This is a genomic window from Sphingobium sp. LB126 (genome assembly GCF_002795205.1).
GTDB lineage: Bacteria > Pseudomonadota > Alphaproteobacteria > Sphingomonadales > Sphingomonadaceae > Sphingobium > Sphingobium chungbukense.
The window spans coordinates 2,611,739-2,723,122 of the sequence record NZ_NETV01000001.1; the positions used below are offsets into that span (position 1 = coordinate 2,611,739).

At 64.4% G+C, this 111,384-nt stretch carries 111 protein-coding genes, 6 pseudogenes and 1 riboswitch (2 of these 118 only partly in view); of the genes and pseudogenes, 68 read left to right on the plus strand and 49 right to left on the minus strand.

What is annotated here, in order from left to right; translation table 11 throughout:
* Both CAF53_RS27550 and CAF53_RS12800 read left to right on the plus strand, forming a co-directional pair.
* A protein-coding gene (locus tag CAF53_RS27550) for a TonB-dependent receptor (protein WP_197707408.1) crosses the window boundary here: on the plus strand, nt 1-1,760 show its 3' portion. The gene continues 949 nt to the left of window position 1, outside the view; the window shows 1,760 of its 2,709 coding nt (coding positions 950-2,709); its start codon lies off the left edge, out of view; its stop codon occupies nt 1,758-1,760.
* A 65-nt stretch (nt 1,761-1,825) separates the two neighbouring features.
* Nucleotides 1,826-2,242 (plus strand): response regulator, encoded by a 417-nt coding sequence (locus CAF53_RS12800; RefSeq protein ID WP_100238245.1) that lies wholly within the window; start codon nt 1,826-1,828, stop codon nt 2,240-2,242.
* Between the two features lie 128 nt (nt 2,243-2,370).
* On the opposite strand, the gene rplI is transcribed toward CAF53_RS12800, so the two are convergent.
* From rplI to rpsF, 3 genes are read right to left on the minus strand one after another with little or no spacing between them, the layout of a single operon-like run.
* A complete protein-coding gene (rplI, locus tag CAF53_RS12805) occupies nt 2,371-2,967 on the minus strand; it encodes a 50S ribosomal protein L9 (protein ID WP_100238246.1) in 597 nt (198 codons plus the stop codon).
* Nucleotides 2,968-2,980: 13 nt separating this feature from the next.
* Nucleotides 2,981-3,205, minus strand: a complete 225-nt coding sequence (gene rpsR, locus CAF53_RS12810) for a 30S ribosomal protein S18 (RefSeq protein ID WP_004212076.1) — start codon at nt 3,203-3,205, stop codon at nt 2,981-2,983.
* Between the two features lie 13 nt (nt 3,206-3,218).
* Complete coding sequence (gene rpsF, locus CAF53_RS12815; protein WP_100238247.1) at nt 3,219-3,641, minus strand: 30S ribosomal protein S6; 423 nt, start codon at nt 3,639-3,641, stop codon at nt 3,219-3,221.
* Between the two features lie 289 nt (nt 3,642-3,930).
* Here rpsF and CAF53_RS12820 point away from each other — a divergent pair, with 289 nt between their 5' ends.
* Nucleotides 3,931-5,334: a GntP family permease gene (locus tag CAF53_RS12820; RefSeq protein WP_100238248.1), complete on the plus strand. Its 1,404-nt coding sequence runs from the start codon at nt 3,931-3,933 to the stop codon at nt 5,332-5,334.
* A 41-nt stretch (nt 5,335-5,375) separates the two neighbouring features.
* Here CAF53_RS12820 and CAF53_RS12825 read toward each other — a convergent pair whose 3' ends face one another.
* The 5 genes and pseudogenes from CAF53_RS12825 to CAF53_RS12845 form a co-directional block, all read right to left on the minus strand.
* Nucleotides 5,376-5,738 (minus strand): RcnB family protein, encoded by a 363-nt coding sequence (locus CAF53_RS12825; protein WP_046763344.1) that lies wholly within the window; start codon nt 5,736-5,738, stop codon nt 5,376-5,378.
* A 221-nt stretch (nt 5,739-5,959) separates the two neighbouring features.
* Nucleotides 5,960-7,165: an ABC transporter permease gene (locus CAF53_RS12830; RefSeq protein WP_100238249.1), complete on the minus strand. Its 1,206-nt coding sequence runs from the start codon at nt 7,163-7,165 to the stop codon at nt 5,960-5,962.
* A pseudogene (locus CAF53_RS12835) lies at nt 7,165-7,865 on the minus strand (ABC transporter ATP-binding protein). Before CAF53_RS12835 ends, CAF53_RS12830 begins: the two are co-directional and overlap by 1 nt.
* 4 nt (nt 7,866-7,869) lie before the next feature.
* Complete coding sequence (locus tag CAF53_RS12840; protein WP_100238250.1) at nt 7,870-9,402, minus strand: efflux RND transporter periplasmic adaptor subunit; 1,533 nt, start codon at nt 9,400-9,402, stop codon at nt 7,870-7,872.
* Nucleotides 9,399-10,880: an efflux transporter outer membrane subunit gene (locus tag CAF53_RS12845; RefSeq protein ID WP_100238251.1), complete on the minus strand. Its 1,482-nt coding sequence runs from the start codon at nt 10,878-10,880 to the stop codon at nt 9,399-9,401. The genes CAF53_RS12840 and CAF53_RS12845 overlap by 4 nt, the downstream gene beginning before the upstream one ends.
* A 128-nt stretch (nt 10,881-11,008) precedes the next feature.
* Between CAF53_RS12845 and fabD the strand changes: the two genes are divergently transcribed.
* The 6 genes from fabD to metA all read left to right on the plus strand — a co-directional run bounded on the left by fabD (nt 11,009) and on the right by metA (nt 16,722).
* Nucleotides 11,009-11,944 carry an ACP S-malonyltransferase gene (fabD, locus tag CAF53_RS12850; protein WP_046763656.1) on the plus strand — a complete coding sequence of 312 codons (936 nt, stop codon included), beginning with the start codon at nt 11,009-11,011 and terminating at the stop codon, nt 11,942-11,944.
* A gap of 22 nt (nt 11,945-11,966) precedes the next feature.
* Entirely contained in the window at nt 11,967-12,707 is a 741-nt protein-coding gene (gene fabG / locus CAF53_RS12855) for a 3-oxoacyl-[acyl-carrier-protein] reductase (RefSeq protein WP_046763340.1), read from the plus strand.
* 229 nt (nt 12,708-12,936) lie between these two features.
* Nucleotides 12,937-13,170, plus strand: a complete 234-nt coding sequence (locus tag CAF53_RS12860) for an acyl carrier protein (protein WP_007689016.1) — start codon at nt 12,937-12,939, stop codon at nt 13,168-13,170.
* Nucleotides 13,171-13,348: 178 nt separating this feature from the next.
* Nucleotides 13,349-14,608, plus strand: coding sequence for a beta-ketoacyl-ACP synthase II (gene fabF / locus CAF53_RS12865; protein WP_046763339.1), 1,260 nt, complete (start codon nt 13,349-13,351; stop codon nt 14,606-14,608).
* Between the two features lie 10 nt (nt 14,609-14,618).
* Complete coding sequence (gene mltG, locus CAF53_RS12870; protein WP_046763338.1) at nt 14,619-15,590, plus strand: endolytic transglycosylase MltG; 972 nt, start codon at nt 14,619-14,621, stop codon at nt 15,588-15,590.
* Between the two features lie 59 nt (nt 15,591-15,649).
* A riboswitch (SAM-I-IV-variant riboswitch) is annotated at nt 15,650-15,756 on the plus strand.
* 42 nt (nt 15,757-15,798) lie between these two features.
* Nucleotides 15,799-16,722: a homoserine O-succinyltransferase gene (gene metA / locus CAF53_RS12875; RefSeq protein WP_046763337.1), complete on the plus strand. Its 924-nt coding sequence runs from the start codon at nt 15,799-15,801 to the stop codon at nt 16,720-16,722.
* Here metA and CAF53_RS12880 read toward each other — a convergent pair.
* Nucleotides 16,719-17,138, minus strand: coding sequence for a sugar transporter (locus tag CAF53_RS12880; protein WP_100238806.1), 420 nt, complete (start codon nt 17,136-17,138; stop codon nt 16,719-16,721). The two genes, metA and CAF53_RS12880, sit on opposite strands and share 4 nt — an antisense overlap.
* A 110-nt stretch (nt 17,139-17,248) precedes the next feature.
* On the opposite strand from CAF53_RS12880, the gene CAF53_RS12885 reads away from it, so the two are divergent.
* Nucleotides 17,249-17,749: a 2'-5' RNA ligase family protein gene (locus CAF53_RS12885; protein ID WP_100238252.1), complete on the plus strand. Its 501-nt coding sequence runs from the start codon at nt 17,249-17,251 to the stop codon at nt 17,747-17,749.
* A gap of 12 nt (nt 17,750-17,761) precedes the next feature.
* On the opposite strand, the gene CAF53_RS12890 is transcribed toward CAF53_RS12885, so the two are convergent.
* The 4 genes from CAF53_RS12890 to CAF53_RS12905 form a co-directional block, all read right to left on the minus strand.
* The gene (locus CAF53_RS12890; RefSeq protein ID WP_100238253.1) at nt 17,762-19,003 is read right to left on the minus strand and encodes an FAD-dependent oxidoreductase; all 1,242 of its coding nucleotides are present in this window, start codon (nt 19,001-19,003) and stop codon (nt 17,762-17,764) included.
* 144 nt (nt 19,004-19,147) lie between these two features.
* Nucleotides 19,148-21,043 carry a molecular chaperone HtpG gene (gene htpG / locus CAF53_RS12895; protein ID WP_100238254.1) on the minus strand — a complete coding sequence of 632 codons (1,896 nt, stop codon included), beginning with the start codon at nt 21,041-21,043 and terminating at the stop codon, nt 19,148-19,150.
* Between the two features lie 142 nt (nt 21,044-21,185).
* Nucleotides 21,186-24,011: a TonB-dependent receptor gene (locus CAF53_RS12900; RefSeq protein ID WP_100238255.1), complete on the minus strand. Its 2,826-nt coding sequence runs from the start codon at nt 24,009-24,011 to the stop codon at nt 21,186-21,188.
* A 351-nt stretch (nt 24,012-24,362) separates the two neighbouring features.
* Nucleotides 24,363-25,946: a hypothetical protein gene (locus CAF53_RS12905; protein ID WP_157801259.1), complete on the minus strand. Its 1,584-nt coding sequence runs from the start codon at nt 25,944-25,946 to the stop codon at nt 24,363-24,365.
* A 103-nt stretch (nt 25,947-26,049) separates the two neighbouring features.
* Between CAF53_RS12905 and CAF53_RS12910 the strand changes: the two genes are divergently transcribed.
* From CAF53_RS12910 to CAF53_RS12945, 8 genes and pseudogenes are all read left to right on the plus strand, one after another.
* Nucleotides 26,050-27,150 carry a hypothetical protein gene (locus CAF53_RS12910; RefSeq protein WP_157801260.1) on the plus strand — a complete coding sequence of 367 codons (1,101 nt, stop codon included), beginning with the start codon at nt 26,050-26,052 and terminating at the stop codon, nt 27,148-27,150.
* Between the two features lie 317 nt (nt 27,151-27,467).
* Entirely contained in the window at nt 27,468-27,701 is a 234-nt protein-coding gene (locus tag CAF53_RS12915) for a hypothetical protein (protein ID WP_157801261.1), read from the plus strand.
* 204 nt (nt 27,702-27,905) lie between these two features.
* Nucleotides 27,906-29,015, plus strand: coding sequence for an S-(hydroxymethyl)glutathione dehydrogenase/class III alcohol dehydrogenase (locus CAF53_RS12920; protein ID WP_100238807.1), 1,110 nt, complete (start codon nt 27,906-27,908; stop codon nt 29,013-29,015).
* Nucleotides 29,016-29,107: 92 nt separating this feature from the next.
* The gene (locus CAF53_RS12925) at nt 29,108-29,503 is read left to right on the plus strand and encodes a VOC family protein (protein ID WP_100238259.1); all 396 of its coding nucleotides are present in this window, start codon (nt 29,108-29,110) and stop codon (nt 29,501-29,503) included.
* Between the two features lie 8 nt (nt 29,504-29,511).
* A complete protein-coding gene (gene fghA, locus CAF53_RS12930) occupies nt 29,512-30,366 on the plus strand; it encodes an S-formylglutathione hydrolase (RefSeq protein WP_100238260.1) in 855 nt (284 codons plus the stop codon).
* A gap of 69 nt (nt 30,367-30,435) precedes the next feature.
* A pseudogene (locus tag CAF53_RS29230) lies at nt 30,436-30,573 on the plus strand (ferredoxin); the annotation flags it as partial.
* Nucleotides 30,574-30,582: 9 nt separating this feature from the next.
* On the plus strand, nt 30,583-30,978 hold the full coding sequence (locus CAF53_RS12940; RefSeq protein ID WP_100238261.1) for a ketosteroid isomerase-related protein: 396 nt from the start codon (nt 30,583-30,585) through the stop codon (nt 30,976-30,978).
* 652 nt (nt 30,979-31,630) lie between these two features.
* Entirely contained in the window at nt 31,631-32,500 is an 870-nt protein-coding gene (locus tag CAF53_RS12945) for an OmpA family protein (RefSeq protein ID WP_046764571.1), read from the plus strand.
* Nucleotides 32,501-32,849: 349 nt separating this feature from the next.
* Here CAF53_RS12945 and CAF53_RS12950 read toward each other — a convergent pair whose 3' ends face one another.
* Nucleotides 32,850-34,508, minus strand: coding sequence for a long-chain-fatty-acid--CoA ligase (locus CAF53_RS12950; protein ID WP_100238262.1), 1,659 nt, complete (start codon nt 34,506-34,508; stop codon nt 32,850-32,852).
* A 364-nt stretch (nt 34,509-34,872) separates the two neighbouring features.
* Nucleotides 34,873-36,048: a pyridoxal phosphate-dependent aminotransferase gene (locus tag CAF53_RS12955; RefSeq protein WP_100238263.1), complete on the minus strand. Its 1,176-nt coding sequence runs from the start codon at nt 36,046-36,048 to the stop codon at nt 34,873-34,875.
* A gap of 77 nt (nt 36,049-36,125) precedes the next feature.
* Between CAF53_RS12955 and CAF53_RS12960 the strand changes: the two genes are divergently transcribed.
* From CAF53_RS12960 to CAF53_RS12970, 3 genes are all read left to right on the plus strand, one after another.
* Nucleotides 36,126-37,297, plus strand: a protein-coding gene (locus CAF53_RS12960) for an IS3 family transposase (protein WP_100238264.1) whose coding sequence is annotated in 2 segments (ribosomal slippage) — nt 36,126-36,390 and nt 36,390-37,297 — 1,173 coding nt in all. Because the reading frame shifts where the segments join, the coding sequence is not laid out codon by codon here.
* A gap of 34 nt (nt 37,298-37,331) precedes the next feature.
* Nucleotides 37,332-38,912: a 3-hydroxyacyl-CoA dehydrogenase NAD-binding domain-containing protein gene (locus CAF53_RS12965; protein ID WP_100238265.1), complete on the plus strand. Its 1,581-nt coding sequence runs from the start codon at nt 37,332-37,334 to the stop codon at nt 38,910-38,912.
* Entirely contained in the window at nt 38,890-39,774 is an 885-nt protein-coding gene (locus CAF53_RS12970; protein ID WP_100238266.1) for an acyl-CoA thioesterase domain-containing protein, read from the plus strand. The genes CAF53_RS12965 and CAF53_RS12970 overlap by 23 nt, the downstream gene beginning before the upstream one ends.
* Before the next feature lie 369 nt (nt 39,775-40,143).
* Here the strand turns inward: CAF53_RS12970 and CAF53_RS12975 are convergent, their stop codons facing one another.
* The 10 genes and pseudogenes from CAF53_RS12975 to CAF53_RS13020 all read right to left on the minus strand — a co-directional run bounded on the left by CAF53_RS12975 (nt 40,144) and on the right by CAF53_RS13020 (nt 48,268).
* The gene (locus tag CAF53_RS12975) at nt 40,144-40,857 is read right to left on the minus strand and encodes a 2-oxo acid dehydrogenase subunit E2 (protein ID WP_157801262.1); all 714 of its coding nucleotides are present in this window, start codon (nt 40,855-40,857) and stop codon (nt 40,144-40,146) included.
* A gap of 166 nt (nt 40,858-41,023) precedes the next feature.
* Nucleotides 41,024-41,973 (minus strand): annotated as a pseudogene (locus CAF53_RS12980) (acyl-CoA dehydrogenase); the annotation flags it as partial.
* A 70-nt stretch (nt 41,974-42,043) separates the two neighbouring features.
* A pseudogene (locus CAF53_RS12985) lies at nt 42,044-42,334 on the minus strand (hypothetical protein); the annotation flags it as partial.
* Between the two features lie 64 nt (nt 42,335-42,398).
* A complete protein-coding gene (gene trmB / locus CAF53_RS12990; RefSeq protein WP_100238268.1) occupies nt 42,399-43,094 on the minus strand; it encodes a tRNA (guanosine(46)-N7)-methyltransferase TrmB in 696 nt (231 codons plus the stop codon).
* A 243-nt stretch (nt 43,095-43,337) separates the two neighbouring features.
* Nucleotides 43,338-43,556, minus strand: a complete 219-nt coding sequence (locus CAF53_RS12995; RefSeq protein WP_046764567.1) for a hypothetical protein — start codon at nt 43,554-43,556, stop codon at nt 43,338-43,340.
* Between the two features lie 141 nt (nt 43,557-43,697).
* Complete coding sequence (locus CAF53_RS13000; RefSeq protein ID WP_046764900.1) at nt 43,698-44,195, minus strand: hypothetical protein; 498 nt, start codon at nt 44,193-44,195, stop codon at nt 43,698-43,700.
* A gap of 19 nt (nt 44,196-44,214) precedes the next feature.
* Complete coding sequence (gene metK / locus CAF53_RS13005; RefSeq protein ID WP_046764566.1) at nt 44,215-45,423, minus strand: methionine adenosyltransferase; 1,209 nt, start codon at nt 45,421-45,423, stop codon at nt 44,215-44,217.
* A 58-nt stretch (nt 45,424-45,481) separates the two neighbouring features.
* Entirely contained in the window at nt 45,482-47,086 is a 1,605-nt protein-coding gene (gene lnt / locus CAF53_RS13010) for an apolipoprotein N-acyltransferase (RefSeq protein ID WP_100238269.1), read from the minus strand.
* Between the two features lie 10 nt (nt 47,087-47,096).
* Complete coding sequence (locus CAF53_RS13015) at nt 47,097-47,735, minus strand: YqaA family protein (protein ID WP_046764564.1); 639 nt, start codon at nt 47,733-47,735, stop codon at nt 47,097-47,099.
* A gap of 26 nt (nt 47,736-47,761) precedes the next feature.
* Nucleotides 47,762-48,268: a GNAT family N-acetyltransferase gene (locus CAF53_RS13020; RefSeq protein ID WP_100238270.1), complete on the minus strand. Its 507-nt coding sequence runs from the start codon at nt 48,266-48,268 to the stop codon at nt 47,762-47,764.
* Nucleotides 48,269-48,360: 92 nt separating this feature from the next.
* Between CAF53_RS13020 and CAF53_RS13025 the strand changes: the two genes are divergently transcribed.
* The 4 genes from CAF53_RS13025 (at nt 48,361) to CAF53_RS13040 (ending at nt 50,868) form a co-directional block, all read left to right on the plus strand.
* The gene (locus CAF53_RS13025; protein ID WP_046764562.1) at nt 48,361-48,603 is read left to right on the plus strand and encodes a hypothetical protein; all 243 of its coding nucleotides are present in this window, start codon (nt 48,361-48,363) and stop codon (nt 48,601-48,603) included.
* A 70-nt stretch (nt 48,604-48,673) separates the two neighbouring features.
* Entirely contained in the window at nt 48,674-49,435 is a 762-nt protein-coding gene (locus tag CAF53_RS13030) for a hypothetical protein (RefSeq protein ID WP_197707410.1), read from the plus strand.
* Nucleotides 49,436-49,498: 63 nt separating this feature from the next.
* A complete protein-coding gene (locus CAF53_RS13035) occupies nt 49,499-50,152 on the plus strand; it encodes a glutathione S-transferase family protein (RefSeq protein ID WP_347337860.1) in 654 nt (217 codons plus the stop codon).
* Between the two features lie 143 nt (nt 50,153-50,295).
* Entirely contained in the window at nt 50,296-50,868 is a 573-nt protein-coding gene (locus CAF53_RS13040; protein ID WP_242443438.1) for a hypothetical protein, read from the plus strand.
* A 195-nt stretch (nt 50,869-51,063) separates the two neighbouring features.
* Here the strand turns inward: CAF53_RS13040 and CAF53_RS13045 are convergent, their stop codons facing one another.
* Nucleotides 51,064-51,510 carry an acetyltransferase gene (locus CAF53_RS13045; RefSeq protein WP_046764560.1) on the minus strand — a complete coding sequence of 149 codons (447 nt, stop codon included), beginning with the start codon at nt 51,508-51,510 and terminating at the stop codon, nt 51,064-51,066.
* 100 nt (nt 51,511-51,610) lie between these two features.
* Between CAF53_RS13045 and CAF53_RS13050 the strand changes: the two genes are divergently transcribed.
* The 9 genes from CAF53_RS13050 to CAF53_RS13090 all read left to right on the plus strand — a co-directional run bounded on the left by CAF53_RS13050 (nt 51,611) and on the right by CAF53_RS13090 (nt 57,780).
* Nucleotides 51,611-52,891, plus strand: coding sequence for a terminase family protein (locus CAF53_RS13050; RefSeq protein ID WP_242443483.1), 1,281 nt, complete (start codon nt 51,611-51,613; stop codon nt 52,889-52,891).
* 81 nt (nt 52,892-52,972) lie between these two features.
* A complete protein-coding gene (locus CAF53_RS13055) occupies nt 52,973-53,311 on the plus strand; it encodes a hypothetical protein (RefSeq protein WP_100238809.1) in 339 nt (112 codons plus the stop codon).
* Between the two features lie 176 nt (nt 53,312-53,487).
* Nucleotides 53,488-54,612, plus strand: coding sequence for a phage portal protein (locus tag CAF53_RS13060; protein WP_100238272.1), 1,125 nt, complete (start codon nt 53,488-53,490; stop codon nt 54,610-54,612).
* A gap of 23 nt (nt 54,613-54,635) precedes the next feature.
* A complete protein-coding gene (locus CAF53_RS13065; protein WP_100238273.1) occupies nt 54,636-54,956 on the plus strand; it encodes a DUF6127 family protein in 321 nt (106 codons plus the stop codon).
* Entirely contained in the window at nt 54,949-55,341 is a 393-nt protein-coding gene (locus CAF53_RS13070; protein ID WP_100238274.1) for an HK97 family phage prohead protease, read from the plus strand. Before CAF53_RS13065 ends, CAF53_RS13070 begins: the two co-directional genes overlap by 8 nt.
* 125 nt (nt 55,342-55,466) lie before the next feature.
* Nucleotides 55,467-56,579: a phage major capsid protein gene (locus tag CAF53_RS13075; RefSeq protein WP_100238275.1), complete on the plus strand. Its 1,113-nt coding sequence runs from the start codon at nt 55,467-55,469 to the stop codon at nt 56,577-56,579.
* A gap of 123 nt (nt 56,580-56,702) precedes the next feature.
* A complete protein-coding gene (locus CAF53_RS13080) occupies nt 56,703-57,188 on the plus strand; it encodes a phage head-tail connector protein (protein ID WP_100238276.1) in 486 nt (161 codons plus the stop codon).
* Nucleotides 57,188-57,385 (plus strand): hypothetical protein, encoded by a 198-nt coding sequence (locus tag CAF53_RS13085; protein WP_242443439.1) that lies wholly within the window; start codon nt 57,188-57,190, stop codon nt 57,383-57,385. The genes CAF53_RS13080 and CAF53_RS13085 overlap by 1 nt, the downstream gene beginning before the upstream one ends.
* Nucleotides 57,385-57,780, plus strand: a complete 396-nt coding sequence (locus CAF53_RS13090) for a DUF3168 domain-containing protein (RefSeq protein ID WP_100238278.1) — start codon at nt 57,385-57,387, stop codon at nt 57,778-57,780. Before CAF53_RS13085 ends, CAF53_RS13090 begins: the two co-directional genes overlap by 1 nt.
* A gap of 3 nt (nt 57,781-57,783) precedes the next feature.
* Here CAF53_RS13090 and CAF53_RS13095 read toward each other — a convergent pair whose 3' ends face one another.
* Nucleotides 57,784-58,107 carry a hypothetical protein gene (locus CAF53_RS13095; protein WP_066555616.1) on the minus strand — a complete coding sequence of 108 codons (324 nt, stop codon included), beginning with the start codon at nt 58,105-58,107 and terminating at the stop codon, nt 57,784-57,786.
* 58 nt (nt 58,108-58,165) lie between these two features.
* Here CAF53_RS13095 and CAF53_RS13100 point away from each other — a divergent pair, with 58 nt between their 5' ends.
* The 11 genes and pseudogenes from CAF53_RS13100 to CAF53_RS13150 all read left to right on the plus strand — a co-directional run bounded on the left by CAF53_RS13100 (nt 58,166) and on the right by CAF53_RS13150 (nt 68,010).
* Nucleotides 58,166-58,573, plus strand: a complete 408-nt coding sequence (locus CAF53_RS13100) for a phage tail protein (protein ID WP_046764553.1) — start codon at nt 58,166-58,168, stop codon at nt 58,571-58,573.
* Nucleotides 58,570-58,893, plus strand: a complete 324-nt coding sequence (locus CAF53_RS13105; protein WP_046764552.1) for a gene transfer agent family protein — start codon at nt 58,570-58,572, stop codon at nt 58,891-58,893. Before CAF53_RS13100 ends, CAF53_RS13105 begins: the two co-directional genes overlap by 4 nt.
* A pseudogene (locus CAF53_RS13110) lies at nt 58,890-59,081 on the plus strand (phage tail assembly chaperone); the annotation flags it as partial. The gene CAF53_RS13105 and the pseudogene CAF53_RS13110, both read left to right, overlap by 4 nt.
* Before the next feature lie 87 nt (nt 59,082-59,168).
* Nucleotides 59,169-59,708 (plus strand): tail tape measure protein, encoded by a 540-nt coding sequence (locus tag CAF53_RS13115; protein ID WP_100238810.1) that lies wholly within the window; start codon nt 59,169-59,171, stop codon nt 59,706-59,708.
* Nucleotides 59,705-62,054 (plus strand): annotated as a pseudogene (locus CAF53_RS13120) (DUF2460 domain-containing protein). The gene CAF53_RS13115 and the pseudogene CAF53_RS13120 overlap by 4 nt, the downstream one beginning before the upstream one ends.
* Nucleotides 62,051-62,866, plus strand: coding sequence for a DUF2163 domain-containing protein (locus CAF53_RS13125; RefSeq protein WP_100238279.1), 816 nt, complete (start codon nt 62,051-62,053; stop codon nt 62,864-62,866). Before CAF53_RS13120 ends, CAF53_RS13125 begins: the two are co-directional and overlap by 4 nt.
* On the plus strand, nt 62,863-63,234 hold the full coding sequence (locus CAF53_RS13130; protein ID WP_197707411.1) for a C40 family peptidase: 372 nt from the start codon (nt 62,863-62,865) through the stop codon (nt 63,232-63,234). Before CAF53_RS13125 ends, CAF53_RS13130 begins: the two co-directional genes overlap by 4 nt.
* A gap of 8 nt (nt 63,235-63,242) precedes the next feature.
* A complete protein-coding gene (locus tag CAF53_RS13135; RefSeq protein WP_100238280.1) occupies nt 63,243-65,441 on the plus strand; it encodes a phage tail protein in 2,199 nt (732 codons plus the stop codon).
* A gap of 38 nt (nt 65,442-65,479) precedes the next feature.
* The gene (locus tag CAF53_RS13140; RefSeq protein WP_100238281.1) at nt 65,480-65,983 is read left to right on the plus strand and encodes a DUF2793 domain-containing protein; all 504 of its coding nucleotides are present in this window, start codon (nt 65,480-65,482) and stop codon (nt 65,981-65,983) included.
* A 179-nt stretch (nt 65,984-66,162) separates the two neighbouring features.
* Complete coding sequence (locus tag CAF53_RS13145; RefSeq protein WP_046764544.1) at nt 66,163-67,239, plus strand: OmpA family protein; 1,077 nt, start codon at nt 66,163-66,165, stop codon at nt 67,237-67,239.
* Nucleotides 67,240-67,458: 219 nt separating this feature from the next.
* The gene (locus CAF53_RS13150; protein ID WP_100238812.1) at nt 67,459-68,010 is read left to right on the plus strand and encodes a superoxide dismutase family protein; all 552 of its coding nucleotides are present in this window, start codon (nt 67,459-67,461) and stop codon (nt 68,008-68,010) included.
* 46 nt (nt 68,011-68,056) lie between these two features.
* On the opposite strand, the gene thpR is transcribed toward CAF53_RS13150, so the two are convergent.
* Nucleotides 68,057-68,596 (minus strand): RNA 2',3'-cyclic phosphodiesterase, encoded by a 540-nt coding sequence (gene thpR / locus CAF53_RS13155; protein ID WP_046764543.1) that lies wholly within the window; start codon nt 68,594-68,596, stop codon nt 68,057-68,059.
* A gap of 119 nt (nt 68,597-68,715) precedes the next feature.
* Between thpR and CAF53_RS13160 the strand changes: the two genes are divergently transcribed.
* Entirely contained in the window at nt 68,716-69,453 is a 738-nt protein-coding gene (locus CAF53_RS13160) for a Bax inhibitor-1/YccA family protein (protein ID WP_046764542.1), read from the plus strand.
* Nucleotides 69,454-69,512: 59 nt separating this feature from the next.
* Here the strand turns inward: CAF53_RS13160 and CAF53_RS13165 are convergent, their stop codons facing one another.
* From CAF53_RS13165 to CAF53_RS13175, 3 genes are all read right to left on the minus strand, one after another.
* A complete protein-coding gene (locus CAF53_RS13165; RefSeq protein ID WP_100238282.1) occupies nt 69,513-70,142 on the minus strand; it encodes a glutathione S-transferase family protein in 630 nt (209 codons plus the stop codon).
* A 123-nt stretch (nt 70,143-70,265) separates the two neighbouring features.
* On the minus strand, nt 70,266-72,584 hold the full coding sequence (gene clpA, locus CAF53_RS13170) for an ATP-dependent Clp protease ATP-binding subunit ClpA (protein WP_100238283.1): 2,319 nt from the start codon (nt 72,582-72,584) through the stop codon (nt 70,266-70,268).
* A 172-nt stretch (nt 72,585-72,756) separates the two neighbouring features.
* Entirely contained in the window at nt 72,757-72,954 is a 198-nt protein-coding gene (locus tag CAF53_RS13175) for a DUF1192 domain-containing protein (protein WP_046764895.1), read from the minus strand.
* Nucleotides 72,955-73,051: 97 nt separating this feature from the next.
* Between CAF53_RS13175 and CAF53_RS13180 the strand changes: the two genes are divergently transcribed.
* From CAF53_RS13180 to CAF53_RS13210, 7 genes are all read left to right on the plus strand, one after another.
* Nucleotides 73,052-74,056: an NAD(P)H-quinone oxidoreductase gene (locus CAF53_RS13180; RefSeq protein WP_100238284.1), complete on the plus strand. Its 1,005-nt coding sequence runs from the start codon at nt 73,052-73,054 to the stop codon at nt 74,054-74,056.
* 256 nt (nt 74,057-74,312) lie between these two features.
* Complete coding sequence (locus CAF53_RS13185; protein WP_100238285.1) at nt 74,313-75,191, plus strand: UDP-2,3-diacylglucosamine diphosphatase; 879 nt, start codon at nt 74,313-74,315, stop codon at nt 75,189-75,191.
* A gap of 29 nt (nt 75,192-75,220) precedes the next feature.
* Complete coding sequence (locus tag CAF53_RS13190) at nt 75,221-76,249, plus strand: glycosyltransferase family 1 protein (protein WP_046764537.1); 1,029 nt, start codon at nt 75,221-75,223, stop codon at nt 76,247-76,249.
* Nucleotides 76,250-76,363: 114 nt separating this feature from the next.
* The gene (locus tag CAF53_RS13195; RefSeq protein WP_100238286.1) at nt 76,364-77,047 is read left to right on the plus strand and encodes a DUF1013 domain-containing protein; all 684 of its coding nucleotides are present in this window, start codon (nt 76,364-76,366) and stop codon (nt 77,045-77,047) included.
* A 147-nt stretch (nt 77,048-77,194) separates the two neighbouring features.
* Complete coding sequence (locus CAF53_RS13200; RefSeq protein ID WP_046764535.1) at nt 77,195-78,901, plus strand: long-chain fatty acid--CoA ligase; 1,707 nt, start codon at nt 77,195-77,197, stop codon at nt 78,899-78,901.
* Nucleotides 78,902-78,943: 42 nt separating this feature from the next.
* Nucleotides 78,944-79,477 (plus strand): peptide-methionine (S)-S-oxide reductase MsrA, encoded by a 534-nt coding sequence (gene msrA / locus CAF53_RS13205; RefSeq protein ID WP_100238287.1) that lies wholly within the window; start codon nt 78,944-78,946, stop codon nt 79,475-79,477.
* Nucleotides 79,478-79,566: 89 nt separating this feature from the next.
* Entirely contained in the window at nt 79,567-79,833 is a 267-nt protein-coding gene (locus CAF53_RS13210) for a hypothetical protein (RefSeq protein ID WP_100238288.1), read from the plus strand.
* A 49-nt stretch (nt 79,834-79,882) separates the two neighbouring features.
* On the opposite strand, the gene CAF53_RS13215 is transcribed toward CAF53_RS13210, so the two are convergent.
* Complete coding sequence (locus CAF53_RS13215) at nt 79,883-80,851, minus strand: L-threonylcarbamoyladenylate synthase (protein ID WP_100238289.1); 969 nt, start codon at nt 80,849-80,851, stop codon at nt 79,883-79,885.
* Between the two features lie 191 nt (nt 80,852-81,042).
* On the opposite strand from CAF53_RS13215, the gene CAF53_RS13220 reads away from it, so the two are divergent.
* Entirely contained in the window at nt 81,043-81,861 is an 819-nt protein-coding gene (locus tag CAF53_RS13220) for an ATP-binding protein (protein ID WP_100238290.1), read from the plus strand.
* Between the two features lie 126 nt (nt 81,862-81,987).
* Here CAF53_RS13220 and CAF53_RS13225 read toward each other — a convergent pair whose 3' ends face one another.
* Both CAF53_RS13225 and CAF53_RS27555 read right to left on the minus strand, forming a co-directional pair.
* Entirely contained in the window at nt 81,988-83,316 is a 1,329-nt protein-coding gene (locus tag CAF53_RS13225) for a sorbosone dehydrogenase family protein (protein ID WP_100238291.1), read from the minus strand.
* 60 nt (nt 83,317-83,376) lie between these two features.
* Nucleotides 83,377-83,547: a hypothetical protein gene (locus tag CAF53_RS27555; protein ID WP_197707412.1), complete on the minus strand. Its 171-nt coding sequence runs from the start codon at nt 83,545-83,547 to the stop codon at nt 83,377-83,379.
* 214 nt (nt 83,548-83,761) lie between these two features.
* On the opposite strand from CAF53_RS27555, the gene CAF53_RS13230 reads away from it, so the two are divergent.
* Nucleotides 83,762-83,971 (plus strand): hypothetical protein, encoded by a 210-nt coding sequence (locus tag CAF53_RS13230; RefSeq protein ID WP_197707413.1) that lies wholly within the window; start codon nt 83,762-83,764, stop codon nt 83,969-83,971.
* 32 nt (nt 83,972-84,003) lie between these two features.
* Here CAF53_RS13230 and argC read toward each other — a convergent pair whose 3' ends face one another.
* From argC to CAF53_RS13250, 4 genes are all read right to left on the minus strand, one after another.
* Entirely contained in the window at nt 84,004-84,948 is a 945-nt protein-coding gene (gene argC / locus CAF53_RS13235) for an N-acetyl-gamma-glutamyl-phosphate reductase (protein ID WP_100238292.1), read from the minus strand.
* Entirely contained in the window at nt 84,945-85,853 is a 909-nt protein-coding gene (locus tag CAF53_RS13240) for a C40 family peptidase (RefSeq protein ID WP_046764529.1), read from the minus strand. The genes argC and CAF53_RS13240 overlap by 4 nt, the downstream gene beginning before the upstream one ends.
* Entirely contained in the window at nt 85,813-86,220 is a 408-nt protein-coding gene (locus tag CAF53_RS13245; RefSeq protein ID WP_046764528.1) for a MarR family winged helix-turn-helix transcriptional regulator, read from the minus strand. The genes CAF53_RS13240 and CAF53_RS13245 overlap by 41 nt, the downstream gene beginning before the upstream one ends.
* Before the next feature lie 61 nt (nt 86,221-86,281).
* Nucleotides 86,282-87,679: a leucyl aminopeptidase family protein gene (locus CAF53_RS13250; protein WP_100238293.1), complete on the minus strand. Its 1,398-nt coding sequence runs from the start codon at nt 87,677-87,679 to the stop codon at nt 86,282-86,284.
* Nucleotides 87,680-87,821: 142 nt separating this feature from the next.
* Between CAF53_RS13250 and CAF53_RS13255 the strand changes: the two genes are divergently transcribed.
* Both CAF53_RS13255 and CAF53_RS13260 read left to right on the plus strand, forming a co-directional pair.
* Entirely contained in the window at nt 87,822-88,025 is a 204-nt protein-coding gene (locus tag CAF53_RS13255; RefSeq protein ID WP_046764527.1) for a hypothetical protein, read from the plus strand.
* Entirely contained in the window at nt 88,025-88,873 is an 849-nt protein-coding gene (locus CAF53_RS13260; RefSeq protein WP_100238294.1) for a DUF4163 domain-containing protein, read from the plus strand. Before CAF53_RS13255 ends, CAF53_RS13260 begins: the two co-directional genes overlap by 1 nt.
* 26 nt (nt 88,874-88,899) lie before the next feature.
* Here CAF53_RS13260 and rimO read toward each other — a convergent pair whose 3' ends face one another.
* The 4 genes from rimO to serS all read right to left on the minus strand — a co-directional run bounded on the left by rimO (nt 88,900) and on the right by serS (nt 93,545).
* Nucleotides 88,900-90,288, minus strand: coding sequence for a 30S ribosomal protein S12 methylthiotransferase RimO (gene rimO / locus CAF53_RS13265; protein WP_197707414.1), 1,389 nt, complete (start codon nt 90,286-90,288; stop codon nt 88,900-88,902).
* Nucleotides 90,289-90,336: 48 nt separating this feature from the next.
* Entirely contained in the window at nt 90,337-91,395 is a 1,059-nt protein-coding gene (locus CAF53_RS13270) for an NAD-binding protein (RefSeq protein WP_046764525.1), read from the minus strand.
* Between the two features lie 106 nt (nt 91,396-91,501).
* On the minus strand, nt 91,502-92,266 hold the full coding sequence (gene surE, locus CAF53_RS13275) for a 5'/3'-nucleotidase SurE (protein ID WP_046764524.1): 765 nt from the start codon (nt 92,264-92,266) through the stop codon (nt 91,502-91,504).
* 1 nt (nt 92,267) lies between these two features.
* A complete protein-coding gene (gene serS / locus CAF53_RS13280) occupies nt 92,268-93,545 on the minus strand; it encodes a serine--tRNA ligase (protein ID WP_100238295.1) in 1,278 nt (425 codons plus the stop codon).
* A gap of 91 nt (nt 93,546-93,636) precedes the next feature.
* Between serS and CAF53_RS13285 the strand changes: the two genes are divergently transcribed.
* The 4 genes from CAF53_RS13285 (at nt 93,637) to CAF53_RS13300 (ending at nt 96,300) form a co-directional block, all read left to right on the plus strand.
* A complete protein-coding gene (locus tag CAF53_RS13285) occupies nt 93,637-94,077 on the plus strand; it encodes a host attachment family protein (protein WP_046764522.1) in 441 nt (146 codons plus the stop codon).
* Nucleotides 94,078-94,369: 292 nt separating this feature from the next.
* Nucleotides 94,370-95,020: a hypothetical protein gene (locus tag CAF53_RS27745; RefSeq protein ID WP_242443440.1), complete on the plus strand. Its 651-nt coding sequence runs from the start codon at nt 94,370-94,372 to the stop codon at nt 95,018-95,020.
* A gap of 384 nt (nt 95,021-95,404) precedes the next feature.
* Nucleotides 95,405-95,869, plus strand: coding sequence for an RNA polymerase-binding protein DksA (dksA, locus tag CAF53_RS13295; RefSeq protein WP_046764521.1), 465 nt, complete (start codon nt 95,405-95,407; stop codon nt 95,867-95,869).
* 65 nt (nt 95,870-95,934) lie between these two features.
* Nucleotides 95,935-96,300 (plus strand): PilZ domain-containing protein, encoded by a 366-nt coding sequence (locus CAF53_RS13300; protein WP_100238296.1) that lies wholly within the window; start codon nt 95,935-95,937, stop codon nt 96,298-96,300.
* Nucleotides 96,301-96,637: 337 nt separating this feature from the next.
* On the opposite strand, the gene CAF53_RS13305 is transcribed toward CAF53_RS13300, so the two are convergent.
* Nucleotides 96,638-96,799, minus strand: a complete 162-nt coding sequence (locus tag CAF53_RS13305) for a YdcH family protein (RefSeq protein WP_084733203.1) — start codon at nt 96,797-96,799, stop codon at nt 96,638-96,640.
* A gap of 208 nt (nt 96,800-97,007) precedes the next feature.
* Here CAF53_RS13305 and CAF53_RS13310 point away from each other — a divergent pair, with 208 nt between their 5' ends.
* The 7 genes from CAF53_RS13310 to CAF53_RS13340 all read left to right on the plus strand — a co-directional run bounded on the left by CAF53_RS13310 (nt 97,008) and on the right by CAF53_RS13340 (nt 106,910).
* Nucleotides 97,008-97,187, plus strand: coding sequence for a DUF465 domain-containing protein (locus CAF53_RS13310; RefSeq protein ID WP_046764519.1), 180 nt, complete (start codon nt 97,008-97,010; stop codon nt 97,185-97,187).
* Nucleotides 97,188-97,297: 110 nt separating this feature from the next.
* Nucleotides 97,298-97,798 carry a DUF1465 family protein gene (locus CAF53_RS13315; RefSeq protein ID WP_100238297.1) on the plus strand — a complete coding sequence of 167 codons (501 nt, stop codon included), beginning with the start codon at nt 97,298-97,300 and terminating at the stop codon, nt 97,796-97,798.
* Between the two features lie 127 nt (nt 97,799-97,925).
* Nucleotides 97,926-100,001, plus strand: coding sequence for a BamA/TamA family outer membrane protein (locus CAF53_RS13320; protein ID WP_100238298.1), 2,076 nt, complete (start codon nt 97,926-97,928; stop codon nt 99,999-100,001).
* Nucleotides 100,001-104,182, plus strand: a complete 4,182-nt coding sequence (locus CAF53_RS13325; protein ID WP_100238299.1) for a translocation/assembly module TamB domain-containing protein — start codon at nt 100,001-100,003, stop codon at nt 104,180-104,182. Before CAF53_RS13320 ends, CAF53_RS13325 begins: the two co-directional genes overlap by 1 nt.
* 3 nt (nt 104,183-104,185) lie before the next feature.
* Entirely contained in the window at nt 104,186-105,580 is a 1,395-nt protein-coding gene (locus CAF53_RS13330; protein WP_100238300.1) for an L-serine ammonia-lyase, read from the plus strand.
* A gap of 171 nt (nt 105,581-105,751) precedes the next feature.
* Nucleotides 105,752-106,405, plus strand: a complete 654-nt coding sequence (locus CAF53_RS13335; protein WP_100238301.1) for a porin family protein — start codon at nt 105,752-105,754, stop codon at nt 106,403-106,405.
* Nucleotides 106,406-106,502: 97 nt separating this feature from the next.
* A complete protein-coding gene (locus tag CAF53_RS13340) occupies nt 106,503-106,910 on the plus strand; it encodes a thioesterase family protein (RefSeq protein ID WP_046764514.1) in 408 nt (135 codons plus the stop codon).
* 47 nt (nt 106,911-106,957) lie between these two features.
* Here CAF53_RS13340 and pyrF read toward each other — a convergent pair whose 3' ends face one another.
* The 6 genes in view from pyrF to CAF53_RS13370 are tightly spaced (at most 31 nt apart) and all read right to left on the minus strand, a layout consistent with a single transcriptional unit that may run on beyond the window.
* On the minus strand, nt 106,958-107,632 hold the full coding sequence (pyrF, locus tag CAF53_RS13345; protein WP_046764513.1) for an orotidine-5'-phosphate decarboxylase: 675 nt from the start codon (nt 107,630-107,632) through the stop codon (nt 106,958-106,960).
* Nucleotides 107,629-107,961 (minus strand): LapA family protein, encoded by a 333-nt coding sequence (locus CAF53_RS13350; protein ID WP_046764512.1) that lies wholly within the window; start codon nt 107,959-107,961, stop codon nt 107,629-107,631. The genes pyrF and CAF53_RS13350 overlap by 4 nt, the downstream gene beginning before the upstream one ends.
* 31 nt (nt 107,962-107,992) lie before the next feature.
* Nucleotides 107,993-108,865 carry an aldose 1-epimerase gene (locus CAF53_RS13355; RefSeq protein WP_084733201.1) on the minus strand — a complete coding sequence of 291 codons (873 nt, stop codon included), beginning with the start codon at nt 108,863-108,865 and terminating at the stop codon, nt 107,993-107,995.
* A gap of 14 nt (nt 108,866-108,879) precedes the next feature.
* Nucleotides 108,880-110,289 carry a sugar porter family MFS transporter gene (locus tag CAF53_RS13360; RefSeq protein ID WP_046764511.1) on the minus strand — a complete coding sequence of 470 codons (1,410 nt, stop codon included), beginning with the start codon at nt 110,287-110,289 and terminating at the stop codon, nt 108,880-108,882.
* A gap of 22 nt (nt 110,290-110,311) precedes the next feature.
* The gene (locus CAF53_RS13365) at nt 110,312-111,187 is read right to left on the minus strand and encodes an SMP-30/gluconolactonase/LRE family protein (protein ID WP_242443441.1); all 876 of its coding nucleotides are present in this window, start codon (nt 111,185-111,187) and stop codon (nt 110,312-110,314) included.
* A 4-nt stretch (nt 111,188-111,191) separates the two neighbouring features.
* A protein-coding gene (locus CAF53_RS13370) for an SDR family oxidoreductase (protein ID WP_100238303.1) crosses the window boundary here: on the minus strand, nt 111,192-111,384 show its end. Its footprint extends 566 nt past the window's final position; only the last 193 of its 759 coding nucleotides appear in the window; its start codon lies off the right edge, out of view — the gene reads right to left on this strand; its stop codon occupies nt 111,192-111,194.

A 111,384-nucleotide genomic window follows, 5' to 3' on the forward strand; every position in this document is an offset into this window, starting at 1 on the left:
GCGTGACGCTGAACGGGCTGCTGGGCGGCGGCTGGCAATGGTCCTTCACCGGCAATGGCGATTATTCCAGCACCCGCACCTCCACCGATCGCGGCATCGGTCAGGACGCGATCCAGAATGCCATCGACGGCGGTGCCGATCCCTTCGGCAGTTTCGTGGCCGATCTCTTCTCCACCCATGTGATCGATCGGGCGAAGGCCGAGTCCCAGGCCATACAGGGCGATCTGCTGCTGTCCGGTTCGCTGTTCGACCTGCCCGCCGGGGCGGTGACGACAGCGGTGCGCCTGGGCGGATCGGCCAATGGCTTCGATAGCTGGTCGATCCGGTCGGGCGTGGAGCGCAACAGCAGTTACAGCCGGGAAATCGGCAGCGGGCAGATCAGCCTGGACATGCCGATCACCAGCCGGTCGAAGGGTGTGCTGGGCGCGGTGGGCGACATCGGCGTCAATGTGAATGCGGCGGCGCAGCATTATTCCGATTTCGGCACGCTTTCGACCCTGGGCTACGGCGTGCGCTGGCGGCCGGTGCCCGCCGTGCAATTGCTGATGTCGGCCAATCAGGACCGCGCGGCACCGACCGGGCAACAGATCACCGATCCGTTGATTTCAACGCCCAACGTGTCCGTGTTCGATTACCGGACAGGCCAAACCGTCTTCGTTACTCAGATCAGCGGCGGCAATGCCGACCTTAAAGAGAGCGTACGGGATCAGTTCCGTTTGAGTGCTACGATCAAGCCTTTCGAGAAACCGAATCTGACGCTCACCGCGACCTATACCAACAGCCGGACGAGAAATCCGATTTCGGCTTTCCCGACGCCGACACCTGCGATCGAAGATGCCTTTGAGGATCGCTTCAGGCGTGATTGCTATAGCTGTATGTTGACTCAGATCGACGCGCGGCCGGTCAATTATCTGCGATCGCAGAGCGAGCAGTTGCGCTGGGGTTTCGACCTTTCCATCCCGCTGAAATCGCACATCCAGAAAGTGATCGAGGCGTGGCGCGCGGCGGGCGCCAAGCCCGAGGAACGGCCCAAGGAATTGCAGGATTTGCGCAGCCTGTTCGGCAATCGCGGGCCGGGCGGAGGGCAGGCCGGGGGGCAGGGCGGCCAGCCGCCACAAGGTCAGGAGGGCGGTGACCGGCCGCGCGGTGAGGGCGATCAAGGCAATTCCGGCGGTTTTGGCGGAGGTGGCCAGCGCGGCCCCGGCGGCGGCTTCGGCGGGCCGGGCGTCTTTGGCGGCGGCGGACGCGGCCCTGGTGGCGGTGGCGGCCGGTTGAGCTTCAGCCTCTATCACACCTGGCATTTCACCGAGAGCATCCTGATCGCGCCGGGCGTGCCGGAACTGGATCTGCTGAACGGTGACGCCACCGGATCGTCGGGTGGCCAGCCGCGGCATGAGCTGAATGCGCGGGTCGGCTATACCAATAACGGCCTGGGCGCGCGGTTGAGCGTCGATTGGGAGAGCGGCACCCATGTCGATGGCGCACTGAGTGGAACGGCGGGCGGGGCTTCGCGGCTGGACTTTGGCAGCCTGGCAACGGTGGACCTGCGGCTTTTCGCCAATCTGGGGCAGATGCCCTCACTGGTGAAGGCGCACCCCTTCCTGCGGGGAGCGCGCGTGTCGATCGGCATCGACAATCTCTTCAACCAACGGCGCAGCGTGACCGATGCGACCGGAATGACGCCGGTGCGTTACCAGCCGGGCTATCTCGATCCGCTGGGGCGGGCGGTGACGATCAGCTTCCGCAAGCTGTTCTTCTGACGGATTTAAGCCGGTTCCTCCCGGTCCGTTATGATCGTCATGACAGATCGGGAAAGGTCCGGGGCATGAAACCGATACGGATAGTGGTGGTCGACGATTCCTTGACCATCCGTGCGATGATCGAAACGCTGCTGGAGCGCGACCGGCGTTTCGAAGTGGTGGGGATCGCCCGCGACGGGGACGAGGTGATCGATCTTGTCCGGCTGCACCGGCCCGATGTGGTGACGCTGGACGTCGCCATGCCGGGGAAGGACGGCATGACCATCCTGGACGAGATCATGGACATGGACCCGCGCCCCGTCATCATGCTGTCCAGCCTGATGCGCGACGGGGCGCCGATTACCGCGGAAGCGTTGGATCGCGGTGCAGCCGCCTGTTTCAACAAGGCGATGATCGCGCGTGAGGCGGCCAAATTCATCGGGCTGATCAAGGATGTAGCGCGCGGCATGGTGCAGGTTCAGCCCGTGATGCTGGCGGCCTGAACGGGCCTTGGTAAAGCCCGCGGCTTTCGCGGCCTTTTTGTCGTCCGCAAAAGGAGCTGCCGATTGCCGTGCCCAACAAAAAAGCCGCCCGGTGAGGGCGGCTTTTCTGTTCAGTCCGATGCTGAGGCTCAGGCTTCTTCGGCCGGAGCTTCTTCGGCTTCCACGGCGATCTCGCCGGGTTCCGCATTCGGATCATAATCTTCGGTGAAGCCAGCCTCGTCCTTTTCGAACAGGTCGGCCATCACGTCGACGCCCTGCGCCTGAAGGTCAGCCTCTTCCGGAGAGCGGGCGACGTTCACCGTGATGGTGACGGCGACTTCGGGGTGCAGCGCGACCTTGACCTCGAACACGCCGAGCGTCTTGATCGGGCGTTCCAGAACGACCATCGCCTTGGTGACGTTGGTGACGCCATCGGCGTGGAGGGCTTCGACGACGTCACGGACGGCGACCGAACCATAGAGGTGGCCGGCGTTGGACGACTGGCGGATCAGGACGATCTGCTTGCCGTTGACGCCTTCGGCAGCCTTTTCGGCGTCGGAGCGGCGGGCGGCGTTGTCGGCTTCGATCTTCGCGCGGTTGGCTTCGAACACCTTCTTGTTGGCGGCGTTCGAACGCAGCGCCTTCTTGTTGGGCAGCAGATAGTTACGGGCGTAACCGTCCTTCACGGTGACGACGTCACCGATGGCGCCCAGCTTCTCGATCCGTTCAAGGAGAATGATTTCCATGAGTCTTACTCCCTCACTTCACGATGTAGGGCAGCAGGCCCAGATGACGGGCGCGCTTGATGGCCTGGGCCAGCTCGCGCTGCTTCTTGGCGGAAACCGCGGTGATGCGGCTGGGGACGATCTTGCCGCGCTCGGACACGAAGCCCTGGAGCAGACGAACGTCCTTGTAATCGATCTTCGGCGCATCCTTGGCGGCGAAGGGGCAGCTCTTGCGGCGGCGGAAAAACGGGCGTGCCATGTTTCAGATCTCCTTATTCGCCAGCCGGGGCTTCTTCGCGCTCACGGCGCGGGCCACGATCGCCACGATCTTCACGCGGACCACGGTCGCCGCGCGGACCGCGCTCGGCGCGTTCCTGCTTGCGCATCATGACCGACGGACCGGCTTCCAGCTCATCGACCTTGATGGTCATGTAGCGGATGATGTCTTCGTTGATCTGGGTCTGGCGCTCCAGTTCCGCAACGACACCGGCGGGGGCGTCGATGTTCAGCATCACATAGTGCGCCTTGCGGTTCTTGGCGATCTTGTACGCGAGGCTGCGCAGGCCCCAGGTTTCCACCTTGGTCACCTTGCCAGCATTTTCCTCGACGATCTTGGTGGCGGTTTCCGCCAGAGCGTCCACCTGCGCCTGTGCCAGATCCTGGCGCGCAAGGAACACATGCTCGTAAAGAGCCATGGGTATTGCCTCATCTCTTGGCCGATCGCTGACGCCCACCCCATGTGGAACGCCCCTCCGGCTGTCGTCTCAAGCATTCTTCCACGCGGCCGCGAGTCACCCCGGGTCGTGCGAAGCGGCGCCTATGACGGAAATATAGGGGAAAGGCAAGGGCGGATTGGCGCAGGAGGGGAGCGCAATTTTGCCGTTCGGGCTGATCTTGTCGAAGCCCTTTTCTTCTTTAATCTCGGTTGCACGGATGGAAGTGAAGGGCTTCGACAGGCTCGGCCCGAACGGAGGGAGGCATCTTATGGCGGTCGGGATCGCGGCACTGTCGCTGATATTGCTGATGATCGCGGCCTATCGGGGGATGAGCGTCATAGTGATGGCGCCGCTGCTGGCGATGCTGGCGGTGTTCCTGACCGATCCCGCCGCCGTGCCCACAGTCTTTTCGGGCCTTTTCATGGAAAAGGTCGGGAGCTTCCTGAAACTCTATTTCCCGGTGTTCCTCCTGGGCGCGCTGTTCGGCAAGCTGATCGAGATTTCGGGCTTTTCGCGTGCGATCGTGACGGCGGTGGTCCGGCTGGTCGGGGCGAGGCAGGCGATCCCGGCGATCATGCTGGTGACGGCGCTGCTGACCTATGGCGGGGTTTCGGTCTTCGTGGCGGTGTTCGCCGTCTATCCCTTCGCTGCCGAGATGTTCCGGCAGGGCAATATTCCCAAGCGGCTGGTGCCCGCGACGATCGGCCTTGGCGCCATCACCTTCACCATGGATGCGATGCCTGGGACGCCGCAGATCCAGAATATCATCCCGACCAGTTTCTTCGGGACTACCGCCTGGGCGGCGCCGGTGCTGGGGCTGATCGGGTCCCTGTGCATCACGGGGTTGGGGTTGACCTATCTGGGCTGGCGCAAAGCCAGGCTTATGGCGGCGGGAGAGGGCTATGGCGCGCCGGAGACGCTGGTGAACGAGCCGGAAGCCGTGGCCGGTGAGCAGGGCGGGGTGCATCCGCTGATCGCACTGCTGCCTTTGCTGGTGGTCGGTCTGGGCAATCTGGCGCTGACCATGATGATCCCGCGCATGGTGCCGGGGGAAGAAATCGGTGTGTCGCTGATCGGCCTGTCCGAGCCGGTGACGGTGAAGGTGGCTCAGGTGGCGGCGCTCTGGGCCGTGGAGGGCGCGCTGCTGGCGGGGATCGCGACGATCCTGCTCTTCGCTTTCCGGCCGGTGGCCCGGCGCTTTGCCGATGGGTCGAAAGCGGCCGTGGGCGGAGCCCTGCTGGCGGGGATGAACACGGCGGTCGAATATGGTTTCGGGGCGGTGATCGCGGCGCTGCCGGGCTTTCTGGTGGTGAAGGAGGCGCTGAAGGCGGTGCCCAATCCGCTGGTGAATGAGGCGATCACCGTGACGTCGCTGGCCGGGATCACGGGATCGGCCTCGGGCGGGCTGTCGATCGCGCTGGCGGCGATGGCGGAGCAGTTCACGGCGGCGGGCGATGCGGCCGGAATCCCGCGCGAGGTGCTGCATCGGGTCGCATCGATGGCAAGCGGGGGCATGGACAGCCTGCCGCATAATGGGGCGATCATCACCCTGCTGGCAGTGACGGGATTGACCCATCGGCAGGCTTACAAGGATATTTTCGCGCTGACGCTGATCAAGACCTTCACCGTGTTCGTGGTGATCGCGGTCTATTATCTGACGGGGCTGGTATAGAAAAGACGCCCCGGAGACCCGGCTCCGGAGCGTCTTTTGGTTTAGCGGATCGCGCCGGTGATGATCGAGGCGATGATGCCGCTGGTGATCGCGACCAGGACCGCGTCATTGCCCGACCGGACCCAGTGATAGCCCCGCGGCGGGGCCTTCAGACGGTAGCCGCGATAATTGTCGATGACGCGATAATTGTGCGCGTAGCGGCGGTCGAAGCGCTGTCCCTTGGCCCAGCGGCGGTGATCGTCCTTGCGGACCACGGTCTTCTGCTTGACCACCATGCGGCCGTGCGGGCCTTGCTTGACGATGCGGGTTTCCTCGCGATGCGGCGCGGCCTGCGCCTGCGCGGTGATCATCGGGCTGGCGACCATCGTGGTGGCGGCCAGGGCCATCAGAAACTTCTTCATCATGTCGTTGCTCCTTGCTTCGATTTCTGCGCCGCTGTCCGGCGTTGAAATCAGATTTAGGAGGGGCCTGTCGCAGGGATGTGTCGCGGCATGGCGGAGTTTGTCGAAAAGTGTAACGGAAACGGATTTAGTCTGAATATCTGTTCATGAACGATTATTTCCCAGGGAAAGATGCTTGCCGCATGACTGTACGGAATGTGGCGAGCCATGCAGGATCTTGCCGGTCATTCATGACGCAGCGCGTCGATCGGGTTGAGCGCGGCGGCACGGCGAGCGGGGAAATAGCCGAAGACGACACCGATGGCGGCGGAAAAGAGGAAGGCGATCAGGTTCACCTTGACGTCGAAGATGAAGGGCACCTGCATCAGCGGGGCGATGGCGAGCGAGGCTATCAGCGCCAGGAACAGACCGATCAGGCCGCCAAGGCAGGAGAGGACGATGGCTTCGACCAGAAACTGCATCAACACCTCGCGGGCGACGGCGCCGATGGCGAGGCGGATGCCGATCTCGCGGGTGCGCTCGGTCACGGAGACGAGCATGATGTTCATGATGCCGATGCCCCCGACCAACAGGGATATCGCCGCCACCGCCGCCACGATCTGCGTCAATATCGTGGTGGTGCCGGTCAGCGTGTCGCTGATCTGCTTGGTGTCGAAGACGTTGAAATTATCCTCCGCGCCCGGCTTCACCTTGCGCCGTTCGCGCATCAGTTCCTCAAGGCTGGTCTGCACAGTGCTGGTGTCATAGGCGTCGTCGACCGCGACCATGATCTGGCTGATGTCGCGGTCGCCGGTGAAGCGGCGCTGGACGAACTTGATGGGCATGACGACGACATCGTCCTGATCGCCGAAGCCGCCCTGTCCACGCGTGGCCAGCGCACCGATGACCTGGCAGGAAACACCCTTGATGCGTATCCGCTTGCCGACGGGGTCATTGCCCTGGAAGAGATTGGTGCGGACCGTGTTGCCGATGATGCAGACGGGTTTCCCCGCCTCCTCCTCCTCCGACATGAAGAGGCGGCCGGTGTCGGCTTTCCAGCTTTGCACCTCGAAATAGGCGGCGGTGGTGCCGTAGACGGTGGTCGACCAGTTGCTGCCCTCGTAGATGGCCGTGCCGCTCGACTGGACCATGGGGGCGACGGCGCGGACGCCGGTGAGCTGGTTTTCTATCGCCGCAAGATCGGCGGGCTTGAAGTCCGGGGGGCGCGGACCGCCGCCGCCGCGGCCGAATCCCTGGCCAGGGCGAAGTTGCAGGACGTTGGCGCCCAGCGAACTGATCTGTTCGCGCACGGCGGCCGTGGCCCCGTTGCCCAGCGTCACCATGGTGACGACCGCCGCCACGCCGATGATGATGCCGAGCGTGGTGAGGAAGCTGCGCAGCTTGTGCCGGTTGATCGCGCGGAAGGCGAGGATGACGGTGGTGCCCAGCATCAGGCCTTCACCCCATATTCGATGCTCTCCACAAGACCGTCCTTGAAGTGGACGATGGTACGGGCGAAGGCGGCCATGTCGGGTTCATGCGTCACCATCAGCACGGTGATCCCGCTGTTGCGGTTGAGATCGGTCAGCAGTTCCATGATCTCCACCGAGCGTTCCGAATCGAGATTGCCGGTCGGCTCGTCGGCCAGCAGCACGTCGGGCTGGGTCACGATGGCGCGCGCGATGGCGACGCGCTGCTGCTGCCCGCCGGAAAGCTCGGCGGGCGTATGGTCCCACCAGTCCTTCAGGCCCACCTTGTCGAGCGCGGCCATGCCGGAATCATACCGTGTCTTCTTGTCTTCCCCCGATAGAGCAAGGGAAGTTCGACATTCTCCAGCGCCGTGGTGCGCGAGAGCAGGTTGAAGCCCTGGAACACGAAGCCGAGATAGCGGCGGCGCAGCAGGGCGCGCTGGTCGCGGTCGAGCCGTTCGACATGGCGGCCCTTGAACAGGAATTCGCCGCCCGATGGTACGTCGAGGCAGCCCAGAATGTTCATCGTCGTCGACTTGCCGGACCCGGAAGGTCCCATCACTGCCACGAAATCACCCTGTGCGATGTCGAGATCGATGCCCTTCAAGGCCTGGAAGGCGGTGGGCCCCGAGCCGTAGACCTTGGTCACGCCGCGCAGGGAGATGATAGGATCGTCGGCCATCCGATCACGTTCCGCCGTTGCGGCCGGTGCCGCGCGGTTCCATCGTCCGGGACTGTGGCGGCTGAGGGGTGAGGGGTGCGGTTTCCGGCTTCGAATCGCCGGAATTTCCAAGCTTTCCGACCGTCGCGGGGCTGCCGTCGGTGGAGCGGTCGCGGGGCTTGCCGTCCCGTGATCCGCCATCCGTTGCCTGATCCTCTGCTGGAGCCTGCTGGCCGCTGGCGAGCTGGCCGGTGATGACGCGCATGCCGGGCTTGAGGTCGCCGCCGGTGATGACCGTACGTGCGCCGTCGCTGGCGCCGACGGTCACTTGCACCGCCTTGGGATCGCCGTCTGCTCCCACGATATAGACGGTCTGGCTGCTGCCGATGCCGAAGCTGACCTGACGGCTGGCGCCGCCACGGCGGAAGCGGCGGGGACCGGGGACGATCTGGCTGGTGATGCCGCCGTCCCTGTTGCCCGCGCTGGGCTTGAAACGGAGGGCGCTGTTGGGGACCAGCAGCACGTCATGCAGTTCCTGCGTCACGATGTCCGCCGTGGCCGTCATGCCGGGGCGCAGGATTTCCTGTTCATTGTCGACCGAGAGCACCGCCGTATAGGCGACGACCGTGCCGCTGGTGCTGCTGGCCGTGCTGCCGCTCGATGAGGAAGAGGAGCTGCTGCTGGCGCTGTTCGAACCGACATTGACCCGCGTCACCTTGGCGGGGAACGTGCGGCCGGGAAAGGCATCGACCGAGAAATTGGCGCTTTGGCCTTCCTTCACCTGGCCCACGTCCGCTTCGTCGACCGAAACCTCCACCTCCATCTTGGTGAGGTCCTCCGCGATGGTGAAGAGGACCGGGGCGTTGAGGGAGGCGGCGACGGTCTGGCCCGGTTCGATGTCGCGCGAAAGGACGACGCCGGTGACGGGCGAAACGATCTGGGCGATGGAAAGGTTGGTCTGGGCGGTCGAAAGCTGCGCCTGCGAGACGCGAACCTGGGCCTGCGCCGAACGGAGGTTGGCGAGGGCGGAGCTGTAATCGGCGCGGGCCGCATCCAGTTCGGTCTTCGCGGGCACGCGGCCGCCGGAGAGCTTGAAGACGTTGAGTTGGCGGTCGAGGGTCGCTTTGGCGAGCGCGGCCTGCGCCTGTGCCTGCGCGACGCTGGCCTCCGAAGAGGCGACCTGCGCGCGGGTCTGGTTGATCGTGTCGACCAGGCGGCGGGTGTCGAGTTCGGCTAGCTTCTGTCCCTTGGTCACGCGGTCGTTGACGTCGACATAGACCGCCGTGATCTTGCCCGACTGTTCGGAGCCGACATCGACCTGGTTGATGGGCTTGAGGTTCCCGGTGGCGGAGACGGAGACGGTGAGGTCGCCCTGGCGCGCCTCCCGCGTCGCATAATTGGGCTTGTCTTCGCCCGCGAAGCAGCGCGCGAGCAACAATATCAGGATCAGCAGGATGATCCCGATGCCGCCCCGGATCGCCCATTTGCGCCACGGTTTTTCGGGTTTCGCGCCCAGAAAGTCGTCGAGGCCCTGATCGGTCGTCACATCATTGCTCATTGTTTTTGCTCATTGGGGGACGATTTTTCCATATCCTGCCAGCCGCCGCCCAGCGCATTGTAGAGCTGGGCGATCGCGAGCACCTCGTCCGATTGCGCGGCGGCCAGGCTGTTGCGCGCGCTCAGAAGCGTGTTTTCGGTCTGGGAAAGCGTCTGGAAGTCGATCAGGCCGGACTGATACTGGCTGCGGGCCATGATCGCGGCATTGTTCGAGGCTTCGTAGGCGGTGGCGAACGCGGCCTTGCGGGCGCGGGCGCTGGAGAGGGATGCCATGGCGTTCTCCACATCCTCCAGCGCGGTCAGCACGGACTGCTTATAGGCGGCGAAGGCGCCCTCGGTGGCGGCCCTTTGCGAGCGGACTTGCGAGGCGAGGCGGCCGCCGTCGAAGATCAGTTGCGCGACATTGGCGAAGATGCCGCCGGTGATCAGGCTGAACAGGTCCTTGAAGCTGTTCGACGTGGTGCCGATGTTGCCGCTGATCCCGAGCGAGGGATAAAGTTGCGCCTGCGCCACGCCGATCCGGGCCGTGGCGGCGGCGAGCGCACGCTCGGCGGAGCGGACGTCGGGTCGCTGGCGCAGCGTGTCGGCGGGGATGCCGACGGCGATCTGTGTCGAAGCGGTCGGGATCGGTGCGGGGGTTTCGAGGGTGCGGGTGGCCTCGCCCGGCGCCTGTCCGGTGAGGACGGCGATGCGGTTGAGGCTGCCCCTCAGGCTGGCTTCCAGTTGCGGGATGGTGGCGTTGGTCTGGGCGAGTTGCGCCTTGGCCTGCTGCTCGTCCAGCGATGAGACGAGGCCCGCCTGAAGCCGCCAGACGGCGATCCTGTAATTATCCTGCTGGATCGCCTGCGTTTCGCGGGCGACGCGCAACTGTTCCTGTGCCAGACGCGCCTGAACATAATTGGTGACGAGTTCGGAGATGATCGTCATCCGCACATTGGCGAGGTCATAGCCCGAAGCGGCAAGATCGGCGCGGGCGGCCTGCGCGGAGCGGGAGAGTTCGCCGAACAGGTCGACCTGCCAGCTTGCATTGGCGCCGACCGAATAGCTGCTCGACCAGTTGGAGGAACCGCCGCCTATCGGATTGCCGCTGGGGTCGAGGCGTCCGCCGGCATCCTGGTTGCTGTAATTGCGCCCGCCGCTGGCCGAGCCGTTCACTTGCGGAAGGAAAGCCGCCCTTGCCTGGCGCAGCGATTCCCGCGCCTGACGGAGCCGTGCCTGAGCCTGCACAATGTCGAGATTGTTGGCGATCGCCCGGTCGATGAGCCCGCTGAGCGTCGGATCGCCAAGGCGCGTCCACCAGCTGGCAAGGCCGGCTTCATCGACAGCCCCGGTTTCGCCCTGGCTGTAAACGGGAGGCACGCCGAGCGTGGCGGGAGCGGGGGCGCGATAGTCAGGGCCCGCCGCGCAGGCCGACAGGGTCAGCGCCGTTCCCGTGATCCATCCAATGCGATATCGCACCTTTTCCTTATACTCCGTCATCGTTAAAGGCGGTCGTCCAGAGAGAAGTGCCGAAATGGGCCGGGGGGCTCAACGGCATTTGTGTCTCAAAGTGTAACGACTTTGAAAAATTGCGCTTTTGGAAAAGCGCGCGTGTCAGAAGGTGGATGATGAGGGCATTTCTTTTTCCGGGACAGGGCAGCCAGTCGGTCGGCATGGGCAAGGCGCTGGCCGATGCGAGCCCGGCCGCGAAGGAGCTGTTTCAGGAGGTCGATGACGCTCTGTCGCAGCATTTGTTCCGCATCATGGTGGAAGGGCCGGAAAGCGACCTGACGCTGACGGAAAATGCGCAGCCCGCGATCATGGCGAACGCGCTGGCGACCCTGCGGGTGATGCAGAGGGAGGGCGGTTTTTCGCTGGCCGAGAAGGGCGATTTCGTCGCCGGGCACTCGCTGGGCGAATATAGCGCGCTCTGTGCGGCGGAGGCGTTCGACATCGGCACCACGGCGAAGCTGCTCAAGCTGCGCGGCCGGGCCATGCAGGCGGCCGTGCCGGTGGGCGAGGGCGCCATGGCGGCGCTGCTGGGCGCCGACATCGAGAAGGCGCAGGCGCTGGCCGACGCGGCGGCCGAGGGCGAGGTCTGCACCGTCGCCAATGACAACGACCCGACGCAGGTGGTGATTTCCGGCCATCGCGGCGCGATCGAGCGTGCGGTGGCGCTGGTCAAGGATCATGGCATCAAGCGCGGCGTGCTGCTGCCGGTGTCGGCGCCCTTCCACTGCCCGCTGATGCAGCCCGCCGCCGAGGCGATGGAGGAGGCCCTGGCCAAGGCGGCGATCAACACGCCGCTGCTGCCGGTCTATGCCAATGTGCTGGCCAGCGCGATCGCCGATCCGGAAGAGATCAAGCTGCGGCTGGTGGAGCAGGTGACGGGCCGGGTGCGCTGGCGCGAATCCGTTGCCGCCATGTGGGACGCGGGCGTGACCGAATTCGTCGAGCTGGGCGGCAAGGTGCTGGGACCGATGGTGAAGCGCATCGCGCCCGACGCGACCGTGCGCAGCATCGTGACGATGGACGATATCGAGGCGGCGCTGGCCGCTTTCTGAACGGAATCAAAGGATAAGAGACATGTTCGATCTGTCAGGCATGACCGCGCTGGTGACCGGCGCTTCGGGGGGCATCGGGTCCGCCATTGCCAGGGCGCTGGCGGCGCAGGGCGCCACGCTCGCCCTTTCGGGGAGCAATGAGGAGAAGCTGAAGGCTTTCGCGGCGGAATTGGGCGGCGATCACAAGATTCTCGTGTGCAACCTCTCCGATCCGGCGGCGGTCGACGCGCTGGTAGGGCAGGCGGTCGAGGCGCTGGGCGGCAAGATCGACATCCTCGTCAACAATGCCGGCATCACCCGCGACAACCTCATCCTGCGCATGAAGGACGAGGAATGGTCGGACGTGATCTCCGTCAATCTGGAGGCGGCGTTCCGGCTCGCCCGCGCGGCCGCCAAGCCGATGATGAAGGCGCGTTTCGGTCGCATCATCTCCATCACCTCGGTCGTGGGCGTGACGGGCAATCCGGGACAGGCCAATTATGCCGCGTCCAAGGCCGGCATCATCGGCATGTCCAAGTCGCTGGGCCAGGAATTGGCGAGCCGGGGCATCACCGTCAATTGCGTGGCGCCCGGCTTCATCCGGTCGGCCATGACCGACGCGCTCAACGATGCGCAGAAGAGCGCGATTCTCACCAGGATTCCGGCGGGCGACCTGGGCGCGGGCGAGGATATCGGCGCGGCCGTCGTCTATCTGGCGAGCAGGGAAGCCGGTTATGTCACCGGCCAGACCCTGCACGTCAATGGCGGCATGGCGATGATTTGAAGGCGCGGGAGAGATGAATTATTCCATCTCTTTCGTGATTTCGTCAAAAATTTTGGGCATTTGCAAAGCTCTCGCCCTGTGCCATCGGGGTCAGGGAGTCGAATGCAGGCGAGCGGGTGTGCGTTTCCCGATTGTCTCTTGCCTCTTGCCTCTGTAGGGGCTTGCCTCTAGGGCTTTGCCTTAACAGATATTCAGAACCATCAACGATACCCAGTAAAAAGGACCACTCATGAGTGAGACCGCGGATCGCGTAAAGAAAATCGTCGTCGAGCATCTGGGCGTCGAAGCCGAAAAGGTAACCGAGGATGCGAGCTTCATCGACGATCTGGGCGCTGACAGCCTGGATATCGTCGAGCTGGTGATGGCGTTCGAGGAAGAATTCGGCGTCGAAATCCCTGACGATGCGGCCGAGAAGATCGCCACCGTCAAGGATGCCATCGATTATATCGACAGCAAGCAGTAAGAGCGTCGGGCGGCCTGTCTGAAAACAGATGGCCGCTGCGTTTCAAAGGGAATGGCTCCTCCTGTCCGGCAAAAACCGGGTCTTGGGGAGCCTTTTCGTATCTGGTCCCCGTTCACAAGACCGTCTTGAATGGCTAGATGAGCGGCGTTGAGCCAAAGAGAATTTTCGGAGCAAGCATATGCGTCGTGTTGTCGTCACCGGCCTTGGCATGGTCAGCCCGCTCGGCGGGGATGTGGAAACGACCTGGAAGAACATCATCGCGTCCAAATCCGGCGCGGCGACGATCACGCGCTTCGACGCCAGCGAATATAAATGCCGTATCGCCTGCGAAGTGAAGCCGGCCGATCATGAATATGGCTATGATGCGGGGCTGGATGTCGATCACAAGATCCAGCGACAGGTGGACCCGTTCATCGTCTATGGCATTTCCGCCGCCAGCCAGGCACTGCGCGATGCGGGCCTCGACAATATGAGCGAGGAAGAGCGGCTGCGCGCCGGTTGCTCGATCGGTTCGGGCATCGGTGGACTGCCGGGCATCGAGAGCGAATCGCTGGTGTTGGCCAACAAGGGGCCGGGCCGCGTGTCGCCGCACTTCGTCCATGGACGGCTGATCAATCTCATCTCGGGCCAGGTTTCGATCAAATATGGCCTGATGGGGCCGAACCATGCGGTCGTGACGGCCTGCTCGACGGGTGCGCATTCGATCGGCGACGCTGCGCGCATGATCGCGATGGACGATGCCGACGTCATGTTGGCGGGCGGCGCGGAAGGTGCGATCTGCCCGATCGGCATTGCCGGGTTCGCGCAGGCCCGGGCGCTGTCGACCGCCTTCAACGATCAGCCGGAAAAGGCTTCGCGCCCCTATGACGTCAACCGTGACGGCTTCGTCATGGGCGAGGGCGCGGGCGTGGTCGTGCTGGAGGAATATGAGCGGGCCAAGGCGCGCGGCGCGAAAATCTATGCCGAAGTCATCGGCTATGGTCTGTCGGGCGATGCCTATCACGTCACCGCCCCCCATCCGGAAGGCAATGGCGGTTACCGCTCGATGGAAATGGCGCTCAAGAAGTCGGGCCTTTCGCTGGCCGACATCGATTATGTGAACGCGCATGGCACTTCGACGCCTTTGGGGGACGAACTGGAACTGGGCGCGGTGAAGCGTCTGTTCGGCGAGCATCTCAGCACCATGTCGATGAGTTCGACCAAGTCGGCCATCGGCCACTTGCTGGGCGGCGCGGGCGCGGTGGAGAGCATCTTCTGCATCCTGGCGTTGCGCGACCAGATCGTGCCGCCGACGCTCAACCTCGACGAGCCGAGCGAAAGCTGCAAGGGCGTGGACCTGGTCCCGCACGTCGCCAAGGAGCGCAAGGTGCGCGCGGTGCTGAACAATTCGTTCGGTTTCGGCGGGACCAACGCGTCGCTGATCATGAAGGCGGTCTGAGACGAGACGGATGCGACGGCTTGGCTGGTCCATATTGCTGATCGGCCTGGCCGTCACGGCCTTCGTGGCATTCCGTTTCGTTCATGGATGGACGGAGGCGGGGCCCGCGACCAGGGATGTGACGGTCGTCGTGCCCGATGGCGCGACGCTCGCCGATGCCGCCGTGCTGCTCAAGCAGAAGGGCGCGGTGCGCTCCGCCGACGCTTTCCTGACCCGCGCCAAGGTCTTCGGACGCGGCAAGTCGATCAAGGCGGGCGAATTCCTGATCCCCAAGGGCGCCAGCAACAGCGACATCTTCAGGATATTGGGCGGCGGCAAGACGCTGACCCGGCTGGTGACCATACCGGAGGGGATGCCATCGATCCTCGTCTATGAACGACTGAAGGCAAATGAGGAGCTGACCGGCGATATAGCGGTGCCCGAAGAGGGCAGCGTGATGCCCGACAGCTATGCCTTCGACAAGGGCGAGAGCCGGGCGGCGGTGTTGAAGCGCATGCAATCCGCTATGGACAAGGCGCTGGAGAAGATGTGGGCGGAGCGGGCGCCCAACGCAGTTGCCAGGACACCGGAAGAGGCGATCATCCTTGCCAGTATCGTGGAGAAGGAAACAGCCGTGCCATCGGAGCGGCCGACCGTGGCCGGGGTCTATGGCAACCGCCTGAAGGCGCGCATGATGTTGCAGGCGGACCCGACGATCATCTATCCGATCACCAGGGGAAAGCCGTTGGGGCGGCGGATCAAGAAGTCGGAGATCGCGGCGGTCAACGACTATAACACCTATGCGATGACCGGGCTGCCGAAGGGGCCGATCGCCAATCCGGGGCGGCTGTCGATATTGGCGGTGCTGCATCCGGCGGAGACGAAGGCGCTCTACTTCGTCGCGGATGGCAAGGGCGGGCATATCTTTGCCGACACGCTGCAAGAGCATAATGAGAATGTGCGCAAATGGTTCGAGATCCGGCGCGCGCGCGGCGAGCTGTAAGTTTTCCTTTTCTTCGGTAAAGCAAGGATTGCCAAACCGGAAGGGCGCGCTTAGATGGGCGTCAGCATCAAGAGTTGGGGCGACGCCCAACGCCAACCTGCCGATCCGGGCAAGGTGGCACTCCCGAAGGGAGGATGTGGCCGATCCGGCAACCAAGCGGACCCAAGCCACATCGTCAGCGTCGCTCCGGAACAAGGAATGACGTGAAGTGCCGATCAAGATAGCCGACGACCTGCCCGCCCGCCGCACGCTGGAGGCCGAGGGTGTCGACGTCATGCGTGAGGTCGATGCCGTGCGGCAGGACATCCGCCCGTTGCGGATCGCGCTGCTCAACCTCATGCCGAACAAGATCAGCACGGAAACGCAGCTCGCCCGGTTGCTGGGCGCGACGCCGCTACAGGTGGAACTGACCTTGGTGCGAATCAGCGACCATGTGTCGCGCAACACGTCCGCCGACCATATGGCGTCCTTCTACCGCCCCTGGACCGATGTGCGGGACGAGCGGTTCGACGGCTTCATCATAACAGGAGCGCCGGTGGAAACGCTGCCCTTCGAAGAGGTGAGCTATTGGGATGAATTGCGGGCCATTTTCGACTGGACCCAGACCCATGTCCACCGCTCCCTCAGTATCTGCTGGGCGGCGCAGGCGGCGCTGCATCATTTCCATGGCGTGGAGAAACATGCGCTGGAACGGAAGGCGTTCGGTGTATTCCGCCATCACAATCATGTGCCTTCGTCACCCTGGATGCGGGGCTTTTCGGATGATTTCTGCGTACCCGTGTCACGCTGGTCCGAAGTGCGGCGGGCTGACATTCCTGAAGGGCGGGGTTTGCAGATATTGGCCGAAAGCGATGAATCGGGCCTCTGTCTGATCGGTGATCCGGGGCGCGGCTTCCTGCACATGTTCAATCATCTGGAATATGACACGCTGACGCTGGCCGACGAATATGCCCGCGATGGGGCCGGGCAGTTGCCGGCCCATTATTTCCCCGGCGACGATCCGGCGCAGCCGCCGCTGAATCATTGGCGCAGCCATGCGCATCTGCTGTTCGGCAATTGGATCAACGAAATCTACCAGACCGTTCCCTTCGATCTGGGCGCGGTCGGACAGCCGGCGCTGACCGCAGCCTAACGCAGGATGCGCTTGGCGAGCTGGGTGCTGGCATAGCGCCACTGGAAGATCGCGATGACCAGGATCACCGCCGGGAAGATCGCGGCCGTGAAGCCCTTCACCGCCAGCAGGTCGGTATGGATGAAGCTGTAGCCGAACTGCACGATCACGCCGACGATGGAAATGAGGAACAGGGGCGCCGCGGCGGCCTTGCGGAGCAGCAGCATGATAGCGCCCAATGAACCGGCACCCACCGCGATCGCATAGGCTGCCCAGACCCAGACGGGCATGGCCGCGAAAATGCGGGCGGTGTAGGGATCGGTCTTCGCCAATTGGTCGAGGTCGGCGCTATATTGCAGGATGAAGGCGATGGCGCCCATCAGGTTCCAGAGCAGCAATATGATCCCGATGGCCCGGAAGGATCGCGGTGCAGTCATGGCAGTTCCCCCGTTGTCGGCGGCCGGCCTGTCGGCGCCGCTCGTGCGGATCATAGCGCCGGGCGGGATTTTGCGAAAGGAGAAGCCGGTCCTTGGCTGCTGAGACTCGGATGGCGCCGATCATCGTGACGGCATTGATGGGTGCGGCGGATTTCGGCTGGGCCGAAGGCTTGCGCCGGGCCCATTTTCCGCCTGATCGCAACTTGGTCCCGGCACATATCACATTGTTCCATCATCTGCCGCCCTCGGCCCTGGAGGAATTGGCGCGGCGGTTGAAACAACTCTGCGCAGGTTTGCCGCCCGCTGCGAGCCTGACCGAAGTGATGTTGTTGGGGCGGGGCGTCGCCTATCGGGTGGAAAGCCCCGAACTGATGGCGATGCGCGAGGAACTGGCGGAAGCCCTGGCCGGCCTGCTGATGCCGCAGGATCAGGGACGGCCGCGCTTTCACGTCACGGTACAGAACAAGGTCGAACCAGCCCAGGCCAGGGCGCTCGCAGCCGAATTGCGGCAAGATTTCTGCCCACGGCCGCTCGCGATCGCGGGCCTTGCGGCCTGGCATTATCGCGGCGGACCCTGGGAATTGGCGATGAAGGCCAGCTTTCGGAGCTGACCTTCGCCACGGTCAGGCGAGGCCCACTTCCTTGAGCGGCACCGCCGGATCGGCAAGCTGCGCCTGATCCAGCACCGCGCCGGAGATCACATGGGCGCGGCCCTGCACATAATCCTTGACCGCATTGACGCAGTCGAGCGCGATCAGCTTGCCGCCCTTCATGTACAGGACGGAAAAGCTGCGGGTCGCCGGATCGCCGCGCAATATGGTCTGGTCGTGGCCGGTCGACAGGCCCACGGTCTGGAGCTTGAGGTCGTATTGGTTCGACCAGAACCACGGCACCGCATGATAGGGTTCTTCCTTGCCCATGATGTGGGCCACGGCCGTCTTCGCCTGGTCATTGGCGTTTTGCACGGATTCCAGCCGGATCTGCGCGCCGCGGGCGAAGCTGTTGGCATGCGCCGCGCAATCGCCCACCGCATAGATGTCGGGCAGGCTGGTGCGGCAATATTCGTCCACGTCGACGCCATTGCCGCCCACCGCACCCGCCGCGATCAGCGGGCCGGTTTCGGGAATGATGCCGATGCCGACGATCACCATGTCGGTTGCGATCCGCTCGCCATCCTGCATCAGCACGGCGGTCGCCTTCCCGTCGGAGACTTCGATACAGTCCATCCGCGCGCCGGTGCGCAGGTCGACGCCATGGGCGCGATGTTCCGCCTCGTAGAAGCGCGACAGTTCCTCGCCCGCCACGCGCGCCAGCACGCGATCGAGCGCTTCGAGCAGCACGACCTTCTTGCCGAACTTCGACAGGACGGCAGCAGCCTCCAGCCCGATATAACCGCCGCCGATGACGGTCACATGATTGATCTGGTCGATCTTCGCCATCATCGCGTCGACATCGTCGCGGCGGCGGACGGCATGGACGTTGGGCGCGTCGGCGCCGTTGCAGGTCAGCATTCGCGGGGAGCCGCCGGTCGCCCAGATCAGCTTGCCATAGCCGATTTCCCCGTCGCCCGTTTCCTTGCCGCCCACGGTCACGAACTTGCCCACCGGATCGACGGACTTCACCCGATGGCCCAGCAGCATGTCGATCTTGCGCTCTTCCCAGAAGCTGGCCGGGCGGATCAGGATGCGGTCGAAGCTCTTGTCGCCCGCGAAATATTCCTTGGACAGCGGCGGACGCTCATAGGGCGGATCCTTCTCGTCGCCAACCATCGCGATCGAGCCTTCGAAGCCGAGTTGGCGCAGCGAAATGCCCGCCTGTGCCCCGGCATGTCCCGCACCCACGATCAGAACGTCATAGTAGCTCATCGACGCGCTATCCCCTCATTTTCCCATTGCCGCGTGCTTGGCGCGCTTTCGCGGGACTGGCAAGCCTATTGTCGTTCGACATCGCCATTATCGGGTCGGCGGCCGGCCGTTCCCGGCCGCCTTGCACCTATTGGATCGCGGCACCTATTGGATCGCGCCACCGATCATGCGGGCGAGACGCGCGGAAAAGGCGCGCGGATCAGCCGGAAGCTCACCATCCGCGATCCGGGCCTCATCCAGCAACAGGCGCGCGGCATCCTCGCGCAGGCTGCTATCCTGCGGCAATGTCCCGAGCCGGATGATCAGTTCATGGCGCGGATTGATCTCCAGCACCGGCTTGGCCGCATTGTCGAGCCGGCCCGCGCCCGCCAGCAGTTTTTCGAGCTGGCGATCCATCGCATTGTCCGGCGCGACCAGGCAGACGGCGCTTTCCGTCAGCCGTTCCGATGCGCGGACGTCGGAGACCTCCTCGCCCAGCACATCCTTGACATAGGCGATGAAGCCGTCGACCTCCGCCGATGCCTGTGTGGCGGGCGCTTCGCCGTCGGCCAGCGGGATCAGGCTGAGGTCGGCCAGGCCTTGCGTCACCGATTTGAACGGCTTGCCCTGATAGTCGACGCCTGCCGTGACCCAGAAGCTGTCGACCTGATCGGTGAGCAGCAGCACCTCGATCCCGCGGGCGCGGAAGCCCTCCAACTGGGGCGAGGAGGAAAGGCGGTCGAGATCCGTCCCGGTGGCGTAGTAGATCGCCGTCTGATTGTCCTTGATCGCTTCCACATAGTCCTTGAGCGAGCGCCAATCCTCCCCACCCGCGGTGGTCTTGAAGCGCGCAAGGCCGAGCAGCGTTTCCCGCCGGGCGAAGTCCTCGTACAGCCCTTCCTTCAGCACCGCGCCGAAATCGTCCCAGAATTTGCGATAGGCCTCGCTATCCTTCTCGGCCAGCTTGTCCAGTTCGGAAAGGATGCGGTTGGCCACACCCTTCTGGATGGCGGAAAGGACCGGGCTTTCCTGGATCATCTCGCGAGAGACGTTGAGCGGCAGGTCGTTGCTGTCGACCAGCCCGCGCACGAAGCGCAGGTAGCGCGGCAATATCTGTGCCTCGTCGGTGATGAAGACGCGGCGGACATAGAGCTTCATGCGGCCGGCACGATCCGGATCGAACAGGTCGAACGGACGCGTGGAGGGCAGGAAGGCGAGCACCGAATATTCGTGCAGCCCCTCCGCACGGTAATGAAGCGTCAGCGCAGGTTCGTCGAACTGACCGGCGGCGCTGCGGTAGAAGTCGGTATATTCCTCCGCCGTGATGTCCGACTTCGGCCGGGTCCAGAGCGCTGCGCCGTCCGCTATCTGCTTTTCCTCCGCATCCGGCTTTTCCTTGAGGAAGATGGGGACGGGGACATGGCCCGATTGCGCGGTGATGATGCGTTGGGTGGTGAATTGTTCGGTGTAGCTTTTCGCGTCATCCTTCAGGTGGAGGATGATGCGGGTGCCGCGCGCGGGTCCCTCGGCCGGGTCGACAAGCTGGATGGTGTAGCTGCCCAGGCCCTCCGATGCCCAGTGGGCGGCGGTATCGGCCCCGGCACGGCGGGAAAAGACGTCTACCTTGTCCGCGACCATGAAGGCGGAATAGAATCCGACGCCGAACTGGCCGATGAGTTGCGCGCCTTCTCCTTCCCTGTTTCCCTCCTTGGCAGCCGTGACGCGTTCCATGAAGGCCCGCGTGCCCGATCGTGCGATGGTGCCCAGCGCTTCGGCCAGTTCGACCTCGCTCATGCCGATGCCATTATCTTCCACGATGAGCTGGCGTGCGTCGGGATCGAGCGTGACGGTGATGCGCGGCTGTCCGTCATCCCCGGCGAGCGCCGGATCGCTGAGCAGTTCATAGCGCAGCTTTTCGCAGGCGTCGGCCGCATTGGAGATCAGCTCGCGCAGGAAGACGTCCTTGTCCGAATAGACTGAGTGCACCATCATGTGCAGCAGCCTGGCGACGTCGGCCTCGAAGGAACGGGTTTCGGGTGCGGTGCCGGTAGAGGTAGTCATGGCAGTATAGAAGGCTCTCCCTGGTGAATCCGGACCGTCAGATGGCGGGGACAGAGCCGTCTTTCAAGCCTTGCATGGCCTGAAAATCAAATGCCCATGCAGGCGACTGAGGGCGCTTTTCGGCACCCTCAGTCGCTGGGGCTTACATCTTGTAGGACAGGCGCAGATATCCGAACTGTCCCGGTATATCATAGGTGGTGGGATCGAAATTGGCGCTGTCGCACGTGAAGCAGGCCGGCGGATCCTTGTCGAAGAGATTGTTGACGCCAAGCGTCAGCCGCGCCCGGTGATCCATCCAGCTTGGCGAGAAATAAAGCTGGATGTCGCCATAGAAGGTGCTGCCCATGCTGTGCACGCCGTCCCGTTCATCGACCTTGCTGATATAACGCCCGGTGAAGGAGGCGCCATAGCTGTCGGTCGACCAGTCGAGCGTCGCGTTCAGCTTGAAACGGGGATAGGCCTGATCCGTGCTGCCGCGTTCCGTGCCGGCGAATTTCTGCGGCGGGGCATTGAGGTCCGACGGCGGCAGGACGTCATATTTGATCAGATAGGCGGCATTGACGGTCAATCCGATCGTCCCGTCGGAAATGGCAGGCGAACGATAGATGAAGGAGCCGTCCAGCCCGTCCGTGCGGATCGCGTTCAGGTTGAGCAGCCGCCCGCTGATGCCCGCGACATTGCCGTTGGCGGTGCGGGTGATCGCGGCGCAGCTCACCGGATCGGCGTCGAAGGCGCAGCGGCGCAGCGTCAGCGACGCGGGAACCGAGTCGATCGCATTCTTCAGCCGGATGTTGTAATAGTTGATTTCCAGGCTGAGCGTGCTGGCAAAGCCGCTGTTCCGCGCCCAGGCCGGGCTGTAGACGCCGCCCGCCGTCCAGGTCTTCGCCGTTTCCGGCTTCAGAGCGGTCGACCCTTGCGAGAAGACGCCCAACTGCCCACCTGTCGGTTCGGCATAGCTGCCGCTTGCAGGTACGCCATTGGCGATGCAGTTGGCGCGGACGGTGGCGTTGGTCGTGAAGGAGCCGCCCGGTGCGCTGGTGCACGGATCGTCGATGGTGGCGTCGGTCCGCGACAGACCCGCATAAAGCTCGCCGATGCTCGGTGCGCGCAAGCTCTCCGCATAGCCGCCGCGCAGCAGCAGGTCGCGCGTCGGTTTCCACAGGCCGGAGACAGTCATCGTCGTATTGCTGCCGAAGCTGGAATAGTTGGAATGACGTACAGCGCCATTCAGGTCCAGTTTCTGGAAGAAGGGCGTGTCGGCCAGGATCGGTATCCGGATTTCGCCATAGACTTCATCGACGTTGAAACCGCCCCGCGCCGGGCTGGTCGGTACGTCCGCACCCAATCCCGCGACGATGATCGGATCGGGACTATAGGATGCCTTCTGGTCGCGATGTTCATAGCCGATGGCGACACCGACGGGGCCTGCCGGAAGATTGAACAATTCGCCCGACAGGTTTGCCGTGAAGTCCCAAAGTCGCTGTTCGCTCTTGTCCTTCTCGTCGAAGGTCACATAGTCCAGCATCGCTTGGGTGATCGACCCGGCCCCACCGAAGATATTGAAGGGCACGCAGGGGCCGGTGCAATTCCCCACCGGACCCAGCGCCTGAGCCAGCCTGGCGGCGTTGAGATTGCCGGTGAAGACCTGGTGCGCGTCGTTGATGCCGTAGACGCCGTTGACGTCCCAATACCATTTATGATCCCCGACGTCGAACGAACCGTCCAGCGTCGCCGCCATGGTCAGCGTGTCGACATCCTGGCTGAAGGTGCGCTGGCCGCCTTCCACGAAGCGCCGCCGAATGGTGGAATAATTGGCGCCTACCCCGTTGACGCCCGGCGTCAGTGTCACGCCGAAGGGATTATAAGGGTTGGTGACGTCGACCGAAATGGTGTCGAGCAGATTGCCGTTGCCCGCATCCGGTCCGATGAACAGCGGCAGGAATGCCGCCTGGGTCGTCGAATTGCGATGTTGATAGACGAAGCGCGTGCGCAGGTTGACGCTGTCGTTCAATTCTCCCTTGAAATTGACGAAGGCGCCATAGCGTTCGGACGGCGTCAGAAGATAATTATAGGGCGCGAAATTGAACGAGTCCGTGCTGCTGCTATAGTTGCGATAGTCTGCCAGCGTGGGATTGCGACCGATGACTGGCGCGCTCAGCGTCAGGCTTTGTCCCAGAACATCGTACCGGCCGTTGGGCGTGGCGCTGGAGCAGCCGCCCGCGGCGCAACTCGTGGCACCCGGCGTCGGCCATTGCGAGATGGAGCGGTCAGCGGTGCTGACGCCGCTCTGCTTCACATAGTTTGCGCCGAAGACCAGCGAGGTACGGTCAGTCTGTATGCCGTAGCTGGCATTGATGTCCCAGGTGTCGCCGTCACCCTGACGGTAGGTTCCGAATTGTGCGGAGAAGTCCAGCCCCTTTTGCGACTGTTTGGTGATGATGTTGACGACGCCGGCAATGGCATCGGTACCATAAAGCGGCGATGCGCCGGACTGGAGTACTTCTACCCGTTCGATCATGTTGGCGGGAATGGTGTTGAGGTCTACCGAAGCGGGAATGCCACCGGCGGCAGAACCGTTTACATAACGCATGCCGTCAACCAGGATCAGCGTGCGCTTAGCACCCAGATAACGCAGATCGACTTCCGCCGAGCCGGAGCTGACGCCGGTGCCGTCGGGCGGGCCGCCGATATTGCCGGCATTATTGACCTTGGTGTTCAACCCGCCGGCGGCGCTGGGAATACGCTGGAGAACGTCTGCGACAGAGGACAGGCCCGTCCGTCCGATCGCTTCCTGATCGACGGTCACGACCGGCTTGTCTTGATTCAGCGGGTTCTGACGGATGCGGGAACCCGTAACGATGATGGAAACGCCCTCGTCTTCCTGAGGAGCTGTCTGGGCCAGAACCGGTGTCGCCCCGATCAGGACCGACATGACGACGCCATATTTCAGACTATTCTTTTTGCGCATGATGACTCCCCACAAAATAGACTTGCGGAGTGTTGTCCGTCTACATCACCCTGGCAATCATACTTGTGTTATCTTGCACCAATGTAGAAGCTTTTTTTCGATAATGTTGCTAATCAGCAACAAAATTGTGCGCGGTAAATAAGGTTGATGCAGCTTTGGGGTGGATTTCAAAAATCCAGGGGTCGACAATTTTTCCGGAAGCGACCGGCGAACCCGACGATGCCAGTAACGATGATCTTCATGGACATGCAACGGCAGGCAAGGCCGAGAAGCGCGCATCCGCGCGCCGCCGCCGATATGTGATGCGGGCATGCGGGCGGCGCGGTACCGATCCGTTCTCCCGCCCGTGGCTCAGCTTGTGCGGCCTAGCGTTTCCAGGGCGTTTTTCTTCTCTATCTCATATTTCAGCCGCTCGACCTCGTCCTTGAGTTGCTGGAGGGCGGCGGCGGCAGCCGCGTTGGTCGGGTCCTGCTTCGTCTGGATGGCCGTGATCTGTTGCTGGGTTTGCAAGGCTTCCAGATCGCGCTTCAAAGCTGCATTGGGTTCATCAAGGGCTGCCTTGGCCTTGGTCGCGGCAGCCTCCGTCTCGGCCTTTTTCTGGGCGCGGCGATCGTTTGCGAAGCCGATCCCTTGCTCGATGCCGCTATTCACGGTCTTCGCGACTTCCAGCGCCACCGCGCGCTTGCTGTCGAAAGTCACTTTGGTCGGCGATCCCATCAGGTCGAATTCGGCCTTCAGAATATTATTCTCGCCAAGGCCATTATGGAAACGCAGCACCACATAGGGCGCCAGCTGCGGCACGCTCACGACGCTCTCGGCCAGGACAGGGGCGGCGCCGTGTCCGCAGCCGGGTTCCGTGCCTGCGCAGAAGCGGGCATTGGCCTTCATCGGAAGGCGGGCGACGACGCCCGCGATCGCCTTGGCGCTTTTCGGGGTGGGCGCGCCCGTGGTGATGCCAAGCCGTTTGCGCGTGTTCGCCGGATCGACCGTGCCGCCGTCGATCTGAAGATGGGCGGTCAGCGCCAGCGCCTTTTCAAGATCGGCTTTGAAGCCAAGGTCGCTTGCAATGTCGCTGGCCGGGACGCCGAACAATCCCTCCAGCCAAGCGCTGCGCGCTGCGCCGAGCGCGCCTGAGCCTGCCGGCGGCACGACCGCGAATGACTGTGTCCATAATATCTCGCCATTGATCACCGTTGCGGGATCGGGGCGCCAAGTCGTCGTTTCGGCCAGAGCCAGGATCTTGTCCGTCTCGGCAAGGTTCTTGTCCTGTGCTTCCATGTCTTTGACAAGCTTGTCGGCGGCTTCGATAAGGTCCTGGAGGTCCTTCTTGTCCTTCTTGCCAAGAGGACCCGCAGCACCGCGAAGATTGAGGACTGCTATCCGCGCGCGCATCTTCTCCAGATTTCCCGAATCCGTTTTCTTCTGCTTCAATGCCGCATTGCGTTGATCGATGAGGGACGTGGGGCAGGTCGCGACCCGGCCGAATGCGGCGCCGGCGAGATCGAGTCCGGTCGCCAGCCGTGCTATGCCAAATCCCGCCTTGACGACCTGGCCGGCGATTTCGACCGATTTGTCATCGACCTCCACATTGACCGACTTGATGACCTTGCTGTCGTAGAGTTCGTAGGAAAAGCTGCTCGTCCGGGTCGGTCCGGCAAGGCTGCTATAGTCCATCGTGAACCATTCGGCGGCCGGATAATCATCCTTGATCTTGAGTTCGAACGCGAATTTGGGATTGAGGGTCGTGACGCCGCCTTGCGAGACGGATTTGCAGTCGATGAGCCTGCGCGTCGTCGTGAGCGTCATTTCGAGGCGCGGCAGGGCATAAGGTGCGCCGTCGATCCGGTCGACGGCGGTCGATACGGGAACGGTGTGGAGCGTAGTGGAGCAACCCGTCACGGCAACGCCAGCGACAATGATCGCGATCTTCTTCATGTCGTCCACCCCCATTATGATTTGATCCGCATAACTTCATTTTCTTGACAATACTATTGGGAAAAGTGAACCATGCTTCATGATCAGGATCGATATATTCATTTTGGTTCTATTTGGTGTGGTGATGGTCACGCCTTCATCACTTGCAGCGCAAGCTACACCGGGTGATGATGATTTCGCATTCATCGAAATACCGCTCAAGTCGACCGAAATCGAAAGTCTGGAAATCGCCTTGGCGCAAGACCTTGGCACGATCGAGCAAAGCAACGGTCCAGCGTCCGCCGACAAGATGCGGGCATCCCTCTACGGTCTGTTCTCCAGGCCTTATGTCTGGACGAAAAATACCATTTCGGTGTGTTTCGATTCGGTCGACACGGCGATGATGGGCAGGGTCGCCGGAATTGCCTCCGAATGGAATGATGCCGGCGCGCCGGTCACGCTCGATTTCGGTGACAAGGCGAGTCCCCGTCGCTGCGGGGCCCCCGGCGTGCCAGGCGATATCAGTGTGGCCTTTTCCCTTCCCGGCATGCCGGCAAAGGGCGGGACCTCCCGGATCGGTCGGGGAAGCAGCCGGGCCTATCCCAGCATGGTGCTTTCAGGCCTTGCCGCGGCGAAGGATGATCCGGCGAAATTCCGTTTCCTCGTCCTCCACGAGTTCGGCCATGCGCTTGGGCTGCTTCATGAACTCAAAAATGCGGACGGCAAATGCTGGGACGAGATCAAGGAACCGACCCTTGTGCAATATTACACCGACGAGTTCGGCATCAGCGATTTGGATGCGATCCGCGAGCAGATCCGCACCTTCGATGCGCGGGACATGCAGGGGATCGGTTCGACCGGCTTCGACCGCACCTCCATCATGATGTATGCGCTACCCGCCCGCGTCTTCAAGGCCGGCACGAACTCCCCCTGTTTCGCGCCGCTCGCGTCCGACATTTCACCGCGCGACAAGCAGACGCTGCGCGCCGCTTACAGTTCCTCGTTGATCCCGATATCGGAACTGTCGCGCTTGTCGAGCGGGCTGTCGCCGGAACGGCGCAAGATCTATGACGCCTATATCGTCTATGTGACTTCCGATGGCACGGCGCAGGCGAAAATCCGGTCGGCCCTGAAAGACCGGCCGGCGCTCGCGGCCCCGGCGATGGCCGATCGGATATTGTCCACCGCGCAGGCGATCTCGATCGAACGTTATGGCCGGAAATAAGCGGGATGCCCGGTGGCTTGCCGATCACAAAATGGCGATCAGCAATGCGACGAGGAGCGCGCCCAACAACGCCAACTTGAGTGCCGTGAAGCCCATGGCGCATGATATTTGCGGGCCGGAGGCATGGCCATATACCTCAAGGCATATGCCTTGGCATTGGCAAGCCCTTGCAAAGCCAACCCTTGCGAGAATGCTCATTCAGCGCCGGACAATGATAAGCGGTGGTTGATCTCGATCAGCAAGATTTCGTGGAACGTTTGGAGCCCTCCGCCGCTTCATCCTCTGTGCCGATCGGCACGATATAAGAGGATGTGAAAATGGCAGAGCAGAATCAAGGCAACCAGATGGGTGGCCAGCAAGGCGGTCAGCAGAATCAGAACCCGGGTCAGCAGAACCAGCAGGATAACGACCGTTCCCAGCAGGGCGGCCGGAGCGATTATGATAGGGATGAACGCAATCCCGGTCAGCAGAACCAGCAGGACGATCAGAATCGCCAGCAGGGCGGTGGCCAGCAGGAACGGCGTGAAGATCAGGGTCAGCAGCAGCGTTAAACCAGACGCCGAATGTCACGGAGGAAGGGTCGCCATCGTTATGGCGACCCTTTTTTGGCGCGGTCGTCGCCATGCATTTTTTTCGAAGTTTTGCGTGCGGCGGATATTGTTCCATATTTGGGATAGTGATTTGCGAAAATGGCTTATTAACATCCGATATTGTGGCCTTTAAACGCTGCTCCATAAGAATTGATGGAGCATCGCATGAAGACCCGCGCCGCTGTTGCCTTTGAAGCGAAGAAACCGCTGGAGATCGTCGAACTGGACCTGGAAGGTCCCAAGGCGGGCGAAGTGCTGGTGGAGATCATGGCGACGGGCATCTGCCATACCGACGCCTACACGCTCGACGGGCTGGACAGCGAGGGTATCTTTCCCTCCATCCTCGGCCATGAGGGCGCGGGCATCGTGCGGGAAATCGGCGCAGGCGTCACCAGCGTGAAGCCGGGCGACCATGTCATACCGCTCTACACGCCGGAATGCCGTCAATGTAAGTCATGCCTGAGCGGCAAGACCAACTTGTGCACCGCCATCCGCGCGACCCAAGGCAAGGGCGTGATGCCCGACGGCACGAGCCGCTTCAGCTACAAGGGGCAGAGCATCTATCACTATATGGGATGCTCGACCTTTTCCAACTTCACCGTGTTGCCCGAAATCGCCGTCGCCAAGATCCGCGAGGATGCGCCGTTCCAGACCAGTTGCTATGTGGGCTGTGGTGTGACCACCGGAGTCGGCGCGGTGGTCAACACCGCCAAGGTGGCCCCTGGCGACAATGTGATCATCTTCGGCCTAGGCGGCATCGGTCTGAACGTGCTCCAGGGCGCGAAGATGGCTGGCGCGAACATGATCGTCGGCGTCGACATCAATCCCGACCGGGAGGAATGGGGCCGCAAGTTCGGTATGACCCATTTCGTCAACCCGAAGGATGTCGACGGCGACATCGTCGCTTATCTGGTGGCGTTGACCGACGGGGGCGCCGACTACACGTTCGACTGCACCGGCAATACGACCGTGATGCGCCAGGCGCTGGAAGCCTGTCACCGCGGTTGGGGCACGAGCATCATCATCGGCGTCGCGGAGGCGGGCAAGGAAATTTCCACCCGCCCGTTCCAGCTCGTCACCGGCCGCAACTGGCGGGGCACCGCCTTTGGCGGCGCGAAAGGCCGGACCGATGTGCCCAAGATCGTCGACTGGTACATGAGCGGCAAGATTCAGATCGACCCGATGATCACGCATGTCCTGACGCTGGAAGAGATCAACAAGGGGTTCGACCTGATGCATGCCGGCGAGAGCATCCGTTCCGTCGTCGTCTACTGATCCGTTTCGGGACCCGTTCTACTGCGATTTCCTTTCTCCGGGCGACCGCGCCTGGCCGGAAATCCCTCCGATACACAAGAAGGAGTAATCTCATGGCCGTAATTTCCGGTGATGGCGTGTTTTCCCACATGATGATCGGCGCCAGCGACATACCTACATCGGTCGCCTTCTACGATGCGGCTCTGGGCACCCTGGGCGTCAAGAATCTCGGGCCGTTTGGCGACTGGATTCTCTACGGCGAGGACAAGCCGGCGTTCATCGTCGCGCGTCCCGGCAATGGCGAGGCGCCGTCGAGCAATGGCGTGACGATCGGCTTTGCCGCCGCAACCACGGCCGAAGTCGACGCCTTCCACGCGGCGGGCGTGGCGGCGGGCGGGACCGATGAAGGTGCGGCGGGTCCGCGCGGCCATCTGCCGGGAGCCTATGCGGCCTATCTGCGCGATCCTGCCGGCAACAAGATCTGCGCTTACACTTTCATCGAGGCGTAAGGAACGTCATGGCTCTCGAAACCGTCTCGACGAGCCGCAGCTTCGGGGGCGTGCAGGGCGTGTATAGACACGCATCTGCTGCGACCGGCACGGACATGGTCTTCTCCGTCTATGTGCCGGAACATGCTGCGGGTGTGAAGCTGCCGGTGGTCTGGTATCTTTCGGGACTCACCTGCACGCATGCCAATGTGACCGAGAAAGGCGAGTTCCGTCGGTTGTGCGCGGAACTGGGGCTGATATTCGTCGCGCCCGACACGTCCCCGCGGGGCGAGGGCGTCGCGGACGACCCGGAAGGCGCCTATGATTTCGGCCTGGGCGCCGGCTTCTACGTCGATGCGACACAGGAGCCTTTTGCGGCCCATTATCGCATGTGGACCTATATCACGCAGGAATTGCCGGCAATCGTTGCGGAGCAATTTCCGGCGGACATGGATCGTCAGTCGATCATGGGACACAGTATGGGCGGTCATGGCGCGCTGACCATCGGCCTGACCTTTCCCGATCGGTTCAAGGCGGTGTCCGCCTTCGCGCCGATCGTCGCGCCATCTCAGGTGCCGTGGGGACGGAAGGCGTTGCCCGCTTATCTCGGCAATGCCGAAAGCGCGTGGCGCAAGCATGATGCAGTCGCGCTGATCGAGGATGGTGCGCGGGTTTCCGATCTGCTCGTCGACCAGGGCAAGGACGATTCGTTTCTGGCCGAACAGTTGAAACCCCAACTGCTGGAGGAGGCATGCGCGGCGGCATCCATACCCCTGACGCTGCGTTTCCAGCCGGGTTATGATCACAGCTATTATTTCATCTCCACCTTCATGGCCGATCATCTGCGCTGGCATGCGGAACGGCTGGCGGGAAAATCCGATTGATGGTTCAGAAAAGCGTTACGGGTCGGGAAGGAACGGAACGATCCATAGAAGCGGAGTGGGGCGGGGGGCCTGCCGGACCTCGGTGAGGATGAAAAGGATCTGCTCGACAGCCGTGATCATCACAATGAACGATCGCGCTTGTCCTGCCAGATTGTCCTGACCGGCAAGCTCCATGGCCTGAGGGTCACGGTCGCACCCGAAGATTGAGGAATATCGATGAGCGTTGAATTGTTGGGTCTTTATTATGCGGCCTTCAACCGTGGCGACAGCGCCGGGATGCTTGACCTTCTGACCGACGATGTCGTCCATGAGCCCTCGCAGGGCGCCGTGCGCGAGGGGAAGGTGGCTTTTGCCCAGTTCCTCGATCACATGAATCACTGCTACAGCGAAGAGGTGATCGCGCCGGTATTCCTGACCTCGGCCGATGGTGCCCATGGCGCTGCGGAATTCATGCTGAATGGCACTTATTTGCGGCGCGATGGTGATCTACCGCCTGCGACGGGGCAAAAATACCGGCTGCGCGTCGGCGCCTTTTTCGCCTTCCGCGAAGGAAAGATCGCTCGCGTCAGCAATCATTATAATCTTGCCGACTGGTTGGCGCAGATCGGCTGATCCGGCTTTTTGCTTTTTGGCCGTCGGCCCTCGGTTCGGAGGCAGCGGATGGCCTGTGTGCCTTGGAAGCCCGCCAGAACCGATGTCGTCCGTCACGCGTGGCGGGGGCGGGGACTGACCTGTCCGGTAAGAGTGCATTTCGCCGCCAGGAGGCCGCTGTCGATCCGGCTCAGAATCGGCTGCCGCATGAAGAGCGCCGGTCATTTCATCGCTGCGATGCTTCCGTGAAGCATGTACGAACCATGCGTCAAATCAATGCCTTGCGAGGACAAAAGTTGAATTGCGAAATAGGGTTCCGTGAAATGAACCTGCATCGTCCCAGGCAAATAATTGTAAAATAGGCAATATCCACCAAATATTGGATTATGACGGCTATGGCTGATCTCTTGGTCCGGTACGATCAGCCTCAACTCATCGTAATATAAACTCCAATTATCCAGCCAACCATTGGGGTGATCCGGCCCGTTCATGTATCAGAAAGGTTGAGTTGAACAGCAGGACATTCATGGCGCCCGTTCGTGGCGTCATGGCGTGTGTTTCACGAGGGTAAATGGAGAGGGTTCTGACAGCTGAATACGCCGTCACGTGCAGCGGTCGGACGAGAAGCTGCGTTCTGCGGGCCCGACTGGCCGAATTTTGAAGGAGTAGCGTGATGAGTGTCATTTCCAGGGGTTCAAAATGCCTCTTGTTGCTTGCCCTGCTGTCCGGGGTGTCGTCGGGCAGCCTGGCCGCGCAAACGCAAGATCCGCCCGCGGCCGACGTTTCGGCCACGGCCTATTTGCCGCCGGCTGAAAAGACCGTCGGGCCGGAGATCAAGGGTATCATTTCCGCGCGCAGCGGCGACAAGATGCAGATCACGGCCGCCGACGGCACCAAATCCGTCGTCGTCATCAACGACGCCACCAAGATCAGCGCCAGCAAGGGCTTTTTAGGCCTTAACCGCAGCAAGCTCGCGGCGACGTCGCTGCTCAACGGCCTGCCGGTCACGGTCAAGACATTGCAAGCGGGGGATGGCCTGGTCGCGAGTCAGGTCAATCTGCAGAACAAGGATCTCAAGACCGCGTCCATGATCCACAACGGCACCGAGCAGGGATTTGCCGAGCAGACAGCGGCGACGGAAGCTCTACGTGGCCGCATGGGCGAGATCGACCAGTATAATGTCAAGAGCACGACCAACGTGAATTTCGATACGGGCAAGGCAGTGCTGTCCGCTCAGGCCAAAAACGACCTTTGCGCCGCGGCGACCACCGCTGAAGGAATGAGCAACGCGCTGCTTCTTGTCGTGGGCTACACCGATTCCACCGGAAATGAAGAGTTCAATCAGGAACTTAGCGAAAAGCGGGCCGGTCGCGTCGTCAATTACCTTCAGCAGGCTTGCGGCTGGAAACCCTATCGCATGCTTACCCCGACCGGAATGGCCGAAGCGGACCCTCTGGCAAGCAATGACACCGCCGAGGGCAAGGCGCAGAACCGCCGCGTCGCGGTGAATATTCTGGTCAGCAAAGGCCTTGACGGCCTGTGAGGCGCCTGGGGGTGGGCTCTTGCCCACCCCTCATTCCATCATGATCCGGGCTTCGTCTTGCTGGCGGCGATCGCGAACTTCTTGATGTCGCGCAACTTCTGCCTTTCGTTCGCGGTCGAAATCCGCCTGAATCCGATGGCGCTAGGAATAAGCGGTTTCGGGAAACCCACGGCGCAGAATGAGGAAAGGCCTGTCCGTCCTGATCCCGGCCTCGTAATAAGCGATCCGGTTCGAGCCGATCGGGGCAAACTGTGCAGCAGGCAGGGCTCCCATTCCACATCATTCCTGTTTGTGGCGTCGACGCGCATGACGGCAGTATGTCTGGTCGTGACACGATGCAGGCAGTCGGTCAGGTTGAGACCCCGGCTTCCTCGTTGAAGCGGGCGCGCAGTACCTTCTTGTCAATCTTTCCGACGCTGGTGCGATGTAGGGCATCGAGGATTACGAACCTGTCAAGCCGGGCAAACCGGGTGATTGCGCCATCGGCGATCGCTTTCTCGACGGGCACATTGATGCTGACCAGCGTGGGCGTCATACCGGGGAGCGGCACCACCACCGCAAGCGGCCGTTCGCCCCATTTGGCGTCGGGCACGGCAATCACGGTGGCTTCCGCAACGCCTTCGGAGGTCGAAACAAGCTCCTCAAGCTGGATCGAGTCGACCCATTCGCCACCGGTCTTAACCACATCCTTGAGCCGGTCGCGGATTTGCACTCGGCCTTGCGGATCGATCGTCGCGATATCCTGCGTATGCATCCAGCCGCCGCGCCAGAGTTCCGCGGATGCCTTGGCGTCGCCCACATAGCAGCTTGTCAACCACGGGGTCCGAACGACCAGTTCGCCCCACGTCACGCCGTCATGCGGCAACGCGTTCATCGCATCGTCCACGATGCGCACGTCGACAAGGGGCACGGTAATCCCCGCGACCGTGAAGGTCGAGAGCATCGCTTCCTCGGTTGCAACGTCCTCAGGAGTCCGGCCCGCGGCCTTTACTATGACCGGGCAGGTTTCGGACATGCCGTAGCCGGCGCCGATCAACATTCCCCGCTGGCGCCCTTCAGCACACAGCGCCTTGGCGAGCGCCGAGCCGCCGATCGTCATCTTCCATCCGGTCAGGTCTGCACCACTCTGGTCGGCCGCCTTCAAAACCATTTCCAGAACGGTTGGCACGCAATGCGAATAAGTTACGCCGTGCCGACTACGCAGGTCGCAGATCATCGCGGGCTCATACCTGCCGGGATAGACCTGTTTCACACCCAGCATCGTCGCGATATATGGCAACCCCCAAGCATGGACGTGAAACATGGGCGTCAATGGCATGTAGACATCGTCGATCCCCAGGCTCGGCGAAGCGGAGGACGCGCCGAACGGTCCACAGGACGCCAGGGTGTGGAGAACCAACTGGCGGTGGGTGAAGCAGACGCCCTTCGGATTGCCAGTCGTGCCAGTCGTATAGAAAGTCGTCGCGACCGCATTTTCGTCGAAATCCACGAACGAATAGTCCGGCGACGCGACTGCCGACAGTGTCTCATATTCCCCCGCTGCCCAGGTCGGCAGCGCTTCATCTGCGCCATCCATGATCGCGATCACGGTCTTCACTTCTGGCAGCGTGTGGCGGATCGCCTCAATGATCGGAAAAAAGTCGCGGTGGACGAGAATAATCTCTGCCTTCGCATGCTGAAGTGTGTAGGCGATCTGCGAGGAGGGCAGTCGGACGTTCACCGTCTGCAGCACCGCGCCCATCATCGGAACGGCAAAGTAGCTTTCCAGATAGCGATGGCTGTCCCAGTCCATCATTGCCACGGTCATGCCCTGTTCGGTGCCGAGGGCTTCGAGCAGCGAAGCCAGGCGGCCGATGCGGCCAATCAGCTCGCGATAGCTATAACTCGCCTGATTGCGGTAGATGAGGCGCTGATCGCCTGCCTTGGTCAGCACACCGTCGAGAAGGTGTCTGATCGTGAGCGGGAAGGGATGGGCTTCAGCGGCCGGCTCCACAAAACGCAGGGGCATGATCTCTCCTTTTCTGAATGGGTGATTAGCGATCGAGTGTGCGGCCTTCGGCTGCGCAAGGGGCGAACAGAGGCGGCGCATGGAACAGGTTCATGCGATTGCTCTCCTATTTCCGGTCTATTGGGGACAGCGACGAGGCGCCTGTTCCCAAGCAGTCGCGCAGTGGGCTGACCCGCTCGACCGGCCCGGGCGCTTGCTCGCTTCACGCGTTGCCGTTGGTAAGGCGTTCCTCGCTGCCCTGCACGATCCCGGCGGGGCGGAAGAGGTGGTAGATGAAATACCGGCGCAGATAGGGCAGGCCTTCGCGACGGGTTGCTGCCCGCCCAGCCGGTCGGATCTTCGAAGCTCGCCCGCACGGGAGAAATCAGGCCATCAAAATCTTGTCGAGCGCAAGGCGGAACTTCTGCATGTCTTCAGCCGAACCGACGCTGATGCGCGACATCGTGGGATAGACCTCCCATGAACGGCCGATCTGCACGTTCCGGGCAAGGAAGGCCTCCATCATCTCCTTGGGCGACTTGTCCTTCCATTCGACCATGAACATGTTGGCCTGGCTGCCGGGGACGATCTTCAACCCGCGCTTGGCGATATGCGTCAGCGTTTCCTCGCGCACCGCGATCATCTGCGCACGACGGGCCTTGATCTGATCGGCCAGGGTGAGCGAGGCGATGCCGCAGGCGACCGCAGTCATCGGCAGGTTTTCGGTGACCTGCTTTCCATCGTAGCGCGTCATCCTGGCGAGCAGTTCCGGCGCACCGATTGTCAGGCCCAGGCGCATCCCCGCCATGCCGAACAGCTTGGAGAAGGTACGCAGTACGATCACGTCGTCGCGCGTCGCTGCGAGCGAGATCGCTGATGGCGTGGTGGCGAAGTGGATATAGGCCTCGTCGATCAGGAGGATCGCGTCCTTGGGTTTGTTCTCTGCCAGCCATTTGATGTCCTCCACTGGAGTGATTGTGCCGGTGGGGTTGTTGGGCGAGCAGATATAATAGAGTCCTGCATCGGGATCGGCGGCGAGCATGGCCTTGACGTCGTGCCTGTAGTCCGCGGTGAGCGGCACCCGCGTGACCTTGGCGCCGAGCCAGGCGCCGGTGCGCCAGATCGTCTCGTAGGTCGGGTTGCCGGTGACGATGCCACGCTTTGGGGAAGCGAAAGCGACCGTGGTACGGTTGAGCGGATCGCTCGATCCCGGCCAAGCGGTTATGCGCTCGACGGGCACGCCCTCGACCGCAGCGACCGCGGCGTAGAGCTTGGCATGATCGTTATCAGGTTCGTAACGGTTGCCTTGGTCCACGATCGCGCGCGCCGCCTCGGCTCCCGCGGGGAGCGGGCCCGTCCAGCATTCGTTTGCGCCGATCCGTACCGCGCCGACCACCGCCTTTGCCGCCTGCTGGGCGAAGGCCGCCTCGTGCTGTGCCAGCATCGCCGCTCCGCCCAGAAAGGCTGCGATGCGGCCGACGTCGCGGCGCGACCAGCCGCGCTCAATCAGGTCCTCGCATACTTCCGGATTTGCGAAGATGCTGGTGTCTGCAATCTGCATTTCAATTCTCCTTTTGATCTGCCCCCTGCTGAGTGGCCCAGAGACTATGATAGTCTGGACCACGAAAGGGACATTGAATGCCGAGCAAGAAGCACAAGCCGGAAGAGATTATCGGCAAGCTACGTGAAGTTGAGATCGTGCTGGCGCAGGGGGCATCGACCGCAGAGGCGTGCCGGCGGATCGCGGTCAGTGAGCAAACCTACTATCGCTGGCGCAAGGAATATGGCGGGCTGAAGACCGACCAGGCGCGGCGGATGAAGGATCTGGAGAAGGAGAACCAGCGGCTTCGCCGTGCGATTTCCGACCTGACCCTGGACAAGCTGATCCTGCAGGAGGCGGCAAAGGGAAACTTCTAAGCCCCGCGCGGCGGCGACGCTGCATTGATCATGTGCGACGAGAGTTTCCGGTATCCGAGCGACGGATATGCCGGGTGCTGGGTCAGCATCGATCGACGCAGCGCAAGGTGCCGCGCGGGGCGGATGACGAGCAGGCGCTGACGGAGGACATCATCGCACTGGCAAAGCAATATGGTCGATACGGCTACCGCCGGGTGACGGCGTTGCTGTGCCATGCGGGTTGGACGGTGAACCATAAGCGGGTCGAACGGATCTGGCGGCGTGAGGGGCTGAAGGTTCCCCAGCGCCAGCCAAAGCGCGGGCGTCTATGGCTCAATGACGGATCCTGCATCCGCCTGCGGCCGGAATATCCGGGACATGTATGGGCCTACGACTTCGTCGAAGGGCGCACGCATGATGGCCGCAAGTTCCGCATCCTGACCATCATCGATGAGGCCAGCCGGGAGTGCCTGGCGCTCGTCGTGGCGCGTCAGCTCAAGCATGAGGATGTTCTGGCGGCCCTAGCCGACCTGTTCATCTCGCGCGGCCCTCCGGCACATATACGGTCCGATAATGGCAGCGAATTTATCGCGACCGCCGTCCAGCAATGGCTGGGGCAGATCGGTGTGAAGACGCTCTACATCACGCCGGGATCACCATGGGAGAATGGCTATAACGAAAGCTTCAACGGGTCGCTTCGCGACGAACTGCTCAACGGCGAGATCTTCTACAGCCTCGCCGAAGCCAAGGTGCTGATCGAAGCATGGCGGCGGCATTACAACACCGTCCGCCCACATAGCAGTCTGGGATACCGGCCACCGGCACCGGAAACGGCGACACCGCCATATCCGGCCTCCGGTTCCGCTACGCTCCACCTCCGTCCGGATATGGCGGCGATGGGCTTAATCCACTAACAAACCTATCGGTCCACTCGGTGGGGGCAGATCAATGGACGAATTGGCGTCCGATCCCGACGTGAAATCTGCGGTCATTATATGTGAAGGCCGCACCTTTTTTGCCGGGGCGGACATTACAGAGTTCGGTAAGCCATTTATCGATCCTCTGCTCATTCCCGTTATCGACAAGATTGAGGCCAGTGAAAAGCCGGTTGTCGCTGCGATTCACGGGACGGCGCTGGGTGGCGGCTGTGAAGTGGCGCTTGGCTGCAACTATAGGATTGCCGTGCCGTCCGCGCAACTTGGATTGCCGGAGATACAACTTGGTCTGTTACCTGGAGCCGGCGGTACGCAACGGCTTCCCCGCGTTGTAGGTGTAGAGGCCGCGCTGGAAATGGTTGCGCTCGGTCAGCCCGTGACGGCGGCCCAGGCCAAGAAAATGGGATTGATCGATCGGCTCGCCGAAGAGGGCAGGCTGCTTGGGGAAGCGATTGCCATGGCGAGTGAGCTAGCGGATGCGCGCCCGTTGCCTCGCGCCAGCGAGAAAAGCGTGGATGCCGATCCGGCCATTTTTGATTCCTTTGAAAAGGCGAACGCCAGAAAGTTCAAAGGCTTTGATGCACCCGGTGCCAATATTCGTTGTATCGAGGCCGCGATCGCGCTGCCATTTGCAGAAGGAATGAAGGTCGAGGCCGAAGAGTTCAAAAAACTATTCTCGGGTTCGCAAGCCGCCGCGCAGCAGTATATGTTTTTTGCACAGCGCAGGGCGGCAAAGATCGATGACATTCCACGCGAGACCAAGCCGCGTGAGGTTCGTTCCGTAGGCGTGGTCGGTGCGGGCACGATGGGCGTTGGCATTGCGATGAATTTCCTGTCTGCGGGCATTCCGGTGACGCTCGTCGAGGTTAATGAAGGCGCGCTTGGGCGGGGCGTCGGTGTTATGCGCAAAAACTATAATGCGTCTGCGGCAAGGGGGCGGATCACGCCGGAGGCGGTGGAACATGCGATGGGCTTGCTGATGCCCACCGTTCAAATGGACGACCTTTCTGACTGTGATCTCATTATCGAGGCAGTATTCGAGCAGATGGAGATCAAGAAGCAGATTTTCGCCACGCTCGACACGATCGCCAAGCCTGATGCCATCCTCGCCACCAACACCTCCTATCTCAATGTTGATGAAATCGCGGCCGTCACTTCCCGGCCGGGTGACGTCGTAGGCATGCATTTCTTCTCCCCCGCTAATGTGATGAAACTTTTGGAGGTGGTACGCGGAGAAAAAACGGCCGATGATGTGCTTGCGACCGTTATGGGCATAGCCAAAACGATCAAAAAGGTGGCAGTGGTTGCCGGAGTCTGTTTCGGTTTCATCGGCAACCGTATGCTGAGGCAGCGGCAGGGCGCGCTCATCTTGGAGCAGGGTATCGCGCAGCGTGCGTCGGACATCGATGTCATATGGGTGTTCGGCTATGGCTGGCCCGCCTATCGCGGGGGGCCGATGTTCTGGACGGATATGGTCAGCGCAAAGACGATCGTCGAAGGTATCGAAGCCTACCGGGACAAGCTCGATCCCGAATTTCACATCGCACGGACGCTCAAGGAGAAAGCGGACAATGGCGGCAGCTTCATCACTTGAGCCATCCAGCCGGGAGGTGGGGGTGAAAATGCTGGTTCGCCTTCTCGACGTAGAGCCGAGCGGTCCCGGCCGATGGAAAGGTCGCCGCCGGCTTGGTGCGACGGGACGCGTATTTGGCGGTCAGGTTATCGCTCAGGCATTGGTGGCCGCGCAAAAGTCCGTCTCAGAAGAGCGCCAGATCCATTCATTGCACGCCTATTTCATGAGGGGAGGCGATGACAATTATCCCATTGATTTTCAGGTTGTTTCCGATTTCGATGGCGGAAGCTTCTCCAATCGTCGTGTGGTCGCGTCGCAAAATGGGCAATCTATCCTCAACTTCACGGCGTCGTTTCATCGCAAAGAAAGCGGCTTGAGCCATTTTGCACCAATGCCTGACGTGCCCATGCCTGACATAGTGCCCGACCACATGGAAATCATGAGGGAACGCATTCAAGAAGCCCCCAGCGCGGTCAGGCTCATGCTGGGTGAGCATAGCCCGATAGAGTTTCGCCCGATCACTCTTCTGCCGTATTTTTCACAGCCGGCTCAAGACCCGATATCGGAATTCTGGTTTCGGCTGGGATGCCCGATCAACGCTCCGACGACAGTTCATCAAGCCATTCTCGCCTATGTGTCAGATGTCGCTTTGCTTTCCACCTCGCTTTTGCCGCACGGCGTCAAGCCGGAGGAAATTCAAGGGGCCAGTCTGGACCATGCAATGTGGTTTCACGATATCTTCGATGTCAGCGAATGGATTTTGCACCGGTCGCATAGTCCCTGGGCCGGCAGAGGCAGGGGGTTGAATTTCGGATCCTTCTATTCGCTGGACGGAAGGCTGATCGCCAGTACCACGCAAGAGGGGCTGATACGCATCAAGTGAGCTAGGCTGCGTTGACAAAGTGGATTCCTGGCGCGTGAGGGAATTAAACGATTCGCAGTACGCTCGTCTGCTGACTGACGATTTCCGTCCTTATGCTTACGATCCAACGGCACCGATGGTAGTGACCAGCCATACGGTTCTTGTGACGCTAATTGTCGAGAATCGGACATCCCGCAGTCAAGAGCTGACCTTGGGGCTCAATATCGCTCGAAATCTATATTAAAATCCAGCGCAATTTCCGAAGTGTTTAACGAAAACAAGTTGATAGTTTGGATTTTGTTCGAGAATTTATATCGCCAGAGATAAATTTAGTGGTATTCGAAAAATATAATATGGCTTATTATTATTGAATTACTCCAAAATGAAGCGCTACGGGTCCTCGATAAGCTGCTTAACTCTGGCCGAGAAATTAATCGCTTCCTTGCCATCAATTATCCGATGATCGTAAGATAGCGCCGCATACATACTTGGCCGTATTTCGATGCGCCCCTTGATCACTGCGGGCGTTTCAGTGATTTTGTGAAGTCCAAGGATCGCCGACTGGGGAAAATTAAGGATCGGGACCGACAGGAGCGCGCCATAAGCGCTCTGATCGGAGATGGAGAAGGTTCCGCCGACAAGATCCCCGAGGGTAAGGGTCCCCTCATCCGCCGCCGCAAGGAATGCGGCAATTCGCTGCTCGATCTCGGTGATCGAAAGCCTGTCCGCATCGCGCAGGATGGGAACGATTTGCTCTCGGCCGGTGTCGATCGTGACCCCTATATCATAATGGTGCTTATGGACGATATCTGTTCCGTCCACTTCCGCATTGAGCAGAGGCGCCTCCTCAAGCGCGATGGTCGCCGCCTTCACGAGGAAAGGCATGAAGCGCAGGCGGATGCCGTGATGTTTCTCGAACGCCTGCCCGTGGGTGTGTTGCAGCGCGACCAGCGCAGTCATGTCGATGTCGTTGAAAGTCGTGAGGATTGCGGCACCGTTTTGCGCCAGCTTGAGCCGATCCGCTTTGGTCTTCCGTAAGCTGCTGAGCGGAATGCGTGCTTCCTGGCGGCTTGCCGTTCGGATCGCGGCGCGCGTACGCGGCACTCCAGCCGGTGACCGTGGCTTCAACAACGGATTCACCCAATATGGGCACCTGGACTTCGACTGACATTCCTGACCTTTCGTTTCGACAGGCCTCAAGGGATCCGGTCGGGCACATCTCTCCTGTGCGCTCGCTGCCCAGCCGCCATCATTGATTGGCGCCCGAGACCTATTGGCGGGCGAGCAGTCCCCGTGCGACCACATGCGCCTGTATTTCCGCTGCGCCTTCGAACACATTGAGGATACGCGCATCACAGAGAATGCGGCTCGCTTCATATTCGAGGGCATAACCATTGCCTCCGTGGATCTGAACCGTTGCATCGGCTGCGGACCAGGTGACCCGCGCGGCGATCAGCTTCGCCATGCCGGCTTCGATGTCGCAGCGTTCCCCCAGGTCCTTCCTTCGCGCCGCCCCATAGGTCATCTCGCGCGCGAGCAGGGTTTCCGACGCCATGATCGCGATCTTGTCGCCAACGCGCGGAAATTTGGCAATGGGCTTGCCGAACTGCTTGCGTTCCAGGGCATAGCTGAGCCCCAGTTCCAGCGCGCGGCGGGCGACGCCGATCGCCCGCGCCGCCGTCTGGATGCGAGCGCCTTCGAAGGTCCGCATCAGGCCGTTTGAAGCCCTTGCCTTCTTCGTCCCCCAGCAACCCTCCTCGATCGACCACGAACGCGTCGAAGCCGATTTCATATTCACGCATGCCACGGTAACCGAGGACCTCGATTTCGCCTCCGCTCATACCTTCGGCAGGAAAGGGATCCTGCTCGGTCCCCCCGCGGTTTCGGCGCCAGCAATATGGAAAGCCCGTCATAGGAGCGTGTGGAGGGATCGGTCCGAACCAGAATTGTCATGAGGTCACTGCGCGCGCCATGCGTGATCCAGGACTTCCCACCGGTTACCTGCCATTCGCCGTCTTCGCCCTTGACCGCGGATGTGCGCAGGCTGCCCAAGTCGGAACCGGTATCCGACTCGGTAAAGACGGCGGTCGTCAAGTATTCGCCCGATGCTATTTTGGGCAACCACAGCCTCTTCTGCTCTTCCGTGCCCGCGTTGGATATCAACTCGCCAGCGATCTCCGATCGCGCGCCGAGCGAGCCGGTGGCGATCCAGGCACGGCTCCCGCCGCCTTTCTTTATCCGCATAAACGGGATTGGTGCGCTGACGCCCCATGGTGAGGATCCGCACCGCTTCCATGCGAGCAGTGGGAGCCGTCCATGGCGATCCGTGGCGACCAATAGTGTAGCGCTTGGTCTTCGCCTCGCGTCCGCCCATCCGATATTGAAAGATATAGGTCTTCAATCCCGACGTGGACGTCCTCACGCCGAAGCCCTTCAGGTCATCGTCCCACCGAAATGAAGCCGATGAACGGCCTGCAAACGGCCGACTGATTCCTACGTGATTTTGCCGGTTGCCATACGTCACTTTGGACCGTGATTTTATAATCACTTTGCAATCACCGTAGCGAAAGCGATAGCGCATGATAACGTAGGTAAATGCCTATAACAATCTGATAAAGATACGAAAAATCTACGCTATCTTATCCTTATTTACGCCGATATTTCATGTACCACACTTCGTGGCCGATGCGGCGGGCCTTGGCCTCATAGCGTGTTTCGGGCCAGCCGCCGGGGCGGGTCTGGAAATCGGTGGGGGAGTTCGCCAGCCATTCGAAGTCGGGGTGGCCGTTCATCACCATCAGCGCCCAGCGCAGATAGACCGGGTGATCCGTGCCGAAGCGGAATTCGCCGCCGGGCTTGAGCTTCCTCGCGATCATGGCCACCGGGCCCGGGTTCATCATGCGGCGCTTGGCGTGGCGGGCCTTGGGCCAGGGATCGGGGTGGAGGAGGTAGACGAAGCTCAGCGCGCCGTCGGGAATGCGGTCCAGCACCTGAAGCGCGTCGCCCATGTGAAGGCGGACATTGCCCAGCGCCTGGTCGCGGACATGGCCGAGGGCCTGGACGACGCCGTTCAAAAAGGGTTCGCAGCCGATGAAGCCATGATCGGGCAGCAGGTCGGCGCGATAGGCGAGATGCTCGCCGCCGCCAAAGCCGATCTCGAAATGCAGCGGGCGATCGTAACCGAACAGATTGGCGGCGGTCACTTCGCCTTCTTCGGGGACGGAAAGGGCAGGGAGCAGCGTGTCGACCAGTTCCTGTTGACCCTTGCGGAGCCTGGGTCCGGACTGACGGCCGTAAAGGCGGTTGAGCGTGGTGGGATCGCCGGATTTATGCGCTGTCATGCGCGCGCCGATAGCGGGCGGAGGCCATGGGGGCAAGCCGGAAGAAGGCAGGACGAAAGGGGCGCCTCCTGTCCCCGGTGTTGAGGAGATTGATCGGGGACAGGAGGCGGGGAACCCGCATCGCCGGGGCTGGCGGCGATGGGGGCTGTTCCGGAACATGGCGTTCCGGAAGGGGGGATGGCTGCGCCGCGCCTGGTTTGTCAGGCCAGGGGAGCGGGCCTTTCGAACCGGACTGGCGTCAGCTCATTTGCACTTGATGAACTTACCCTTGGCGTCCCGGCACGGCCCCTTTTTGGGGGCGGGCTTGGCCGGTTTGGGCGGACATTTGATGAATTTGCCCTTGGCGTCCTTGCAGGGCGCGGCGAGCGCGGGAGCGGCGCTGCCTGCTACGAGGACCAGGCCGAGGAAGGCGGAGGCCAGAGTCCTGGTGAAAGGCGTCCCGGTGAAGGATTTTCCGATCATCGCATGTCCCTTTCCTGAGAGGGAGTTGCCGGGCCCGACAGGGGTGCGGGCCCGACACGCCGCTTATGAGCGGATTTGCGGCCTGGACCTAATGAACTTTTCTTCATTTAGCCGTCATGGTGATGGGGCAGCGGCAGAGGTCTAGCGGCAGGGCTTTCCTTCATAGGCGCGATGGTGGAAGGCGTAGCTGCGACCGTTCCAGCGCAGGACGGGAAAGCAGAAACCGGGGCCGCCGACCGACAGGTCGGGCCAGCCGCCGGGGCCTTTGGCGGCGAGGAATTCGGGGATTCCGGTTTCGTGCGCCATCAGTTTCCAATTGCCGTCGGCCTGCTGACTGAGCAGCCAGAAGGCTTGCCCGGTATTGCCGTAGCAATAGCTGCTGGATTCGGAGATGACGGCTTCCGGGCGCCCGTCGCCATTGAGATCGCGGCGTTCGTCGATGGTGGCGGGGGAAGGCGGTTGGCCGGAATCGTCGCAGCCGCTGGTCCAGCCGCGGCCATCATTCTTGAGACCCGCGGCGCGGAAGAGCGCGGCGTCGCCGGGCTTGGCAGGCGCCGCGAAAATGGGGGACGGGACGGAAGCGGTGAGCGCCGCTCCCATGGCCAGAGTGGCGATGGATTGGCGGTGCTTCCGTCCCATGATTCCCCCGATCATTGCATCAGGCGATGGCCGCCTTGAGCTTGTCTACCAGATCGGTGCGTTCCCAGGGGAAGAAATCGCCCTCCGGCTTGCGCCCGAAATGGCCGTAGGCGGCCGACGGCTGGTAGATCGGCTTGTTGAGGCCGAGATGGGTGCGGATGCCGCGCGGGGTGAGGCCGCCCAGTTCCTTGATGCCCTTGATCGCGTCCTCGATCCGGTCGTCGCCGACCGTGCCGGTGCCGTGGGTGTCGACATAGAGCGACAGCGGCTCCGATACGCCGATGGCGTAGGCGAGCTGGATCGTGCAGCGCTTGGCGAGACCGGCGGCGACGATGTTCTTTGCCAGATAGCGGGTGATATACGCCGCCGAGCGGTCGACCTTGGTCGGGTCCTTGCCGCTGAAGGCGCCGCCGCCATGGGGCGAGGCGCCGCCATAGGTGTCGACGATGATCTTGCGGCCGGTGAGGCCGGCGTCGCCGTCCGGGCCGCCGATCTCGAAGCTGCCGGTCGGGTTGATGTGATAGACGGTCTCGTCCGAGAGCAGTTCGCCCGGCAGGATTTCCGCGACGACGCCTTTCACATAAGCCTTGAGTTCCGCGTCCTTCGCGCCTTCGTCATAGCCCGGCGCGTGCTGGGTCGAGACGACGATGGCGGTGGCGGCGGCGGGCTTGCCGTTTTCGAAGCGCAGCGTGACCTGGCTCTTGGCGTCGGGTTCCAGGAAGGGAGCGCGGCCGCTGTGACGATCGGCGGCCATCTTCGCCAGGATCTTGTGGCTGTAGTCCAGCGTGGCGGGCATGAGGTCGGGGGTTTCGTCGCAGGCGAAGCCGAACATGATGCCCTGGTCGCCTGCGCCTTCATCCTTGTTACCCGCGGCATCGACGCCCTGCGCGATGTGCGCGGATTGGCCGTGGAGGTTGTTTTCGAAGCGGAAAGTCTCCCAGTGGAAGCCGTCCTGCTCATAGCCGATGCGCTTCACCGTTTCGCGGACCGTACGCTCGATCTCTTCCTGCGCGCCCGGCGCCCAGGCGCCGTTTTCATAAACGCCCTTGCAGCGGATTTCGCCCGCCAGCACCACGAGCTGGGTCGTGGTCAGCGTTTCGCAGGCGATGCGGGCTTCGGGGTCCTTCGACAGGAACAGGTCGACGATCGCGTCGGAAATCTGGTCGGCGACCTTGTCGGGATGGCCTTCGGAGACGGATTCCGAGGTGAAGAGATAGTTGTTGCGCATGGGACTCCCGTTAGCACGCTGTGCGGACAAGCGACATAAAGAAAAGTTTATGTGGCTATTAGCGGGTCGTTCTGCGGGTGGCAATGGCCAGTGCGATGAGGGCCAGCATGAAGGCGAAGGGCGCCCAGTTGCCAAGGCGGGCGAAGAGCGTCGGCGGCAGGGCGGGAGGGAGTGCGGTGTCGAGGAAACCGGCGCGATGATGGCCGATGTGGCTGAGGATATGGCCGCGGGCGTCGACCACCGCCGAGACGCCGGTGGGAGTCGAGCGGATGATGGGTATGCCTTCCTCCAGCGCGCGGAGGCGGGCTTGGGCGAGGTGCTGGACCGGGCCCCAACTGCCGAACCAAGCGTCGTTCGAGGGGTTGAAGAGGAAGTCGGGGCGGTTGGCTTCGTCCACCACCTGGCCGGAGAAGATGATCTCGTAGCAGATTTGCACGCCCATCTTGAGCTGTGGACGGCCGAGGGTGGCGGGCAGGAGCAGGCTTTGCGGGCCGGGGCCGGGCCAGAAATCGACGGCGCCGGGGACGAGTCGGGACAGGCCGAGCGGCTGGAGAAGCTCGCGCATGGGGAGATATTCGCCATAGGGGACGAGGTGCGACTTGTCGTAGCGGCCGAGCAGGCGCGCGCCGGGGTCGACGATGAACAGGCTGTTGTTGGCGCCGGCGAGGGTGTTTTCGAGGACGCCGTTCTTCTCGATGGGCCTGAAATAGACCTTGGTTGCGCCGGTCATCAGCAGATCGCCGGGACCGAGCAGTGCCGCGAGGCGCGCGCGCCATTCCGGTTCCAGATCGAGATAGGCTGGAATGGCGGCTTCGGGCCAGAAGATCAGGCGCGGGGCCGGGCGAGGCGTGCCGGAAAGGGTGGCGAGGGTCTGGAAATGCGCCTGTTCGAGTTCGGGGGAATATTTCTCGTCCTGGCCGATATTGGGCTGCACTATGCGGATGCGGGGCGCGCCCGGCGGGGTGGTCGGAGCAGGGGAAAGAAGGCTCCAGAGGGCAAGGGCGCAGAGTGGCGCGGCTATGGCGGCGGCGGGTTTGAACTGGCGGCGGATTGTGACGAGGAGCGCGCCGGAGGCCAATATGACGAGCGCGCCGACGCCATAGGTACCGATCAGGGTCGAGGCTATGGCGATGCCGGTGGGCAGCAGCGTGACGCCCAACGGGTTCCACGCGAAGCCGGTGAAGGCGGTGGCGCGGAGATATTCGGCGGCGAGCCATGTCGCGGCGAAGAGGAGGATGAGGGGCAGTTTGCCGTACTCCTGCGTCGGCAGGAGTCCAGTGCTGACGGCGGGACTGGGTTCCTGCCTGCGCAGGAACACGTGGTTTCCTAACCACCAGGTCATGAGAGTCGCCAGGCCCGGATAGACCGCGAGGTAGAGGGACAGCAGGACCACCGCGCCATAGCCGAACCAGTGCGGCATGGAATCCTGGAAGGTGAAGGCGTGGGCGATCCAGTTGAGGCCCAGGGTGAAATGGCCGACGCCGAACAGCCAGCCGCGTGAGAAGGCGCTGCGGCGACTGGGGGCCTGTTCGATCAGCACGATCAGCAGCGCGAAGCAGGCGAGGGTGACGGGCCAGAGCTTGAGCGGCTCGAAACCCGTGGCCGCGAGGAATCCGGCGAGCAGCGCGGTGAGCTTCGGGAAGCGGGCCGGGATATGCTTCATGGGCTGCGGGTCAGCGCAGGGTGGCCATGGTGGCGTGGCTGCACTTGTCGTTCTTGTCGCCGCTGCCGCCCGTCAGGGCCGAAGCCGCGATGAAGCCGCCGACCACCAGGACCAGGAAAGCGGCGGAGAGGAGGCCGAGATATTTCTCGATGAATGCCTTGATCGGACGGCCGAATTTCCAGAACAGGAAGCCCACGAGCATGAACTGGAAGGCGCGGGAGAGGATGCTGGCCCAGAGGAAGGTGAAGAGCGACAGGCCGATGAAGCCCGCGGTGATGGTGATCAGCTTGAAGGGGATGGGCGTTGCGCCCTTGATCAGGATGATCTCCGCCCCGTAATCGCGCAGATAGCAGGCGGCGACGGGGAATTTGGCGGCGAGGCCGAGCGCGTGCAGGATTTGCTGGCCGACCGCCTCATAGACGAAATGGCCGATGGCATAGCCGAACAGGCCGCCCAGCACCGATGCGATGGTGCAGATAAGGCCGAAGCGGATCGCGCGTTCCGGGCGGGCGAGGCACATCAGGCCCAGCAGCGGGTGCGGCGGGATCGGGAAGAAGCTGGATTCCATGAAACTGATGGCGAAAAGCCAGCGTTCGGCGTGGGCGTGGGCGGCTTTCGCCAGCGTCCATTGGTACAGCTTCGTAAGCATCGGCCAGACCCCTAGACCAAGAGGTTTCAGGCCGCCAGCGCTTTTGCCAGCACGAGCATTTCATAAGGCGGGTCGAGCGGCACCGGGTAGGGGCGGCGTTCGCCGGTCGGTTCGTAGCCGCGGCGCTGATAATAGGCGATCAGGCGGTCATGGGTGGTGATGACGGTCATTTCCATCTGGTGGGTTTCGAAGGCTGAAACCGCGAGCCGTTCGGCGGCGGCAAGCAGTTCGTGGCCGAGTCCCCCCGACTGGAGGCCGGGATCGATGCAGAGCAGGCCGAGATAGGCGCGGCCCTGGCCGAGGTCGGAAATCTGGACGCAGCCGATCGGCGCGCCGTCCTCTTCCAGCGCGACCAGCAGGCGTTCGGCGGGATCGGACAGGATCGCCTCCAGCGCGGGGATGCTGGTGCGGGGGCTGGTGGGCGGGGGGGATTCGACGGCCCAGCTTTCGCTGGCGGCCTCACCGCGATAGGCGCGCTCGATCACGCGATGGAGGCAGGGGAGGTCGGCGGCGGTGGCAAGGCGGATGTCCATGGCGCGGCTGTTTAGCGCGGCTGTGATCGTTGCGACAGCCCGCTTGATCAGCGGGAGCGGCGGCGGCTAGGTTCCGGGTAAAGGAGAAAATGATGCTTGGCATGGGTGAGGGCGGTTGCCCCTTCGAATTCAACACCGATCCCGCGACGTTCAAGGTCGGCGATTCGGTGAGCTACAGGGTGACGGGTAGCCTGGAGGGCATGCCCTTTGCCGGGGTGCTGCTGGAGGTGCATGAGGATCATGTCGTGCTGACGTCCGATCCGCAGGACAAGGCCAGCCGGATGCGGGCGACGCGGGAAAGTCGACCAGTCGTGCGGGAAGAGGATATCTGCTGAGGAGGACGGCGTTGACGGAACGGCGCCGTCTGGGCATGACCCCTCAGGCAGATACCCCCGGCGCCATCGAGTGAAACTGACCTTTTCATCCCCTTCCAAATGGCGTGAGCGCGGTGGCGGCTTGCTGTTCGCGCTGCTGTTCAACGGCCTATTGCTGCTGGCTTTGCTGACGCTGGCGCCCAAGCCCGTGGTGAAGCTGCCCGACTTCCGCAATCCGGTGACCTTCGAGATGGCGCCCGCGCAAAAGGCGGAGAAGGCGCAGTCGAAGGCCGAGAAAAGCGAGAAGAAGCGGCAGGAGAAATCAGCGCAGCGGCAGGTGCAGCCCGTGGTGAAGCGGGACCGGCCGGTGGTGAAGCCGACGGAGCAGCAGCCTTCGCCCTTGCCCTTCCTGGTGATCGACAGCCAGCAGATGGCGTCGGCGGATATCGGGAAGATGCCGAAGAAGGGCGCGGAGGACGGGTCGTCGGGTCAGGGGAACAGTGCGGCGGTGGCCGGGCCGGGCGAAGGGCCGGGCGGGGTGCAATTGTACGAGGCCGAATGGTATCGGCGGCCCACCCATGTGGAACTGGCAAGCTATCTGCCGGGCAATGCGCCGCCCCGGGGCTGGGGACTGGTCGCGTGCAAGACGGTCGACCATTATCATGTCGAAAACTGCCAGGCGCTGGGGGAATCGCCCATGGGGTCGGGCTTTGCGCGGGCGGTGCGGCTGGCCGCGTGGCAGTTCCTGGTGCTGCCGCCGCGCGTCAACGGCAAGGTGATGGTCGGAAGCTGGGTGCGTATCCGGATCGACTATACGCAGGCGGTGGCCGGGTCGGGCGACAGCGGGCGATGATTTCCTTTGCCTTTTGACAGCGGGGGGGCATGATCGGCCCTCATCATCAGGAGCGGTAGCATCATGATCCTTTATGGAGCGCGTCCTTCGCCTTTCGTGCGCAAGGTGCTTGTGTTCGCGGCGGAAAAGGGCCTCGAGCTGGATTTGCGGCCGGGCGGCTTCGGGCAGGGCGGGGACGCCTTTGCGCGGGCGTCGCCCTTCGGCAAGATGCCGGCGTTCGAGGATGGGGATTTCCGGATCAGCGACTCGACCGCGATCATAACCTATCTGGATACGCTGCATCCGGAGCCGAACCTGATCCCGACCGAGGCGAAGGCGCGGGCGCGGACGATCTGGTATGAGGAGTTTGCCGATACCATCGTCCAGGCAACGGGGATGCCGATATTCTTCAACCGGATGGTCGCGCCCCTGCTGGGAGTGGTGCAGGATCTGGCAGCGGCCGATGCGGCGGAGGTGAAGACCCTGCCGGGGCTTTACGATTATCTGGAAAATATCCTGCCGCAGAGCGGCTTTCTGGTCGAGGATCGCTTTACGCTGGCGGATATTGCCGTGGCCTGTCCGTTGATCAACATCTGTTATTGTAGCGCGGTGTTGAAGGAGGGGGGGCTGGCCCCGGACCAGGGCCTGGTTGCAGCAGATGCGGGAGCGGCCGAGCTTTGCCGTGGTGCTGGCGGCCGAAGCCAAGGCGATCGAGCGCATGGCCGCCGCATGAATTAACCCATATGGAACATTTATCTTGACATCGTCACGCTGTTCTGGCAGATGGGACGACATTGGGAAAATGTGAGTCGCCGAGGAGGCGTTGCGAAGGGGCTGGTCCGGTTGGGCCGGCCCCTTTGGCTTGGGCGCGGGGGATGGGCATGGTGGATGAGGTGAAGGAAGGGCGCGGGAGGCAGCGCTTCGGCGGGCGGGCGAAGGCGCCCGACCGGGTGCTGGTGCTGGCGAACAGCCAGTTGGGCGGCGAGGGGAGCGGGCCGCAGGTGCGGGCGATGCGTAGCAATGGCTGGACACCGGAATTGCGGGCGAAGTTTCTGGAGACGCTGGCGTTGACCTGCAATGTCAGCGAGGCGGCGCGGGCCGTGGGGCGGAACCTGTCGACCGTCTATTATCTGAAGCGGCGCGATCCGGGCTTTGCGATGGCGTGGAAGCAGGCGCTGAGCATCGGGCATGAGGAATTGACGGCGCTGATGCTGCGGCAGGCGCTGTTCGGCACGGAGCAGGAGGAGATCGTGCTGGACGGCGAGGGCGCGGTGAAGAGCCGGAAGATCCGGCGCGGGCATCCGCATATGATCCAGGCGCTCCTGTTCAGGGCGCATCGGCAGGAAGTGGCGGAGGCGCGGCGAGAGGAAGGCGTCGAGCGGCCGGATGGCGAGGATGCCGTGGCGCGGTTGCGGCTGGCGCTGGAGCGGGTGCGCAAGCGGAGTAAGGGGTAGGTAGGTCGGATTTCGGGCTCTCGAACAGGGAAAGAGTGGATGGTGGGCATCCTCCTTTCCCGGTGGGAGGGGAGGGCGAGTGATAACGGGCCGTTTCCCCTTCACCCTTCCCCTCACCCTTCCGCCGCGCCGCGCGCGGCTGGCTCCCTCTCCCGGTGGGAGAGGGGATTTAGCGACGTCGTTGGGCAGGAGCGGTCAGGGGGCGTAGCGGAGGTGGATGAGGGGATAGGGGCGGCCCTGGCCGTCCCGGTCCGAGCGGCCGGTGCGGGCGAAGTTCATCGCTTCGTAGAAGGCCATCGCCCGCCGGTTCTGTTCGTTGACGTCGGTGGTGAGCGTGGGATGCAGGGACAGGGCATGTTCGACGAGCCGCCGGCCCACACCCTGGCCATGCCAGTCGGGATCGATGAACAGCGCATCCATATGCGTGCCGTCGATCAGCATGAAGCCGATGGCGCGATCGTCCGGGTCGGTGGCGAGCCATGCGGGGGCCTGGGGCAGGAAGGCCGCGACTTCCGCATCGATCGCGCTGCGGTCGGCGGGGGCCAGGAAATCATGGGTGGCGTCGACGGCCTTGCGCCAGATGTCGAGCAGGCGGGCGCCGTCGGCGGCGCGGGCGGGGCGGATCGAACTCATGACGGGCATATAGGGGCACAGGGCCGGTCGGCCAAATTTCCCTGCACGAAAACAAGATGAAAGGACGGATGGCATGGGGCGGCTGTCGGATTTCGAGCGGCTGGCGCGGATGCCGGACAAGGCGCGCGAGCGGGTGCTGGCAGGGCTGAACGGTGCGGCGGCGGACGCCCTGGCGCATGACTGGACCTGGCTGGCGCGGCCGGAGCAATTGGCGCCGGAGGGGGATTGGCGCATCTGGTTGATGATGGCGGGGCGCGGTTTCGGCAAGACCCGCGCGGGCGCCGAATGGGTGCGGGCGGTGGCGGAGCGCGATCCCGGGGCGCGGATCGCGCTGGTCGGGGCGACGCTGGGCGAGGCGCGGGCGGTGATGGTGGAGGGGGCTTCGGGGCTGCTGGCCATCGCGCCCTGGTGGAACCGGCCGGTGTTCGCGCCTGCGCTGCGCAAGCTGGTCTGGCCCAATGGGGCGGTGGCGACTTTGTTCGGGGCGACGGAGCCGGAAAGCTTGCGCGGGCCGCAGTTCAGCCATGGCTGGGCCGACGAGATCGCGAAATGGGCGGGCGGACAGGCGGCCTGGGACAATCTGATGATGGGGATGCGATTGGGCGATGCGCCGCGCGTGCTGGCGACGACGACGCCGCGGCCCGTGCCGCTGGTGCGCGGCCTGGTGGAGCGGGACGGTGACGATGTCGTGGTGACGCGGGGGCGGACGGCGGACAATGCCGCATATCTGGCCGAGGGCTTCGTCGAGGCGATGGAGCGCAGCTATGGCGGCACGCGGCTGGGACGGCAGGAACTGGAGGGCGAGTTGATCGCGGAGGTCGAGGGCGCCCTGTGGAGCCGGGACCTGCTGGAACGCTGCCGGGTGGGGCATGTGCGCGCGGCTTTGGTGCGGGTGGTGGTGGCGGTCGATCCGCCGGCTTCCGCGCATGGCGATGCCTGCGGCATCGTCGTGGCCGGGTTGGGCGACGATGGACGGGCCTATGTGATGGCCGATGCCAGCGTGGAGGGGGCGACGCCGGAGGGATGGGCGCGGGCAGTGGCGGCGGCGGCGCTGCTGCATGGCGCCGACCGGGTGGTGGCCGAGGCGAATAATGGCGGGGCGATGGTGGAGAGTGTGCTGCGCGCGGCGGAGGCCGGGCTTCCGGTGCGGCTGGTGCATGCGAGCCGGGGGAAGGTGGCGAGGGCGGAGCCTGTGGCCGCGCTCTATGAGGCGGGGCGGGTGGCGCATCGGGGCGCCTTCTGGGCGCTGGAGGACGAGATGTGCGGGTTGGTGACGGGGGGCGGCTATGTCGGGCCGGGACGCTCGCCGGATCGGGCGGATGCGCTGGTATGGGCCTTGAGCGAGGTGATGCTGGGGCGGCGGGGCGAGGCGCGGGTGCGGGCCGTGTGAAGGACGGACTTCGAACGGGTGCGAAACAAAATCGGCGGTTCCGGCGTTGGTTTGGTCATGCATATGGCAGGAGGCTTTTTCATGAAGATCGCGAAATGGGCGGCCGGTCTGGCGGCGCTGACCTTGATGGTCGAACCTGCGGTGGCGGTGACATTGTCGAGCAAGGACAGGGCGCGGGTGGCGCGTGCCGCACCGGGCGACCGGGACGATGTGCGCTATTGCCTGCTCAAGCGGAAGAAGGATGCGCGCAAGGGAACGGTGATCGGCGCTGCCGGCGGTGCGGGCGCGGGAGTGATCGCGGGCGGAAGTGTCGGCGAGACGCTGCTGGCGGGAGCGGCGGGGGCCGTGGCGGGGAATCTGATCGGCAAGGGGCAGGCCGGTGGCGATGCCTGCGACCGCGTGTTGAAGCGCAATCCCTGAGGAGCGGTTCCTGCGCGCTTGGGCGTAGAGGCGGCGGCGGTACGGATTCCTGCCTGGGCAGGAATAGCATCATGGTGAGGGCTGCCCCCTCTCCCGCTTTCGTCAGGTCGCGTGTTGCCAGGTTTCACTATTCTCTCCCCTGAAGGGGCGAGGATTTTTTTGGGCGGGGTTTTTCCATGAAATTGTTCGGGACGAAGGCGGCGCGCCAGTCGGCGCGGCCGGTACTGGCGCGTGCCTGGGGTGCGGGTGGGGTGGCTTTGGGCGAGTGGCCCGCAAGCTATGAGGCGCAGGTGCGGGCCGGGGTGATGCAGAATCCGGTGGCGCAGCGGGCGTTGCGGCTGGTGTCGGAGGGGGCTGGCGGGACGGGCCTGGCCGTTGCGGGTGTGGAGGATGCCGCGCGGGTGATGCGGCTGGTGACGCATTGTTCGGCGGGGCAGGGCCTGGTCGAGACGCTGGCCAGCCATCTGCTGTTGCATGGCAATGCCTATGTGCAGGTGCTGGCCGGCGCGGACGGGTTGCCGGGGGAACTATATGCGCTGCGGCCGGAGCGGGTGAGCGTGGAGGCGGATGCGCGGGGGTGGCCCGCCGCCTATCTCTATCGCGTGGGGGAGAGCGTGACGCGGCTTTTGCCCGAAAATGGGCCGCCTGCGGGCGGCGTGCTTCATCTCAAGGCGTTGCATCCGCTGGACGACCATTATGGGCTGGGCTGTGTGGGAGCGGCCGCGGGGGCGGTGGCGATCCACAATGCGGCGACGGTCTGGAACAAGGCGCTGCTGGACAATGCGGCGCGGCCTTCGGGGGCGATGGTCTATGCGCCGGGGGATGGATCGGTCATGTCGCCGGAGCAGTTCGAGCGGGTGAAGCGGGAGATGGAGATCGCCTTTTCCGGCGCGGCCAATGCAGGGCGGCCGATGCTGCTGGAGGGCGGGCTCGACTGGAAGGCGATGAGCCTGACGCCCGCCGAGATGGATTTCGTGGGGTTGAAGGCGGCGGCGGCGCGGGAGGTCGCTTTGGCTTTCGGGGTGCCGCCGATGCTGATGGGGCTGCCGGGCGACAATAGCTACGCCAATTATCGCGAGGCCAATCGGGCGCTGTGGCGGCAGACGATATTGCCGTTGGTGGCGAAGATCTGCGGCGGGTTGGCGCAGGGGTTGCGGCCCTGGTGGCCGGAATTGCGGCTGAGCGCGGATCTGGATGCGGTGCCCGCGCTGTTCGAGGAGCGGAGCGCGCTTTGGGAGCGGGTGGCGGCGGTGGATTTCCTGTCGGCGGAGGAGAAGCGGGCGATGCTGGGGATCGGGTGAGGCGGCAGGCGCGGAGGCGAGCGATGAAATATGATGGGGAGATGCTGGCGCGGCTGGTGGCGCAGGCCGAGGCGCAGCCGGTGGGCATGGACATGGTCATGATCCGGGCGCTGATCGAGGAGGCGAGCGAACTGGGCGCGGGGCGGGCGCTGGAGCGGCTGGGGCTGGCCGATGGCGGAGCGCGGGATGACGTGCGGGAATTGCGCGAGTTGCTGGGCGCTTGGCGGGACGCGAAGAAGGCGGCGCGAGGGGCCGTTGTTGCGTGGGTCGTGCGTGTGGTGATGGCGCTGATGCTGCTGGGGATGGCGGTGAAGCTGGGCTTGCTGGGGCTGGTGCATGAGTGACGTGCGCTTTGCCGGATATGCGGCGGTGTTCGACCGGGTGGATCGAGGCGGCGACGTGGTGCGGGCGGGGGCCTTTGCCGGAGTGGCGGCGGGGATGCCCCTGTTGTGGCAGCATCGGCCGGGGGAGGTGATCGGGACCGTCGAGAAGGTCGAGGAGGATGCACGGGGCCTGCGCGTGATCGGGCGGGTTTCGGGGCGGACGGCGGCCGGGCGGGAAGCTGGGCGCGCGCTTCGGGAGAAAGCGGTGGACGGTTTGTCCTTTGGCTATCGGGTGCGGGAGGCGCGTGGGGTTGCGCCGCGGGAGTTGCTGGGGCTGGAGGTGGTGGAGGTGAGTGTCGTCACCCATCCGATGCAGGATCTGGCTCGGGTGATTGCGGTGGAATAGGGGCGTCGCCCTCATCCAACTTCGCCTGGCCAGCAGAGCTGGCAAGGCTTCGTATCCTTCTCCCGCGGGGAGAAGGAATGGTTCGGGCGGTCCGGTGGGGCCGCCCTTTTTCGTGGGAGTGGTGGATGACGGATCAGTTGGAAGCGAGCTTTGATGCGGTGGTGCAGGGTGAGCGTATCGCGGGGCTGGAGAGCGAGGTCGCCGCGCTGAAGGGGGCTTTGTTGGTGCAGCAGAGGCCAGCGCTGGATGGCGTGAAGGGCGGGGCGGTCGATCCGCACAGGGCGGCTTTCGTCGATCGCTATGTGCGGCAGGGGCTTGAGGCGGGGGTGGAGCTCAAGAGCTTTTCGGGGGCTTCGGGCGCGGCGGGCGGCTATGCGGTGCCGCGGGAGATCGACCAGATCATCGATGCGACGCTGAAGGGCATTTCGCCCATTCGCTTGATCGCCAATGTCGTGCGGACGGGGACGGCGGGCTATCGCAAGCTGGTGACGTCGGGCGGCATCGTGTCCGGCTGGGCCAGCGAGACGGGGGCGCGGGCGGAGACGGGGACGCCTGTCTTCAACGAGATCGTGCCGCCTTCGGGTGAGCTTTACGCCAATCCGGCGGCGTCTCAGGCGATGCTGGACGATGCGCAGTTCGATGTCGAGGGCTGGCTGGCGGGCGAGATCGCCCGCGAGTTCGCGGCGGCGGAGGGCGCGGCCTTCGTCAACGGCAATGGGACGAACAAGCCCAAGGGCTTTCTGACCTATACCGCCACCAATGAGGCGGACAGCGTGCGGGCTTTCGGGTCGCTGCAATATGTGGCTTCGGGGGCTTCGGGCGCTTTTACGGCCTCGGGTCAGGACAAGCTGATCGATCTGGTGCAGAGCCTGCGGGCGCCCTATCGTCAGGGAGCCTGTTTCGTGATGAATTCGGCTACGCTGGCGGTCATTCGCAAGATGAAGACCAGCGATGGAGCCTTTATCTGGCAGCCTTCATTGGCGGCGGGGCAGCCGGCGACCTTGCTGGGTTATCCGGTGATCGAGGCTGAGGATATGCCGGATATCGCGGCGGGTTCGCTGTCGATCGCCTTTGGCAATTTCCAGACGGGCTATGTGATTTCGGAGCGGAGCGAGACGAGCATCCTGCGCGATCCGTTCAGCAACAAGCCCTTTGTCCACTTCTATGCAGTGAAGCGGATTGGTGGGGCCGTGGCGAATTCGGAGGCGATCAAGTTGATGAAGTTTGCGGCTTCCTAAAGGGTCGCCCTCATCCAACTTCGCCTAACCGGCAGAGCCGGTAAGGCTGCGTATCCTTCTCCCGCAGGGAGAAGGATTTTGGGGGCGTCCTTTGGGGCGTCCCCTTTTTCTTGGGGAGGGGCCATGTTGGCGGATCTCAAGGCCTGGTTGCGGATCGGGTCGGATGATGAGGATGGCGTGCTGGAGCGGCTGTTGGGGAGCGCTTCGGGGCTTTGCGAGCAGTTTATCGGGCAGTGGCTGGTGGTGCGGGAGGCTTCCGAAACCATCATGGCCGATGGGAGCTGGCAGCGGCTGACGGCGCGGCCGGTGGTGGCGATTTTGGGCGTGGAGGTCGGCGGCGTGGCTTTGGCGGCCGATGCCTATGCGGTCGATATCGATGCTGCGGGGGATGGCTGGGTGCGGGCGCGGCTGGTGGATGGGCCGGGCGTGGTGACGGTGCGTTATCGCGCGGGGCTGGCCGGGGATGTCGACGCGCTGCCCGAGGCGATCCGGCAGGGGATCGTGCGGCTGGCGGCGGAGCATTTCGTGGCGCGCGATGGCGAGGTGGCGACGCCGCCCGCCGTGGTGAGCGCGTTGTGGCGGCCCTGGCGGCGGATGCGGCTGGCGTGATGGATCGGCTAAGCGCGATGGCGGCGGAGCGGGTCGAGGCGCGGCGGCGGGGGATCGTCGCGGCGGCGGGCGCGCTGGGCGTTGAGGCGCGGGTCGAGGACGAGGTGGTGCGCTTGTCCGGGCGGGGATTGAAGCGGCGGTGGATGGGCGATCTGGCGCTGCGCGAAGCGGGCCGGAATTCGGGAGGAGCGCGGTGATGAGCGCGGAAGTGGCGGTACGCGGGGCGGTCGTTGCGGCTTTGCGCGGCGATGCGGATTTGATGGCCGGGTTGAACGGGGTGTTCGATGGAACGCCGGGACGGGCCAGCGCGCCTTATGGCGTGGTGGGCGATTGTGTTGCGCTGGATTGGGGCGCGAAGGATGTCGAGGGGCGCGAGTTGACCCTGACCGTCAGCCTGTTCGATGTGGGGGAAAGCCCTTCGCGGCTGGCGGGGTTGTTGGGGCGCGTCGATGCGGTCTTGCGGGCGGCTGGGTCAGCGGAGGGCTGGCGGGTTGTCGGTGCGCAGCTGGTCCGGTCGCGCCTGTCGCGGACAGGCACGCGGGATGGATGGCAGGCGCTGGTCGACTATCGATTGCGCGTGGTGCGCGGCTGACGATCAGGACTTCGAATAGTCCTCGAACTCGCCGATGATCTTGTCCCTATATTCGCTGATCTGGTCGTCCGCGTCGGACTGGGCATCCTTTTCCGACATGCCGGTCGACTTGTCGTCCGCGACGATGGCGGCGCGGAAGGCGGTTTCCTGTGTGCCGCACTGCGCCTTCAGAGAGGCCTGGAAATCACTGAGCGACATCTTCTTGTCGAGCGCGGGCTGAATCTGTTTTTCCAGGCACGCCGAATAGGTCTTGCGGCCGTTGCCGACGGCGTCGCCGCTCTGCGGGGCGGCGGCCAGCAACAGCATCAGGGGGGCGGTCACGAACATTTTGGGCCTCTCTCCATATCCCGAATCTTGCACGGTTTATCTTAGAGGAGAATGCTCCATGGGCGTGGAAAAAGGAAGCGCGTTTCTATTGAAAATAGGGGATGGCGGGGCTCCAGTGGCCTATGCGACGGTCGCCGGAATGCGCACGACGCAACTATCCGTCAATGGCGAGGCGGTGAACGTCACCAACAAGGATTCGGGCGGCTGGCGCGAACTGCTGTCGGGCGCGGGGGTGCGGTCGGTCAGCGTGTCGGCGGCGGGGATATTCACCGGGTCGGCGGCCGAGGTGCGGTTGCGCAACCATGCGCTGGCGGGGACCATCGGCGATTATGAGCTGAGCTTCGAAAGCGGCGAGAAGATGCGCGGGCGCTTTCTGGTGACGCGGCTCGATTATGCCGGGGATTATAATGGGGAGCGCAATTATGCGCTGAGCCTGGAAAGCTCGGGGCAGGTGGTGTCGCTGTGAGCGGGGCCAATGGGGCACCCAATGCCGCCAGGGGCGAGGCCGCGCTGGAGCTGGGAGGGGAGCGGCTGGTGCTGCGGCCCAGTTTCGCGGCTTTGGTGGCGGCTGAGGAGGAGTTGGGGCCGCTCTTCTCCCTGGTTGAGCGGGCGGCGGCGGGGAAGCTGTCGCTGGCCGAGATGGCGGGGCTGTTCTGGCATTGCCTGGCGGAGCCGCCCGCGGGGCTGACGCGGGAAGCCTTGGGCGAGGCGATCGTGGCGGCGGGGCTGGCGAAGCTGACGCCGGTTTTGCGGGGCATATTGGGCCAGATACTGGGGGGACGATGAGCTTTTTCAAAACGGCGGCGCGGCTGGCCGGGGTCGCGGGGTGGCTGCTCGGGTGGCGGCCGGATGAGTTCTGGCGGGCGACGCCCGCGGAACTGGAGAGCGTGTTGCGGGCGGCGCGGGGGGAAGAGGAGCCGGAGGCCGGGATGGATCGCGGGGAGTTGGAGAGGTTGAAGGCGGTGATGCCGGATGGCGACGCGCCTGGGGCACGCCCCCACCCCAACCCCTCCCCTGAAGGGGAGGGGCTTTTTTTTTTCTTTTTCGGATTCGAGGGCGGGATGGACGAGGAGATCGACAATCTGGTCGTGCGGGTGCGGGCGGATACGCAGGCTTTTGCCAAGGATGTCGACGCCATGCGCGGGGCGTTGGAAGGACCGCTGGCAAGCGGGGCCGAGCGCGCGGGGCGGCGGATCGAGCAGGGATTGTTGCGGGCCGTTCGGACCGGGCAGTTCGGCTTCGAGGAATTGAAGGCCATCGCCCTGCGGGTGTTGGATGACATTGCGGCCAGCGCCTTGCGGACCTGGATGGGCAGCGTCGGGGGCGACGGTCTGGTCGGGCTGGCCGCGTCCGTGCTGGGTTTGCCGGGGCGGGCGACCGGCGGGCCGGTGGCGCCGGGGCGGGCCTATGTCGTGGGGGAACGGGGGCCGGAGGTCTTTGTGCCGACCGCGAGCGGGCAGGTTGTGCCCCATGGCGCCGGCGGCGTGCGGGACGTGCGGGTCAGCATCGCGGTGCAGGGGCAGGGGGCGGATAGCGCGCGTTTGCTGGCGCGCAGCGCGCGGCAGGTCGCGCGGGCGGTCAGGGGGGCGATTGGCGGATGAGTGGCCGGAAACAGAAGCTTGCATATTGGCTGGCCGATGCCCGTCGGGGGCAGGAGGCGCGGTTCATGAAGCGGTTTGCGCCGACGCATTGGACGGTCAATTTTCCCAGGCCGATGATGGCGAATGTGGTGACGACCGCCGCGGATGCACCCTCTGGACCGGGATTGCGCGTGGATGCCGTTTTCTACGGGTCGGGCGATCTGGCGGGGCTGATCTGGGAGGCGGAGGACAGATGGAGCCATGCCCTGCTGGCCTATGAGACGGATCGGGATTTTCGGGACTGCGTGTTGCGCTTTCGCTGGCGGAGCGGGGGGCTGCGGCGGCTGGACGAGACGCATGGGCCGACGCTGACCATCGAGGGGCGGGATGCGGAAGGGCATGCACGGGCCTGGTATGTGCGCTTGTGGAATTATGCGAGTGGTGGGGCGGAAGATGCTGTCATTACGCTGGATTTTTCCGATCTGAAGAGCGGATTCCTGTCGAGCGAGGGGGAGGCGGTCTGGGCCGGGGATGTCGATCGGATGTTCATCTCGCTCGCCGCGCCGGCTTATGATGGCGGCAGCACGGCTTTTGCCGGCGGGGTTGAGGGGTGGTGTGAGCTTTCGGGGATAAGATGCGACGGCGCCGGGTCGGTGCTGCGGGTGGGGGATGTCGTGCTGCCCGAGCATGGGCTGTCGATGGCCACGGGCTACGACGATTGCTTCAACCAGACGCCGGAGCGGATCGTCGCTTCGATCCATGCGCTGGGGTATCGCGGGGACATCAATCATTATGTCGGGATGAGCCATTATTTTCGGCTCGAACCGCTGGGAGGCGGTTTTTACATCAGTCTGGCGGGCGGCGTGTTGAATGCGCCTTGCGCGGCCTGGCATGCGGATTTTGCGCGGCGGGCCAAGGCGCTGGGGCTGGGGGTGATCTGGTCGCTATCCTATGAATTGTTCGATGCGCATTGCTGGAACGATTGGAAGCAGCGGGCCGAGGATGGTTCGCCCGCGCTGACGGGGTGGTCGCCGCCTTCGACCTTGCTGTCGCCGGCGCATGACGGGGCGATGAGTTACCTGCGATTGGTGGCGGGTGCCTTTGTTTCCATTGGGTTGTCGGCTGGATTGGCTATCAAGTTTCAGGTCGGTGAACCCTGGTGGTGGGTGATGCCGGACGGGCGCATCTGCCTGTATGACGATGCGGCGCGAGCGGCCTTGGGTGGGGCTTTGGTTTCGGTGCCGGATGTTCGGGGGGTGTTGAGCGGGCCGGAAAAGGCTCTGCTGGACCGGGCGGGGGAGGTGCTGGCGGCTTCGACGGCTTCATTATGCGGTTGGGTCAAGGGTGGCGCCGGGGGCGGTGACTCATTTGCTCGCCTATCTGCCCACCGTGCTCGATCCGCTGGCGCCGGAAGCGAAGCGGGCGAACATGCCGCTTGGATGGGCTTTCCCCGCTTTCGATGTGTTGCAACTGGAGGATTATGACTGGGTGACGGAAGGGCGGGAGAGGCTCACCGCGCGAGGGGTCGAACTGGCGGTCGAGCGGCTGGGTTATCCCGTGGAGGAGCAGCATTATTTTTCGGGCTTCGTGCTGCGCGGCGAGGATGCCGTGCATTGGCGGGAGATTGCGGCGGCGGCGGAGGCGGCGGTGCGGCGGGGGACGGCGGCGACCTTTGTCTGGGCGCTGCCGCAGGTCGCGCGGGACGGCTTTACCTGCTTCCGACTGGATGGGGAGGATGATGTGCAGGCCTTTGATGATGTGGCTTTTCCTTTGGGCGTAGGGCGGGAGGCGAGCGTGGCGCCCGCCTTTTCGACGCAGATCGTGGAGAGCGTGTCCGGGCATGAGCGGCGGAGCAGCGACTGGGCGGATGCGCGGCTTTCCTTCGATGCGGGGCCGGGGGTGCGGTCGGAAGCGGACATGGCTGTGCTGATCGCCTTCTTCCGGGCGCGGCGGGGAGCGGCGCGGGGGTTCCGGTTCACCGATCCCTATGACGATCGCAGTTGCGGCATCGGCGGGGTGCCGGGGCCTTTGGACCAGCATCTGGGGCTTGGCGACGGGGTGCGGGCGGAATTTCCCCTGAGCCGTTTCTATGGTGTTGGCGAAGAGGCGCAGGTTCGGCGGATCACGCGGCCGGTCGCGGGGACGATCCGGGTCGCAGTCGATGGGATCGAGAGGGTGGACGGCTGGAGCCATGCGGGGCTGGGGGTGATCGCCTTCGATGTCGCGCCTGTGGAGGGCGCGATGCTGACGGCGGGCTTTCGTTTCGATGTTCCGGTTCGTTTCGCCGAGGATCGGCTGGACATCAACCGCGCGACCTTTGCGGCGGGCGAGGCGCCTTCGGTGCCGCTGGTGGAGATCAGGGAATGAGTCTGGAGGCTTTGGAGAAGCCGCTGGTGACGCTGGCCTTTTGCTGGCGGATCGAGCGGCGGGACGGGGTGACGATCGGGCTGACGAGCCATGATCGCGACCTGGTGATCGGGCATGTGCCCTATCGCGCGGCGCCGGGCATGACGCCATCCGCCGTGCGCAGCGGGATCGGCGTCGAGGGGAGCGATGCCGATGTGGAGGGCGCCCTGGTGTCCGACGCGATCAGCGAGGCCGACCTGGCGGCGGGGCGATGGGACGGGGCGGCGCTGGAGTTGCGATTGACCGAGTGGGACGCGCCCGGCGATTTGTGGCTGTTGCTGGCGCGCGGGGAGATCGGGGCGGTGGCGCGCAAGGCCGGAGCTTTCACGGCGGAGCTGGTTGGGGCGATGACGGCGTTGAAAGCGCCGGTCGCGCCGTCGACCTCGCCGGATTGCCGGGCGGCCTTGGGGGACCGGCAGTGCCGGGTCGATCTGGCCGGGCGGCGGCGGGTGGTGGCTGTTGGGGGCGTGGAGGATGCCGTGGTGGCCGTGCCGGGGCTGGCGGCGGGGGTTTATGCTTTCGGGACTTTGCGGTGGTTGACCGGGGCCAATGGCGGGATCGTGCAGGGGATCCTCGATAATGATGCGGATGGCGTGACCTTGGCCGATCCGCCGCCTTTCGCGGTGGGGGCGGGAATGCTGGCGCTGCTGACCGAGGGGTGCGACCGGCAATTGGCGACCTGTGCGGGGCGGTTTGGGAATGCCGTGAATTTTCGCGGTGAGCCTTATCTGCCGGGGACGGATTTGCTGACGCGCTATCCGGGCGCGGCTTGAGCGGGATCGTCGCGGCGGCGCGGGCGCTGGTGGGGGTGCGTTTCCGGCTGCATGGGCGGGTGCCGGAGCGGGGGCTGGATTGCGTCGGGCTGGCGGCGCTGGTGCTGGGGCGGGTGGCGCCGCAGGGCTATGGGCTGCGTTCCGGGGATGAGAGCCAAGCGGCGGACTGGTTGCGGGCGGCTGGATTGCGGCGGGTCGACGCGGCGCGTTGTGGCGATCTGGTGCTGGTGCGGCCGGGACCCTTGCAACTGCATCTGATGATCGTGGTGCCGGGGGGGCATGTCCATGCGCATGCGGGCGTCGGGCGTGTCGCGGAGATGCCGGGGGAGTCGCCCTGGCCGGTGCTGGGTTACTGGCGGGCGGAATAGGGGAAGATATGGCGACGATTGTTTTGACCGCTCTTGGCACGGCCATTGGCGGGCCGCTGGGGGCTGCCGTCGGCGGGCTGATCGGCAACAGCCTTGACCATGCGGTGCTGTTCAAGCCCAAGGGGCGCGAAGGACGGCGGCTGACCGACATGCAGGTGCAGACATCGACCTATGGGACGCAGGTGCCCCGGCTGTTCGGGACGCTGCGGGTGGCGGGGACGGTGATCTGGGCGACGGACCTCCAGGAGACGAAGCACAGGAGCGGCGGCGGCAAGGGACGGCCGAGCGTCACCAGCTACAGCTATTCGGCGAGCTTTGCGGTGGCGCTGTCGGCACGGGCGGTTCGGGCCGTGCGGCGGATATGGGCGGACGGCAATCTGCTGCGCGGGGCGGCGGGGGACTTCAAGACCGAACTGGGGGCTTTCCGCCTGCATCGGGGTGGTGAGGATCAGCCAGTCGATCCGTTGATCGCCGCGGCGGAGGGCGTGGGGCTGACACCGGCGCATCGGGGGATGGCCTATGCGGTGTTCGAGGATCTGGCGCTGGCTGACTATGGCAATCGCATTCCGTCGCTGACCTTCGAGGTCGAGGCGGATGAGGGGGCGGTGGCGATCGGGGAAATGGCGGCTGAGTTGAGCGGTGGCTTGCTGACGGGGGAGGGCTTGGCGGCGGTCGACGGACTGGCGGCGGGAGGTACGGATGTGGGGGATGCGCTGGCGCCGCTGACGGAGGCGTTCGATCTTGCCTTTGTGGGGGAAGAGGAGGGATTGCGTTGGGCGGCGTCTGCACAGGCCGGGGCGGAGATCGGGGTGGGCGCGCTTTGCCGGTCGGTCAATGGCAGGGTGCTGGACGGCGTGGAGCGATCGGGTGGCTCGGCCGATGCCGTGCCCGCGGCGTTGGCGGTTCGTTATCATGATGCGGCGCGGGATTATCAGGCGAGCGTGCAGCGGGTGGTGCGGCCGGGCCCGGGGCGGATGGAGCAGGGCCTGGAACTGGCGGCGGTTCTGTCGGGCGATGCCGCGCGCGAACTGGCGGCGTGGAAGATGGCGCGGCTGTGGACCCGGCGTTCGGCCATGACCCTGCGTTGCGATTGGGCGGCGCTGCGTCATGCGCCGGGCGATGTGGTGACGGTGGAAGGCGTGCCGGGCCTGTGGCGGATCGAGGAACGCGAGTGGGAGGCGATGGCGGTGCGGCTGAGCCTGCGGCGCGTGCCGGGGGCGGGCGGAGCGATCCCGGCGGGGGCATCTTCGGGAAGTCTCGTGCGGCAGGCGGACCAGCCGCATGGGGCGACGGTGCTGATGCTGGCGGACCTGCCGCCGATCGGCGAGGTGGCCGCTACGGCGCCGATCATCGCGGCGGCGGCAAGCGGCGGGGAAGGCTGGCGCAGTGCGGCGCTCTTCATCATGAGCGGGACGGGAGAAGCCATGCCCGCCGGGCGGACGGCGCCGCGGGCGGTGATGGGGCGGGTCGATACGCTGCTTCCTGAAGGAAGCGTCACGCTGGTCGATGCCGTCAACAGCATCGACGTGACGCTGCTGGCCGAAGACATGACATTGGGCGGGGCGGATGAGGCGGCGTTGGCGCAGGGGCGCAATCTGTGCCTGATCGGGCGGGAGGTGATCCAGTTTTCCGAAACCGTGCAGACCGGCGCGGCGAGCTTCCGGCTGCGGGGGCTGCGCCGTGGGCTGTTCGGCACGGAATGGGCGATGGATGGCCATGAAGTGGGCGAGGGCTTTCTGATGCTGGAGCAGGACCGGCTGGCCGAGCCCTTATCCGTGCAGGGGGGCGGGGCGGAGATGGGCGGGAGTGTCCGGATCGCCGCGGTCGGTGTCGGAGATGGGGAACCGGCGGAGGCGGCCCTGATCGTCAGCGGCGAGGCGGTGACGCCGCTGGCTCCGGTGCATTCCTGGTTCGAGGCCGATGGGACAGGAGGCTGGAAGATCGGCTGGACGCGGCGGAGCAGGAACGGGTGGCGTTGGATCAGCGGCGCCGATGTGCCGTTGGGCGAGGATCGGGAAAGCTATGAGTTGCGGATGCTCGTGGCGGGGGAAGTGGTGCGGCGGGTGGTCGTCGATCGGCCGGGCTGGGCCTATCCCGCGGCGATGTGGGATGCCGACCTGGGTGGCGCGGGGACGATGGCCCTGGAGATTCGGCAGATGGGTTCCCAGGCGATGGGACGCCCCGCGCGGATCATGCTGCCGGGCTGAACGGTTGGGCGTTGGAGCGGAAAAAGGACAATCGAATCATGGTGATGGACGCGACTTTTCGTTGGGCGCTGCCCAAGCTTTTCGCCGGGCAGGCCCAGAAGGAGCTTTTCCATAACGAGGCGCTGACCCGGATCGACATGCTGCTGCATGGTGCGGCGGCAAGCGCGGATGAGAATGCGCCGCCCGCGACGCCCGCGATCGGGGATTGCTGGATCGTGGCGGCGGGGGCTTCAGGCGATTGGGCCGGGCGGGAAGGTATGGTGGCATGCTGGACCGAAGGGGGATGGCGCTTTGTTACGCCGCGGGCCGGCCTTTCGCTCTGGGTGGTCGATCGGGGATATGCCATGCGGCATGAGGGGGCGGGCTGGGCCGATGCGCCGGTGCGGGAAGACGGGCTGTATGTGGCGGGTGATCGGATCGTGGGTGGACGGGGGCCGGGCATAGCCGATCCGTCGGGCGGCGCGACGGTCGATGGGGAAGCGCGATCCGCGATCGGCGCGATCCTGCATGCGCTGCGCACGCACGGCCTGATTTACGCATGACTTGCGGGGGGGAAATCTTTTACCTGAGGGGGTATTTGAATTAGCCTCTGGGGCCTCGGCAACGGGTGTAACTGCGTTATTTTTGCAACAGTTTTCCCAATTGTGGACTTGCCATGAAACTTTCTAGCCGATACAGGGTTTCAGCAGTCCTTCGTGACACTTTTGAAAGGGGAATTCAGATGCGGAAGCTTGCCCTCGCGGCTGTGCTTGCGACCAGCGCCCTGGCCACCCCGGCCCTGGCGCGTGACAATAGCTGGTATGTCGGCATCGACTCCGGCGTTGTTCTCGTCGAAGATCAGGACATCACCTTCACCCCCGGTAATGCCGGTGCCGCCAGCAACACGGTTGCCGGCGTGGACTACCACAAGGGCTGGGATGGCGACGCCAATATCGGTTACGACTTTGGCGGTTTCCGTCTGGAAGCCGAGGCGGCCTACAAGCGCGCCAAGGTCGACCTCGACAAGAGCGGCTTCGGTGGTTCGGCTTCGGCCCTGTCGTTCATGCTGAACGGCTTGCTCGACTTCGGTCCCGATGATGGCCTGCAGGGCTTCGTCGGCGGCGGTGTCGGCGTTTCGCGCGGCAAGCTGGCCAACGACCTGGTCAACGATTCCGACACCGGTTTCGCCTGGCAGGCGATCGCCGGCGTTCGCTATCCGCTGACCAACCATGTCGACGTCTCGTTGAAGTATCGCTTCTTCAACCAGGACAATATCAAGCTGATCCCGGCCTACACCACCATCGGTGGCCCCGCCGGTTCGTCGGTTGACACCAAGCTGCGCACCCACAGCCTGCTGCTGGGTCTGACCTACAACTTCGGTGGTGAACCGGCTGCTCCGCCGCCGCCCCCGCCGCCGCCGCCTCCCCCGCCGCCTCCGCCCCCGCCGCCTCCGCCGCCGGTGGCCGAGTGCAGCCCTGGGCCGTACATCGTCTTCTTCGAATGGGACAAGTCGGACATCACGCCTGATGCCGCCACCATTCTGGACAACGCGGTTTCGGCCTACAGCAACTGCGGCAGCGCCCAGGTCATGCTGGCGGGCTATGCGGACCGTTCGGGTTCGGCCTCGTACAACGTCGGTCTGTCGCAGCGTCGTGCTGACGCCGTTAAGGCCTATGTCGCTTCGAAGGGCATCCCTGACGGCGTGATCACGACCCAGGCGTTCGGTGAATCGAACCCCCGCGTCGAAACCGCCGACGGCGTTCGCGAACTGCAGAACCGTCGCGTGGAAATCACCTACGGTCCGGGTTCGGGTCAGTAAGATTTTCCATCCTTCGGGATGGAAGAGGATCGAGGGGCTGGTCGAGAGACCGGCCCCTTTTTCTGTGCAATGGTCGCCGCCGCGTCCTGGTGGAGGCCGTCCGATGTTGATGGGGGCTGCATGAAGGCGGAAATCGGATGACAATTCGGATCGGCTGGGCAACAAAATGCCGTCCAGCCGCGTTCGTCCGGCAGCGTCCTTTTCGGGAGTTTGTTCATCATGAAAATTGCCGCAATCCTGTTGGCATTGCCACTGGCCGTCCTGACGTCGGCATGCGCGACGAGTTCGTCGGCCGGTGCCCCCGATGCCGATACCGCGGCGCCGATGGCGCATGCCAAATTGCTCGCCGGAGATGGTTCCGCGCGCGGGGAGGCGATGGTGACACAGGCGGGCGACGGCCTGCATGTCGTCGTGCATGCGCAAGGTCTGACCCCGGGCATGCATGCGGTGCATATCCACACTGTCGGGGTCTGCACGGCGCCCGACTTCACAAGCGCGGGAGGGCATTGGAACCCGACCGGGCACAAGCATGGCAAGGATAATCCCGACGGCATGCATATGGGCGATATGCCGAACATGATCGCCGGTGCGGATGGTATGGGCGAGATGGAATATGTCATTCCCGGGGGGACCATCAGCGGTGGTGCGACTCCGTTGATGGATGGTGATGGCGCGGCGATCGTCATCCATGCGCAGGCCGACGACAACAAGACCGACCCGGCGGGCAATGCGGGCGGGCGTATCGCCTGCGGCGTGTTGACGGCGGGATAGGCCCTCGGGGCGAGACGGCGCGGGGGGAAGTCGCGCCGTTTGGCGGCTATGCCGTGTCGGCCCGGTAGCGTTCGACCATGTGATAGGTGGAGCCGGCCGGGCCGAGTTGGCTTTCGAAGAGGGTGAATTCTTCGACGGTGAAGGGCGGGCTTGTCAGGCCGGCGTGGCGAGCCATGAACGCCTCCATGGAGCCGACGGTGCGGCCGAAGCGGGCGAGCGTGACATGCGGCAAATAGCTGCGCTCGTCCGGTGGCAGGCCGGCACGGACGCAGGCGCGGTCGACCTTCTGGTGAAGCTGGGCGAGCGGATCGCGCGGCTGGGCACCGGCCCATAGCGTGTGGACATGGCCCTTCCGGTCGAAACAGCCGACGCCGGCCAGGGCGATGTCGAAGGGTGAAAATCGCACGCTGCCGAGCGCATCGGCCAGGTCGTTGGCCCGATGCCGGTCGACCTCTCCGACGAAGCGCAGGGTGAGGTGCAGTTGCTCGTCCTCCTGCCAGCGCGCGCCCGTAATGCCGTTCATCAGGTCGAGCAGTTCGGTACGGACATCGGCCGGGGGACGGATGGCGACGAAAAGGCGGTGCATGATTTTCCTATAGCCCTTCCATCGCTATAAGTCAGGTTGCGCTACCGGCTTGAATATATGGCGGGATGAGCCGATAATAGGGGTGTCGGCTGTGTAACGCCGGTGAAGGAGATTATCCCATGGCCAATTGGTCCGATCCGCGTTCCGACCTTGCGGGTTTTGGCGGCACGACGGTTGCGCGCGGGGAGGCGTATGACGCCGGCCTGCGCAGCTATATGCTGTCGGTTTACAATTATATGGCGAGCGGTGTGCTGCTGACCGGCCTGGTCGCGATGCTGTTCGCGTCGAGCGGGCTCGCCTATCAGATCCTGGCGGGCCCCGGCATATTGAAATATGTCATCATGTTCGCGCCCTTGCTGTTCGTGATGGTCATGAGCTTTGGCGTGAACCGTTTGTCGACGGTCGCGATGCAGGCGATGTTCTGGGCCTATGCGGCGGTGATGGGCCTGTCGCTCTCGTCCATCCTGCTGGTCTATACCGGGACGTCGGTGGCCCAGACCTTCTTCGCGACGGCGGCGGCCTTTGCGGGGCTGAGCCTCTGGGGCTATACGACCAAGCGCGATCTTTCGGCCTTCGGCACCTTCCTGATCATGGGTGTGGTCGGGTTGCTGGTCGCCAGCCTCATCAACCTTTTCTTCCGGTCGAGCGCGATGAACATGGTGATCAGCTTCATCGGCGTGCTGCTGTTCGCGGGCCTGACGGCCTATGACACGCAGAAGATCAAGAGCATCTATGCCCATGTCGCCGGCACGGAGATGATGGGCAAGTCGGTGGTGATGGGGGCGCTGAACCTCTATCTCGACTTCATCAACATGTTCCTGTTCCTGCTGCGCTTCATGGGCAGCCAGCGGAACTGAGCGCGATAGCGCAGATCGAGTAAAGGCCCGGCTGAGCGTTCTCCGCCGGGCCTTTTGCTTTATGCGGGTTTCTGCATCTTTGCGATCAGGGCGTTGTCCAGTTCCTTCTGCCGTTTATAGGCCGGGCGTTCGCGCAAGCGGGCGGCATAGGCTTCGAAAGCGGGGCGGCTGGGCATGGTGCCGAAGCTGAGGCCCCAATCGACCTGCGACCCGACATAGACGTCGGCGGCGGTGAACTTGTCGCCGCAAATCCAGGCGGGGCCGGATACGGCGGACTCCAGTGCGTTGATCGCGTGGTCGAACGTGCCATAGCCTGCCATGCGCTCACGACCTTCCGGGACGACAAAGCCCAGCGCCTTGTTTGTAACGGCGGCTTCGACCGGGCCGGCGGCGAAGAAGAGCCAGCGATAATAGTCGGCGCGCTTGTCCGTCGGCGGCGCGAGGTTCGCGGTCGGGAAAGCGTCGGCCAGATAGGCGCAGATGGCGGCGCATTCCGTCACGACCTTGCCGGCATGGACGATCGCCGGAACCTTGCCCATGGGGTTGATCGCCAGATAATCGGCGGACTTCATTCCACCGTCATAATCCAGCAGGATCATCTCATAGGGTTGGCCGATTTCTTCCAGCATCCAGCGGGCGATCTGTCCGCGTGACATGGGGTTGGTGTAGAAGGTGATGGTTTCGGCCATGGCATGCTCTCCTGAGGTCAGCGGGCGTGTCGCTGGATGGGACGGCGGCTTCGGAGCTTTTATCATTGCCCAAGAAAAAGGGCGACCCGTTGGGCCGCCCTTTCCATCCGCTTGGGGAGGTTTTTACTTCGCCGATTCCGCTGGCTTGGCCTTCCCACCCTTCTTGCCCTTCTTGGGAGCGGCGGGGGTGATTTCGAAGGCGAGGGCATCGTCCTTCAGCCGGACATGGACCTCGCCGCCATGGACCAGCTTGCCGAACAGCAGTTCCTCGGCCAGCGGCTGCTTGATCTTCTCCTGCATCAGGCGGCCCATCGGGCGGGCGCCGTACAGCTTGTCATAGCCGCGCTTGGTGAGCCATGCCTTCGCGTCGTCGTCCAGGGTGATGTGGACGTCGCGGTCGGCCAGTTGCAGTTCGAGTTGGAGCACGAACTTGTCGATGACCCGCGCCACGATTTCCGGCGGCAGATAGCCGAAGGGCACGATGGCATCGAGGCGGTTGCGGAATTCGGGGGTGAAGAGTTTCTTCACCGCGTCTTCCTGCGCATCCTCGCGGGTGAGTTCGCCAAAGCCGATGCTTTCCTTCGCCATGTCCGACGCACCGGCATTGGTGGTCATGATGAGGATGGTGTTGCGGAAATCCACCGTCTTGCCGTGGTGATCGGTCAGGCGGCCATTGTCCATCACCTGCAGGAGGATGTTGAACAGGTCGGGATGCGCCTTCTCGATTTCATCGAGCAGCAGGACGCTGTGCGGATTCTGGTCGACCGCATCGGTCAGCAGGCCACCCTGGTCATAGCCGACATAGCCCGGAGGGGCGCCGATCAGGCGGCTGATCGAGTGGCGTTCCATATATTCCGACATGTCGAAACGCTGGAGCGGGATGCCGAGCAGCGTGGCGAGCTGGCGTGCGACTTCCGTCTTCCCGACGCCGGTAGGGCCGGAGAAGAGATAGTTGCCGATCGGCTTGTCCGGATCACGCAGGCCCGCGCGTGACAGCTTGATTGCGGAGGACAGCACCTCGATCGCCCGGTTCTGGCCGAAGACGACCCGCTTCAAATCCGTGTCGAGGGTTTCGAGCACCGACTTGTCGTCTGCCGAAACGGTCTTGGGAGGGATGCGGGCCATGGTCGCGATGACCTGCTCGATCTCCTTGGGCGTGATCGTCTTCTTGCGCTTGCTGGGCACAACCAGCATCTGCATCGCGCCGACCTCGTCGATCACGTCGATGGCCTTGTCGGGCAACTTGCGGTCGTTGATGTAGCGCGCCGATAGCTCCACCGCCGCCTTGATCGCGTCGGGCGTGTATTTGACGTTGTGATGCTCTTCGAAGGCGCTGCGCAACCCCGCGAGAATCTTGATCGTGTCATCGATCGTCGGTTCGTTGACGTCGATCTTCTGGAACCGGCGCAGCAGGGCCCGGTCCTTCTCGAAATGGTTGCGGAACTCCTTGTAGGTGGTGGAGCCGATGCAGCGGATCGTGCCGCCCGACAGAGCGGGCTTCAGCAGGTTCGAGGCATCCATCGCGCCGCCGCTGGTCGCGCCCGCGCCGATCACCGTATGGATCTCATCGATGAAGAGAACCGCGTGCGGCATCTTTTCCAGTTCGGTGACGACCGCCTTCAGTCGCTCCTCGAAATCGCCGCGATAGCGGGTGCCGGCCAGGAGTGCACCCATGTCGAGCGAGTAGATCACCGCTTCCTTGAGGACGTCGGGCACCTCGCCCTCGACGATCTTGCGCGCCAGACCTTCCGCAATCGCGGTCTTGCCCACGCCCGGATCGCCCACATAGAGCGGGTTGTTCTTCGACCGGCGGCAGAGGATCTGGATCGTCCGGTCGACTTCCGAAGCGCGGCCGATCAGCGGGTCAACCTTGCCCCGCGCCGCCTTCTCATTGAGGTTGACGGTGAACTGCTCCAAGGCACTGTCCTTCTTGCCCTTGCTGTCCTGCGCCTTCTTTTCCTCTTCCTGCGCGCCCTTGGTCTCGCGGGTTTCGGGCGCCGCAGTGCCCTTGCCCACGCCATGGCTGATATAGCTGACCGCATCGAGGCGGCTCATATCCTGCTGCTGGAGGAAGTAGACGGCATAGCTCTCCCGCTCGGAGAAAAGCGCGACGAGCACATTGGCTCCCGTCACCTCATCCTTGCCGGAAGACTGGACGTGCAGGATCGCGCGCTGGACGACACGCTGGAAGCCGCTGGTCGGGGAGGGATCGCTCGCGCCCTCCACCTTGAGGCTGTCCAGTTCCGTGTCGAGATATTGCGTCACCGCATCGGAAAGCTCGCCAAGCTCCACACCGCAGGCCTGCATCACCTTCGACGCATGTTCATCGTCGATCAGCGCGAGCAGCAAATGCTCCAGCGTCGCATATTCGTGACGCCGCTCGGACGCGTGGGTCAGCGCATTATGCAGGGTGGTTTCAAGGGCGGATGCGAAAGATGGCATGTCTTTTATACTCCTGACCCCAAAGAGGGGCTGTACTTGAACCATATGTCGGCATTGCTCGACGATGGATCAAGGTGCGACCCGAGACCATCGGAATTGCCAGACTGCCCTTGCCCAATGAAATCCCTCCGAGTGAAATTCTCAAGGGAATCGCAGGGGGCGGGGCGCGGGTTCATCGCTTGAATAACGCCTCGGCACTTGCTTTGTGGTTAACGGCGTTTTCAATCTTCGATCGGATGCGGGCGATTTCGCCCTCCAGCGCGAGGACTCGCGCTTCGAGATCGGCCACGGACAACGGGCCCAGATCCTGTCGGAGCAGTTGGGCCAGCGGATCATCGGCCTTTCTCGGGCGATCGTCATCCATGTCCATGAGGTGCAATGTTGACCCTGCGGACCAGTCTGTCAATAAGGCCTCCATTCCGCCCGCCAATTTAGGTGCGGTGCAACAATTGCCGCGGGGGCAGCCAATGGCCGAGAAGAACGCAATTCCGGGCGAAATGACGGCCATCGGTATCCCGGTTCCGGGAGGGCCGGAGGCGCTGGTGCCTGAGCGGCGGCCCGTTCCCGTGCCGGGTCCCGACGAGGTGCTGATCAAGGTTGCCGCCGCGGGCGTGAACCGGCCGGACGTGATGCAGCGGCAGGGGAAATATCCGCCGCCGCCGGGCGCGCCGGACATTCCGGGGCTGGAGGTTTCCGGTTTCATCGTCGCCGCCGGCGGCAGTGCGGAACTGCTGGTCGGGCAGCAGGTCTGCGCTTTGTTGCCGGGTGGGGGCTATGCCGAATATGCGGTCGCGCCCGCCGGGCAATGCCTGCCGGTGCCGGACGGCTACGATCTGGTGGAAGCGGCGGCCTTGCCTGAGACGCTGTTCACGGTGTGGAGCAACCTGTTCGAGCGCGCTTATGTGGTGGAAGGCGACACGGTGCTGGTCCATGGCGGCACCAGCGGCATCGGTACCATGGCGATTTCGCTTTGCAATCTGTTCGATATCAAGGTGATCGTCACCTGCGGCAGCGACGGGAAATGCGAGCAGGCGAAGGCGTGGGGCGCGGACCATGCGATCAATTACCGCACGCATGATTTTGTCGAGGAAGTGAAGCGGATCACAGGAGGGCAAGGGGTTCAGGCGGTGCTCGACATGGTCGGCGGCGATTATGTGCCGCGCAACATCCAGTGCCTTGCCGAAGATGGCCGTCATGTCTCCATCGCCGTGATGGGCGGGCCGAAGGCGACCGTCTTTCTTCCCACGCTGATGAGCAGGCGGTTGACCTTGACCGGATCGACGCTGCGCCCGCGTTCGGTCGCGTTCAAGAGCCTGGTGGCCGACGAACTGATGCGGGTGGTGTGGACCTTCGTCGAGCAGGGCAGGTTGCGGCCCGCGATGGACAGCCGCTTTTCCCTGGCTGATGCGGCCAAGGCGCATGCATGCATGGATGCGGGGGACCATTTCGGGAAGATCGTGCTGACGGTGTGACCGCTGGCGGACATGTTTCCGTTTTGGGTGGGAGGCGGACATTCCCATCGGCCCTCACCCCGGCGAAAGCTGGGGTCTCAGGCCATCTTGCGCGCATCCTCCTCAAATCCCCGCTTTCGCCGGATGACGGATTTAGCGCCGTTTCCATTGACCCGAAATCCCGGAAACCGTAGCATTTTCGTCACATTCGATGCGGATTTGTAACATGGCGGCGCTATGGATTCGCTCCTGAGGGAAACAGCTCAGGGGTCGCATCATGAACGCCATCACACGCCTGCCATTTCTGGCGGACGTTGGTTTGTCGGAGGGCGATGATGCCACCGACGGCCGGTTCGCCATCCCCGAGCGGGAAGGCCAGCGCCGTCGCTATCGCACGATCTGGATTTCTGACATCCATCTCGGCACGCGCGGTTGCAATGCGAGGATGCTGATCGACTTCCTCGACAGCGTGGACAGCGATACCATGTATCTGGTGGGCGACATCATCGACGGCTGGCGGCTCAAGAGGCGCTTCTACTGGCCCGCCGCGCATAACGACGTCGTATGGCGTGTCATGAAGCGCGCCAAGCGCGGGACCCGCGTCGTCTACATCCCCGGCAATCATGACGAGATGTTCCGCCAGTTCACCGGCCTCAGCTTCGGCGGGGTGGAAATCCGGCGCAAGGCGATCCATGAAACCGCCGACGGCCGCAAGTTGCTGGTGCTGCATGGCGACGAGTTCGACACGATCATGCTGGCCCATCGCTGGCTCGCCTTCGTGGGCGACGCTGCCTATACCATGCTGATGCGCGTCAACGTCGTCGTGAACGCCGTGCGGCAGCGCATGGGGCTGCCCTATTGGTCGCTCAGCAAGATGGCCAAGCACAAGGTCAAGAATGCGGTCGAATTCATCTCCCGCTTCGAGGAGGTGGTGGCGCACGAAGCCGGATCGCGCGGCGTCGACGGGGTGGTCTGCGGCCATATCCACAATGCCGAGATGCGCGAGATCGCCGGGATCCAATATTATAATGACGGCGACTGGGTGGAGGGCTGCACCGCGCTGGTCGAGCATTTCGACGGCCGGATGGAAGTGCTGCACTGGGCGGACGAGATCGCCGCGCGGGCCAAGGACGAGCCGGCGCGGATCGCGGCTTGAGGGGAGTGGAGCCGATGCGCCCATCCCCCATGCGTATCATCATCGTCACCGACGCCTGGAGCCCACAGGTGAACGGCGTCGTCCGCACGCTCCAGACCATCCAGACGGAATTGGAGCGGATGGGACATGAGGTAAGTGTGATCTCGCCCGATCTGTTCGGCTCGATCCCTTGCCCCACCTATCCCGAAATCCGGCTGGCCTTTGCCCGTTCGACCGTGGTGGGGCGGATGATCGCCGCTTTCCGCCCCGACGCGGTGCATCTGGCGACCGAGGGGCCGCTGTGCCTGGCGGCGCGGCGCTGGTGCCTGCGCAGCGGCATCCGCTTCACCACCGCCTATCACACCCATTTCCCCGATTATGTGGCTCAGCGCACCGGCCTGCCCGTCGCCTGGTTCTGGCGCTATATCCGCTGGTTCCATGGACCGGCCGAAGCGGTGCTGGTGTCGACCGGATCGGTCAGGCAGCAATTGCGTGCCCATGGCTTGGCGCAGGTGCGCGCATGGGGCAGGGGGGTGGATCTTGCCGCCTTCACCCCCGCCGCGACGCCGCCCGCCATCTTCGCGGACCTGCCGCGGCCGATCCAACTCTATGTCGGCCGTGTCGCGGTGGAGAAGAATCTGGAAGCCTTCCTCACCAGCGATCATCCGGGCACCAAGGTCGTCGTCGGCGACGGCCCGGCCCGCGCCCTGCTGGAAAAGGCCCATGGCGACGCGCTTTTCCTTGGGCCGATGTTCGGCTCGGACCTCGCGGGCGCCTATGCGGGGGCGGACATATTCGTGTTCCCCAGCCGCACCGACACGTTCGGCCTCGTCATGATCGAGGCGCTGGCCTGCGGCACGCCCGTCGCCGCCTATCCGGTCACGGGTCCCATCGATATCGTCACGCCTGACACCGGCGCCCTGTCGGATCGGCTGGAGGATGCGATCGCCGCGGCCCTGGCCTGCGACCGGCAGGCATGTGCCGCCTATGGCCGGACCTTCAGCTGGGAACGCAGCGCGCAGGAATTCCTGGCTGGCCTGCACAATATAGATCCGGAAATACTCGACAGCGCGGCCTGACGCTTTTCCTTGCCCGAGGGCACGGGATGCACTATCCCAGGTCGGGCGTGGCCGCCCTGCTTGGGCGGCCCTTATCGTTTTTAGAGCCGGAGAATTCCCGTGTCCCAGCCTCTCATGCCCCATGCGACCGCCAGCTGGCTGGTCGACAATACCGCTCTGAGCTTCGATCAGATCGCGGAATTTTGCGGGCTGCACATATTGGAAGTGCAGGCGATCGCCGACGATACCGCCGGCATCAAATATACCGGTCGCGACCCGGTCCGCGCCCATGAGATCACGATGGAGGAAATCCACAAGGGCGAGGCCAATCCCGACTATCGGCTCAAGATGCTGAAAGGCCCGGAGCCGGTTCGCCGTACGAAGGGGCCGCGCTACACCCCGGTCAGCAAGCGTCAGGACAAGCCCGATGGCATCGCCTGGATCCTGCGCAACCATCCGGAGATTTCGGACGGCGCGATCGGCAAGCTGATCGGCACCACCCGCACCACCATCGCCGCGATCCGCGACCGCACCCATTGGAACATCTCCAACATCGTGCCCAAGGACCCGGTGACGCTGGGCCTGTGTTCGCAGCGCGAACTGGACGCGCTGGTAGCGAAGGCCGCGAAGAAGGCGGGCATCGAGGCGCCCACCGATTCGCGTCTGGACGGCGATCGCGAGGCGCTGATCAACGAGCTGCGCCGCGAGCGCGAGGATGCCACCCGCCGCGCGGAAGAAGCGCTGAAGGCGGAATCCAACCTGATTTCGGACGCGGCCAAAATCCTCGATCCGTTCAGCGACAATAAGGGCCATGTCTAAGATCATTTGATGCCGTAGCGTCATTTCGCCGACCGCGAAGCGACGCTCCGACCGACATGCCAAAGGGCCGCGCCTCGATGGGGGCGCGGCCCTTTTTGTCGTGCTTGACGCTTGCGTAAAGGGAAGGCGTCACTTACACCCGTGTAAATGGAGAGCAGCGAAAATATCTGGAAAACCCGTTACAATCACCCCTCGGCCTGGGAGCAGGACTTTCCGCCTCTATCCATGGTCGACATGGTGGTGGGCAGCGCCACGGCGAAGCCCGACGCGGTGATGATGGACTTCATGGGCCGCAAGACGACCTATGGCGAAATGTTTCACGTCATCCGGCGCGTGGCCAGGGGCTTGCAGGATCTCGGCGTCGGGAAGGGCGATCGCGTCGGCCTCTATCTTCCTAACGTCCCTCATTATGTCGCGGGCTATTATGGCGCGATGATGGCCGGGGCGACGGTCGTCAACTTCTCCCCGCTCTACACCGCCGCCGAACTGGAGCATCAGGTCGAGGATAGCGGCACGAAGATCCTTTTCACCCTGTCGGCCCGGGCATTGCTGCCCACGGCGCTGGAGGTGCTGGACAATAGCAGCCTCGAACGGCTGGTCGTCGGTTGCGTGGCGGAGGTGCTGCCACCCACCAAGTCGGTTCTCTTCCGCCTCTTCAAGCGCAAGGAAACCGCTCCGGTCCCGCATGACCCGCGGATCACCCACTATGCCGACCTGCTGCGCCATGGCGAGGACCCGGCGCCGGTGCCGATCGACGCCGAACGGGACATCGCGCTGCTGCAATATACCGGCGGCACCACCGGCCGCCCCAAGGGCGCGATGCTGACCCATCAGAACCTGACCGCCAATGCCCGGCAGGTCCGCCTGATCGACCCGCATCCCGAGGCGCCCGACCGCATATTGGCGGTGCTGCCTTTCTTCCACGTCTTCGCCAATACCTGCGTCCTCAACCGCACGGTGCTGAACGGCGGGGAGATGGTGATGCTGCCCCGGTTCGAGGGGACGCAGGTGCTGGCCGCGCTCCAGCGGACCAGGGCGACCTCGCTGCCCGGCGTGCCCACCATGTACCAGGCGCTGCTCGATCATCCGGCGACGCCCAATATCGACTTCTCTTCGCTGCGCCTCTGCATCTCCGGCGGTGCGCCGCTGCCGCTGGAGGTCAAGCAGCGGTTCGAGGCGACGACGGGCTCCAAGCTGGTCGAGGGTTATGGCCTCACTGAAAGCAGCCCGGTCGTCTGTTCCAACCCTTATGAAGGATTGAACAAGGCGGGCACGGTCGGCCAGCCGGTTCCCGGCACCCGCGTCAAGCTGGTCGACCGGGAGGACCCGACCCGTCCGCCGCCCGAGGGCGAGCCGGGCGAGCTGGTCTTTGCCGGGCCGCAGATCATGAAGGGTTATTGGCAGCGCCCCGACGCCGATGCGGAAGTCTTCGTCGACGGCTGGCTGCGCACCGGGGACGTCGGGATGATCGACGAGGACGGCTATGTGAAGATCGTCGATCGCCTCAAGGACATGATCGCGGTCGGCGGTTTCAAGGTCTTCCCCAGCGAGGTCGAGAAGGTCCTCTACCACCATCCTGCGGTCAAGGAAGCGCTTGTGATCGGCATTCCCGACACCTATCGCGGCGAGTGCCCCAAGGCGTTCGTGACTTTGCAGGAGGATGCCGGGATCGACGGCGCGGCACTCAAGGAGTGGCTCAACCCGCAACTCGGCAAGCATGAGAAGGTGTGCGAGGTCGAAGTGCGCCTGAACCTGCCCAAGACGCTGGTCGGCAAGCTGTCCCGCAAGGAACTGGTGGCCGAGGAACGCGCCAAGGCGGAGGCCGCGCGCGCGCAGGCTGGAACGGCGGCCTGATCCTTCCTATCTGTGTGGCCGACACAGGATAAGGACGCAGACATGGCCGAAGAGATCGCAACCCTGGCAGGCGGCTGCTTCTGGTGCACCGAGGCGGTGTACCAGAATCTCAGGGGCGTGAAGTCCGTCGAGAGCGGTTATATCGGCGGCACGCTGCCCGATCCGACCTATGAGCAGGTCTGTTCCGGCGCGACCGGCCATGCCGAGGCGATCCGCATCGCCTACGACCCGGCGGTCATCGGCTATGGCGACCTTCTGGACATTTTCTTCGCCACCCATGACCCGACGACGCTGAACCGGCAGGGCAATGACATCGGCACCCAATATCGCTCCGCCATCTTTCCCCATTCGGCCGAACAGGCGGCGGAGGCGAGGGCCGGTATCGCGCGCGCCCAGGCGGATCAGGCGAAGCCGATCGTCACTGCCATCGAACCTGATGCCCCCTGGTATCCGGCGGAGGATTATCACCAGAAATATTGGGAAAGGGTAGGGGATCGCAATCCCTATTGCATGGCCGTGATCCCGCCCAAGCTCGCCAAGCTGCGCAAGGGGTTCGCGGAGCGTATCGAGGCCTGAAGCCTGTCTGATACCGTTCGTCGCCAACGGCTTGCTCTTCGGGACGGCGTCTCTAATCTGATGATATCGAGGCAAGCCGGGGACGAAGAATGACACGGATCATGATACTGGCTGCACCGGCGCTGATGCTGATCCTGCCGGGATGCATTGCCCGCACGGCGGCCAATGTCGTGACCCTGCCCGTTCGCGCGGGCGGGCAGGTGGTGGATTGGAGCACCACCAGCCAGGAAGAATCCGACCGGAATTACGGCCGCAAGATGCGCAAGCAGGAAGCGCGCGAGGCCCGCGAGCGCAAGAAGGAAGAGGAACGGCGCCGCCGCGAATGCCGGGAGGCAGGCTATGGCAATTGCGGGTGACGGGCTCTTCGTCAGGAACGCGGAATCGCGTGAATCCTGAACCAGCCGATCAAGCCGCCGCGCGTCTGAGCCGGTCGTTGATCGCTATCCCAATCCCTTCGTTCGGGATTGGCGCCACCGCGATCCGCTCGGCCGCGCTGGCGTCGGCGATATGCAGCGCCGCGAACAGATTGGCCGCAGCCTCCCGTATATCGGCGTCTGGGCTGAGGTTCATGTGGCAGGGCATCAGACCGAAGCCGATCAGATATTCGTCCTTCTCCGCCTTCAACGCATTCAGCCGCACCGGCTTGGACGGGGCATAATGGCTTTCGAGCTGCCCGGGCGCCTCGATCTTCGTGCCGTCCGCGCCGCTTTCAGGTCCCGTCACCACCGGCAGGCCCGTAGCCGCCTCCAGCATCGCCGCCGTCACCGGGCCAGGCCGCAGCAGGCGGATGCGGTTTTCCTCCGGCGCGGCGATGGTCGATTCCACGCCCTCGCTGGTCGGTCCTTCGTCCAGGATCAGGCGAACCTTGCCGTTGAGGCTTGACAGCACATGCTCCGCTCGCGTCGGGCTGATCGACCCGCTGCGATTGGCGGACGGCGCGGCGAGCGGCCGCCCGCTCTCCCGGATCAGCGCCCGCATCGCCGGATGGGCGGGCAGGCGCAGCGCCACGGTCGGCAATCCCGCCGTCACCAGCGACGACAGGCCGCTATCGGCCCGCACGGGCAGCACCAGCGTCAGCGCGCCGGGCCAGAAACGCGCGGCCAGCCGGTCCGCCACGGCGGAAAATTCCGCCAGCCGTTCCGCCATTTCCTTGTCCGCGACATGCACGATCAGCGGATTGAAGCTGGGCCGCCCCTTGGCGCTGTAGATCGCGGCCACCGCATGGCTATCCGTCGCGTCGGCCGCGAGGCCGTACACCGTCTCGGTCGGCACGGCGACGGGCTCGCCCGCGCGGATCAGCAATGCCGCCTCGCGCAGCGCTTCGCTGCCATAGCGGCTTATTCGGGTGGAAAAGACTGGATTTGGGATGGTCACGGCCCCGCGATATAAACCTCGCTTGCCGTCAAGTAAAAGGCCATTGCTACAGAAGGATGACATAGCCCCACGGCTTGCCGATGGGGCTACAGAAGAAAGACATAGCCCCACGGCTTGCCGATGGAGCCACAGAAGAAAGACATAACCCCCACCGCTTGCCGATGGGACGGGGGAGAGTTAAGCGCAGGCACATGAACGACGCCCTTCTCACCCGCATCGCCGAAGCGCTGGAACGGATCGCGCCGCCGCCCGCTTCCTCCGCCGATCTTGCCGCCGCGCCCGCCTATGTGTGGAACGGCGCGACGATCCGCCCGGTGGAGGCCTTTTCGCCGGTGGACTATGACCTGCTGACCGGCATCGATGCGCAGAAGACGGCGCTTCTCGAAAACAGCCGCCGCCATGCCGCCGGCCATGCCGCGCATGACGTGTTGCTCTGGGGCGCGCGCGGCACCGGAAAGTCCGCCGTGGTCGCGGCGGTGGTCGGCAAGTTGCAGGCCGAAGGGCAGGACATCGCCCTGCTGCAATGCGCGATCGACGAACTGGCCAGCCTGCCGCGGCTTTTCGCGATCCTGCGCGATACGCAGCGTCCCTTCATCCTGTTCCTGGACGACCTGGGCTTCGACGAAAATGGCGTGGGCGATGCGCGGTCGCTGCGCTCGCTGCTCCAGGGGGGCACTTCCGCGCGTCCGGCCAATGTGCGGCTCTATGTCACCTCCAACCGCCGCCACATCGTGCCGCGTCACCTGTCGGAGCAGGACGACCCGGTCAATCCGCGCGATGTGGTGGACGACAAGATGGCCCTGTCCGACCGTTTCGGTCTCAGCCTGGGTTTCCATGCCATCGATCAGGACGCCTATGTCGCGATCGTCGGCGGCTATGCGGCCAAGCTGGGGGTGAGCTTGGATCCGCTGGACGCGATCCAGTGGGCGACCCAGCGCGGCAGCCGTTCCGGCCGCGTGGCGTGGCAATATGTGGTCGAACTGGCCGGCCGGAACGGGCTGACGGTCTAGAGCGCGCTGCGTTAAATCGTACGCAAGCCGCGCGCTCTAAGTTTTTGTTGTCGCATCGTTTTAAGCGCCAAACCGGTTCCCACTTTTGCGCACGATGCTCTAGGGCCGCCCCAAGGCGGGCAGGCGCTATTTCGCCGCCGTCACCCGCCACACGACATTGCCCACATCGTCGCTGACCAGCAGCGCGCCCTTGGCGTCGGCGGTCACGTCCACCGGGCGGCCGCGCGCCTCTCCCTTCGCGTCGAGGAAGCCGGTGAGCACGTCGACCGGCTTGGCCTTGCCCGCTTCGCCATTGTCGGCAAAGGGCACGAACACCAGCTTGTAACCCGCCGCCGGCTTGCGGTTCCAACTGCCGTGCAGCCCGACAAAGGCGCCGTTGGCATAGGGCGCGCCCAGCGTCACCTTGTCGGCGAAGGCCAGGCCCAGCGGTGCCACATGATTGCCCAGCGCATAATCGGGCCGCTTGGTATATTCGCGGACTTCCGGCCGTTGCGGCTGCACCCGGCGGTCCTCATAACCGCCCCAGTAATTCCACGGCCAGCCATAGAAGGCGCCGAACTCCACGCGGGTCAGATAGTCGGGCACCAGATCGCTGCCCAGCATGTCGCGCTCATTGACCACGCCCCACAGCGCTCCGCTCTTGGGTTCAAAGGCCAGACCGACCGGATTGCGCAGGCCCGAAGCATAGATGCGATAGTCGCCGGTCCTGGGGTTGACCTCCAGCACCGCCGCGCGATTGGCCTCTGTCTCCAGATCATTCTCGCCGATATTGCTGTTCGATCCCACGCCGACATAGAGCAGCCCCTGCGGGCTGGCGACCAGGCTGCGGGTCCAGTGCATGTTGGGCGCCTGGGCGGGCAGATTCAGGATCTTGCGTCCCTTGCCGGTGATCCTCGTCTCGCCTTCCTTATAGGGGAAGGCCATCAGCGCGTCGGTATTGGCGACGTACAGCGTGTCCCCGATCAGCGCCATGCCATAGGGCGAGTTGAGGCCGGTCAGGAAAGCGGTCTTGGTTTCCGCCCTGCCGTCGCCATCGGCGTCGCGCAGCAGGGTGATGCGATTGGGGGAGGGCATGCCTGCGCCCGCCTTGTCCATCAGATAGTTCATCACCCGGTTGGTGATGCCGCCGGTCGGCCGCGTCGGGCTGTTGGTTTCGGCCACCAGCACGTCGCCATTGGGCAGGCGCAGCAGCGAACGGGGATGATCCAGGCCGTCGGCGAACCGGTCGACGCGCAGCCCCCTGGCGGGAACGGGCCTTTCCCCCGCCTTCCACGGCACGGCGTCCGCGACGTTCATCGTCGGGATCATCTCGCTGCGGGGGGCGGTGAAGACGGGTTCCTTGCCCACATCCGCACCGTCGGGCAGTTGCGCCGTATCGCCGCGCGAGAAATAGAAGAGGGCGCCGCCCAGTACGGCCAGCACAATCAGGGTGAGAGCGATCAGATGCTTCTTCATGGCCTCACCTCTATGCTGCGACGCTTCGCCCGGCAAGGCGAACAAGGTCCCGAATTGACGCTATTTCCCGCGTTCGCGCAGCCACAGCAGCAGGGCAATGACAATGCCCAGCGCCGTTCCCGACAGCAGGCCGATGCTCGGCTGGCCCAGCACGCCGCCCACTATGGTGCCGCCCAGGATCGTCAGCGCGATGATCGCCCCCGCGCCGGTGGGATTTTTATTAGTCGTCATCGCCCACCCCTTGCCATGCGACGGGCGACAAGACCAGCGGCTTTCCCGCCTGCGTCGTTTCGGGACGCGGTGGTCCCGTCCTGGGACGTCTGTTTCAGCATGGGACTTGGCTAACCGGTCGTTCACCCTCCTGTCCGGCGCGGCGCCGTCATGGAGTGAAATTGGCATGGCGATTGAACGGCGGATGGATGGGACGGGAGATTTGGGGGTAGCGATGAAGATACCATATTTGTGCAGCCGCAAAAGCTATGACGACGCGTCGGAGCTCATCGCGCTGTTTGGCGACAATGCGGGCTATGAGGCTGCTGCGCGGGCGGACCAAAGCCGCGACCGGGGCAATTATATCCGTTTCTGCCACTGGCGGCAGATCGAACGACTGATCGTGCTGCTCACCCACGACGCGCCGCTCGGCACCATACATTGATGGGGGAGGGGCGCCGGACCCGGCGCGCCCTGTCAGAGTCGCAAGCCAGCCGTTTCGGGCAGCCCCGCCAGGATGTTGAGGTTCTGTACCGCCGCGCCTGCCGCACCCTTGCCCAGATTGTCGAGCGCCGCCACCAGCCGGGCCTGACCCGTCGCTTCGTTGCCGAAGACGAACAGCGCCAGCCGGTCGGTCGCGCCGACATGTTCCAGGCGGACCTGCGTCATCGCCGCGCTTTCCTCCAGCGAAGCCACGCTGACGATCGGCGATCCGGCATAGGCCGCCGCCAGTGCCCCATGGACCTCCGCAACCGAAGGCGCGCCCGGCATGGCGCGCAACTGCAACGGCACTTCCACGATCATGCCGCGATAGGCATCGGCCACGGCCGGCGTGAACAGAGGCGCGTGTTGCAAGCCCGAATAGCGTAGCATTTCCGGCCCATGCTTGTGCGCCAGCCCCAGCCCATAGGGCCGGAATGCGCTGGGCGCGCCCTCTGGCCCCTCATATTCCGCGATCATCGACTTGCCGCCGCCCGAATAGCCCGAAGCGCCCGACACCGTCACCGGCCAGTCGGCGGGCAGCAAGCCTGCCAGCACCAGGGGCCGCACCAATGCCAGGAAGCCCGTCGGCCAGCATCCCGGATTGGCGACGAAGCGCGAATCCGCCAGCTTCTCCCGATGCCCGGGCTCCAGCTCGGCAAAGCCATAGGTCCAGCCGTCCGCCACGCGATGCGCCGTCGACGCGTCGATCACCCGTGTCCGCTCATTGTCGATCAGCGCCACGGCTTCCCGCGCGGCGTCGTCGGGCAGGCAGAGGATGACGATGTCCGCCGCGTTCAGTGCGTCCCGCCGCGCCGCCGCATCCTTGCGCTTGTCCTCGTCCAGCGTGATGAGCGACAATTCCGGGCGGCCGGCCAGCCGCTCGCCTATTTCCAGGCCCGTGGTCCCGACGCCGCCGTCGATGAAAATCTGATGTGTCATGTGCCGATTCTCCGCCGCGCCGATATGGGCTGCGCATGGTCCGCCGCCAACCGTCCGACGACGTCGGCCAATGGCTCGATCACCACGCTCATCCAATGGGCATTGGCATGCAGTATATTGTCGCCGTCGGTCATGATGCCGACATGGCCCGGAAAGAAGATGAAGTCCCCTCGTCGGAGCGGCGCGTCGGGCGCGATCGGCGAACCGATCCCCTCGCACTGCAAATCCGTGTCGCGCGGCGCCTGGATGCCGCATTGGCCGAGCGCGACCTGCACCAGCCCGGAACAGTCGACGCCGCGATGCCCGCGCCCGCCCCAGACATAGGGCTGGCCGAGATAGCGCTGCGCCACCGCGACCCAATCGCTCTCCGGCGCATCGAGCGCCGCCGCGTGGCGCTGATGCACGAAACCCTCCGGACAGGCGAAGAAATCGCCTTCCGCTTCCCCGGCGAACCGGGCGCCCCGCGGCCAATAGTCGGCGATGGGCGACTTGATGTCGGGCGCACTGAACAGCGGTGCGGTCCCGGTGACGATCCGGCTGTTGACCACCTCGCGCGCATCCAGTGCCTCGCGCCGGACATAGCCGACATAGCCGTCATGCCCGCAAAAGCCCCAGGCCCAGTCCGCCGTCATGTCCAGCGCATGGAAGCTTTCGCCGCGCAGCAATTCGCTGACCGCCTGCGCCTTGGGACTGTCGCTGGCCAGTACCGGCACCCCGGCGGCGACGCAGGTCAGTTCGACGGCGCGGGCATAATGGGCGGAAAACAGCACCCCGGCGAGTGCCAGGTCAGCGAGGTCGCCACGCGCGGCATGGACCCGCGTGTCGAGCTTGACCGACCGGCCGTCCAGCTTGAATCGGATGCGTTCAGGCGGTGCGTTCCGCGTGGGAGAGGTTGTGGCGTTCATCGCGGCCGGTTCCTGCGATGAAATGGTGAAAGGCGTCAAGAAATTCCGCCCCTTTCGGGGTCCGGGTGATGAAAATATTGCGTCGGTCGGTGGAGTCCCGTTCCCGCCGCAGGTAACCCAGCGCCGATAATTTGTTCAGCGCACGGGTGATCACCGGCTTGGAGACGTTCAGCGCCTCCGCGAGTCCCCGCACCGTATGCGGCCCGGCGCCGATATAGACGGTCAGCATCAGCGCCATCTGCCGGTTGGTGAGGTCGGGCTTTCCCGACCGCACATAATCGACCAGCGTGCGCATCCATTGGCTGAGCGGTTTCAGGCCGGGCCGGTCCAGCTCCGTGGCTTCATTCTGTGCAGAAGGGGCGTCCATGCCCCCCTAACGCACAATAGCCAATCCGGTTGCGTAACGGCCCGCCAAAACCGCTTTCTTTTTACTTTTTATGGCCATAGCGCGCTTGCAGCAGGTGGAAGGCGGCGCGCAGGCCCAGCGCTTCGCCGCCCTTGGGCCGCCCCGGCCGCGAAGAGGGCCGCCAGGCAAAGGTGTCGAGATGCATCCAGGGCGTGTCTTCCGGCACGAAGCGCTTGAGGAACAGCGCCGCCGTGATCGCCCCGGCAAAGCCCCCTTCGCCCGCATTGTTGATGTCCGCCACGTCCGACTTGAGCATCTCGGCATAGCCGTCCCACAGCGGCAGGCGCCATGTCGGATCGTCGATGGCGCTTCCGGCCGCGTCCATTTCCACCGCCAGCGCATCGTCGTTGGTGAAGAGGGCAGGCAGGTCCGGCCCCACCGCCACCCGCGCCGCTCCGGTCAGCGTCGCATAGTCGATGACGAGTTCCGGCTTGTCCTCTCCCGCCAGCGTCAGCGCATCGCCCAGCACCAGCCGTCCTTCGGCGTCGGTATTGCCGATCTCGACCGTCAGCCCCTTGCGGGAGCGCAATATGTCGCCGGGGCGGAAGGCGTTGCCCGAAACCGCATTCTCCGCCGCCGGAATCAGCAGATGCAGACGCAGCGGCAGCCGCGCCCCCATGACGAGCTGCGCCAATGCCAGCGCATGGGCCGCCCCGCCCATATCCTTCTTCATCAGCCGCATCGCGGAAGAAGGCTTGATGTCCAGCCCGCCGCTGTCGAAGCAGATGCCCTTGCCGACGATCGCGACCTTGGGATGTTTGGGATCGCCCCAGCGCAATTCGATCAGGCGCGGCGCGAAGCTCTTGTCCGCCGCTTTGCCGACCGCATGGATCATCGGGAAGCCATGTTCCAGCGCATCGCCCTTCGTCACCTGGCATTCGGCGTCGAAGCGTTCCGACACCTTGCGCACCGCCGCTTCCAGGTCGCCCGGCCCCATGTCGGCCGCGGGCGTATTGACCAGGTCGCGCACCAGCGCCACCGCCTCCGCCAGCCGCACGACAGCTTCGATTTGCGCCACCTCCCCGGTCAGCAGCACGCGGGCGCCGGCACCATTTTCCTCCTTGCGATAGCGGTCGAACCGATATTGCGCGGTCAGCCATCCCAGCATTGCCGGACCCGCAGAAGCTTCGACTATCCGATAGGCGCCATCGGGCAATGTTTCGGCCAGCTTGGCAAGGCACCACGGCCCCAGCTTCTCGCGCGACGCGACCCCCGCGATGACCGACCAATCCGCCGGATCGTCGCCCGGCAAGATGGCATGGTCATGCGCCTTGCCCTTGAATTTCTGGGCCGCGACCAGCGTTCGCACCCGTTCCGGCTGACCTGCGAGCCAGGCATCCAGCCCTTGCGCATCCACGATCCGGATCGAACGGGCGGGTTGATGGTTGTCGGCTTTGAGCAGGTCGGAAAAATCAGTCATGACGCCACCGTTTTGAAGAAAGGCGACCGGGATGGAAAGCGCAATTTTTTCATCGCCTCCGCGCCTCCTTCGACCGCGCTATCATTTGCGTCGGACGGTCCAGGAGCATAGATTATACGCAGCTACAACAAGGAGAGACATCATGATGCATGCCGATGACAGCCGGCTCCAGGCCCTTCGCGCCCGTGCCTATGCGCTGGCGGAAAGCGGACGCTTCAACGGCGCGCATGCGGTCGAGCAGGCATTGATCGCGGAAGGCTGGCCCAATGCCGGCGCCGCGCTCCAGAGCAGCTACACGCGCAAGGCGATCAGCGAACGGTGCATGGCGGCGACCAAGGCTCATTGATGCGCGACATCCAGGGGAGGGGACAGGCGGCGCCGCTCGTCGTGGTGGCGTTGTTGCTGGCCGCCTGTTCGTCTGCGGAAAACGCGGCGGACTCGGTCCATGAACCGGGCAATAATGTCATGGCGACCCAGTTCGCCAACCGCATGTCCGGCCAGCCCGCGCCGCCGCCGCCGGCCAAGCCGTTCGAGCGGAAGGAAAAGACCGACCTGCTCGAATTCGCCTACAGCTACCCTGCCGTGGCGGCGCAGATTCCTGTGCTGGTCGACAGATTCGACAGGCAACTGACCGTCGGCAGGGCCGATGCGCTCAAAATGGCGCGGGAGGACCGGAAGGCGGCCGAAAGCGGGGGCTTCCCCTTCCATGCCCACAGCCTGGAAACCCATTGGAAGGTCCGGGCCGACACGCCGCGTTTCCTGGCGCTGGAATCGGAAAGCTATAGCTATACCGGCGGCGCGCATGGGATGACGGGCTATGACGCGCTGCTCTGGGACAGGGCGCGCAAGCGTGAGACCGCCTTCACCGCCGTCATGACCACGCCCACCGCCTTCGCCGCTGCGATCCGTGACCGCTTCTGCGACGCGCTCGACAAGGCGCGGGCGGAAAAGCGCGGTGAACCGGTCAAGCGCAGCGCGGACGACGACTTCACCAAATGCATCGACCCGATGCAGCAGGTGCTGGTGCCGACATCGAAGGACGGGAAGCTGATCGACGGTGTCACGGTCGTCATCGGCCCCTATAGCGCCGGTCCCTATGCCGAGGGCAGCTACGACATCGCGCTGCCCGTCGACGCTGCCATGCGCAAGGCGATCAAGACGGAATATCAGGACGCCTTCATCGCGGCGCGATAAGGCCCGCTTTCGGGGCTGGCCGACGGTCAGCCCTGGATGTGCGGCACCCCGTAAAGATCATGCTCGTCCGCATCCTCGATCAGGACGTCAAGGATGCTGCCCGGCTGCAACCCTTCGCCCACATCGCGCAGGAAGACATTGCCGTCGATCTCCGGCGCGTCGGCCTGGCTGCGCGCGGTCGCGCCGACCGAACCGTCCTCGTCGGCCTCGCCCACTTCGTCGACGATGACGGGCAGAACGCGCCCGACCTTGGCAGCGAGCTTCGCGGCGGAAATCGCGGCGGTCTTCTCCATGATCCGCTGATAGCGTTCTTCCTTGACCGCTTCCGGCACCGCGCCGGGCAGGTCGTTGGCGGCCGCGCCCTCGACCGGCTCGAAGCGGAAGGCCCCGACGCGATCCAGTTGCGCCTCGTCCAGCCATTGCAGCAGATAATCGAAATCCGCCTCCGTCTCGCCGGGGAAGCCGACGACGAAGGACGACCGGATCGCGATATCCGGGCAGATGTCCCGCCATTTGCGGATGCGGTCCAGCACCTTGGCTTCGTTGGCGGGCCGCTTCATCGCCTTCAGCACGTTCGGCGCCGCATGCTGGAAGGGAATGTCGAGATAGGGCGTCAGCAGCCCCTCGGCCATCAGCGGGATCACCTGGTCCACATGCGGATAGGGATAGACATAGTGCAGCCGCACCCAGGGCGTCGCGCCGTCGGGCGTGCGCAACTGCCCCAGTTCCCGCGCCAGATCGGTCATATGGGCGCGGACGTCGCGGCCCTTCCACTGGCGCGTCTCATGCCGCGTATCGACGCCGTAAGCCGACGTATCCTGGCTGATGATCAGCAGTTCCTTCGTGCCTGCATGCACCAGCTTCTCCGCCTCGCGCAGCACCGCATCGACGCGGCGGCTGACCAGATCGCCGCGCAGCGAGGGGATGATGCAGAAGGAACAGCGATGGTTGCAGCCTTCGCTGATCTTCAAATAGCTGTAATGGCGCGGCGTCAGCTTGAGGCCGCCTTCGGGCACCAGATCGACGAATGCATTGGGCACGGGGGGCGAGGCTTCATGCACCGCATTCACCACCGCCTCATATTGATGCGCGCCGGTGACGGCCAGCACCTGCGGGAACTTCTGGCGGATCAGCTCCGCCTCATTGCCCATGCAGCCGGTGACGATGACCCGGCCATTTTCCGCGATGGCCTCGCCGATCGCTTCCAGCGACTCTTCCTTGGCCGAATCGAGAAAACCGCAGGTATTGACCAGCACGACGTCGGCACCGGCATAATCGGCGGACATCTGATAGCCGTCGGAACGCAGCTTGGTCAGGATGCGCTCGCTGTCGACCAGTGCCTTGGGACAGCCCAGCGACACCATGCCGACCTTCGGCGCTTCGGGAATTTTGGTTGCCATGATCGGCGCGCACATAGGGATTTTTGCGCGCAATGTCACGGGGCCACGCAAAAGCCCTCGAAATCAGGCGGGATTGCGGGCTTCCCCGGCCGCATCGCCCTGCACGATCTCGATGATGAGGTCGCCGGTCTGGAGCTTCGCCGCATCCTCCTCCCAGAAGCCGATGGCCCGTTCCTGGCGATGGATGCGCACGCCAAGCCCGGTCGCGATAGCGGACAGGGGCTTGCCGATTTCCGCCGGCAGCACGAAGCGTTCATGCAGCTTCACCTGCCCGCCCGAAGCGGCAAGGTCCGACATATAGTCCGCGATATGCTTGCCGTCGGTACTCCCCGCGAGCAGCAGCCCGGCAAAGCTCACCGGATTGATCACGGTGGTCGCCCCCGCCTGCCGCGCGGGCAGTTCATTATCCTCATTGCGCACGACGATGCTGATCGGCAGGCGCGGGGCCAGATGCCGCGCCGTCAGCGTGATCAGGATGGAGGTATCGTCCCGCCCCGCCGACACGATCAGCGTCCGCGCCCGGTGGATCGCCACGTCGTTCAACGTCCGGTCCCGCGTCGAATCGCCGCACAGCACATTGCAGCCCAGCGCCTCCGCCTCGGCCAGCGCCTTCTCGACCGGATCGACCACCACGATCTCGCGCGGATCGACGCCGCGTGCCAGCAGTTCGCGCACCGCCTCGCCGCCGCTGGTGCCGAAGCCGGTCACGACGATATGGTTATGCAAATCGGCCTGAATGCGAGCCATGCGCCACCTGTAGAGGATGTTGCGGAAGAAGAGATTATAGGCCGTCCCCAGGAAGATCAGCCAGACGAACAGCCGGATCGGCGTCACCAGCAGCGCCTCGAACAGCCGGGCTTCGGGGCTGACCGGCACGATGTCGCCATAACCGACCGTCGTCACCGTGACCGTGGTGAAGTAGAGCACGTCGACGAAGCTGATGCGGTTGTCGAGATTGTCCTTCAACCCGTCGCGCCCGATCCAGTGGATCAGCAGCACCAGCCCGATCAACCCGAACACCAGCGCCACCCGCCAGACGAGATCGGCCCAGATCGGCAGGGAGGACCGCCGCCGCAGGAATCCCGCTGCGCTCGACGGCGGCCGGACGGGCACGATCCTCACAGTGTCGAGGTCCGGTCGGCATGGCCGAAGCGGATGCTGGTGAAGAGCCCGGAGCGCGACATCGCCCCATGTGTAACCGCCTCGGCGGGTTATGGCCAGTGCGGGCCTAGCTCCCGAAAGCCGCCGCCGTCGCCGCCATCGCGCTGTCCTGCGTCAGGTCGTAATGCAGCGGCGTCACCGTCACATAGCCCTCGGCAATGGCGGCGAGGTCGCTCCCCTCCGGCACGGAGTCGCTGTGTCCGAGGCCGAACCAATAATAGTCGTAGCCGCGCGGGTCGGTGCCCTGGATGATCTTCGTCCGGTCGACATCATGGAAACCCTGCCGCACCACGCGAATGCCCTTCACCGCCGCCGGGTCGATCGCCGGGAAATTGACGTTGAACAACAGGCGCGGGCTGGCCGGCATGGCGATCAGCGGCCGCAGAACCTTCTCGCCCCAGGCCCGTGCCGCCGCAAAGGGCACCGCGTCACCCATCCCCTCCCGCGCATAGACCTGACTGAGCGCGATCGACTTGATCCCCGAGATCGCGCCCTCCATCGCGGCGGAGACGGTTCCCGAATAGGTCACGTCCTCCGCCAGATTGGCGCCCCGGTTGACGCCCGACAGCACCAGATCGGGCTTTGCATCCTTCATCAGATGCCCGACCGCCATCATCACCGCGTCGGTCGGCGTGCCGGTCACGCTATAATGTTTCTCGCCATGCTGCCGGACGCGCAAAGGCCGCGTCAGCGTCAGGCTGTGCCCCGCGCCGGACTGCTCCTCGCTGGGCGCCACGATCCAGATATCGTCGGAGATCGTCCGTGCGATCTCCTCCAGCACCGTCAGACCCGGAGCATGAACCCCATCGTCATTGGTGAGCAGGATGCGCATCTCAGCGTGGCCGCAACCGGGTCAGCCCGCCCATATAGGGCGCCAGCAGCTCCGGCACGATGACGCTGCCGTCCTCCTGCTGATAATTTTCCAGCACCGCCACCAGCGTCCGCCCAACGGCCAGTCCCGACCCGTTCAGCGTATGCAGGAAGCGCGTCTGCTTCTCGCCCTCTGGCTTGTAGCGCGCATTCATCCGCCGCGCCTGGAAATCGCCGCAGTTGGAGACCGAACTGATCTCGCGATAGGTCTGCTGGCTCGGCAGCCAGACTTCCAGATCCCAGGTCTTGCGCGCGCCGAAACCCATGTCGCCGGTGCACAGCAGCACCTTGCGATAGGGCAGGCCCAGCGCCTGCAACACGCCCTCCGCCGCCGCGCACATGCGCTCATGCTCGGCCTCCGACTCTTCGGGCTTGCAGATCGCGACCAGTTCGACCTTCTCGAACTGATGCTGGCGGATGAAGCCGCGCGTGTCGCGCCCCGCCGATCCCGCTTCGGACCGGAAGCAGGGGGTGAGGGCGGTCAACCGCAGCGGCAGGCTCTCCACCGGCACGATCTGCTCGCGCACCAGGTTGGTGAGCGAAACCTCGGCGGTGGGGATCAGCCAGCGCCCGTCGGTGGTCCTGAACAGGTCCTCGGCGAATTTGGGCAACTGTCCGGTGCCGAACAGCGCGTCATCCTTCACCAGCAACGGCGGATTGACCTCCTCATAGCCATTCTCACCCGACTGGCGATCCAGCATGAACTGCGCCAGTGCCCGGTGCAGCCGCGCCATCTGCCCGCGCAGCGCCGTAAAGCGCGCGCCGGACAGCGCCGCGCCGCCCTCGAAATCCAGCCCCAGTGCCGGCCCGAAATCCGCATGGTCCTGCGGCGTGAAGGTGAAATGGCGCGGCTCGCCCCAGCGGGAAACCTCGACATTCTGCGCTTCGTCCTCACCCGGTGGGACATCGTCCGCCGGCATGTTGGGAATCGCCGCCAGCCGGGCGTTCAGCGCGTCACCGACTTCCCGATCCTCGACCTCCAGCGCGGGTATCCGCTCCTTGAGCGCGGCGACTTCGGACTTCAGGCTCTCGGCCTTCTCCATATCCTTTTGCGCCATCGCCTGGCCGATCGCCTTGCTGGCCTCGTTGCGGCGCGCCTGGCCCTGTTGCAGCTCGGTCTTGATCGCGCGGCTGCGTTCGTCGAGCGCCAGCAGTTCCGCGCTCAGCGGTTCAAGCCCGCGCCGGGCAAGGCCGGCATCGAAAGCGGCGGGATTTTCGCGAAGGAAACGAATATCGTGCATGGGCCAGCCCTATGCCGTTCTGCGGTCAGCCGCGCAACCCTGCACAGGGTCGGCCGTTGGTGGTAAAAGCAATGAGGAAAGGAGCCGGACGATGCGGATCGAACATGATGCGATAGTGCTGGTGGCGGACGGACGGAAAATGCTGTTCTTCCGCAACAAGGGTAGCCCGGATTTCCCGAATCTGGAGACGGAGGAGGTGAAGCAGCAGGACAATCCGCCCGACCGCGAACAGGCATCGGACGGCACGGGGCGCGGCCCCAATTCGGTCGGCAGCCATCGCGGCTCGGTCGAGCAGACCAATTTCCACGATCTGGAGGAGACGCGCTTCGCCGCCGAGGCGGCCGCCCTGCTCAGGCGCCGCGCGCTTGCCCATGACTATAAGAAGCTGATCGTCGTCGCCCCGCCTGCTGCCCTGGGCGAAATGCGCAAACATTATCACAAGGAAGTGCAGGACCGGCTGGTGGGCGAGATCGCCAAGGATCTCTCCAACCATCCCGTGCCGGAAATCGAGCGGATCATCACGGCCAGCTGAGCGAAGGCGTATTACGGCCGGTGCTCCCCCGCACCGGCCGGACCGCCCCGCCTGTCAGGCTTCCGTGGCGCCCATCGCCTTGGCGCGCGCGAAGCGCTTGCGCGCCAGCAGCGCGGCCGCCCCAGCCCCGAACAACAGCACCATCGGCGGCGCCGGCACGTCGGTCGGCGGCGGCGGGTGATGGTGATCGCCGCCCGAGGAACTGGACGAGGATGAAGACGACGAAGACGACGAAGACGAAGATGTCGAACTGCTGGTCGAGGAACTCGACGAGCTGGAACTGGAACTCGACGTGGACGAACTGCTGGTGACGTTGCCGCTGGACGTCGAGACGTTGCCGGATGAGGTCGACACGTTCCCGGACGAGGTGGAGACATTCCCCGAAGAGGTCGAGACCCCGCCTGTCGAGGTCGACGTCGACACGCCCCCGGTAGAGGTGGATACGCCGCCCGTGGTGGAACTGGTCGAGCTGGTGATGCCGCCGGTCGAACTGCTGGTGGAGGAGATCACGACCGATCCGCCGCCCGAACCCCCGCTGCCACCGAAGAAACCGCCGAAGAAACCGCCGCCGCCAAAGCCGGGCCCGCCCGCCAGCACCACCGGTGCGGAGCCGCCGCCGCCCGACATGACCGGCATTTCGGCGGCGGGTGCGGGGGGCAGGGGGATGGGTGCGGCCTGTGTGGTGACGGTCACGGTTTGCGGCGCGCAGTTCGTCACCGTCCTGACCACCCGGTGCTTCACCAGGCGTGCCGGCTTGCGCGGCGCGGCCTTCACGCTTTTCGTGCTGTGGACCACGGCCGGACGCGCACTCTCGGCGACATGGACGGCGCCGCCTCCGACAATCGCTCCGCCAGCGGCACAAGCGCATAATTTAGCCATCGCCATCCGTACCGACATAGGTTCCACTCTTGTTTGTCCGACGGTTCCGCCATTGCCTCACTGAATAGTGCAGTAACAGTCCGGGCCGCGCTCCATTTGTCCAACAACGCAAAATAAAGCGTTAATTTCAACGGTGTTAACTCTGAATAACAGGCGCAAGTCGAGCAAAATCCTAATAAGCCATGAACGGATATGGTTAACGTCCCATAGTGAAACGCCGTCCCGTCCTTGTATGAATGCGACTTGTCTATTTTCTTCGCGCAACCGCCAAGACCTGGGAATCGCGCGATTCCGCAGGATCGGGGCGACGCGACGGGGGAAGGTTGCGCCGGAACAATGATTGCCCGCTTGTGTCGGCCCCTGCCGCTGGCTATTACGCGCCGTCAATCACAAGTCACGGATAGCCCGGCACTTTCAGCACCGGGGATCCAGCGAGTCGGAGAGCCAGATGGCATCGGTACTGAATTCCGATAGAGACGGCCAAAATCCGCCGAAATCGGCTGTAATACTCCCCCCCGACTATCGTCCGTCCGCGGACGAAGAGTTCATGAACCCCCTGCAACTCGAATATTTCCGGCAGCGGCTATGGGATTGGAAGAAGCAGATCCTGGCCGAAGCCGAAGGAACGCTGGCCGTCCTTCAGAACGAGCCGCTGCGCGAACCCGACCTCAACGATCGCGCGTCGAGCGAGACCGACTGGTCGATCGAACTGCGCACCCGCGACCGCCAGCGCAAGCTCATCTCCAAGATCGACGCCGCGCTCCGCCGCATTGACGAGGGCGAATATGGCTATTGCGAAGTGACCGGCGAACCGATTTCGCTCGGTCGCCTGGAAGCCCGTCCGATCGCGACCATGACGGTCGAGGCGCAGGAACGGCATGAGCGGCAGGAAAAGGTCTCTCGCGACGATTAACCTTTTGTCCATGCCGCCATGGCAATGTCACCGCGATAATGTGGTGATATTGCAAGGCGTTGTTCATGGACGATATTCAGGAAAAAGCTGATCGCGGTCCGGCCCGTTCGGGTCCCCGCGACAGTCTGTTCCTGCTCACCAATCTGAGTTCGGCCGACGGCGTCCCACTGGGCCGGGCGCGCGTACGCAATCTTTCGGCAACCGGGCTGATGGCGGATTGCGAACGGGCGGTGCCGGAGGGCCTCCAGGTCCATTTCGATCTGCGCGGCATCGGCCGGGTCAATGGATCGGTGGTCTGGTCGCGAGAGGACCGCATCGGCATCGCCTTCGACGTGGAGATCGACCCGCAACTGGCACGCCGTCCGGTCTCCGGCGGCGATTCGCGCGCAAACATCCCCGATTATCTGCGCCAGCGTCGCCTGATTCGCTAGAGCATCGTGCGCAAAGTGGGAACCGGTTTTGCGCTTAAAACGATGCGACAACAAAAACTTAGAGCACGCGGCCTGCGTCAGATTTAACGCAGCGCGCTCTAAAGGACCGACGGGATATTGCGCCCCGTTCCTCGTGGAACCTGGCCGGTCTATCGTCCTTCCCGTCACCCCGGATCAAGTCCGGGTGAAGAAGCAGGGAACGGCATGCATTCCCGCATTCCATAAAAAAAGCCCCGCTGGCCGACTGGCCTCCGGGGCTTTTTTCTGCCTGTGAAGGGCCGGATCAGCGGCAAGGGACCGCCGATCCATGCGCCCTCGTTCGGGCATCACCGAACCGTCAATGGTGTTGCGCCTCCATTTCCTCCTTCAGACGCAGCTTCTGCTTCTTGAGCGAGGCGACAAGGATCGCATCAGGCATGGGACGACTCGTCTCCGCCTTGATTCGTGCCTCAAGCCCTGCATGCTTGGCCGAAAGAGCTGAAATGTGGCTGTTTTCCATGACATTCTCCTTACGAGGGTGATGGATGAACGAGTAAATCACGATTCGGTGGCTTTGTCTTTGGGCGATTCGCGCTTTGCGACGGGCCGCGCGGAAATTTGCGATGGCCTGAAATTCGCCGTGGTTCGCGTCGGCTCGCCGGGTTATCAGAGGGGAATGAGACGGCAATGGTTGCGAAAGTAGGTGTGCGGTGAGCCGGGAAGACATCATGCGTCGGCTGGAACTGCTGCGAATCGAACATCGCGATCTCGACAGTGCCATCGCCGCGCTGGTCGAATCGGGGTCCGGCGACCAGATGCAGATCGCCCGGCTCAAGAAGCGCAAGTTGCGCCTGCGGGATGAAATGGCGTTGCTGGAGGACCAGCTCGTCCCCGACATCATCGCCTGAACGGGGCAATCATGGTTAACCGCTGGTCAACCGCTCCTTAACGGGACAATTCGGGGTTAATGCCGGGCATCGGGCCTGACAAGAGGTCATGCTTATGTCAAAACCCGCTCATGTATCTCGACGCTTCTCTTGACCGGGGCATGCACCGCCGTCTGGTCGATGGTCTTTATGTCGAAGCCATGGTCATGGCCGATGAGGCGCGCGCTTATTTCGACATGCGCGATGATTCCGAATGGGCGGGCCACGGCGATCCGGCGGATGGCTCGGGCCGGGACGCCCCCCTGCGCCGCGTGGCCTTCGCCTGTGAATCGCTGAAGGTGACGACGCGCCTGATGCACATCATCGCCTGGCTCCTCAGCCAGCGCGCCTGGCAGCGGGGCGAGATCGGCGATGCCGAGATGCTGGACGAGAAATATCGCCTCGGCCATGCCGTCGGCACGGATCCCGCTCTGGCCGGAACTTTCCCCTTTGCCGCCCGCGCGCTGATAGAGGCGAGCCAGGACCTGTATGAGCGTGTGGCCCGGCTTCAGGACCGCATGGCCAGTTCCCGCGTGAGGGCGGAGCCCAGCCCGGCCCGGGCCTTGATCGACCGGCTCAGCTCGGCATTCTGAGACTCTGCTTCCGGCTGGGCTCCCTGTCCCGCTCCACCCGCGGATGGGGCCCGCGGATGGGGCGGGGTATCGCCCCGATGCTCTTCGGGGCTGGCCTTTGTCCCGATAATTGGTCTAGATCAGGCATATGAATACCGGTTTGCGGACCTGCCGCCGCATTTCAGGCCTTCCGCAAGCTGCCCGATTCTGCCTCGCGCCGCTGCTTCTGCTCGCGCCCGCCGCCCATGCGCAGGCGGCGCCCCAGTCGGGTGCCCAAGCCGAACCCCAGCCCGATCGCGACCGACCGCTCGATCCGGGCCTATCGCCCATGCCCGACATCGGCGTCGACTGGCCCGACATGGGCCGGTCCGACGATGTCGTGCCGATGGTGGAATTGCCGCCGCAAACGCCCGACGCACCGCAGGAGGCAGTGGCGCCCCCGACGCCGGGGGAGGACACCGAACCGGCGGTGGAAGCCGCGACCTTCACCGACACCGGGGAGGAGCGGCGCTACGCCCTCACCCTGAACGGTATCGACGAGATCGCCGACGCCCCATTCACCACCCGCTTCAACGAACTGTCGGTGCTTCGCCAGGGGGAAGGAAAGCCCGCCAACCTCGCCCAGATCAACCGGCGCATCAAGGAAGACAGCGATCTGCTCGAACGGCTGCTGCGGGCCAAGGGCTATTACGCGTCCCGCGTCCGGGGCATGGTGGCCGCGCCGCCCGCCGGCAGCGACAGGCTGGCCGTCACCTTCCAGATCGTGCCCGGCGCCCGTTATCTGCTCTCCTCCGTCGATGTCGCCGGCCTCGACACCACTGGCGATCGCGAGCCGAGGCTGCGCGCCGCATTCCCGCCCAGGCCGGGCGATCCGGTCGACGCCGACGCGATCCTGGCCGGGCAGTTGTCGCTGGCGGTCGCACTGGCGGAAAACGGCTTCCCCTTCGGCAAGGTCGAGGAACCGGAGGTCCGCATCGACCATGAGGAACGCAAGGGCGACCTCGACATCGTCGTCAATCCCGGCGCCTACCGCACCTTCGGCAGGATCGTCATGGCGGACGAGAGGCTGTTCAGCGCCCGCCATGTCCAGCGCATCGCCCGCTTCCACCCGGGTGACACCTATATGGCCTCCGACGTGGAGGATTTGCGCCAGGCACTGGTCGCGACGGGCCTTGTCTCCTCGCTCAACATGACGCCGAAGGATGCGGGTGATGGCGAGCATGTCGACCTTGCCATCGACGCCAAGCCCGCGCCGCTCCGCACCATTGCGGGCGAACTGGGCTATGGCACGGGGGAGGGCTATCGCGCGGAAGTGAGCTGGACGCATCGCAACTTCTTCCCGCCCGAAGGGGCCGTCACCCTGCGCGGCGTGCTGGGCACGCAGGAGCAGACCGCCTCCTTCACCTATCGCCGCAACAATTTCCGCCGCCGCGACAATGTGCTGACCGGGCTGGTCTCGATCAGTAACATCAAGCGCGACGCCTATGACGCGCGCACCATCACCCTGTCGGGATCGCTGGAGCGGCAGACCAACATCTTGTTCCAGAAGAAATGGGTCTGGCGCATCGGAACGGAACTGATCGCATCGGACGAAGCCGACGCCTTCAGCGGCGGCAATCGCCGCACTTTCCTCATCGGTGCCATTCCCTTGAGCCTGACCTATGACGGCAGCGACGATCTGCTCAATCCGAGCAAGGGCTTCCGCCTGGGCGGTCGCCTCAGTCCGGAACTCTCCTTCCAGAACACGACTTTCGGCTATGCCCGCGTGCAACTGGACGGCAGCGTCTACCAGCCGATGAGCGACCATATCGTGCTGGCCGCGCGTGCCCGCTTCGGCACGATCCTGGGCTCCACGGTCGACCGGATCGCGCCCTCGCGCCGCTTCTATGCGGGCGGCGGCGCATCGGTGCGCGGCTATGGCTATCAGGCCATCGGTCCGCGCTACGGCCCGAACGACGATCCGGTCGGGGGCAAGAGCCTTGCCGAATTCTCGCTGGAATCACGCATCCGCTTCGGCAATTTCGGGGTGGTGCCCTTTGTCGACGCGGGCAATATCTCGACCAGCTTCCTGCCGCGCTTCCGCGACCTGCGCATCGGCGCGGGGCTGGGCGTGCGCTATTACAGCAGCTTCGGCCCGATCCGGATCGATGTCGGCACGCCGATCAACCCGCAGTCCGGCGATCCGAAGGTCGCCGTCTATGTTTCTCTGGGTCAGGCCTTCTGATGGCGGACGGCGAAGAAGCCCGGGCGGAAACGAAGCCGCGCCGCCGCGCCTGGGACGGACGTTGGCAGCGCTGGCTCTTCGGACTGTTCGCCTGCACCTTGCTGATCGTGGCGGGCACGCTGGCCTGGCTGGATACCGCACCCGGCCACCGTTTCCTCGTTTCCCGTATCGCGCGGATCAGCCCGCCTTCGGGTCTGCGCATCCATGTCGACCGGATCGACGGCAGCATCTATCGCAAGGCGGTCCTGCACGGGCTGACCCTGTCCGATCCCAAGGGCAGTTTCCTCGACGCGCCACGCGTGGAACTGGATTGGTGGCCCTTTGCCTGGCTTTCCAACCGGCTGGACATCGACCGGCTCGTCATCCCCCAGGCGACGCTGCACAAGCTGCCCAAGCTGAACCCGGCCGAGCGGCAGGGGCCGATCCTGCCCGGCTTCGACATCCGGCTGATGCAATTTTCCGTCGGCCGCCTCACCATCGATCGCGGCGTCACTGGCCGGGTGCAGCAGGCGACGCTGTCGGGCGATGCCGATATTCGCGGCGGCCGCGCGATCATCGACCTGTCGGCGCGGGTGCTGAATGGCGAGGACGCGCTCAACATCGCGCTCGACAGCCGCCCGGACGACGATAAATTCGATCTCGACGTCACCGTCAATGCCCCTGAGGGCGGCGTGCTGGCTGCGATGGCGGGGCTGAAGCAGGACGCCAATCTCCGCATCCAGGGCAAGGGTAGCTGGACCCGCTGGAACGGCCGCCTCGCCGGTACGCTGGACGGCGATCCGGCCATCGATCTCAAGCTCTCCGCGCGCAGCGGCGCCTATGCCGCCAGCGGTACGATCGAAGGGGCCGCCATTGCCGGTCAGGGCCTGTTTCAGCGCCTTTCCGCGCCGCGCCTCGCCATCCAGGCGAACGGATCGATGACCAACCGCGTGATCGACGGCAAGCTTTCCCTCCGCTCCACCGCGATCGCCCTTACTGCCGACGGCGGCATCGACCTGCGCAACAATGGCTTCGACAATCTGCTCGTCGACGTGCAGCTCGCTCGTCCGCAGGCCCTGCTCAAATCGATGAACGGTCGTGATGTCGCCGCGCGCATCCGCCTCGACGGGCCATTTGCACGCTTCGGCTATGAATATCTGCTGACGGCGAAGCAACTCGCCTTCGGCAAGACCGTCATCCATGACGTGCGCGCCGACGGCAAGGGGCGCAAGGTGAAGGGCGGTCCCGCCCTGATCCCGGTTCATCTGCGCGCGCGCAGCCTCGACGGGCAGGGGCCGCTGGTCGAGGGGATCATCCGCAACTTCACCCTCGACGGCACGCTGCAACTCAAGAACCAGCAGATCGTCAGCAATCCGATGTCGGTCCGTTCCGACAAGCTGCGGGGTAAGCTGATCTTCCTCGCCGACCTCAAATCCGGCCGCTACGACATTGGCCTCGACGGCCAGATCAGCGGTCTTGCCATTCACGGCCTCGGCATTGTCGACCTGACCTCGAAACTGCGCGCCGTCCCGGGTCCCAAGGGCGCCTTCACGCTCAGCGGCCACGCGATGGCGCGGATGCGGCGGCTGGACAACGGCTTCCTGCGCGCGCTGGGCAGCGGCCTGCCCACGGTGCGCAGCGGGCTGTCGCTGGGGCCGGACGGCCAGCTTCAGTTCACCGATCTCCGCCTGGAAGCGCCGCTGATCGCGCTCCACGCCAGGGGCTATCGCCGCCACGACGGCACGGTCCATTTCGAGGGCAGCGGCCAGCACAGAAGCTATGGCCCGCTGCGGCTGACGCTGGATGGGAAGATCGACCGTCCAACCGTCGATCTCGTCCTGCAAAGCCCGCTGAAGGCGCTGGGCGTCACCGACATGCACGCGCATCTCGTGCCCGATGCGAGCGGTTACGCCTTCACGGCGGAGGGCGGATCGACCCTCGGCGCCTTCACCGGCAATGGCGTGATCCTGCTGCCCCCGAACGGTCAGGCCGTGGTCCGCATCGCCCGCGTGACCGCATCGGGCGTCACGGCGAGCGGCGACCTGCGCCCGGTGACGGGCGGTCTTGACGGCGTGCTGAATGTCGCCGGGCCGCTGTCGGGCACGGTCGCCTTCGCGCCGGTCAAGGGCGTGCAGCAACTGACGCTCAAGCTCGACGCGACCGACGCCAGCTTCGATGGGCCGACCGTCATCGTGGTGCGCCGGGGCAAGCTCGACGCGACGATTCTGCTCGATCCGGCCGGCACGTCGATCAACGCGACCGTCCAGGCGCGGGGCCTGCGGGTGGGCGGCATATTGCTCGGTCGCCTTGCCGCCAATGCCCAACTCGTCGACGGCAGCGGCAAGGTGACGGCCAGCCTGTCGGGCCAGCGCGGCCGCCTGTTCGACATGTCCGGCGAGGCGCTGGTCGAACCCGACCGCATCCGCATCCAGGCGGGCGGCACCATCGACAAGCGCCCGATCAAGCTGACCCGCGCCGCCGTCCTCACCCGTACCGAGGATGGCTGGCGCCTTGCCCCCGCGACGATCGCCTTTGCCGGCGGCTCGCTCCAGCTTGGCGGGGAACTCAGCGGCCAGACCACCAGTATAGAGGCGCGCCTGCAAAAGCTGCCGCTCTCGCTGCTGGACATCGCTTACGACAATCTGGGCCTGGGCGGCACCGCCACCGGTTCGCTCAGCTATGTCCACACGCGCGGCGACATGCCGACCGGCAAGGCGGAACTGCGCGTGCGCGGTCTGTCGCGTTCCGGCCTGTCCTTGAGTTCGCGTCCCGTCGATGCGGGCGTCAACGCCGTGCTGACGCGCGACCGGCTTGCCACCCGCATGGTCTTCGTCGCCGACGGCCAGACCATTGGCCGGGCGCAGGCGCTGCTGACGCCGCTCGGTCCTCAGGGCAATCTGATGGAGCGCCTGAACCGGGCCCCGCTGTTCGCGCAATTGCGTTACAACGGCACCGCCGACACGCTCTGGCGTCTGACGGGGGTGGAGATCGTCGACATATCCGGCCCGGTCAGCGTCATGGCCGACGCGCGCGGCACGCTGGGCGATCCCGTCATCGCCGGTTCGCTCGCGACCGACAATGCCGCGATCAACAGCCCGGTCACCGGCATGCGCCTGCACGGCGTCAAGGCGCGGGGCCGCTTCTCCGGCGCGCAACTGGTCATGACGAATTTCAGCGCGACCGCGCAAAATGGCGGCGGCGTCACCGGCACGGGCAGTTTCACCTTCATGGGGCTGGCGGGCGTCGGCATGGACCTGCACCTGCAAGCCGAAAACGCCGCGCTGCTCGAACGGGACGACATCGCCGCCACCGTCACCGGCCCGATCACGCTGCGTTCCAACGGCAAGGGCGGCACCATCGGCGGCGACCTGACCCTCAACCGGAGCCGCTTCACCATGGGCCGCGCCGCCGCCGTGGCGCAGATCCCCGAACTGCGGGTGATAGAGATCAACCGTCGCGGCGACGAGATCGAACGCCCCCGCACCGTCACACCCTGGGCGCTGGCGATCAAGGCGCACGCCCGCAACCGTCTGACCGTCACGGGCCTCGGCCTGGAAAGCGAATGGCGCGCCGATCTCGACATTGGCGGCACCGTCACCAGCCCCGCCATAGCGGGCACCGCCAATCTGGTACGCGGCACCTATGATTTCGCCGGCCGCCGTTTCGACCTTAAAGAGGGCAAGATCCAGTTCGACGGCCGCACGCCGGTCAACCCGACGCTGGACATCGATGCGGAGGCGAATGTCAGCGACCTCACCGCCACCATCCATGTCGGCGGCACGGGTCTCAAACCCGCCATCACCTTCACCAGCATCCCCGCGCTGCCGCAGGACGAACTGCTCTCCCGCATCCTCTTCGGCACGTCGATCACCAACCTGTCCGCGCCCGAAGCGCTGCAACTGGCCTCGGCGGTCGGCTCGCTCCAGGGGGAGGGCGGCCTCGACCCGATCAACGCGGTGCGCAAGGCGGCGGGGCTCGACCGGTTGCGCATCATCGCCGCCGACCCGACGCAGGGGCAGGGCACGTCCATCGCGGCGGGCAAATATCTGACCCGCAAGACCTATGTCGAACTGATCACCGACGGGCAGGGCTATTCCGCCACCCGCATCGAATATCAGGTCACGCGCTGGCTCTCGCTGCTCGGCGCCATCTCGACTCTTGGCCGCGAAAGCGCCAACGTCCGTATCTCGAAGGATTATTGAGGCGTGACCAAATCCCGCATCGACGCCGCCGCCGCGATCAGCGTCATGGACCTGTTCACCATCGGCATCGGTCCGTCCAGCTCGCACACGGTCGGCCCGATGCGCGCGGCCTTGATGTTCATGGATTCGCTGCCCGCCATGCCCGTGCGCGTGCAATGCGAACTTTATGGCTCACTGGCGCTGACGGGCAAAGGCCACGCCACTGACACGGCCATATTGCTCGGACTGTCCGGTTATCGTCCCGAAAGCGTCGACCCCGACGCCATTCCCGCGATCCTGGCCGCCATCCGCAGTGAAGGCCGCATCCGTGCCGGCAGCGCGGCCGGTCGGTTCATCCCCTTCGACGAAACGACCGATCTTGTCTTCCGCATGGGCGAATTCCTGGAAGCGCACAGCAACGGCATGCGCTTCTCCGCCTGGTTCGATGGGCAGGAAGAACCGCTGGTCCGCGACTATTATTCGGTCGGCGGCGGCGCGGTGCTGCCCGGCGCCGCCGCGCTGGCCGACGACGCCCCGCTCGGCCATAATGTCGTCCAGCCGCACCCCTTCTCCTCGGGCGCCGAAATGCTGGCGCTGGGTGAAGCGACCGGCCTCAGCATCGCCACCCTTGTTCTGCGCAACGAGGGCGCCTGGCGGACGCAAGGCGAAACCGAAGCCTTCCTCGACAGCGTGATCGACGCGATGAGCGCGTCCATCGACCGTGGTCTCAAGGAAGAGGGGCTGTTGCCCGGCGGGCTCAAGGTCCGCCGCCGCGCCCACAGCATCCACAACCGGCTGGTCCTGCAACAAAATGCCCTCGGCCCGGCGCAGATCTTCGAATGGGTCAGCCTGTTCGCGCTTGCCGTGAATGAGGAAAATGCGGCGGGCGGCCGTGTCGTCACCGCGCCGACCAACGGCGCGGCGGGCGTGATCCCGGCGGTGCTGCATTATTATCGCCGCTTCGTTCCCGGCGCCGACCGGGAGGGGGAACGCCGCTTCCTGCTCACCGCTGCCGCCATAGGATTCCTCTACAAGAAGCGCGCTTCCATCTCCGCCGCCGAAATGGGTTGCCAGGGCGAAGTCGGCGTCGCCTGCTCCATGGCCGCCGCGGGCCTCGCCGCCGTGCTGGGCGGCACCAACCAGCAGATCGAAAATGCCGCCGAAATCGGCATGGAACATAATCTCGGCCTCACCTGCGACCCGATCGGCGGCCTCGTCCAGATCCCCTGCATCGAGCGCAACACCATGGGCGCGGTGAAGGCGATCAACGCCGCCTATCTCGCGCTACAGGGCGACGGCCGCCACATCGTCAGCCTCGATGCGGTGATCGAAACCATGCGCCAGACCGGCGAGGACATGGCCAGCCGCTACAAGGAAACCAGCCTCGGCGGTCTGGCCGTCAATGTGGTGGAATGCTGATCGGCTCACCGCCCCATAGGCTCGAAGCGGGGACGAACCGAGTCGATTTCGTGATATTAATGCAACATAATCAGTCGTTTATCTGAGGTTCATGCAACCTTGCGGAAGCGCCATGACTTCTCCGTCTTCCCTCCTGACCGGGGGAAGAGAAGAAGAATGGAGTAGCCGAACATGCGTAAGATCCTGGCCGCAACCCTCCTGACCGGTGCAGCGGTCGCAAGCCCCGCTCTGGCGCAGGAACCCAATCCCACCTTCACCGGCCCGCGCGTCGAGGCGATATTGGGTTACGATCATACCGGCGCTGGCAGCAGCGTCGACAATGACAACAACCGCGACGATCAGTCGATCGATGGCCTGCTTTACGGCGTCGGCGCAGGCTATGACGTCAGTCTCGGCAGCGCGGTCGTCGGTGTCGAGGGCGAATTCACCGATTCCACCGCCAAGAGCAACCGCCGCGACTTCACTGACCAGTTCGGCTTCGGCCGGGTCAAGCAGGGCCGCGACCTCTATGTCGGTGCCCGCGCGGGCATCCTCGCCAATCCGCAGACGCTGATCTATGTGAAGGGCGGCTATACCAACACCAAGCTGGGCGTGCTGGCGGGCGATACCAATCAGACCACCGACACCTCGTTCAAGCTCGACGGCTGGCGCGTCGGCGCGGGTGTGGAGCGGGCGATCAACGCCAACAGCTTCGCCAAGCTGGAATATCGCTATTCCAAATATAGCGACGCGCATATCGATTTCGCCAATGGCGCGACCAGCGACGAATTCGGCATCGACACCGACCGCCATCAGGTTGTTGCCAGCGTCGGCTGGCGCTTCTGACGAAAGATTTTGGGGCCAGCCACGGTTGGCCCCAAAGCTTCACGGTCCGTCGCGCCCCCTCTATCGGTGCGCTGGCCGACCTGTTACTGACATCATTGTGAGTAACGCGATTCCCCATAGCTACACCGTCGGCATCGAAGCGGACGACATCGACTTCATGGGTCATGTCAACAATGCCAGTTATCTCAAATGGGTGCAGGCGGCAGTGCTGGACCACTGGCGCGCCTTCGCCCCGACCGAGGCAGTGACACAGCATCTCTGGGTCGCGCTCAAGCATGAGATCACCTATCGCAAGCCGACCTTCCTCCATGACGATGTGATCGCCACCGTCCTGCTCGAAAAGGTGCAGGGCGCGCGTGCCTTCTACGAAACCGTGATCCGTCGTGGCGAAGAGGTGCTGGCGGAGGTCAAGTCGAGCTGGTGCTGCCTCGACGCCGTGACGCTCCGCCCTGCGCGCCTGGCACGGGAGGTGATCCAGCAATTCTTCGCGGCGGACGGCGACTGAAGTGTCCGGCGCGGCCTGATCCTTCCTGAAGTCCCGCTCCCGGCGGATCAGAGGGTCGCCTCGATCTCCCGTGCTGCCAGATCGGGCTTTTCCGCCAGGCTGATCGGCCGCCCGACGACCAGGATCGACGCGCCCCGGTCCAGCGCCTCCCGCGGCGTGACCGCCCGTTTCTGGTCGCCCATGGCGCCGCCCGCAGGCCGCACGCCCGGAACCACGAAGAAGCCGTCCGGCCAGGCCCGCTTCGCCAGCCCGACCTCCTCGCCGGAACAGACGATCCCGTCCAGCCCCGCGCTGCGGGCAAGGTCGGCCAGCCGCGCGACCTGATCCTCGGCCTTGCCGCCGACGCCGATGTCCAGCAGGTCGCCATTGTCCAGGCTGGTCAGCACCGTCACCGCGACGACCTTGGTGTTGACGCCCGCCGCCGCCTTCGCATCCTCCAGCATGGCGCGCCCGCCCGCCGCATGGACGGTCAGGATCGCGGGTTCCAGCATGTGCAGCGCCTGCACCGCCTTGGCGACGGTATTGGGAATGTCGTGGAGCTTGAGGTCGAGGAAGACCGGCAGGCCGAATTTCATCATCTCATGCACGCCATGATGGCCATGGGCACAGAAGAATTCCAGGCCCAGCTTCAGCCCGCCCACATGATGGCGCACCTGCTGCGCAAGGTCCTGGGCCTTGCGCAGGTCGGGCGTATCGATGGCAACGTAGATCGGGCTGGTCATGCTTGTCCTGTGGTGGAGAGGGAAGGGGTGGCTGCAACCGGGCCGTCGATGGGCCCGGAAGGAGCAGGGGTCGCGGGCACGGCAGTGACCGCGACCAAGGCGCGCTCCGCATTTTCCAGCTTGCGCTTCATTCGCCAGCGGGTGGCGCGCGCCATGATCCAGAAGGGTAAGGCCCCCAGCAGGAAGGCGCCGACCAGCAAGACGGGCAGCTTGGTTTCCATGACGAGATCGCCCCACAGGCGAACGGTCACCGGGACGTAATTCGCCATGCAGAAAAAGGCGAGGGCGACGGCGATGACGACCCAGAAGGCAGTCCGCAGAAATTGCATCAACGCTCCTATAGCTGTTGAACGATACAGCTTAGGCGATTTTGTCGCCGTTCGGAAGCGCTTCATCGGATTTGCCGATGGCGATGCGCAGGAAAAGCGTCTTTTCCTGCCCTGGAGCAAGCCGATCCATGCCCTCCGCCCGGTTGATCGCGTCGGGCATATGGCTGACGGGTTCCAGGCAGAAGTCGCGTGAACGGGGCGGGCGATAGACATGCAACCATGGTGCGCCATCGGTCGTCAGCCCGATGCGGGTCCCGTCCCCCCGAACCACCTCCGCCCGTCCGTTCCAGCCGCCATAGGCATTGTCGATCAGGCTTTCACCGATCACCGGCCCACCTGCCGACCAGTCGCCCAGCGCATCGGCCGCGACTTCCCGATCCGGCAGCATATCGGGCGTCGAGAGCCACAGGCTTTGCGCATCGAACCGCAGCATCGTGGCTTCGTCCGCGCAGAAATAGGGGTGGAAACCCAGCCCAGCCGGCATGGCATCGTCGGCCAGATTACGGATGGCAAGGGACATCTCGACCGTGTCGGACGTCACCTGTACAAGCTGACGCGCCTCATAAGGCCATGGCCAGCCGTCGCTGCCCTCATGGCGATGCGCCAGAAGCGCCCGATCCTCCTCCAGCGCGGCGACCGTCCATGACGCGGTCCAGCCAAGGCCATGGATGCTGTGCGGATGATCCCCGAAATTGAGCGGCAACCGGGCATCGCGCCCGTCGAAACGGAAATGGCCATGGGCAATGCGATTGGCGTAGGGAACGAGCGGGAAGCTCGCCATCTGCAACGGGCCGGCTGCGCCCGGAGGGGCGGGACGCAATATGTCCACCCCCTCGAAGCGCAGCGCCGCCAGCGATCCCCCGATCGCCGGGGCGAGCACGGCTTCCACCGCGCCCGCCTGCAAGGTGATGCGATGGCTCAGCCGACCATATCCTCCAGTTCGCGCCCCTTCGTCTCATGCACCAGCGCGCGGACGAAGAAGAAGGAAATGGCCGCGAAGATCGCATAGCCGGTATAGGTGATCGTCAGCCCCGGCGACACGGCGAGCGCCGGGAAGCTCACCGAAATCGCCGCATTGGCGATCCACTGGGCAAAGCCCGACACGGCGAGGCCCGATCCCCGGATCTGGTTCGGGAACATCTCGCCCAACATCACCCACATGATCGGACCCCAGCTCATGTTGAAGAAGATCACGTAGAGATTGGCGGCGATCAGCGCGATCAGGCCGTTATTGCCGGGCAGCACCACGCCGTTCGCGCCCTCGATGGCGGTGGAGAAGGCATAGGCCACCGTCGCCAGCGTCACCGCCATGCCCGCCGACCCCATCAGCAGCAGCGGCTTGCGCCCGATCCGGTCGACCAGTGCGATGGTGCCAAGGCAGGCGCCGATCGACAGCGCGCCGGACAGGATGTTGATCTGGAGCGCGTTATCCTCCGAAAAGCCGACCGCTTCCCACAAGGTCGCGCCATAATAGAAGACGACGTTGATGCCGACGAGCTGCTGGAACACGGCAAGGCCGATGCCGGTCCAGACGATCGGGCGGATCTTGCCGCTGCCCTTGTCGATCAGGTCGCTGAGCTTGGGGCGATGATGGTCGGCGGCAAGGCTCGCGCGGATTTCCGCGACCTTGCGCGTCGCTTCCCCGGCGCCGAACAGCCGGGTCAGCACGGCGTGAGCGCGTTCGTCCTGCCCGCGCGTCACCAGATAGCGGGGGCTTTCCGGGATCACCAGCAGCGCGACGAAGTAGATGGCGGCGGGGATCGCCTGCAACCAGAACATCCAGCGCCAGGCCGGGAAACCCAGCCACAATTCCGCCGTCGACCCGCCAGCATAGCGCGCCAGCACGAAATTCGCGACGAAGGCGCCGGTCAGGCCGGAAATGATCATCACCTGCTGCACGCTGGACAGGCGCCCGCGCACCGCGGCCGGGGTCACTTCGGAAATATAGACGGGCGAAATGACGCTCGCCGCGCCGACGCCCAGACCGCCGATGATGCGCGCGAAGATGAAGATCGCCGAAGACCCGGCGGCCCCGGCGAGCAGGGCGCTTACCAGGAACAGCACCGCCGCCAGCATCATGACGCCGCGCCGTCCGATCAGGTCCGCCATCCGCCCGGCCAGGAAGGCGCCGATGGAAGATCCCACCAGGATCGCGCCGACATTGACGCCGATGCCCAGCTTGCCCAGGGCGAAGGCGCTTTCCAGCCCCTTTTGCGTGCCGTTGATGACGCCGCTGTCATAGCCGAACATGAACCCGCCGATGGTCGCCACGGCGACGATCGCGGCGATGAAGGCCATATTGACCCTCTCGGCACTCCCTTCGGTCATTTCCTATCCTTCCTGCTTATCGTTATGAAATGGCCGCGAGTGGACCGGGCAGTCCGCGCACGCCGGGATCGAAGGCAAAGAGGTCGCCCGCCAATGGCTGCTCGACAAGTTGGCGGTCCGTCAAGCCCTTGCGTGCGGTGGTGGCATAGCCGACCGACAGATCGGCCCCGCCAAAGGCGATCTTGGTGACGTTCGCGACCGGGAAACGGACCTCCGTCATCAATTTTCCGGCCGGATCGTAACGCCGCGCCGCCCAGCCGGCGAACAGTCCGGTCCAAAGGCATCCCTCTGCATCCACCGTGGGTCCGTCGGGGTAGCCCGCGCCCTCCTCTATCTCCACGAACAGGCTGGTGTCGTGGAGCGCGCCGTCATCGGCGATGCGCGTGCGCCAGATACGCTTGCCCAGCGTGTCGGTGTGATAGAGCGATCGGCCGTGGGGCGAGAGGGCGGGGCCGTTGGTGATCGACACGCGAGCCAGCCCGCTTTCGACCAGCACGCCCTTGTGCAGCCGGTAGAAGCGTCCGCTGTCCGCTTCCTCGGCATCGTCCATCGACCCGAACCACAGGCCGCCCGACGGATCCACGGCGGCGTCGTTCAGCCGGTTGCCGGGCAGATGCGCCTCGGGCGCATGGAGCAGGGTGAAGTCACCCGAAGCCGGATCGAAGCGATGGACCCCGCTTTGCAGTCCCGCCGCGAACAGTCCGTCGTCGGTCGGCACGATCCAGCCGACCTGCGCGGGTGCATCCCAGCTACGCCCCACGCCCAATTCGGGATCGAAGCGATGGATGCGCCTGTCCTTGATGTCGACGAACCACAGCGCCGCATCCCGCGCGACCCAGACCGGTCCCTCGCCCAATATCGCGCCGACGCCCCAGATGCTTTGCGGCTGCGGTGCCACGGCGTCAGCGCCAGCCGGCGTCGATGAAATAATCATGGCCGGTGCACATGCGGGCATCGTCGGAGGCCAGGAACATCGCCAGCGCCGCCACGTCGGCGGGCAGGATGCGCCCGTCCAGGCACTGGGCCGCGACGATCTCGGCCTCGCCCTCGGGCGTGTACCATTTCTCCTGGCGCGGCGTCTTCACATTGCCGGGG

Bases quoted from the DNA above. Each gene is read 5' to 3' on its own strand.
- CAF53_RS13040 (WP_242443438.1), top strand. From the start codon at position 50,296: ATGGTGGATGAGGTGAAGGAAGGGCGCGGGAGGCAGCGCTTCGGCGGG.
- CAF53_RS13260 (WP_100238294.1), top strand. From the start codon at position 88,025: ATGCGCGACATCCAGGGGAGGGGACAGGCGGCGCCGCTCGTCGTGGTG.
- CAF53_RS13185 (WP_100238285.1), top strand. From the start codon at position 74,313: ATGAACGCCATCACACGCCTGCCATTTCTGGCGGACGTTGGTTTGTCG.
- CAF53_RS13070 (WP_100238274.1), top strand. From the start codon at position 54,949: ATGAGTGACGTGCGCTTTGCCGGATATGCGGCGGTGTTCGACCGGGTG.
- rimO (WP_197707414.1), bottom strand. From the start codon at position 90,288: ATGTGCGCGCCGATCATGGCAACCAAAATTCCCGAAGCGCCGAAGGTC.
- CAF53_RS13210 (WP_100238288.1), top strand. From the start codon at position 79,567: ATGACACGGATCATGATACTGGCTGCACCGGCGCTGATGCTGATCCTG.
- surE (WP_046764524.1), bottom strand. From the start codon at position 92,266: ATGCGCATCCTGCTCACCAATGACGATGGGGTTCATGCTCCGGGTCTG.
- CAF53_RS12825 (WP_046763344.1), bottom strand. From the start codon at position 5,738: ATGATGAAGAAGTTTCTGATGGCCCTGGCCGCCACCACGATGGTCGCC.
- thpR (WP_046764543.1), bottom strand. From the start codon at position 68,596: ATGCACCGCCTTTTCGTCGCCATCCGTCCCCCGGCCGATGTCCGTACC.
- CAF53_RS13310 (WP_046764519.1), top strand. From the start codon at position 97,008: ATGCGTCGGCTGGAACTGCTGCGAATCGAACATCGCGATCTCGACAGT.
- CAF53_RS13015 (WP_046764564.1), bottom strand. From the start codon at position 47,735: ATGCTTACGAAGCTGTACCAATGGACGCTGGCGAAAGCCGCCCACGCC.
- CAF53_RS12840 (WP_100238250.1), bottom strand. From the start codon at position 9,402: ATGAGCAATGATGTGACGACCGATCAGGGCCTCGACGACTTTCTGGGC.
- CAF53_RS12920 (WP_100238807.1), top strand. From the start codon at position 27,906: ATGAAGACCCGCGCCGCTGTTGCCTTTGAAGCGAAGAAACCGCTGGAG.
- CAF53_RS13125 (WP_100238279.1), top strand. From the start codon at position 62,051: ATGAGTCTGGAGGCTTTGGAGAAGCCGCTGGTGACGCTGGCCTTTTGC.
- CAF53_RS13065 (WP_100238273.1), top strand. From the start codon at position 54,636: ATGAAATATGATGGGGAGATGCTGGCGCGGCTGGTGGCGCAGGCCGAG.
- CAF53_RS12965 (WP_100238265.1), top strand. From the start codon at position 37,332: ATGGACGAATTGGCGTCCGATCCCGACGTGAAATCTGCGGTCATTATA.
- rplI (WP_100238246.1), bottom strand. From the start codon at position 2,967: ATGGAAATCATTCTCCTTGAACGGATCGAGAAGCTGGGCGCCATCGGT.
- serS (WP_100238295.1), bottom strand. From the start codon at position 93,545: ATGCACGATATTCGTTTCCTTCGCGAAAATCCCGCCGCTTTCGATGCC.
- fabD (WP_046763656.1), top strand. From the start codon at position 11,009: ATGAGGGCATTTCTTTTTCCGGGACAGGGCAGCCAGTCGGTCGGCATG.
- rpsF (WP_100238247.1), bottom strand. From the start codon at position 3,641: ATGGCTCTTTACGAGCATGTGTTCCTTGCGCGCCAGGATCTGGCACAG.
- mltG (WP_046763338.1), top strand. From the start codon at position 14,619: ATGCGACGGCTTGGCTGGTCCATATTGCTGATCGGCCTGGCCGTCACG.
- fabG (WP_046763340.1), top strand. From the start codon at position 11,967: ATGTTCGATCTGTCAGGCATGACCGCGCTGGTGACCGGCGCTTCGGGG.
- CAF53_RS12970 (WP_100238266.1), top strand. From the start codon at position 38,890: ATGGCGGCAGCTTCATCACTTGAGCCATCCAGCCGGGAGGTGGGGGTG.
- CAF53_RS13245 (WP_046764528.1), bottom strand. From the start codon at position 86,220: ATGGACGCCCCTTCTGCACAGAATGAAGCCACGGAGCTGGACCGGCCC.
- CAF53_RS13180 (WP_100238284.1), top strand. From the start codon at position 73,052: ATGGCCGAGAAGAACGCAATTCCGGGCGAAATGACGGCCATCGGTATC.
- CAF53_RS13090 (WP_100238278.1), top strand. From the start codon at position 57,385: ATGAGCGCGGAAGTGGCGGTACGCGGGGCGGTCGTTGCGGCTTTGCGC.
- CAF53_RS13085 (WP_242443439.1), top strand. From the start codon at position 57,188: ATGGATCGGCTAAGCGCGATGGCGGCGGAGCGGGTCGAGGCGCGGCGG.
- rpsR (WP_004212076.1), bottom strand. From the start codon at position 3,205: ATGGCACGCCCGTTTTTCCGCCGCCGCAAGAGCTGCCCCTTCGCCGCC.
- CAF53_RS13230 (WP_197707413.1), top strand. From the start codon at position 83,762: ATGAAGATACCATATTTGTGCAGCCGCAAAAGCTATGACGACGCGTCG.
- CAF53_RS13050 (WP_242443483.1), top strand. From the start codon at position 51,611: ATGCCGGACAAGGCGCGCGAGCGGGTGCTGGCAGGGCTGAACGGTGCG.
- CAF53_RS12820 (WP_100238248.1), top strand. From the start codon at position 3,931: ATGGCGGTCGGGATCGCGGCACTGTCGCTGATATTGCTGATGATCGCG.
- CAF53_RS12885 (WP_100238252.1), top strand. From the start codon at position 17,249: ATGGCGCCGATCATCGTGACGGCATTGATGGGTGCGGCGGATTTCGGC.
- CAF53_RS13145 (WP_046764544.1), top strand. From the start codon at position 66,163: ATGCGGAAGCTTGCCCTCGCGGCTGTGCTTGCGACCAGCGCCCTGGCC.
- CAF53_RS13305 (WP_084733203.1), bottom strand. From the start codon at position 96,799: ATGGAAAACAGCCACATTTCAGCTCTTTCGGCCAAGCATGCAGGGCTT.
- CAF53_RS13325 (WP_100238299.1), top strand. From the start codon at position 100,001: ATGGCGGACGGCGAAGAAGCCCGGGCGGAAACGAAGCCGCGCCGCCGC.
- CAF53_RS13025 (WP_046764562.1), top strand. From the start codon at position 48,361: ATGCTTGGCATGGGTGAGGGCGGTTGCCCCTTCGAATTCAACACCGAT.
- CAF53_RS12955 (WP_100238263.1), bottom strand. From the start codon at position 36,048: ATGCAGATTGCAGACACCAGCATCTTCGCAAATCCGGAAGTATGCGAG.
- CAF53_RS13095 (WP_066555616.1), bottom strand. From the start codon at position 58,107: ATGTTCGTGACCGCCCCCCTGATGCTGTTGCTGGCCGCCGCCCCGCAG.
- CAF53_RS13225 (WP_100238291.1), bottom strand. From the start codon at position 83,316: ATGAAGAAGCATCTGATCGCTCTCACCCTGATTGTGCTGGCCGTACTG.
- CAF53_RS13360 (WP_046764511.1), bottom strand. From the start codon at position 110,289: ATGACCGAAGGGAGTGCCGAGAGGGTCAATATGGCCTTCATCGCCGCG.
- CAF53_RS12950 (WP_100238262.1), bottom strand. From the start codon at position 34,508: ATGCCCCTGCGTTTTGTGGAGCCGGCCGCTGAAGCCCATCCCTTCCCG.
- CAF53_RS13220 (WP_100238290.1), top strand. From the start codon at position 81,043: ATGAACGACGCCCTTCTCACCCGCATCGCCGAAGCGCTGGAACGGATC.
- CAF53_RS13080 (WP_100238276.1), top strand. From the start codon at position 56,703: ATGTTGGCGGATCTCAAGGCCTGGTTGCGGATCGGGTCGGATGATGAG.
- argC (WP_100238292.1), bottom strand. From the start codon at position 84,948: ATGACACATCAGATTTTCATCGACGGCGGCGTCGGGACCACGGGCCTG.
- CAF53_RS13250 (WP_100238293.1), bottom strand. From the start codon at position 87,679: ATGACTGATTTTTCCGACCTGCTCAAAGCCGACAACCATCAACCCGCC.
- CAF53_RS12900 (WP_100238255.1), bottom strand. From the start codon at position 24,011: ATGCGCAAAAAGAATAGTCTGAAATATGGCGTCGTCATGTCGGTCCTG.
- clpA (WP_100238283.1), bottom strand. From the start codon at position 72,584: ATGCCATCTTTCGCATCCGCCCTTGAAACCACCCTGCATAATGCGCTG.
- CAF53_RS13165 (WP_100238282.1), bottom strand. From the start codon at position 70,142: ATGGCCGAAACCATCACCTTCTACACCAACCCCATGTCACGCGGACAG.
- CAF53_RS27555 (WP_197707412.1), bottom strand. From the start codon at position 83,547: ATGACGACTAATAAAAATCCCACCGGCGCGGGGGCGATCATCGCGCTG.
- CAF53_RS12845 (WP_100238251.1), bottom strand. From the start codon at position 10,880: ATGACGGAGTATAAGGAAAAGGTGCGATATCGCATTGGATGGATCACG.
- CAF53_RS13315 (WP_100238297.1), top strand. From the start codon at position 97,298: ATGTATCTCGACGCTTCTCTTGACCGGGGCATGCACCGCCGTCTGGTC.
- CAF53_RS13240 (WP_046764529.1), bottom strand. From the start codon at position 85,853: ATGAACGCCACAACCTCTCCCACGCGGAACGCACCGCCTGAACGCATC.
- CAF53_RS13020 (WP_100238270.1), bottom strand. From the start codon at position 48,268: ATGGACATCCGCCTTGCCACCGCCGCCGACCTCCCCTGCCTCCATCGC.
- CAF53_RS13320 (WP_100238298.1), top strand. From the start codon at position 97,926: ATGAATACCGGTTTGCGGACCTGCCGCCGCATTTCAGGCCTTCCGCAA.
- CAF53_RS13200 (WP_046764535.1), top strand. From the start codon at position 77,195: ATGGAGAGCAGCGAAAATATCTGGAAAACCCGTTACAATCACCCCTCG.
- CAF53_RS13150 (WP_100238812.1), top strand. From the start codon at position 67,459: ATGAAAATTGCCGCAATCCTGTTGGCATTGCCACTGGCCGTCCTGACG.
- CAF53_RS13255 (WP_046764527.1), top strand. From the start codon at position 87,822: ATGATGCATGCCGATGACAGCCGGCTCCAGGCCCTTCGCGCCCGTGCC.
- htpG (WP_100238254.1), bottom strand. From the start codon at position 21,043: ATGACTACCTCTACCGGCACCGCACCCGAAACCCGTTCCTTCGAGGCC.
- CAF53_RS12995 (WP_046764567.1), bottom strand. From the start codon at position 43,556: ATGATCGGAAAATCCTTCACCGGGACGCCTTTCACCAGGACTCTGGCC.
- CAF53_RS13045 (WP_046764560.1), bottom strand. From the start codon at position 51,510: ATGCCCGTCATGAGTTCGATCCGCCCCGCCCGCGCCGCCGACGGCGCC.
- CAF53_RS12890 (WP_100238253.1), bottom strand. From the start codon at position 19,003: ATGAGCTACTATGACGTTCTGATCGTGGGTGCGGGACATGCCGGGGCA.
- metK (WP_046764566.1), bottom strand. From the start codon at position 45,423: ATGCGCAACAACTATCTCTTCACCTCGGAATCCGTCTCCGAAGGCCAT.
- CAF53_RS12860 (WP_007689016.1), top strand. From the start codon at position 12,937: ATGAGTGAGACCGCGGATCGCGTAAAGAAAATCGTCGTCGAGCATCTG.
- lnt (WP_100238269.1), bottom strand. From the start codon at position 47,086: ATGAAGCATATCCCGGCCCGCTTCCCGAAGCTCACCGCGCTGCTCGCC.
- CAF53_RS13055 (WP_100238809.1), top strand. From the start codon at position 52,973: ATGAAGATCGCGAAATGGGCGGCCGGTCTGGCGGCGCTGACCTTGATG.
- CAF53_RS12915 (WP_157801261.1), top strand. From the start codon at position 27,468: ATGGCAGAGCAGAATCAAGGCAACCAGATGGGTGGCCAGCAAGGCGGT.
- msrA (WP_100238287.1), top strand. From the start codon at position 78,944: ATGGCCGAAGAGATCGCAACCCTGGCAGGCGGCTGCTTCTGGTGCACC.
- CAF53_RS12945 (WP_046764571.1), top strand. From the start codon at position 31,631: ATGAGTGTCATTTCCAGGGGTTCAAAATGCCTCTTGTTGCTTGCCCTG.
- CAF53_RS13285 (WP_046764522.1), top strand. From the start codon at position 93,637: ATGCGGATCGAACATGATGCGATAGTGCTGGTGGCGGACGGACGGAAA.
- CAF53_RS13075 (WP_100238275.1), top strand. From the start codon at position 55,467: ATGACGGATCAGTTGGAAGCGAGCTTTGATGCGGTGGTGCAGGGTGAG.
- CAF53_RS12880 (WP_100238806.1), bottom strand. From the start codon at position 17,138: ATGACTGCACCGCGATCCTTCCGGGCCATCGGGATCATATTGCTGCTC.
- fghA (WP_100238260.1), top strand. From the start codon at position 29,512: ATGGCTCTCGAAACCGTCTCGACGAGCCGCAGCTTCGGGGGCGTGCAG.
- CAF53_RS13135 (WP_100238280.1), top strand. From the start codon at position 63,243: ATGGCGACGATTGTTTTGACCGCTCTTGGCACGGCCATTGGCGGGCCG.
- trmB (WP_100238268.1), bottom strand. From the start codon at position 43,094: ATGACAGCGCATAAATCCGGCGATCCCACCACGCTCAACCGCCTTTAC.
- CAF53_RS13140 (WP_100238281.1), top strand. From the start codon at position 65,480: ATGGTGATGGACGCGACTTTTCGTTGGGCGCTGCCCAAGCTTTTCGCC.
- CAF53_RS13100 (WP_046764553.1), top strand. From the start codon at position 58,166: ATGGGCGTGGAAAAAGGAAGCGCGTTTCTATTGAAAATAGGGGATGGC.
- dksA (WP_046764521.1), top strand. From the start codon at position 95,405: ATGGCATCGGTACTGAATTCCGATAGAGACGGCCAAAATCCGCCGAAA.
- fabF (WP_046763339.1), top strand. From the start codon at position 13,349: ATGCGTCGTGTTGTCGTCACCGGCCTTGGCATGGTCAGCCCGCTCGGC.
- CAF53_RS12830 (WP_100238249.1), bottom strand. From the start codon at position 7,165: ATGCTGGGCACCACCGTCATCCTCGCCTTCCGCGCGATCAACCGGCAC.
- CAF53_RS13035 (WP_347337860.1), top strand. From the start codon at position 49,499: ATGATCCTTTATGGAGCGCGTCCTTCGCCTTTCGTGCGCAAGGTGCTT.
- CAF53_RS13115 (WP_100238810.1), top strand. From the start codon at position 59,169: ATGGACGAGGAGATCGACAATCTGGTCGTGCGGGTGCGGGCGGATACG.
- CAF53_RS13060 (WP_100238272.1), top strand. From the start codon at position 53,488: ATGAAATTGTTCGGGACGAAGGCGGCGCGCCAGTCGGCGCGGCCGGTA.
- CAF53_RS13160 (WP_046764542.1), top strand. From the start codon at position 68,716: ATGGCCAATTGGTCCGATCCGCGTTCCGACCTTGCGGGTTTTGGCGGC.
- CAF53_RS12925 (WP_100238259.1), top strand. From the start codon at position 29,108: ATGGCCGTAATTTCCGGTGATGGCGTGTTTTCCCACATGATGATCGGC.
- pyrF (WP_046764513.1), bottom strand. From the start codon at position 107,632: ATGACCAGCCCGATCTACGTTGCCATCGATACGCCCGACCTGCGCAAG.
- CAF53_RS13300 (WP_100238296.1), top strand. From the start codon at position 95,935: ATGGACGATATTCAGGAAAAAGCTGATCGCGGTCCGGCCCGTTCGGGT.
- CAF53_RS13175 (WP_046764895.1), bottom strand. From the start codon at position 72,954: ATGGACATGGATGACGATCGCCCGAGAAAGGCCGATGATCCGCTGGCC.
- CAF53_RS13190 (WP_046764537.1), top strand. From the start codon at position 75,221: ATGCGTATCATCATCGTCACCGACGCCTGGAGCCCACAGGTGAACGGC.
- CAF53_RS12940 (WP_100238261.1), top strand. From the start codon at position 30,583: ATGAGCGTTGAATTGTTGGGTCTTTATTATGCGGCCTTCAACCGTGGC.
- CAF53_RS13335 (WP_100238301.1), top strand. From the start codon at position 105,752: ATGCGTAAGATCCTGGCCGCAACCCTCCTGACCGGTGCAGCGGTCGCA.
- CAF53_RS12800 (WP_100238245.1), top strand. From the start codon at position 1,826: ATGAAACCGATACGGATAGTGGTGGTCGACGATTCCTTGACCATCCGT.
- CAF53_RS13195 (WP_100238286.1), top strand. From the start codon at position 76,364: ATGCCCCATGCGACCGCCAGCTGGCTGGTCGACAATACCGCTCTGAGC.
- CAF53_RS13350 (WP_046764512.1), bottom strand. From the start codon at position 107,961: ATGCAATTTCTGCGGACTGCCTTCTGGGTCGTCATCGCCGTCGCCCTC.
- CAF53_RS13000 (WP_046764900.1), bottom strand. From the start codon at position 44,195: ATGGGACGGAAGCACCGCCAATCCATCGCCACTCTGGCCATGGGAGCG.
- CAF53_RS12905 (WP_157801259.1), bottom strand. From the start codon at position 25,946: ATGAAGAAGATCGCGATCATTGTCGCTGGCGTTGCCGTGACGGGTTGC.